Below are 115,343 nucleotides of genomic sequence, written 5' to 3'. Positions count from 1 at the left end.
GCGACTGCTGTGCAGCAGCGTGATGGTCAGCGCCGACAGCACCAGTCCCAACACGCCGCCGACGGCAAACAAACCGAGCTGCGGACCGCGCAACCGGGCGCCGGCGCCATAGAGAAAAACCACCGTTTCGCTGCCTTCGCGGCTGATTGCGAGCATGGCCAGCAGTAATAGACCTACGCCCCCTTGTCGAGCCAGGTGGCTATCGGCGTGTCGTCGCAAATCGTGGTTGAAGGTGCGTCCGTGGCGGTGCATCCAGCCCACCATCTGCACCATCAACAAACTTGCAACCAGTGCGAGTGCGGCCTGGAACCATTCGCTGGCCGACCCGTTCATGGCCTCACCGGCAAACAGAATCAACACCGCCAGCAGGCCCGAGAGCATCAACCCCAGCACCACACCTGCCCAGAGGAATTTGACCAGCCGATTACATTGGCCTTGCTGGCTGGCCCAAGCCTGGAGAATACCGATCACCAGCAACGCCTCGACGCTTTCGCGCCAGACGATGAACATTGATTGATTCATGGAAGCTCCGTGCGCTAACAGGTTATTTCGCGAGGATGCCGCCCTCGGGCAATTGCGGATTGAACTCGTCGAAAAAGGGATAGTGACCGGGCCTCAGGGGGTGAATGACCACGAAGGTTGTCACGCCCGGCGACAAGACTTTTTCAACCCGCAACGGCGTGCTCTCAAACTCGGCCGGACCTTGGCCGGCGTTCTTCAGAACGATCTTGAAGCGCTGTCCGGCCGGCACCTCCAGCAAGGCAGGGGTGAAGTGGCCATCGCGCAGAACCAGTTCGTAGCTCGGCAACTCGGCATGGGCCGTCAACGGTGCAACTGTTCCGGCCACAATCAGCCAGGCAAGATGCAGGCGCTTCATTCAATAACCGCCTTTTTTACCGATGCCGGCGTAGATGAATTCGTAGTGCAGTTCGCAGCGTTCGAACCAGGGCGCTACACCGGTTTCCTTATCGGTATGGCGCCCGAGGGAGCCATGACCGCCGGGTGGCAGGACGGTGAACGTCAGCTGATATTTACCGGGGCCAAGCAGCTTTACGTTGTCGCCATAGTGCGGACCGTCGTTGGCCACCATAGCGTGGAAATCGCCTTTGATCTCGGGGTCGCTGCCGTGTTTTTTCAGGTTGAAAGAGACGTTCAGGTAGGGGACGAAACTGCCTTCCTGAAAGCCCTGCCGATTGTCCGCAGTGGCGCGAATGTCAGCTTCCAGGTGGACGTCGGAATCCGCGGTGGCGCGCATCATCCCCGCAGGTGCCATTTCGATTGGCTGCAAATACACCGCCCCGACTTCCAGCCCGGGACACAACTGTGGTTCCCCGATCGGGTATTCCTTGGCGTGAGCCAGTGGTGTGAGCAAGAGCAGGGTGAGTGATAGTAAAAAAGGGGTACGCATAATAGCTTCCTGAACACCGATGAGTAGGAGCCCGAGTCTAGGAAGCTTTGCTGCGAACAATAATGATTGTTATCAAGTTTTGAGTAATTAAACGGTTGGCTCAGGATTGCGCAGGGGGCTCGATGCCGGTTCTTGATATGTATCAAGGCTGGCATTGCGCAAGGGCTGTAGGTTGGAAAAACGCCACTCAATGATCGGAGATCGGCATGGCCAAGAATTTCCCCGTCAACCCCAAGCACCCCGAACGGATCTGTTGGGGATGCGACCTGTATTGTCCGGCGAAGTCCCTGGCATGCGGCAATGGTTCCGAACGGACGATGCATCCGGCGGAGATGTTTGGAGAGGATTGGCATCTGCCTGGCGACTGGGGCCTTGATGCGGTCATTACTACAGACAATGTGGTGGATGACCTCCAGTCATTGCCCGATGATGCGCTGCACGTAAAGAGTTGATCCGGCCGCTTTTCGTAGGAGCCAGCGGTGCGGCGATCCGACTTGCCGGCGAAGGCGCCCTTGAGGACGCCTTTGCTGGCAAGCCTGACTCCTACAGGTCCGATTTAATATCAAGCATGGGTGATGGAAAGGTCGCTGATGATGCACACCGAACCGTCTTCGGGGTCGGTGGTGTCGGAGTAGTCGATCTGGTTGTACACACCGCCGTGGAAGGCCAGCGTTTTCGTGTCCCAGGTGTTGTCGAGGCGCATGATTGCGGAGGTCGATTTGACGCCGTTACAGCTCGCTGAAACGGAGACTGCGCCGCTCGAATTGGCGTGAATGTTGATTTTGAACAGTGCCCCGAGCGGCACGTCTTCAAGAACTGTCGTGTTCACCGGGTCTTCTTGAAGATAACTCGACCGGAACCCCATGGTGATTCGGCCTTTGTTCCAAAACACTTTCACCGGTGGTCGCTCTGAGCCCTGCACATGAATCTGGCCGATCACGACCTTCTGCAGCGAGTTGACCTTCGTCAGGCGCATTTCTTGGCGGTTCCAATGGTCAGCAGCGCTGGCGAACAGCCAATAACCCGGCTCTTTCCACTCGCAGCGAGTCCGCTGCGTGCTTTTGCTCGAAGCGCCGAGCGTCGGCGCCGTCATTTGCAGCGAGCCATCTGGAAGCATCGAAATGACTTCCGGGCATTCAAGCAGTGCCCGCCAGCCGATGAGCTCAAGTGCGATGGGGTTGGTCTCGGAGATCGGAAGCGGTGTAGCGATTGTGTAGTTGCTGATGTCTACGGTCATGGTCATTTTCCTTAATTCATTTGGATGTCACCTTTTGCTCCGTTGAGCCTTTCGCTTTTGATGTAGGCCTACATCCCACTGCCCACTCAGTGAATGGGCAGAAGTGATGCTTTCGTTGTTGCTCGCGCCGCTTCCGGGCGATGCGTCAGTTCGGTCAATACCTCGCTGGCCGTCAGATCTAACAAGCGATTCGATATTTGATTTCTTGAGATAAAAGTAGCAGTGCTTATATTTAGTGTAAATAGCACTGCTAATAATATTTTGGCGGGGCGTAAAAAACCCGCACCTGGCGGGTTTTTGATGTTTCGGCTTTTTAGCTGCAACCTCATCGCCTGACGGGCATGTGAACGTCAATCAGCGGGCAAACATCCCCCACCAAAACACATGGCCCAGGATCACGATCTGCTGTTCCTGAACTTCTGCAAAGGTGTAGTCCTCATCCGGATGCTCGTCGCGATTGAAGCTGCGCAGGCGGATGCCCGTCGGCAGGCGGTAAACCTGTTTCACGCGTAGCTGACCGTTGTGGTTGATGGCGTACATGTCGCCGTCAACGATATCGCCCAGTGAGCTCTTGCCGACATTGATGCCCACGGTTGCGCCGTCACGCAGCACTGGCAGCATGCTGTTGCCGCTGACAACCACGCACTTCGCGTTGCTGAACTGAACGCTGTTATGGCGAAGGTCCTTCTTGAAAAAACGCAGCCGGGCAGTGTCGCTTTCCTCAATCACGAAACGGCCTGATCCGGCTGCCAGTTCCACTTCGCGCAGGAAGGGAACGTAAACTTCATCGTCATCCAGGGGCGTGTCGTCATCCCAAGGTTCGATGTCCGACATCAGTACGCTTGGCTGGATGCGCTCGGAAAGCTGGACACTGGCAACGGTCGACATCAGGCGTGGGCTCACTTCGCTGGCATCGAAGCGCAAGGCTTTTGCCAGTTTCAGGAGTGCCTCGACGTTCAGTGGAACCTTGCCGGTTGCGTACTGACTGAATGCGCTTTGGCCAGACCATCCGCAGGCCTCGGCCACATCCGCTTGAGTGAGATTTGATCCAGCCGCTTTGGCGGCAGACTTTCGCTGGTCGTAAATAGCCTTGAGCCTGGTGCTCTCGGCGACTTCTTCAGGGGTAAGGGGGCGGCGTGTTTTCATGGTGACAAGGGTATTAGCAGAACTGATATTTCTGCAAGTAGCGCTGCTAGTAGTTTGCGAGTGATAAAAGCAACTCTGCTGCTCTACGTGGCAGGTGGCTGCTCGGGGCGCTCCTTGTGCGTCCTGTAGCCGTCAACGCGCCATAAACAGGGGTAGCGGGGGGCTTGCCGTTGTCAGTGGGAATAGCCGCGAGGAGGCGAAAGAAAGCAGGTTTCGCTGAACCTCGCGGCTGACCTCTGTTGTTTTCAGAAACGGCGCTGAGCAAGCCTTTCTAATAGCGGTGAGGTCGGGAACACAGTGTCACGGCACACATCACTCAGAAGCGAGTGCGGCATCCTCCCGTACCTGTTGGCTGTCAGCGGCCGGCTGGCGACCCACCTTGAACCATGCGGCGTATAACGCCGGGACGAAGAAGATCGTCAATAGCGTCGCCACGGTAAGGCCGCCCATGATCGCAATTGCCATCGGCCCCCAGAACACACTGCGCGTTAGCGGGATCATTGCAAGCACGGTGGCCAGCGCCGTCAGCATCACCGGACGGGCCCGGTGAATGGCGGCATCCAGCACAGCATTCCATGGGTCGCGCCCTTCGGCGATCTCGGTTTGCACTTGGTCGATCAGGATCACCGAGTTGCGCATGATCATGCCACCCAATGCGATGATGCCCAGGATTGCGACGAAGCCCAGCGGCGACTGGAACACCAGCAGCGCCGGCACCACACCGATCAGGCCCAGCGGTGCGGTCAGCACCACCATCCACATGCGAGAGAAGCTCTGCAGTTGCAGCATAAGCAACAGCAGGATGCTGATCAGCATCAGCGGGGCCACCGCCAGCAGTGCCTTGTTGGCTTTGTCACTTTCCTCCACCGCGCCGCCCACGTCGATGCGGTAGCCCGACGGCAGCTTCGCTTCGATATCCTTAAGCAACGGCTGGAGCTCCTGCGTCACCGATACGCCTTGTTCGCCATCCTTCACGTCGGCACGCACCGTGATCGCCATATCGCGGTTGCGGCGCCACAGCACTGGCTCTTCCAGTTCGGAGCGCACCTGTGCGACTTGCGACAACGGCACCACCGTGCCCTGGCGGGTGTAAAGGTTGATGTCTTTCAGTGTGTCGAGGCTCAAGCGCTCCTCAGGCACGGCACGGGCGACGATTTCGATCAGGTCCTCATGCTCACGCAGCTGCGACAGGGTGGCGCCGTTCATCACGGTCTGGGTCGCCAGCGACACGTCGGCCGGCGTGAGGCCAAGTGCGCTCGCCTTGTCCTGATCAAGCTCGACCTTCAGCGTGCGCACCGGGTCGTTCCAGTCGAGCTGGAGGTCGCGCACCTTCGGGTTGGACGCAACCACCTTCTCCACGTCGCGGGCGATCCGGCGCACCACTTGAGTATCGGGGCCGACGACGCGAAACTGCACCGGGTAGCCGACAGGCGGCCCCAACTCGAGCCGGGTCACGCGCACCCACGCCTGCGGGAATTGTTGGTCGGCCGAGGTCACCAGCCGCTCACGCACCCGCTCGCGTGCATCCAGGTCCTTGGTCATTACAACGAACTGGGCGAATCCCGGATTCGGCAGCTCGGGGTTGAGCGAGAGATAGAAGCGCGGTGCGCCGGCGCCGGTGTAGGCGGTATAGAAACGCACGTCCTCGTCCTTCGCCAGGATCTCCTCCATGTGCTTGACCTGCTCGGTCGTCGCGGCGAACGAGGAACCTTCCTTGACGCGCAGGTCAATGACCAGTTCAGGTCGCGAACTGTTGGGGAAGAATTGCTGCGGCACTAGCTTGATACAGGCCAGAGCAAGCACCAGAGCGCCAAACGTCGCACCGATGACCACCCACCGGCGCTCGATGGCGGCGTCGATCAGGCGGCGCAGGGTACGGTAGAACTTCGTGTCATACATATCACCATGCTGGTGCTTGCCTAAATCGTTGGGCAGCATCTTGACCGCCAGGTACGGCGTGAAGATGCCGGAACAGATCCACGAGAACAGCACCGCGGCGCCGACGATCCAGAAAATGCCACCCGCGTACTCGCCGGTGGTGGACTTCGAGAGGCCGATCGGCAGGAAGCCCACGACGGTGATGAGTGCGCCGGTCAGGCGCGGCATGGCGGTGGACTGATAAGAGAAGGCGGCCGCCTTTACGCGGTCCATGCCGGTTTCCATCTTCGCCACCATCATCTCGATGGCGATGATGGCGTCATCCACCAGCAGGCCCAATGCGATAATCAGCGAGCCGAGCGAGATACGCTCCAGGTTCCAGCCCATCGCCAGCATCACCAGCGCTACGCCGCCCAACACCAGCGGCACTGTGGTCGCGACCACAAGGCCAGCGCGCCAGCCCAGGCTGGCCAGGCTCACTGCGATCACGATGATCAGCGCCTCAGCCAGCGCGTGCGCGAAGTCGTGGATAGCATCCTTCACCGTGGTTGGCTGGTCGGCCACGAGCTCAAGCTCCACGCCATGTGGTAGCTCCGACTGGATCTTGGCGACTGCCGCGTCCATCGCCTTGCCAAGGTCCACGATGTTGCCGTCGCTGGTCATCGTGATGCCGAGCATCAGCACTGGCTGGCCGTTGTGGCGCACTGTGTAGGTCGGCGGATCCTCAAAGCCACGTGTAACGGTCGCAATGTCGCCGAGCTTGATCAGCCGACCGCCTGCGGAGATGGGCACGTTGCGGATAGCCTCTTCGCTGGCGAACTGGCCGCTCACGCGCACCATGACGCGGTCGCCGCGGGTGTCGATCTGACCTGCGGGCAACAGGGCGTTCTGGCTCTTGAGGCTTTCGGCGATGGCCAACGGTGTAATGCCCAGCGCCGCCAGGCGTTCGTGCGAGAACTCGACGTAGACACGCTTGGCCTGCTTGCCGATGAGATCGATCTTCTTGACCATCGGCACCTTCAGCATCTGGCGCTTGATGTCCTCGGCCGCGTCCGACAGGTCGGCGTGGCCGATGCCGTCGCCCTTGACGGCGTACATCAGGCCATACACGTCGCCGTATTCGTCGTTTACGATCGGGCCGATCACACCGTCAGGCAGCTCGCGGCTCAGGTCGTTGAGTTTCTTGCGCGCCTGATACCAGGCCTCGCGCTGGTCAGCCTTGGAGGTGCCGCCGCGCACGGTGAGCGTCATGCCCGCGTAGCCTTGCCGCGCGTAGGTGACCACCTTCTCGAAGTTGTCGATCTGCTCGAATTTCTTCTCCATGCGGTTGAGGACCTGGTCCTGCATCTGCTGAGCGGTGGCGCCCGGCCAGATGACCATGGCGGTCATGGAGGGCACGGAAAAGTTCGGATCCTCGAGCTGACCGAGCCTGGTGAAGCTGAAGGCGCCGGCCACTGCGACAATGAGGAGCATGAACAGGACGATGGCGCGATGGCGCAGCGCCCAGTCGGTGAGGTTGAAGTTGTTCATCGGGCGGCCTGCTGCGTGATGTTCGCGTCAACAATCGCCGCGCCGGGAAGCGCGACCTTCAGTCCGGATGCCATCTTCTGTACCCCGGCGGTAACGACCAATGCACCGGCCTGCGGCCCGGAGACGAGCACCTCGTCGTTGCGGTAGCCCAACACCGCCACCTGCACCAATTCGACGACGCCGACCGGATCCTTGCCCACGGGCGTGACCACCCACAGGGCAGGCTGGCCGCCGCTTTGCGTCAGTGCCGTGGCTGGCACCGCTGCCACCGAGACACTGGTCATCACGCGCTCGGCCGTTACCGTGGCAGTGGCACCCAGCGGCAGCGCCTGCATCGGCTTGAGCCGCGCGCGATAGGTGCGCGTTTGCGCCGCAGCCTGGGGCGACAGCTCACGCAGCGTGACATCGAAGATCTCGTTCGGCGCACTGGCCAGCGAGGCCTTGAAACGGGCCTCCTTGAAGACGGACAGCTGATCCTCGGGCACATCGACAACGATCTCGGATTCATCGGGATTCGCGATCGAGACAACCGGTTGGCCCTCAGCCACGACTTGCCCGGTCTCAACGCGAACAGCCGTGACGACGCCGCTACGCGAGGCGCGCAGCACGGTGTATTTGAGCCGGTTGCGTGCGAGCTCAAGCTTTCGCGCCTCGGCCTCGGCGGTCGCATGCGCAGTCTGGGCATTTGTATGCGCGCGCTCGTCGTCGGCCGCACTGACCGAGCCGTCAGCCTTCAGCGCGGTCAGGCGCTGGCGGTCCGAATCGGCCTGGCGTGTCTGCTCGGCGGCAACCGCCCACTGTTGTCGAGACGCTTCTTCAGCGAGGCGGTAGTCGCTGTCATCCAGCACAGCCAATATGCTGCCTTCGCGTACAAACTGGCCTACATCGACGTTGCGCTGGGCGACTTTGCCGCCCACGCGGAAGGCCTGGTCGACTTCATGTCGCGACTGTACGGTGCCTACGTAGCGACTGATGTCGCGGGCATTGTCGTAGCTGATTTCAACGGTGCGTACCGGTCGTGGTGCCTGAACGGTCGGCTGGTCCGGGCTGCACGCGGACAGCATGACGGCTACGGCCAAAGCGCCGGCCGCAGTAAGGGAGGTTTTCAAGGCGGTTCCTCTTTGAAAAACGGCAGTTTCTTAGGAAAGTGGTGGCCGGTCGGCTGTGGTGGCTGCGGTGGGAGTAGCGGGTTGTTCGAACACCTGCCAGCCCCCGCCCAGTGCCTTGTAGAGCTGCACGCTATCGAGCAGCAGCCGGGTGTTGCTGTCGTTGGCATTCAGGCGAACCGCCAGGCGCGCCCGTTGCGCGTCGAGCAGCGGCAACAGGTCGATCTGCCCCCTGTCGTAGAGCGATTGCGCGTGGCTCAGTGCCGCCTCCGCAGACTCGGTGGCCGACTGCAATGACTGGGCGCGCTGACGCTCTTGCGTCTGCGTGACGAGGGCGTTCTCCACGTCTTCGAGTGCGCGCACAATGCCGTCCTCGGCGCGCAATAGCGCCTCACGCTGGCCGCTCTCGGCAACCTCGTTGATCGCGCGTGTGCGCCCGGCGTTGAAGATCGGCATCGCGAGCAGACCGGCCACGTTGGTGAAGCGTGCGGCGCCCAGGTCCAGACCGTTCAGCTCAAGGCCCTGGCGGCCGTAGGATGCGCCGAGGAACAGCCGCGGGAACCACTCAGCCGCAGCTTGTTTACGGTGCGCATTGGCGGCATCGAGCTGCGCCATCAGCGCCAATACATCAGGCCGACGCTGTAGCAGGGTGGCGGGCTGCCCCTGGCGGATCTCGGGCGCCACCGCGTTGCCACGGGAGGGCTGGATGCTCGTGGCGTTAAAGGCCTGATCCCCGATCAGTACCGCGATGCGGTGTCGCGATACGGCTGCCAGCGTCTCCAACGGTGGGATTTGCGCGCGCGCCGATGCGGCATCGGTTTGCGCGCGCTCGACGTCGAAGGAGGTTGCCAGCCCTACACGGTGGCGCGCGTTAACCAGGCGCAGTGTCTCGTCTTGCGCCGTCGAGATCGCGCGTAATGTTTCGGCCTGGCGCAGCGCGCCGACCAGCGTGAAGTAGTTGCTGGCGATGTCGCTCATCACCAGCAGACGCACGCCGCGCACGCCGTCCTCCGCGGCCAGTGCCTCGGCCTCGGCCGCCGCTGCTCCAGCACGTAGGCGTCCGCTGAGGTCAAGTTCCCAAGAGACGTCCAGACCGGCGCCCACGGTCTCGGTATCTGGATAACCCTGCTTCTTGGCCGTGCTGTAGCCGCTGCTACGGTCGGAGCCGAAGGCGGACATTCCGACACTCGGAAAGAGCCAGGAGCGACTGATCGTCTCACCGGCGCGAGCGGTGCGCACACGCTCGGCGGCGATCTTGATATCACGGTTTTCACGCATCGCGCGGCGCACCAGATCCGTCAACACCGGGTCGTTGAACGTCTCCCACCACGCGGCTTCGGGTTCCATTTCGGAGGCTGTGCTTGCGGCGAACTTGGCCGGCAGGTCTACCGACGGCTTGGCGACCTCAGTAGAGCAACCGGTCAAGACCAGCGCGATAGACGCGGCAAGCGCCGCACCCACGACGACGCCGAACAGGCGTTCGGCATGTTGCAGAGGCGTCTGCCCGGCATAGCGGGTCAACGGAAGGGGAAGGGGACATCGCAGCATCGGATTGGACTCGTATAGATTCGAGGTGGCATCAGCGTAGGGCCCGGTATGCGCGAAGTCGTCAGCGAAACGTCGCCGTTCGGTCGCCATATCGAGCGCTCGTTCATGTTGGAGGCGTCACTCGCCGTCGGCATTTGCCGCGTGCTCGTCGGCTGCCGACGTGAGGTCCGAGTCAATCGACTCCAGCAATTCTTCGGCAGACGAAAACTCGCGCTGACGCCCGGTGACCAGGTTTTCGAGGCGGCCCGCAAGGGCTCCGGGCGTGGCATCGCTGCGTAGCTTCAGGACATACGAGCGACGATTGGGGTACTTGGATTCAGGGTTCAGACTCATCACAGACCAGGGGGCAAGAAAGTTCGACGACAGCGTAGGCCGCCTCCTGGGTCGAGTCGTAAGCGAAAGGTCAGACTTCGGTCGGGACAGCACCGCTCCGACAGAAATCAATGCCGGTAAGTTAAGGGTTTGAACACCGCAGCCCCTGTGGGAGCGAGCCTGCTCGCGATGGCGACGGGTCAGCCAATATTGATGCTGAATGTACCTCCGTCATCGCGAGCAGGCTCACTCCCACAAGTTTGCGCCCTTAGCTCTTCAATCAGACTTTGCGCCCTGAAGCAGCGAGCGCGCACGTTTCACCAGCTCGGTTCCCTCCGTTTCGGGCAACTGGTCAAGCAGCGCCGCCAGGGCCTGGCGGTCCTCGGCCGTAGCGTCGTGGTGCCCACACAGTTCGACTAACGCCTGCAGCTCCAGCCACGGTGCTTCCTGGGTGCGCGCCTCCTCAACCGCACGCCGCACCGCAATGCTGCCGGCATCGAGCCGGCCCTGCGTCCGCGCAATCGCTGCCTCCAGCAGCAACAATTGCGGCAGGTACACGCGCTCGCCCAGTTCTTCCCCAACGTGTAGGGCTTCCTGTAGCTCGACTCGCGCGGCATCGCAATCACCCGCCAGCAGCAACGCCTCGGCGGCGTAGCCGAGCACCTCGCTGGCACCGGAGCGCATGCCGAGTCCGGTGTGTTCTTCGTAGGCCTCGCGGATGCTGCGGTAGCCGTCGCGCGGTGCGCCGTTGCGCGCGTCAGCCCAGCCGTGCCACCAGCGGCAAGCCGTGCGCCCCAGTGCGAGCGAATACTCGTCGACCAATGTCTGCATGTCGTCAGCCAGCGCTGCCACACGCACAGGGTTTCCCATTCGCACTTCGATCAACACCTCCTGCCAGGTGGCGACCAGCCAGGTCATGGGCTGGCGAAGCGTTTGTGCGCGGTTTCGCGCCAGTTGCATATGAGCTTGGCCTTGCTCAACCAGGCCAGAACGCACGAGTTCTATGGCCAGCATGCCGTGCAGCATGACCTGAGGATCGGCCGCAAAGATCTCGTTCGCCCCGATGTCCAGCGGCTCGGCGATTGCGAGTGCGCGCTCCAGCCATCGGCGGGTTGCCTGCGTGTGCCCCTGGAGATGATGAACCTCGCCCTGCACGATGCACGCCACCAGTGTGAGTGCTGGGTCGTTCGCTTCGATCGATAGGGCTTCGGCGCGTTCCGCGACCGCCAGCGCCAACGTATAGTCGCCGCGCAGACCGAGCAGATAGCCGAATCCGTGCAGCAGGCGACCGCGCATCGGATGCTCGGGTACATCCGTTAGCCGCGTGTACGCGCGTTCGAACGCGTTCCTGGCTTCGCTGCCGACACCGAGCGTATGGAACGCCGATACGCCTTGCAGCGTGGCCAAGGTAATTTCGAGCGTATCGCGCTCCATCCCTTCCGGCGCCTGCCACAGCAGGACCATCGCGCGCTCAGTGAGACCGAAGCACAAGGCTGGGCTGAAGTGCAGCAACGCGGCTTCCGCGGCCTCGGCGTAGTAGTGCAGCGCGATCATCGGCTGCCGGGCCCGGTCGAAGTGCGTCGCCAGCTCCGAGGCAGCAACCGGCACGCCGGCCATGCGCTCGCGTTCGAGCGCAGTGCCAACCTGGCGATGAAGGTGGGTACGCAATGAGCGCGGCGTGCGGTCGTACAGTACCTGGCGGAAGAGGGCATGGCGGAACGAGTAGGGTAACTCCATCGTTTCTTCAAGTTCAGCGGCCCGCGACTGCGTGAGCCACACCTGCTCGCGCACCAGTTCCTCGCAGGCGTGGGCTACCGAAGCGAGGTCGCGTTCGAGGGCCAGCGAAACCGTCTCGACCCGGAACTCGACTCCGCATACCGCTGCCGCCGAGAGCAGCGCAAGCTGCTCCGGCCCGAGCTTGGTGATGTAGTGATCAATGATGGCCGCAAGGTTCTCGGGAACCGCCATCCCCGCCAGCCGGGCCTCGATGGTGGCGTCGTCGCCCGTTGTGTCCATCACTTCGCTGATGACTGACGAGACGAACAGCGGCACACCGTCGGTGCGCTCGTGCAGGGCGCGTACGAAAGCTTCATCGCGGGCCAGCGAGGCCGAACGCAATGCGACATAGTCAGCGACCTCGGTTTCCGAGAACGGGTCGAGCACCACTTCCTCGCACAGACGTTGCAGGCGCAGTTCGTGGCGCAACGAGTTGAGCGGATGATCAAGCGCCACCACTTCGGCGACGCGGAAGCTCGCCAGCCACATAAGCCGCGTGCGGCCCCGTCGCCGCGCCACATAGTCGATGAGCTGGACCGTCGCTCGATCGCTCCAATGCAGGTCTTCGGTTACCAGCAACAGCGGCCGCTGTTCAGTGTAGCGGTCCAGCAGTTCGCCCATTTCCCGCAGCATGCGATCCGGACCGATGCCGGCAAGCTCGCGCCGCAACGCGTCTCGCTCTTGCGCGGTGCTCAGCCACGGCAGTTGCAGCAGCCAGGTTGGCGCCACGGCGCGCAGCAGCGTCAGCAGGGCGGGGTCGCTGCGGCACAGATCGGCCAACGCTTCCAGCACCGGCAGGTACGGCTCGCCGGTGCCGTAGTGCTCCACGCAATGGCCACGTGCGCAGGCGATGTCACCAAGGCTGGCGAGGAAGTGTTCGATCAACGTGGTCTTGCCAATCCCCGGCTCTCCGGCAAGCCAGACCACTGCGCGTTGCCCTCCGTAAGCCCGCTCCCACGCGCGCTGCAGTTTTGAAAGTTTGTCGGTGCGACCAATGAATGGCGGCGACGGATACGCACCGGCCGCCGGCACCGTCGCGGATGCCGGCGGCATCGAAGGGGCAGGGGATGGCGCGGCGATGAAGCGATAGCCGCGCCGCGACACAGTCTCAATGAAGCGGGGCTGCCTGGGGTCATCGCCCAGCACCTTGCGCAGATCGCTGATGGCCGTCTTCAGCACTGAATCGCTGACGAACCGATGCCCCCACACGGCATCAAGCAAGGCATCTTTGGTCACCAGCGATCCGGGTTGGCGTGCAAGTGCGCACAGCAGAGTGAAGGGCGTTGGTGCCAACGCCACGGCTTCTCCGTTACGTAACAAGCAGGCGTTGGCTTCGTCGAGCTCGAACTCGACGAAGCAGAGCTGGACTGGGTTCGGATGAGGCTGCGGACGCGCCACGTTGGATTCCTGAAGACTAAAACATAGTTTCTAGCACTGGGCCATTACTCCAATAACAACGCTGATCGGCTCATAAGCCAAGCCTCGCCGGTCGGAAATCGATGCAAACGCTACCCGCTCTCCATCGCGGGACAATTCGATGAGACGTTGCGACGGCGCAAGGCCCCCTGACACCTTCGGCACAGAACATAGGGCCTCATTCCGAGGTGGTAATGATCTTGAAATGGTAATGACGAAAATTTCAATATTGAAATATGTCTCAATTTTACATACCTTGACCTTGCCTGACGATGAGACCGGCGCGTCTCACCACTTCAATCACAACAAGGGCTCGAGATGAACAACAACAAAAAAGCTTCGCAACTGCCTCCCACCGCCGTCGATGTGCTAGTCGTCGGTAACGGCCCGGTAGGGGCGACAATCGCGGCGCTGCTCGGCCGCTATGGAGTAAAGACACTGGTATTGGACAAGACCCATGAGGTCCTGCTAATGCCTCGTGCCATCGCTCTGGACAACGAGGCGCTTCGCATCCTGCAACTCGCCGGATTGTCGGAAGATGCTTTCGAGAAGATCGTTATCCCTGAAGTGAAGATGCACTCCCCGGTCCTCGGGCAATTCAGTCGGGCCAACACCGCCGGGTGCATCGACGGCCACCCCAAACTGGTGACTTTCTATCAACCCGACCTCGAACACGCGATGCGTAAACAGGTTTCTGGGCTGAAGTCGGTGACCAGCCTGGGTGGCTTCGAGCTCGAGAATCTGGTCGAGGAATCGGATTGTGTCGTCGCCTCCGTTCGGGACCAGGACGGCCATCTGCATTTCATTCGCGCCCGATACCTGATCGGTGCGGATGGTGCCAGCTCCAGGGTCAGGGCCTTGATCGGCCAGGAATTCGAAGGACAAACCTATGCAGAGGATTGGCTGATTGTCGATGCCAAAAACCGGCATAAGTCAGCCATTGATCACGTTGAGTTTCTCTGTGATCCAAAGCGCCCAACGCCGCACATGCCTGCGCCCGGCGGAAGGGAGCGCTGGGAGTTCATGCTGCACCCAGGCGAATCCCGGGAAGAGCTGGAAAGCCCGGAAAGCATCGCTCGGCTGATTGCGCCATGGATCAATCCGCAGGAGCTGGAAGTCGAGCGCAAGGCGGTGTATCGATTCCACGCGCGCTGCTGCAACAGGTTCAGCAAGGGGCGAGTTTTCCTTGTAGGGGATGCAGCCCACATTACTCCCCCCTTTGTCGGGCAAGGTCTCGTAGCGGGGCTTCGAGATGGCGCCAACCTCGCCTGGAAACTGGCCTGGGTCCTTCACGGCCAAGCCGCGCCTTCAGTACTCGATACCTATGACGTAGAGCGCCGCCCCCATGCCCAGGCGATGATCAATCTGGCAAAACTCATGGGCCGTCTGGTGATGCCAAGAAACAAGGTCGCCGCTTTCTTCATCCACGCAATGATGCGCGCGCTGGCGTTGACTCCCGCTTCCAGAAAGTACTTCGAACAACTGGACATCAAACCGAAGAACATCTTCAAAAACGGTCTGTTCATGCGTCATCGTCGTGGCGACAAACTGGTGCGTGGCAGCCTGTTTCCCCAGGCCTGGGTACGCAACACGCAACAGCAGATCCAACTGAGCGACGATGCGCTTGGACACAACCTGACCCTGGTCGGATTCGGTGTCGACCCGTTGTCGCTGCTGAGCGCTGCCGAGGTCTTTTCCTGGATACAGATGGGAGGCCACTTCTTGCAGATCGGAGCCTGCGGTCAGCGCTCCGACAGCGCTTGCGACTTCATCGAAGACCTGAACCATGACATCCTGCCGCTGGCTGCCAAAGGCACGCTCGTCGCGATCCGCCCCGACCGTATCATCATGCACCACGCTCCCGGCGCACAGGCAGGCAGCCTGGTTCGAGACTGCCTGATCCTGATGGGTAGCGCCGATTCCACGGCCGACAACGTTTCCATTACCATAAACGAGCCTCCTCGATTAAGAGCGTGAAGATGCCTTCCCCCATTTTTCCTTCAGAAGCAACTGAGCAAGAGCCTCTCACTCGAGGCCACAAGAAGCGGGAACGCACCCGTCGCGGCCTGGTGGACGCGGCGTTGCGTCTGGTCGCACGCAAGGAAGTGGGGGAGATTGCACTGCTCGATGTCGCCGCGGAGGCCGCGGTCTCCAACGGCACCATCTACAACTATTTTCGAACGCGCGATGAAGTCCTCGAGGCGGTTGGCATCGCCATGGCGAGCGAGTTCTCCGATGCCATTTCCGCCCTGAGCTCGGACGTACACTGTGGTGCACAGCGGCTTTCGATTGGCGTGCGCATGTTCATCTGCCGGGCCGCGTACGACCATCAATGGGCTAACGCACTGCTGCGCATCATCCATTCCGATCAGACCATGCGCTCGCGCTTGGCCGCCCATGTGCTGGGCGACTTGCGTGAAGGGCTGCGCGCGGGGACTTTCGCTTACGAGGACGAAGGGATCGCCCTGGACATGGTCGTATCGTGCACCACCGGCGCCATGCGTTCGGTTGTCGAAGGGCGTGCGGTGGCGGAGCACGATCTGCAGGTTGCCGAGATGATTCTCAAGGCGCTGGGCGTAACACCTGCCAGAGCCAAGAAAATCGCTGGTAAGCCGCTACCCTAGTCCTGATGTCATCCTCGGCCGGCTAAGCCCGGCCAATCCATTGCCGATAGTTCTTCGCCTGGCGACGAGATTTCAGCTGATTGCCGATCAATGCCATGAGTGGCGACGTCCTGGGTTTTGTCTGTTTGCCTTGGCTCAACAAGCCGAGTTGCTTCTTGACCACCGACGCCACTGCAAGCGACGCCAGCGCCTTATTCTTCCAGCGGACGACGATCGGCTCCACTTCGGTGTCCTGACCTGCCATCCACTGGTTTGGCAGGGCCGGCTCGATTGCCAGCGCAGTGGCAAGCCCCACCATCGACACCGAGCCGCTCACCACTCGCTCCGCGACCTCCTTTCTGCGCACGCCGCCGGTGACCATCAGCGGCATGCGCGCGATTTCTCCTATTTTTTCCGCGCACTCGAGAAAATACGCTTCTCGAGCCAGGCGGCTGCCATCGCGGGTTTGCCCCTGCATCGCCGGGCTTTCGTAGCTGCCACCGGACAACTCGACCAGGTCGACCGCCTTGGCGTTGAGCATTTCCACCACGCGCGCCGCATCCTCGGCATCGAAACCACCGCGCTGAAAGTCCGCGGAATTGAGCTTCACAGCGACGCAAAAGATCGGTGCCACTCGCCGGCGTATTGCATCGATGGTTTGCAGGAGAATTTGCGCACGATTTTCCAGGCTGCCTCCCCAGCGGTCGCTACGCCGGTTGGTCAAGGGCGAAAGGAATTGGCTGAACAGGTAACCATGCGCTGCATGAATCTCCACGCCGGTGAATCCGGCACGCTCAGCCAGCACTGCGGCCCGGGTATAGCGCTCAATCAGCTCTTCGATCTCCTGCTCATTCAAGGCTCTGGGCGGCACAAAGGCCTTTGATAGTCCGGGAATGTCGACAGCCACCGCGGAGGGGCCCCGTGCCGATTGCCCCATGGAGGCCAATAGCTGCCGTCCGGGATGATTGATTTGCATCCAGGCCTGGGCTCCGCGACTGCGGCAAGCATCGGCCCATAGCCTGAACTGGCCCAGGTTCCGATCGTCCTCAAGCACTACACCAGCGGGTCCGGTCAAGGCGTGGCGGTCAACCATGACGTTGCCAGTGATGATCAGGCCGGCCCCACCGTCCGCCCAACGCCGGTAGAGCTTAACCAGCGCATCCCCTGGAGCGTGATCCTCATTGGCAAGATTCTCCTCCATGGCAGCCTTGGCGATTCGGTTGGGAATCACCGTGCCGTTAGGCAAACGAAGCGGTTTGAAGAGCTTTGAGCCGGTCATGTTCTGTCCTTCAGCTGATGAGAATTCGGCCAGCCATCGCTAAGGGTCATACCGTTTGAGCACCGTCTGCACAGTGCTTGCTCAGGTTGTTGAGCTCCTGGTTTGCATCGAGGGGCCGGTTTGATGACCTGCCGGGACGGCGAGCCAGAAACACGACATAGCTGAACACGCGTGTTCAGTTGTGTCAATGTGTAGAGCCCTTCAACGATCCTGCCATATCCAATCGTTCTACCGGTTTTTTTAGCCATAGAAAGGATCTCATTGAGAAAAACGTATTTAATTCAAAAAACGTTGTTGACGTAAACTGAACACAGGTGTTCAATCGGGCCATAAGGTAATCCTGGAGAGAGAACCGTGGAATCCCTGAACCCAACACAGCGCCGTATTCATCAAGCCGCCTTTCGCCTGTTCGCTGAAAGAGGCACCTCACAAGTGAACATTCTTGACCTCGCACAAGAGGCAGGCGTGGCGCGCGGAACGGTCTATAGCAACATCGACAACATGGAAAGCCTGTTCGAGGCGGTCGCCAGCCATCTCGCCAAGGAGATGCATGAGCGTGTCAACAAGAGCTTCAACTCCCTCACTGATCCGGCTCAGCGCCTTGCCAATGGCATTCGATTGTTCATTCGTCGAGCGCACGAAGACTCTCAGTGGGGGGCGTTCATCCATAAATTCGCCATGAGCAATGCTTCGTTGCGCGAAATGTTCAGCAGCCAAGCGACGACCGATCTTCTGAGCGGACTGTCCAGTGGGCGGTACACGTTTGAAAAGGGGCAATTGCTCTCGGTAATGACGCTGATATCGAGCAGTGTCCTGGGCTCGATTTTCCTGGTGCTGGAAGGCCACAGGACGTGGCGCGAATCGGGCTCTGACACGGCCGAGCTGGTGCTGCGGGCATTGGGCGTCCCGCCTGAAGAGGCTAGAGCGCTGGCGACCAGCGAGTTGCCAGCACTGCCTTCCCTCGACTGATTCATTAACCGAGTCAACCAGACACCCCTGGATTTTCAGGGGTGCGGGGACGGCTTTACCCTGAAAACCCGGAAAACAAGAACAATGACCCACAAAAATGAAATGCCCCGGTTAGCGACACCACAACCTGCCCGGCATCCGCAACCGACGGTGAAGGCCCAGGATCTGACGCACCTGATCTTTCAACGGCCGGATTTGAACGAGGCGGCGCGGTTCCTGACTGACTTCGGCCTGTCGGTAAGTCAGCAGGACGCCGATACGCTTTACCTGCGCGCCACCGTCCCCGCTGCTTACTGTTACCGTGTCCATCGTGCAGAACATGCACGTTTTGTCGGGTTCGGACTGGCAGTCCAGTCGCTCAAGGATCTGGAAAAACTGACGCGCATCCCAGGCGCGTCATTGGTAGAAAAATCAGAACATCCTGGTGGTGGGTATTGCGTCAAACTCACCGATCCTTCCGGATTCATCGTGGAAGCTGTTTGCGACCAGACGGCAGGTATAACGCTGGGACACAGAGCTCCTCTTTCCTGGAATCTGGCGCAGGAGCAACCGCGAATTAACGCCACGCAGCGCCCGCCGATCGCTCCGGCTGAAGTCCTCAAACTGGGCCACATCGTCATCGAAGTTGCCGACTACCAGGCGACCTGCGCCTGGTATACGAAGCATTTCGGGTTGATTCCCAGCGACGTACAGGTACTCCCCGATGGCACACCTATTGTCACCTTTATGCGCCTTGACCTTGGTGACACTCCTGCGGATCACCATACGCTCGCGATAGCGCAAGGGTTCATGGCGACCTATAGCCATAGCGCCTATGAGGTCGTCGATGCGGACGCTGTGGGCATGGGGCAGCGCGTCCTGCGCGAGCGCGGTTGGGTGCACTCATGGGGCATCGGCCGACACATTCTGGGCAGTCAGATCTTCGATTACTGGCAAGACCCTTGGGGCGATAAGCACGAGCATTACTGCGACGGGGATATTTTCACGGCTGCACAGCCTACGGGCATTCATCCCGTGAGCCCCGAGGCAATGGCGCAGTGGGGGCAGCGCATGCCCAAGCGTTTTACAAAACCGAAGATGAGCCTGGCCAATCTGCGTGCGCTGTTGCGCAACCTGCGACGCAGTCCGGACTTGAGCATTCGCAAGTTGATAACACTCATGCGGATGTTCGGGTAGAGCTGCCGCCATGTCGGGCAATGCAACCAGGTATGGCCGTCGGGATGTGCTCAAAGCCGGCGCGTTGATCGCCGGCGGCTCGTTGGTCTACAGCGTTGCCAGCCCCCTCTCAGAACAACACCACAGTTCTCGCGCCGCCGAGCGCGAGACAAACGCCGCTCCAGGAGTACCTTCAATGTCTGCTGTACACGTAGTCCGCTTCGAATTTCAGAACGGTATCCACTGGGGCGTGCTACGCCAGGGCCGTATCACGGTTGTCCCCGGCGCTTTTGAAACCACCGGTGATTTCATTCGCGAAAACAGTATCGACGACCTCGCTCAAATAACAGGTACGGAGCTTGCGGAGGGCGAAGTGAAACTGCTGTCGCCGGTGACCCGTAACCAGCAGTTCGTCTGCCAGGGCGCCAATTACCGTCAGCACATGATCGAGTCGGGCATGGACCCGGATGCGAAGAAATTCAACATGATCTTCACCAAGGCGACGAGTTGCCTGGTGGCGGCTGACAGCGACCTGATCAAGCCGCGCACCGTGCGCTTCCTTGACTACGAGATCGAACTGGGGCTGGTGATGAAACGCGCGATCAACGGCGCTGTTGCTGTCACCGACGCCAATCTGCATGAGTTCATTGCAGGCGTCGTCATCGTCAACGACTACTCGGCTCGTGACATTCAGATTCCTCAGATGCAGTTCTACAAGGGCAAGAGCTTCCGCACTTTCGGTCCGGTCGGCCCGTACCTCTGCCTTCTGGATGCCACGAACATTCGTTACCTCAAAGAGCTGCAACTGCGCCTGACGGTCAACGACCAGGTGCGACAGAACGACAGCACGGCCAACCTGGTTTACGGCCCCGCTGAAACCCTTACCGAACTTTCCGGCCTGCAAGATTTCGCCGCTGGAGACCTGATCGCCACCGGTACGCCTGCTGGCTGTGCGCTCACGGTACCTTCGCCTGGCAAACAGCGTATTGCGGCCCTGATGCCAGAAGCCACTAAATGGAAGCTGTTCCTCAAGGCGCAGGAAGGTCGGACGCAATATCTCAAGCCAGGTGACGTGGTTGAGGCGCGCATTCGCAGCGCCGATGGTGTGATCGACCTCGGCGTGCAACGCAACCGAGTCGTGGAGGAAGCCTGATGGTTGTGCAGACCCTGAGTGACATCGAAAGCCTCGAACAAGTCCCCCTGTCGGAACGTGGCCTGGCATCCAGCACTTATGAAGCGCTGCGACAGGCAGCCCGGTGCTCCCCCCAGGCACCGGCGCTTAGCTTCTTCGCCGATGCCGCCGATTTCAAGCGCACCTACAAATGGAACTACTCCCAGCTCTTCGCGGATATCACCCGCGCGGCGAATGCTTTCCATGACCTGGGTATAAAACCGGGCGAGGTGCTTGCCTTTATCTTGCCCAATCTGCCGGAAACCCATTTCACGATATGGGGCGGGGAGGCGGCGGGCATCGTCATGGCGATTAATCCGCTGCTCGAGGCCAAGCAGATAGCTGGCTTGCTGGATGCTGCGAAGGCATCCGTGGTAGTGACGCTCGCGCCGACGGCGGGCAGCGATCTGTGGCCCAAACTGGCTTCGCAACTGGATCAGTTGCCCACGGTCAGGTCTGTCGTGTGGGTCAGCATGGAGCCCTATGTCGCCGAACCCGTGCGTGGGGCTCTGAAAGCAGCGGCACTGAAGGAACGAGGCTTGCATCGAGATATCGCGATCCACGATTGGCAATCGCTGATGAGTACTCAGCCGCACACACACCTGAAGAGCGGTCGGCAAATCCGCCGCGATGAGTGCTCCTCCTACATTTGTACGGGCGGCACCACCGGGCTCCCCAAGATCGCCGCGCGTAGCCATGGCTCTGAAGTGTTCAATGCATGGGCCGTAGCCGCTCATTTGCAGCCACGCAGTGGTGGCCAGGTTATCTTTTGTGGCCTGCCGCTGTTTCATGTCAATGGACAACTGGTGACGGGGCTGGTGCCTTGGACTCAGGGCGACCATGTGATCCTCGGCACGCCTCATGGCTATCGTGGCGAGGGGGTGATCCCACGATTCTGGGAGATGGTCGAGCACTTCGGTATCAACCTCTTTTCCGGCGTGCCAACTGTCTATGCCGCACTTCTGCAAAATGAATGGCAGGGCTGCGACCTGTCCAGTCTTCGCTATGCAATGTGTGGCGCCGCACCCATGCCGGCTGAGCTTTTCCGGGAGTTCGAGCGCAGGACCGGGGTAAAGATCCTTGAAGGTTACGGTCTGACGGAGGGCACCTGCGTTTCCTCAATCAATCCGCCCCATGGCGAGCGCCGTATCGGCTCCATCGGGCTGCGGATTGCCTACCAGAATATGCGCGCGGTCGTGCTCGATGATTCTGGAGAGTACCTGCGCGACGCCAATGTGGATGAGATCGGCCTCATCACGATCAGTGGCCCGAATGTCTTCGAGGGCTATCTGGAGGAGCGTCATAACCAGGGCCTTTGGATCGATATCGAAGGTCAGCGCTGGCTGAATACGGGCGATTTGGGCCGTCAGGATGCACAGGGGTACTTCTGGCTGACCGGACGCAAGAAGGAGTTGATCATTCGCGGCGGCCACAACATTGATCCCAAGCAAATCGAGGAGGCTCTGCAGGCGCATCCCGCTGTCGCCTTGGCCGCTGCAATCGGCAGCCCCAATGCCTACTCGGGCGAGGTGCCAGTCGCCTACGTTCAACTGCGTCCCGGGCAAGTTTGCAACGCCGAAGAACTTGAGGCATTCGCTCATCTCAATATCAGCGAGCGGGCAGCAGTCCCCAAGCGCATTGAAATTCTCGAGGCGTTGCCACTGACTGCCGTGGGCAAGATATTCAAGCCCGCTTTGCAACAGCGGGAGATTGCCAAAGTAGTCCAGGAAGAAGTGGAACGCCTGGGGCTTTCGAATATTGCTGTTGAGGTCGTGCAGGACAATCGCCGTGGGCATGTCGCCTGCATCCGGGCCGGAACTGCCCAAGAAGTCCTGGCTCCGCTTTTGGGGCGTTATAGCTTTCAAACCGAGTGGCTTAATTGAGTCTCTGATTCGCATCTGTAATCGCGTCAGTCGTGCCCTGGTGTTGTTCAGTCAGGGCCTTTTACACAACTTCGATCAATTCCAACCGGCACTGAAAAGTGCACAGGAAGGCGAAGCCTTGCCTGCGTGCAATCAATAAAAACAATAAACAAGAGGTGGACAATGAAACTGAATAGCCGTGTGATCCCGTGTCTCTCTGCTCAGCGAAAGTATGCTGTCTGGATTAAGGTCACCAGTGCCATGGCCCTGCTCAGCGCCTCTTCTATTGCAGGTGCCAATGGCATTGCTCTAAACGAACAAAGTGCAAGCAGTGCGGGAACTGCTTATGCAGGAAGGTCGTCTTCCGCGCTGGACGCCAGCACCATCTATGGAAATCCTGCTGGCCTGACCAAGTTGAAGCGCAGTGAAATTTCCGGCGGTGCCGCGATCGTTTCGGTGAGCGACGACATCAGTGATGCGCAGAGCAGTGCCCCAGGCACGAATGAGGGGGACTCGGTACCTTTGGGGGCCGTTCCTTTCGCCTATATGTCGACACCGCTTGATGAGCGTCTTTCGGTGGGGCTGGGCCTCTATGCCCCGAGTGGTCTGATCAATGATTACGAGGGCTCTTTTCAGGGTCGCTACCATGGCTCCTACAGCACGACCAAGGAGATAACGCTGCAGCCTACCATTGCCTATCGAATCAATGATTACGTGTCTATTGGGGGTGGACCGACCCTGAACCGTTTCAATGCAAAGCTTCAGAATTACATGGCAACCGGCGCCCTGAACAACGGCCAGGACACACTGGTTACCATCAAAGGCGATGACACGGCGATTGGCTACAACGTCGGACTCTTGGTCGACTTTAATGAGGCAACCCGTTGGGGGGTTACCTATCACTCGAAGGTGAACTATCAGCTCAAAGGGCACACTGAGGTTTCCGGCTCCCCGAGCGTTATCCCGCTGGACGGAAAGTATGACACCCAGATAGATCTTACGATGCCCGAATCAGTGGATACGTCCATCACCCATCGATTCAATAGTCGCTGGACCGGATACCTGGGGACCACCTGGACACGCTGGAGTCGGATTCAGAAGATCGAAGCAATCAACAGCGGTGTTTCCGCCATGGGCCAGGCTGCTGGCCTGGGGCGTGTGGCCGAAGAGATGAACTGGCACGACACCTGGTCCACCGCGGTTGGCGCATCCTATCAATTGAACCCGCAATGGCTGATTCGTGCAGGCTACGCCTATGATCAGACGCCCGTTGGAAATGCCGACCGCAGCGTGCGCGTTCCGGTCGGGAATCGCCAGGCCGTGACCTTGGGCGGCGCTTATTCGCCGACTGCCGATCTGACGTTAGACTTTGCGTATGGCTATCTCTGGGATTCAAAAGCCTCAGTACAGCATTCGAACAACTCCGGACTTCAACCGGAATACAGTGCCAACTACAAAAATAGTGCGAATGGAATTTCAGTGCAGGCAACCTATCGGTACTGATCGACACGACTCCATTTTTGCAAGTCTTGCACCTTTAATCGAAAAGCAACTATCCCGATGGGGCGTGATGCAGTTCTGCCCGTCAGTCAGCACCTATTGCCGCGATTACTTTTGCGGCAGTGGGTGGGTTTTGCTCAGCCACCAGCAGCAATGACTGCGGCACAGGGCTTTGCGGGTGCTGCGGTTCCTGCAAGCCGGCCAGCCGAAAACCGGCCATGTCCAGAGCATTGAGCCAACTGGACAGCGTTCGGAAGTACCACGGCATGGGTTGCCACTGCCCCTTGAACCCAGCGAAGGTCTCCTCCCGCCAACCATCTTGATAGTCGCCCGCCGCCGCGGTCCACGGATGCAGCGTCTGGATCACCAGCGTGCCACCAGGGACGAGCAGGGCGTTCATGGCCGTGAGCAGGGGAATGATGTCCTGGTGCAACAGGGCGAAGTTGGCGCAAATCAGGTCGTAGTTGCTGCCAATGTCTACCTTCGCCTCCACCAACTCTTCATAGCTCGCCAAATGCACCCGCGAAGAGCCCGCCGCCCGCGCCGCCTCGACCAGCGCTGCATCGCCATCCACACCAACCGCCTGGATGGCGCGGTCAGCCAGGGCACGCAACAGCCAGCCCTCGCCGCAGCCCAGGTCGAGCACGTGCTCGGGTTGGCGGCCGAGTACCGCCAGCAGGATGGCCTGGTCGGTGACTTTCAGGCGACTTTCGATGGTGCCGGTACGGATGGCCTCGATCCAGGATTGGGCGTTGTGGTGCCAGCTCTGGAGGAGGGTGGATTCGGGGGCGGGCATTTCGATGTCCGGAGTCATGGGTTAGATGGAAGGATAGGACAAGTGCTGGCAGGTCGCAGAAGCGTTGTCGCGAACCACTTGGAAGCCATCAACCATTGTCCCGTTACCCGAACCTCTGCCATCATTCACGAACTCACACGCCGAGCAGGAAATATGAACCGTCGTAAAAAAATAAAGCAGTTATTAAAGGCTCACGCAAAAAAGGCCAGCGCCAAATTGGCACCGCCCAGTAAGTCTAAATACATCAGTAAAGCTGACCGATTGAAACTGGCTGCTGAACCCAGTCTGGACTCGATCATTTCCCCTGAGAGCTGATCCAGGTATTTTTTTTGGGTCGATACGTGTGCGGTAGGTCGGGGCGAGATGGCCCTGGTCGCATAAATTTGAAATGCATGGCGTGACTCGACAGAATCGCGCCCCGATCCGGCCAAAGGTGTCGGATATTCGTGGTGAAAAGGGGCTGCTGTTGAACGAACACACATTGTCCATGCGCCTGGAACGCGTCGCGGCGCATGTACCAGCAGATGCGCGCCTGGCCGATATCGGCTCGGATCACGGCTATCTGCCGGTGGCGTTGATGCGCCGTGGCGCCATCGCGGCGGCGGTGGCGGGCGAGGTGGCATTGACGCCATTGCGCTCGGCCGAACGCACTGTGCGCGAGAACGGCCTGGACCAGTGGATCACCGTGCGCCTGGCCAATGGCCTGGCGGCGATCGAGCCAGAAGACGGGATCACGGCGATCAGCATCTGTGGCATGGGCGGCGAGACGATCCGCGACATCCTCGACAACGGCAAGGCGCGCCTGAACGGCCGTGAGCGACTGATCCTGCAGCCCAACGGTGGCGAGCAGCCATTGCGCCAATGGCTGATGGAGCATGGTTACCGTATCCTCTGCGAGGAAGTGCTGCGGGAAAACCGCTTCTACTACGAGATCATCGTCGCCGAGCGCGTCGGGCCAGTGCTGTATACCGCCGAGGAGCTGTACTTCGGCCCACTGCAGATGCAGGCACGCAGCCCGGCGTTCCTGATCAAGTGGCAGCGCATTCTGCGCCACAAGCAACAGACGCTGACCAGCTTCGCCCGGGCTCGGCAGGTTGTGCCCGAGGAAAAGGTGCAAGACATCGCCCGGCAAGCCCGGTGGATCACCGAGCTGTTGGCTTGAACACGCTCCAGCGGCTGTACGTTAAGTCGCCTATCGAGGGATTCACGGAAAAAATGGTCTGCCCTGCAATTATCTTGGGAGCGTCTGGTTCGGGACTACGCTAAAGCTAGCTGATCCTCCATCAATTGTGACCTGTTCGCGCTGCGTCCGTCCCTGGAGCGCCAATGCCACCCATCACCACGCGCCTGGTGGCGCTGTTTGTGCTTTGCCTGACGCTTGAAGTGCCAGCCCAGATCAACGCTTGCCCAGCTGGCGAGAGACAAGTGTGCCTGAACGGCTGCATCTGCCTGCCAGACCTGGAGCCGATGCTCGGCTCCCTGCCTGATGACGTCCACCAGATCGCAGCGCCTGCCCTGGCGCTATGGTTGACCCAAGCCCGCGCTGATGCAGCCAGCGCCGGCATCCAACCCATTCCACCGCACGTCCGGCAGCAACTGCTGCGCTGGTACGACCCCAGCGTCCTCGATACCGCGCGCTACAAAGTCAGCGACGACGGTCAATTCAACGCTGCCACTGCCATGCTGCAAAACCCCGATGTCGGCGCCGTGACACTGATCGACATCATCCTCTTCCGGGACGCTCAAACCGCAGAACAGAACATCGCGCTCTGGGCTCACGAGTTAAAGCATGTGCAGCAGTATCAGGAGTGGGGGGTAGAAGGATTTGCCCAGCGCTATACACAGGATTTCAATGCTGTAGAGGCGCCGGCTTATGCCATACAGGCTGAGGTCAGGCGGTCGTTGCGCGAAGGGCTTATTGAAAAATAGCGACCTGTCACCGAGGGGAGCTATCGGTGCGGGCCAAAGCTGGGCTCGCGTCTGGTTGGCATCCGCGACAGCAGAACCTCAGGTTTCTCATACCGGATGCCGAGAGCCAGCCAGGTGGTACTCATAGAAAACGCTCTTGAAATTACTGAGGGCGGAGCAGGTGAGCATTACTGTCGATGATGGTTTGGATGATTTCCACCGAGCCATTAATGGCGAATTGCGCGCCCATGCATACCAGAAGGAAACCCATCAGCCGTGATATGGCATCAATGCCTGACTGTCCCATTATTCTCATGATTATTCCTGAGCCAAGCAGGCATACCCAAAGGATAAGAGCGGTAAACAGGAAGATTAACGGAGGGGCTACTAATAAGACCCAGGCAGGAAATAACGTACTGTGTTTGATAGTGGCGGCGGAACTTATGATCATCGCAATGGTGCCAGGTCCGGCCGTACTGGGCATGGCCAGCGGGATGAACGCAAAGTTCGGTTGTTCGGTTGCGCCGTTGCTGGAAGCAGAGGGCTGAAGAGGCGTTGGAAACAGCATCTTCAAGCCCATGATGATGAGAATTCCGCCACCGGCCATACGCAAGCCCGGTATGGAGATATTAAACGCATCCATAACAAACGCGCCTACGTAGTAAGTGAACGTCATGATCAGAAAGACATAGAATGACGTCAGAAAAGCCTGTGACTTTTTTTCCTTGTGACTCAGCCCCTTACTCAAGGCGAGAAACAGCGCAACTGTGGTGGGGGGGTTAGTCAATGGCAGCAGCGCCAGTAACCCAAGTCCGATTGCATTGAACAGATCTGTCATGTCGAACTCAAGTCCTGTTGTTCGAGGCCACGTTTGTCGGCGAACGTTGTTAGCGTGAAGTTTTGACCTTCAGCACTTCGGTATAAATGGCATCGACCGTCTGACCCACTTGGAGTTTTTTCATTCTTTCCTGAAGCTTCGGATCTTCGACTTTCAGGACAGTCGCTTTTCCCTCCGGCGGAAGCAAGGTCACCTCATGCTGTTTCAGGTCAATGCGAGTGATCTTGGACGTGACCTTGACCTGGCGAACCGCTTCACCTCCGGGATTGGGATTGTCCTTGGTAGCACGGATGGACATGGATTCATCAGTGATGCCCGATGCACCGCCAACATCGGTATCAAGCTTATAAGCGACCGAGCGAATCACATGAATATCGACCGTGTCGCCGACTTTCAAATTGTGCAGATTTTTGGCCTGGTCAGTGAGCTGGATAGGCACTGGACTCTTGTCGCGACCTTCGATGGTGACCTGGTAGTTGGCGGGATCAACGGCCAGTACGCGTGAAACGATGTGACCTTCCATGGCACTGCTGCCCAACGGTATATCGGCGGCATGGGCCGTCAGGCAGGCGGTTGAGAGGAGTGAGGCGAGGGCAACGGCGCGGATTGGTTTCATGGGTCTGCTTTTCCATAGATGGTTGACAGAACGAATCCAGGGATCGCTAGAGCCTTGCTCTGGACAATCGCTTCGATATCCGAGAGTGGACCGATCACCGCGGTTTTTCCAGTATGGCGGGCAAAATCGCAGTCTGCTTGGACCTGCGGACCATTGCCGTGGGCGATCACCAGTTGGTTGCCGGATGGACCTTGGCGATCTGTTTGATGGCGATCCGAATGTTGGCGCTGGTTGTCACCCCCGGCGGAGCAGGGCGCAACGCCGATACGCATAATTCAGTCTTCTCGGCGAAGGCTTTGCACTGATCACATGAGCGTATCTACCTCGCATCTGTGGTCGGAGACGTGGCGTCGTAGGGTAGGGATTGCGGAAAGGACGGAAAAGATACGGAAGCGATACAGAAATGGTGCAACAGAAATCGGGAACCCCAGAAACGACAAGATTGCTTCACTCGTACGAATAGAAGCCACGGCCGCTTTTACGACCCAAATAACCGGCCGCAACCATCTCCTTAAGCAGTTGCGCTGGACGATACTTGGAGTCGTCAAAGCCCCCATAAAGGCTTTGCAATGCCGCCAGCAGCACGTCCAGCCCAACCAGGTCTGCCAGTGCCAACGGCCCGATGGGATGGTTGCAGCCCAATTGCATGCCGAGATCAATGTCCTTGGCACTCGCCAGACCTTCCTGCAGCACGAAGATTGCTTCGTTAATCATTGGGCAAAGAATACGATTAACCACGAAACCAGGACGGTTACTCACCGTCACCGCACTCTTGCCGATCTGGGCCGACAACGCCAGCGCTGTCGTGTGAGTAGCGTCGCAAGTTTGCAAACCGCGTATGACTTCCAGCAGGCCCATCATCGGCACTGGATTGAAGAAGTGCAGGCCGATAAATTGCTCAGGTCGCCTAACCACTGCCGCGAGTTCAGTGATCGACAAAGAGGAGGTATTGCTGGCAATGATGCAGTCGCTGCCAACCACATCGTCGATTTGTTTGAGGATGCGTTTTTTTAGCTCAAGATTTTCGGTAGCGGCTTCGATCACCAAATCTGCTTGGTCCAGCACGGCGTAGTCGGTGCTCAACGTTATACGCCCTAGAGCGGTTTGTTTATCGAAGGACGAGATTGCCTCTTTGCGAACCTGCCGCTCCAAATTACCGGTGAGAGCAGCCAGACCTTTTGCCAGCGCTTCGTCAGAAATGTCGATCAATGAAACGTTTATACCTGCCAAGGCGCAGACCTGAGCAATGCCATTGCCCATGACGCCTGCGCCGATCACCGCAATGTGTTGAATGTTCATAAAATTCTCAAACCCTTTCAAAAATGATCGCGATACCTTGGCCGCCACCGATGCACATTGTCGCCAGTGCATACCGCCCACCTGTGCGGTGCAATTCATGAATGGCCTTCGTGGCGATGATCGCTCCGGTGGCCCCTACTGGGTGGCCAAGGGCAATCCCGGAACCGTTGGGGTTAACCTTGGCTGGGTCCAAATCAAGCTCTTGAGTGACTGCACAGGCTTGGGCTGCAAAAGCGACGTTCGCTTCGATGACGTCCATGTCTGCCACAGTCAGACCTGCCCGTTTTAATGCAAGACGTGTCGCAGGGATCGGCCCGAGCCCCATTAATTCCGGTTCGACACCTGCATGTGCGTAGGCCACAAGCCGGGCGAGGGGGCGTAAGTTATTGGACTTCACCGCGGCTCCCGTGGCCATAACCAATGCGGCGGCGCCGTCATTAAGTCCGGACGCGTTACCGGCGGTCACCGAGCCGTTTTGTTTGAATACCGAACGCATCAGGGCAAGCTGTTCCAGAGAAGTGCTGCGGGGATGTTCGTCGACACTGAATAGCTGAGTGGCCTTGCGACTCTGGATTTCCACTGGAACGATTTGGTCGATGAAGCGACCTTCAGCGATCGCATGCGTCGCACGTTTCTGCTCTTCCAAGGCCAGTGCATCCTGCATCTCACGGGTAATACCGTTGCGTTCTGCGATGTTTTCCGCAGTGATACCCATGTGGATCCCGTGGAAGGGGTCATGCAGGATGCCAAGCATATAGTCGACTACCTGGGCATCACCCATGCGAGCTCCCCACCGCGCCGACGGCAGAAGATACGGACCACGACTCATGGATTCGGCGCCCGCGCCAATGGCGATCTCGGCATCGCCCAATAAAAGAGTTTGTGCAGCCGACACGATTGCCTGTAAACCCGAACCGCACAGGCGATTGACGTTATACGCGGGAGTTTCTTTGGGGATGCCGGCATTCATGGCCGCCACGCGAGATAAATAGGCATCCCTCGGTTCCGTCGCTATTACGTTCCCCATTACCACATGTTCGATCAATGCCGGATCGATTTCACTGCGCTGCAAGGCGGCTTTGACGGCGATGGTCGCCAGGTCGCCCAGCGTGACATCTTTGAGCGTGCCACCAAAGGTGCCTATTGCGGTGCGGGTAGCGCTGACAATAAAAACTTCACGGGTACTCATGAGGAGCTCCTTGGTATGACAAGTCGCCTCTGTCGGCCCTTGTGTTCAACAGGTGACAGGTAGGCCGATATCTGAAGTAATGTTCTGGTGACGATCAGTTTAGTGGCCCATGCAGAGATGGGCCTATGCCAATACGGCTCAGCAAAAGTGCTATTTTTTGCCATACGCATTGCAGGAACTATGAGAGAAAAGCATTCGATTTCATCGTACTTCGTCAAAGCCCTGCTCATGCGCTTTCACGATCAACCAGAGCGAATGGCCCGACTTTTAATGGAGTCGGGTTTCACAGTACAGACGCCAGAAGCGCTGGATGACAGGGTGTCCCCGACGTTATTGGCCCATCTTTGGTTAGCCGTAATCAGAGAGCTCGATGATGAATTCTTTGGGTTCGACTCCCATGGAATGCCTGTCGGTAGTTTTGCGTTGATATGCCGCGGATTGATTCAGGCGCCGACTGTTGGCAAAGCGCTGCAGCTGTCACTGAAATACTTCGAGCTGTTCTTGCGCGATATTCGATGCGAGGTTCATGTGCGCGGTAAACGGGTGGTGGTAGTCATGCATTGTCGTTCAGACGACGAGTATTTGAAGGCAGTGGTGACCGAGACGTTCTTATTGATGATTGTGGGTCTGCTGTGCTGGTTAGCCGGTAGGCGCATCCCGATAGGCCGGGCGCAATTTGCCTACAGGCGGCCGCCTCACGGCGATACAAATCTCCTTTGGGGCGCAAATGTCGATTTCAACGCTGTGGCGACGGAGATTGAGTTTGACAGCGAGTACTTGGCTCTTCCGGTAGTGCAGGACCGCAAAGCGCTCTACACTTTTTTACGCAATGCGCCCCAGTCGGTCTTTATCCGATTCCGTAATCGAGAAGGGTTCAGTGCCCGGATTCATCAGCGGTTGAAAGAGTGCGGATATGACGACTGGCCGACGCTTGAGCAGGTTGCAAATGAGTTCGATGTCAATCTTGCCAGTCTACGGCGCGGCCTTAGGCGCGAGGGTTTTTCTTACCAGGAAATCAAGGATGAGGTACGTCGAGTTGTTGCATTCGAGCTTTTGAGAACAACGTCGCTGAGCATTGCGGACATCGCTTATAAGGTCGGGTTCAGAGAACCCAGCGCATTTCATCGGGCTTTCAAGCAATGGACGGGCGAAAGCCCGGGAAGCTTTCGCCAACGCAACGATAAAAGTTGACTGCGGGCGACTGAGCCCGGGATCCCGGTGTCCGCCCAACTTAATTGGCGGACCACCGAAGAAGCGGTGGCGGCCCGATAGTTTATGAAGACGCCTGCTTGGCCATCGTTGTGGCCGTAGCAAGGGATTGGCGACATTCGGCCACAATGCGGTCCATAAGCTCGCGCACAGTTGGAATGTCATCAATCAGACCTACGACCTGTCCAGACCAGACCTTGCTGTACCTCCCCTGTTTCCAGTGTCCTCTTGCCACGATGACCGGCTACCAGTACGTGATCATACCGTTACCGTCATCTAAGCCATAGATTCCGATTTAGGTAACGTCACCGGATGTCCTAGCACTAGTTGCCTAGTGCTTGACGGTTACTCAGACGTTCATGGCAACCTGTCCGGCAGCAGGCTCGTCACATGGCCCGGCGAAAGCCAACAATCGCTTTGGTTTCGAGAAAATCGCCGAACGCAACTTCTCCCCATTCACGACCGTTACCCGACTGCTTGTATCCCCCGAACGGTGCCGCCAAATCCATGTCGGCATAATTGAGCGTGATTTGTCCGGCCCGAAGTTTGCGTGCCACTGCCTCGGCGGCTGTATGTTCGCCCTGAACATAAGCGGCAAGACCGAATACCGTGTCATCGGCGATCGCCACTGCGTCGGCTTCATCGGTGTAACCGATGATGACAAGCACCGGCCCGAAGATTTCCTCGCGGGCGATAGTCATGTCATTCGTCACGTCGGAGAAGACGGTCGGCCGGACGTAGAATCCGGCATCAAGCCCTTCAGGTCGGCCGAGCCCCCCTGTGATCAGTGTTGCACCTTCATCGATGCCGATCTGTATCAGGTTCTGGATTTTGCTCCACTGCGCCTCGGAGGCGACCGGCCCCATTTTGGCATTGTTCGCCGGGTGTCCGACAACCCACTGCGCTGCCGCAGTGCGCGCGAGATCGGCTACCTCATCCATTCGTGTAAATGGAACAAGCATCCGTGACGGCGCATTACATGATTGACCGCTGTTGAGCATAATTTGAGCCACGCCCGCCGCCATGGCGGAAGGGAAATCGGCACTCGGCAAAAGGATGTTCGGCGACTTTCCGCCAAGTTCTTGGTGTACGCGTTTCACCGTCAGTGCAGCATTACGCGCTACCTGGATGTAGATCCAGTAAACGAGACGAGATCGACTTCAGGATGACCAGTCAGTGCGTCGCCAACACCTTTGCCGTCTCCATGTACCAGATTAAAAACACCGGCTGGTACACCGGCATCATGCATGATCTCGGTAAAGATCGTCGCCGAGAAGGGCGACACTTCAGAAGGCTTCACCACCATCGTGCAGCCTGTCGCCAACGCTGCGGCCACCTTGCAGGTCAACTGGTTGAGCGGCCAGTTCCATGGCGTGATTAACGCACAGACGCCAATCGGCTCGCGTACGATCTCAGTGGTGCCCATCTCGTGTTCGAAACTGTATTTGGCTAACGCGGCGCGAGCAATTTGAATGTGGGCGAGGCCGGCCGTGACTTGCAATTGCTCGGCAAGCCATAGCGGTGCGCCCATTTCGTCGGACACTGCTATCGCAAGGTCATGTGCGCGCAACTAGTAGGCTGCGATGATTCGATCGAATAGTGCAAGACGCTCATCAACCGATATCTGCGAGAAGGTCTGGAAGGCGGCTCTCGCCGCTGCGACTGCTTTATCGACGTCAATGGTGCCACCGAGCGCGACCTGGCCGGCAACCGTTTCGTCAGCCGGATTATTTACATCTATTTACGATATTGCCAGCGGGCTCCACCCACGAACCATCGATGTAAAACTGAAGATTTTTGCGCATTTTAGTCCTCGTCATATTGGGCTTTCCAAAAAAGGTCAGGCCGCTGGGATCAGCGCTGCCGCGTCGATATCGAAGGCGCTTGGCCAATCGTCGAGAGTCGCAGAGAAGCGTTGATCAAGGGTCGCAATAAGGCATCAAGTGAGACCATCGTTGGCGACCATTACAAGGTATGCGCGATAAACCTAGAGTCAATTAGGCACTTAATGTAGCGCTGGTAGGTTTAGGGATACCGCCGGCAAACCTATCAAGTAATGCGTTGCAGGTTGGCAGTGGCGGGGAGTCAATAAAAAGACTCGCATCGTCAGCTTCCCTGCGCGGCCTCGTCAAACTTCAACCGGGCCGTTTCAACCTCAGGCAATTTGTCGAGCGTCCATTTATGCAATTCGCGAAATGGCTGCTGCAGTGTCAGACCAAGTGGGGTGATCTCATACTGCACTGCCACGGGCGAGAACGAGATGATCTGGCGCGAGACGAGACCATTTCGTTCCAACCGCCGCAGGGACTGTGTAAGTGCCTTCTGAGTGACGCCCTCCAGGCGACGCCTGATGGCATTGAAGCGATGCGGCCCATCATCAAGCACCGCCAGAACCATCATCGACCACTTATCTGCGATTTGGTCGAACAGCGCCCGGCTTGGGCAGTCTGACGAAAAACATTGCGGCTTTAATTCCAGCATCGAAGTTTCCTCATGTATACCTAGGCGACTCTAGGTGCCTAATTGACATTAGGTCTACAAAATATACTTATGTGACTTCCAAAAGCAAATGGAGTCCATCCAATGTCAAAGCTTGATACCAGCGGTTTATTTCGTCCTCTTTCCATCCGATCGCTTGAACTGAAAAACCGGATTGTCATGGCGCCGATGACGCGTCTGTTCTCACCCGAAGGCATCCCGGGTGAAGCGAGCGCTGCCTATTACCGGCGGCGGGCAGAGGGAGGTGTCGGGCTGATTTTGTCGGAAGGCACCGTGATTGATCGCCCAGCATCACGCAATGATTCCGGCATCCCTTTTTTTCACGGCGAAGCGGCGCTGGCGGGGTGGAAAACCGTGATCGATGCGGTCCACAACGCTGGCGGGCGCATGGCACCGCAGATCTGGCACACCGGTGCCACGCGTTACATCAACGACTGGGAGCCAGATGCGCCAGTGGAAAGCCCGTCGGGCCTTGATTCGCCAGGTGACCTGCGTGGTGTGGCGATGAGTGAAGAGGACATTGCCGACACGGTAGCAGCGTTCGCCAAGGCCGCAGCGGATGCCAAACGACTGGGCTTCGATACCGTTGAGATCCACGGAGCCCATGGTTATCTGATCGATCAGTTTTTCTGGTCTGGTACCAATCTGCGCACCGACCGCTACGGCGGCCCGACAATCAAGGAACGCTCGCGCTTTGCCAGCGAGATCGTATCTGCTGTTCGTCATGCTGTTGGCCCTGAATTCCCGATCATCATGCGCGTCAGCCAGTGGAAGCAACAGGACTACGGCGTACGCGTCGCTGAAACACCAGCTGTGATGGAAGACTGGCTGCTGCCATTGGTCGAGGCCGGTGTCGACGTCCTGCACTGCTCGCAGCGACGTTTCTGGGAACCTGAGTTTCCCGAAATTGACGGTGAGAACGGGCTGAACTGCGCGGGTTGGGCGAAGAAAGTCACTGGAGCCACAACCATTAGCGTCGGTTCGGTTGGGCTAGATAATGATGTTACTCACGCCTTCGCCGGCAAGGGGTCAACCCCTGCGAGTTTGGATCGGCTTGTCGAGCGCATGGAGCGCGAAGAGTTTGATCTGATCGCTGTAGGGCGTGTTCTGCTGAGTGACAAGGATTGGGTCGCCAAAGTGGAAAAAGGCGATTATGCAGATCTGAGGGGCTTCAATCCGGCATCTTTAGCCGAATTGGCTTGAGCCTTGTTGCGGAGTGGAGAGTGCGATGCCACACAGGTTTTAGTCTGAAAAAATCAGAGGTCTAGCTTCGGATGTTGCGAGGCCGAGATCGTAATTTGTTGTTGAGTGCGCCCTGACTGTTTCAATGACCGAACATGTTAAGGCCGCTCAACACCCGCGTAATTGCGTTGTGGTGCGGCCTGGGCATTTACGCGCAGGTTGCATAGCGTCGCCGATTAATGTAGCGCTAGATTCTTCGTGGCTATCTAGGCCTTTCGGGAGCAGCCGGTCATTTAGTTAGTCGGCAATGCGTAAAGTTGCTTAGAGTCGGTACGCTGAAACTAGGCTAGCGGAGCAGACACGTTGAGAGGAGGGGAGATGCACCGCTTAATGCTTATTCATTTCTGGAATAAGCATAATAAAATATATTTCTTGAGTGCATTAGCCATTCTGCTACATTGTGGTTACCGGACCGCCGGATATGTTTAATCCTATTTTATGGTACGACTATGTCCGGCGCCCGAATCTTCCAAATCAGCCTTGAGGCTCTGTCTTATGACAGAGCTCATGTCGCGATTTCTCACTCCGGCAATATCCGCGTTAGTCCTTGTGCCTCCATTGCCATTCCATTCGTTACCGGCAAACCTCTTCCTTGTCAGGCCAACAGCGAAGCCTGCAGTGCAATCAGCGAAGGCTTGGCGTTTCTGCTCTACGCCATGTGAATAATCGCTGTTGGGCACTTCCATACCGCTAGCCTAGCCAATCCTCTTCAGGTAATACCCGGTCCCATGGGGTTGCAGCTTGACGCGTAAGTGATTGGGCTTCTGTTCCGAGCAAGATCTATCGCGACTTACAACAAATGCCAAACTATTTGGATGAAGCTCATCGAGCTGAAATTGTTAAGCTGAGCACGACATTAACCAGCCAAACCGAATGGCCTACTTGGCTTTTATTGGTCGGGTTCTATCTGGCCTGGGCTTTTATTGTTATTTATGGGGACGCACTCGGCGAAGTATTCACCATTGTCCTGTTGGTTCCACTGGTTGTGCTCTGGATGTCGATTCAGCATGAGCTTATCCACGGTCATCCAACTCGTTGGCCTGCCATAAATAGAGCCCTGGGATTTCTGCCGTTCGCCGTTTGGTATCCCTATGACATTTATAGGGACACGCATTTAGCGCATCACAACGACGAGGTGCTGACGGTACCGGGTCAAGATCCAGAAAGTCGTTATGTCACCGGTGCTTTTTGGTTGCGCTCGCCTCGTTATATCAGAACGCTGTTATGGGTAAACAAGACCTTGGGTGGTCGTTTGCTTATGGGCGCGCCATTGGCGGTGATAACCCTCGTGAGTAGCGAGATCGGAGGGCTATTTCACACCGGGCGAATCGCTTGGCGGATGTGGGCAGCTCATATACTAAGTGTTGGCGTAGTGCTGGCCCTGGTTGAACAATACAGCGCCATCAGTGCCGTACAGTACATAATGTTAGTTTCTCTGCCGGCCTTGTCCATTGCCATGATCAGGTCGTTTTACGAGCATCGCCCGTCAATGCTTCCAGAACACCGCACGGTTATCAACGAATCGTCAGGGCTGTTGAGTTGGCTCTTTCTTAACCTCAATTTTCACTTGGTTCATCACGATCTTCCCGGTTTGCCCTGGTTTTATTTACCCCGGGTGTATAGAACCAGGCGTGAACAATGGATTGCGCGAAACAATGGCTATGTCATTCATGGCTACTTCCAGCTATTGCAGAGACATCTGGTCAGTCCCGTGGATTGTCCTCGCCATCCTGCCGAGCAATAAAAATATGAAAGCTAATCTGGGCGTCGGAAAATGATACGTTTTGAAGCCATCAAGAAAACTCATAAAGGCAGCCCGCGAATGGCCGTGAGCGATTTAACGCTTAACGTCCGAGAGGGTGAGATCTGTATATTTGTCGGGCCCAGTGGGTGTGGCAAAACAACCATTTTGCGAATGATCAACAGGCTGGATACCCAGGACAGTGGCCGCATCTGTGTCAACGGCGTGGCGACCGATGAGCTTGACGTCGTTACGCTACGCCGCGGCATTGGATTCATGATGCAGAGCGCAGCCTTATTTCCTCACCAGACGGTTGCAGAAAATATTGGCGCAGTACCGCGGCTCCTGGGCTGGAGCAAACATAAAATCTGCCAGCGCGTGAGCGAACTCATTTCCCTGGTTGGGCTTCAGCCCGAATTTCTTGACCGGTATCCTAATCAGCTGTCGGGCGGGCAGCAAAGTCGTGTCGCTCTGGCGAGGGCATTGGCCTCGGACCCACCGGTTGTATTGATGGACGAACCCTTTGCCGCACTTGATCCGGTGATACGCGAGCGGCTGCAGGATGAACTGGTTGCGCTTCAGAGACGCTTGCATAAAACCATTATTTTGGTGACCCACGATATGGAGGAGGCCATCAAGATTGGTGACCGGATTGCCATCTTCGAGGGCGAAGGAAAGCTTGTTCAGTTCGATACGCCTCACAATATCCTTGCCCATCCTGCCAGCGAGTTTGTGAAGAACTTTATCGGCAAAGATCCGCTGTTAAAAAGACTTTCGCTGATGAAGGTTTCTGATCTTCCAGCGGATGAAGTCAATTGCGAATTCAACCTTCTACTGGATGATAAGTCCAACCCGTTGAAGTGGGTCAGTGAATCGGACGTGCCTGTTCCCGAGCTGACAACGGTGTCGAGTAACGACTCGTTGCATCACGCACTGGTTAAAATTCTAACGGCTCCTATCGGTGTGGTTGTTCGCGTGGACGAGGCGGGCGGTTACGAAGGTAGCCTCTCGATTGCCAGCCTTCACAGCGCACTCAATGAGCGCCGCTTCGGAAGTGCGCAATGATTGACTGGTCCTGGATCGTTGAAAACTGGCAGCAGATCGGTCAGCTGTTATTTGATCATATTCAGCTGGTGACCTTGGGCCTGTGTATAGGGATGCTATTAGCGGGCGCAATGGTGCTCTTGACGTTGTGGCAGCCAGGATTGGCGAGCCCCATGATTTATGTCAGCGGCATACTCTTTACCATTCCGTCCCTGGCGCTGTTTATTTTGATAATGCCTTTTACCGGTTTATCCAAGACGACGGCGGTCATTGGTTTGAGCCTGTATTCCTTGCTTATTGTGTTGCAGAACACCTTGGCGGGGCTTGCGAGTAATCCCCCGGACGTATTGGAAGAAGCCCGTGCGCTAGGGTATACGCGCATGCAGAGATTCCTCGGGGTTGAACTTCCACTGGCGCTGCCTTCGTTATTGGCAGGCTTGCGAACGACCTCGGTTACATTGGTGGGGCTGGTGACCGTTACTGCCTTGATTGGTCAAGGCGGATTAGGCCAGATGTTCATTGCCGGGCTGGCTCAAAGTTTCACTACGCCTGTGGCGGTCAGCCTGGTCCTGACGGTGATGTTGGCGTTATGTTTTGATTTTCTGTTTTATTCAATAAATAAATGGCTGGTCCCTTGGGTGCGCTGATGAACATGATCGCAGGTGTCTACCTTTGGTTTTCTCTTACTGACAATTGGTTGGGTGAAAACGGAATACTGACTCGGCTGGCAGAGCATATTTATTATGTGTCTTTGAGCCTGGCTATTGCTTGTGCAATAGCGTTGCCGCTCGGCGTACTTCTGGCTAACTACCGCAAAGGCGCGCAGGTGGCGATAGGGTTGTTCAATATTGGGCGAGCATTACCTTCTCTGGGTATTGTGATACTTGCAATTATGCTCATTGGTTATGAAACCAATACGGTAATTATCGCATTGGTGACTATGAGCATCCCGCCGATATTAACCAATACCTATGTTGGAATCGATCAGGTGGATTCGTCTCTGAGGCTGGCTGCCAGATCGATGGGGATGCGCAGATGGCAGATGTTTATTCAGCTCGAGTTGCCGCTGGCTTTTCCGCTGATCTTTTCTGGATTCCGATCAGCCCTGGTGCAACTTATCGCAACAGCCACCATCGCTGCGTATGCAGGGTTCGGCGGGCTGGGCAGGTTTCTTATTGATGGACTGGGCCGAAATGATACGCCGCAAATTATTGGCGGCGCACTGATGGTGTCGGCACTTGCGATCGTCAGCGAGTGGGTTTGTTCAATGATAGAAACACTCATGGTTAGAAAATGGCGGGCGGGGAATGTTGAACTAATCGCTACATGACCAGGGGCATTTGAAAGTGCGTATTAACTTTGCAGAGGTGCAGACCCAAATGAAAAACAAACAACGTTCGAAGGCTCGCTCAGTGCACTCGGTTTCATTGTTGCTGGGGCTAGGCTTGCTGGTTGGCAGCACGTTTGCCAGTGCTCAAACCATCACTATAGGAGGGGCCAATTTTTCCGAGCAGACGATTCTCGCAAACATCTATGCGTCAGCCTTGAAAAATGAAGGGATAGACGTCAAGACCCGACTCAATCTGGGGAACCGCCAGATCATCGCCAAGGCGCTGGAAAACGGGGATATAGACGTCGTACCCGAATACATAGGATCACTGTTGAGTTTCTATGACGACAAGACCGCCCTGACCACCCAAAAGGAGATCCTCAGCGCTCTGCAACAGAAGTTGCCGGCGGACCTCCAGCTGCTTGAGCCTTCGTCCGCGGGCTCTATTACCGCTTGGGCTGTTACCAAGAAAACCGCAGAAAAGTACAACTTGCACACCTTGTCCGACCTGGCCCCCGTCTCGGGTGATTTCACGTTGGGCGGGCCTCCCGAAGTCGCCACTGCTGCCTTAGGTCTGCCCGGGTTGAAGGCGGTCTACGGCATCAACTTCAAGAGCATCAAATCGCTGGACATGGGCGGGCCCTTGTCGCGGCTGGCGTTGAACTCAGGCGCTATCGACGTCGCCACGGTGGTCTCCACGCAAGGCATCCTGGCTAAGGAGCCTTGGGTTGTCCTCGAGGACGACAAGCACCAACAGCCCCTGCAAAACATCACGCCACTGGGTCGCAAGGCGTTGCTAACCCCAGAAGTCACCCAGGTGCTCAACGCGGTCTCTGCAAAACTGACCGATGACGACCTCAAGCAACTCAATCGCCTTGTTGATATCGATCACAAGGATCCCGCAAAAGTCGCGGCGCAGTGGGTCGCCGAACATACCGCCAAGACGGCCCAGTGAAAATGAATGCTACGTTGGTAAGGTCGCGGAGGCGTTATGTCCAATAAAAGTATGATTTTGAATTTGTTCTTTTTTAACCCCCAAGGAGATCATCGTTTTTCCTGGCGCCACCCGCTGTCACCGACCCAGGAAATATTCACGCTCAAGTACTACGTAAAACTGGTGCAGGCGGCCGAGGCGGCGAAGTTCGATGCGGTTTTTGTCGCGGATCACGTCGCGGTCTGGGACTCCGTGGCCAGTGGGTTGAGGCACTATGCCAACGCCCGCCTTGAACCTATTACGCTCTTGTCCGCACTGGCTGCCGTGACTGATCACATTGGTCTGATGGGCACCGCTTCAACTTCCTATAACGAGCCGTTCAACCTCGCGCGGTATTTTGCTTCGTTGGACTATCTCAGCGCAGGGCGAGCCAGCTGGAATATCGTGACTTCCTGGCTGGAAGAAGAGGCTTCGAATTTCGGATTGTCAGGCGTGACGAAGCACGGCGATCGTTATCTGCGGGCCGAGGAATTCATCCATGTCGTCAAGCAGCTTTGGGACTCCTGGGAAGACGGTGCGCTTGAATTTGACAAGGATACCGGCGACTTTGCCGATTCGTCGAAAATTCACCCGATCAATCACAAAGGCGCACATTTCAGCGTACGTGGGCCGCTTAATGTGCCGCGTCCACCTCAGGGACATCCGGTCCTTGCCCAGGCGGGGTCTTCTGAAGCGGGCAAGAACCTGGCCGCTGCGCATGCGGACGTGCACTTCTGTTTCATCAATTCGGTCGAAGAGGGACTGGCGTATAGGGCCGATTTGAATCACCGACTCGAGTTGAAGGGCAGGCATTCCAGTGATCTGAAAATCATCACCGGTGTGCTTCCGGTGGTTCTCGAGGATGAGACTGAGGAGGAGCGACGTCGGCAACTGGAGGACAGCCTCATTATCGATGCCGTGGCGATTGACTTGGTCTCCAGCTATACCCGTCTGGACTTGACAGGGCTATCGCCGGATAGCCCACTGCCAGCGTTGCCAGATGAGTCTGAGTTTGATGGCATTCGAACTGAACTGGCCCTGCTCAAGAAGTACGACACCTCCTTGTCCATCCGCGAAATAGGGCGCCGGTTGGTCAAGAGTTCCAGTACCTGGCTACTGATCGGAACGGCGGAGCATATTGCGGATAAGCTTTCAGCGCTGTACGAGTCGAATGCCGTTGATGGCTATAACCTCATGTTTCCGTTTTTGCCAACGGACTTTGAAGCATTCACACGCGGCGTGGTGCCTTTGCTGCAAGCCAAAGGGGTTTTCCGCAAGGAATATGCACCTGGGACGCTGAGGGACCGCTTGGGCTTGAAAAGGCCTGTTAACAGCTTCTTGCTGTGATCTGAGGCCAAGCGCTAATTACATCCCCTGACTGGATTTTCATATGACCAGCGATCTATCCATGTATCTCGCTCCTGCCAGGGTTTTACAGGCACAAGAGGCCTGGCTCCAATGCGTCCTGGAGATCTTGGGCGAGCGCCGTGAGCAAAAGCCGATCGTTGATCCAACGCCCCATTGGCTTTCCCCGGATCTCTTGTTATCCCAGACCTGTGGTTATCCATTCATCACGTCACTGCGGGGAAAAGTGAGACTAGTAGGGCGCCCGAGTTATGAGCTTGCTCATAGCTCGGGTGGTGATCATTGCAGTTTGCTGCTCTGCAGAGCTGATTCGGCCGTGACTGATCTGGTGGGTTTCCAGGGCAGCCATGGGCTAATCAATGCCCGGGATTCCAACTCTGGAATGAATTTACTGCGCCACACGCTGGCCGGGATCAACGAGCGTGGTTTTTTTTCGAAACTGACCTTCACCGGATCGCACAGGGAGAGCATTCGAAGGCTGAAGGATTACGACGGTGATTTGGCTTCTATCGACAGCGTCACCTACGACTATCTGGCGAGAGATAACAGTGACGAGATCGAAGGCCTTAGGGTCCTTGTGCGAAGTGTGCGCAGTCCCTGTCTGCCTTACATAACGTCGATTCGTCGAACGGCGACGGACGCAGATTCAATCAGGAGCGCAATGAACGAAGCGTTGAAACAGCTTCCTGAGGTTTCTCGAGCGCTGGCTATCAAGGAGGTTCTGCCGGCCGGTGAGGCTGACTACGAGTGCCTCCTGGAATATGAGCGCAGTGCGACCCATCGCGGTTTTTCGTTTGTATCGTCCTGAGCGACTGCGCACGAACGATAATTCGATACCAGACATTTGATAATTCAATGCAAGGACGCGAAGCTCACCGTAGGCTTGAAGCAGCTATAGGGTGTCTCTTCACATATTTTTGGGGCGATAGACCGCAGGTCCACGGTGCGGTGCGCGATGTATGGGCCCAGGTGCTGACAGTGGTCGAGCGCGAGTTGGCCAGCGTCACCGACAATCCGGTGATTTGCGGCAGCCCTGAGGCTCCGGAAATTTACTCTGAGGCCCACGCCGTCGGCGCCGGAATTGGCCTGGCCATGGGCCAGTTCGCCGTGGCGATCGCTGAACGAGATTGGATACCCGAAGGTATGGATAGACAGCGCAGCTGTCTCATGCCGATCCAGACAAAGTGAGTGCGGCCTACAAGAAGGCCGCCATTAGAATGCTGATTCATGTCTAGGCAGGCGAGGGTGGCAGGCAACCCACCCACCCACCTAGTAATGGTTCGGTGATGTGGATGGGAGTCAACCGTTCTTCGACATCATCTCGACGTGGAGAACGGAAGAGTAAGCGACCCAATCACCTCAATCTGGACAAGAGACCGGGGCAAGTCGCAATTGTTCATTCCGTTGGCGCTCGGAGCTTCTCGGCGGCTCAAGTCATTTAGGAGTCGGCGTAAGGGTCAAAAGCGTACCTCCTTGCCGAGCTGAAGCGTAGGCCGCGTCCATGACCTGCATGATTGCCTCTGCGTCGCGTAATGATGCAATGGGCTTGGCCCCGTTACGGCACTCAGCAAGCACTTGTTTGACGAACAGTGGGTAATAGACGTCTGTGTCCAGTTGTAGTCGGCGGCTTCGAGTGCCGGCCGCAAGGTTCTGTCGATCCCTTATTTCGATTCGGTCGGGACCGGATTTGGCATACATGTGATCAGATGAAAGGGTGAAAGAGAACTCGCGCTGCTCGTCGGCGGTACTGGGGAAACTGTATCCCGTTTCCACAACACCGATCACGCCATCTTCAGTCTGCAGGGTCAATAACGAATAGTCTTCGACGGCGCCCCGATGTGTCAGTGAATTCATGACGGCTGAGACTCGAGAGACCTCCTTACCGGTCAATAGTCTGAAGAGATCTATGAAATGCGTAGCCACGTTGATCGTGGATCCGCCTCCAGAAAAAACGGGATCGATGGCCCAGCCTGAGCCTGCTGTTTCATAACGAGCGGGCGGACCTACTATGAAACGGAAAGACATGTAGTTGAAGTCCGCGGCCAAGCGTCCCTCAGCATCTTGCAGAGCGCTAAGCAGTTCACTCATGCGGAAGATCAGCGGCACAGCACAGTAGAGATTGGCTTGCTCGGCCAGCTCACGCAGTCGTGTGACCTGCGCCATGTTGATGCCGCAGGGTTTCTCCAGGGCAAAGGGGATGTTTCGTGCGATCACGGCCTCTGCCAGCGACGGCATTTGCGAATGACGACCGAACACGAAAGCAAAATCGACCTGCTCGCGCTCAAGCAGCTCATAGGATGAGCTATACAGCGGGCATTTGAATCGCTCGGCGATGGCCTCGCCCTTCACGTGCTCCGAATCCGATACGGCCACCACTTGAACCCCATTGGCCTCAAGAGCATTCAGATACAGTGGGACATGCCAATGGCTGACCTCCAGTAACGCAACTTTCATACGTACTCACTCCTGGCGCGGTACAAGCAGACATTTGGAATGTTCGGGTTGAAAATGATCGCGCTATAGGTTTCAGCGGCTTTGGAATCATTCATGGTCTTTCCCTTTATTCGCTTCGATGAAAACGGGTCGTTTTTCCCGTTTTCGCTGAAGCGTTTTTACGTCAAATGACCGGCATCTCTTGCCGGCGGCAACAATATTTCGGCATCGACTACTGTGACGTTATCGGGGTGGTAATCAAACCCAAGGAAGCGCAGGGCAAGCAGCGCCTGACCTTTGTGCATGGGGCCCCCGTCCTGGGTACGACAACCTCTTTTCCGCGCAGCATCGCAAAGCGGTGTCGAGTCCGGCGAATTGATGATATCCACCACGAGGGTGCCGGGCTCCAACCGCTCGGGATCCACAGGCATAGGATCATTCTTGCTCATGCCAAGCGGCGTGGCGTTGATCACGATTTCATAGCCATGTGGGTCGGGTGGGCCGGAATGCGTGATGCAACCTGTTTCAGCAGCGACGGATTTCGCCAGATCCTCGGCTCGGTGTTCGTCGACATCGGAGATAGTCAGCGATCGGGCGCCCGCCGACGCGACGGCAAATGCGATCGCTCTGCCCGCGCCTCCAGCACCGACCAAAAGAACGTTTTTGTTCGCTGGATGGTTGCCTTCCCATTGCATGCCAAGAACACAGCCGAGGCCATCGAATACGGCGCCGACCCAACGTCCGTCTGTCTCGCAACGAATGACGTTGATTGCACCGACTTGACGCGCAGTCGGATGAAGTTCGTCGACAACATCCAGCATCCTTTGCTTATGAGGCATGGTGACCAGGATGCCGGCGAGATTGTTCAGCGCTCTGGCGCCCTTCACGAACGCGGACAGATCATCGGCCTTGACCTCCAATGGAATACAAACTGCGTTTGCCTGCTGTTCTATAAAGAGTCGGTTGAATAATTGCGGAGACTTGGCAGCCGTCAGCGGATGGCCGACCAATCCATAAAGCCGAGTTGTTCCTGTGATATGTGAGGCCATGGTTGCCTGATATTTGATGTTGACGGGAAGAGGCGTCCTGGCGGCTTCTTGGCTCATGCACAGCGTCGATGGCTATGCATTGGCAAGTGCCGACCGCAGGATGCTGCTCTGCCCGTCGGGCCTGTGTGGGTCGCGAAAACCTAATGGTCGCACCAGTGTGATCGTCGAAAGTCGTTACGAGCGCAGTTGGCTAGCCAGATCCTTCGGGGCAGCTGTCTGAGCTGTGCCCTGCATCGCTTCGGCCCGCATACGATCGTATTCTTCTTTGGCAATAGGCACTGCGTCGCGTTTGCCGAGATCTTCAAGGCGAATCCGGTATGTTTCACGTGTAGTGAACGCCGCGATCGCAGCGATAAGACAGATACCTAATGTAAGAGAACCGATTTTTAGTGGAATATTCTCGGAACCGGGGGGCGCTACAGTAACGAAGATTGCCGGGAGAAACGCAGTCATCGCGGTCCCTATGTTCTGTCCGATGGCCATACCGGTCACACGCACCCGCGTACGGAACAATTCGGGAAAGAGGCTCGGGAATACGCCGTTGAAACCCTGATAGGCGACGCCCCACATGAGAACGGAGAGAACCAGCGAAAGCCACAGGTTGTGGACGCTGATAGCGTACAGGTACGCGTACGAGAGCAGTCCTGCGCAAAGAACGCCAATAATGACTGGGGGCCTGCGGCCGATCTTGTCTGAGAGGTTACCAACGAAGGGGATCAGGATCACCGCGCACATGTTACCCAGCAGAGGAATCCACAAATAGACGCCTGCAGGGAAACCGATGCCATAGGCCGGTTGAACCGCATAGGTGGCGCCGAATACCGAGGCGACAATGGCGATCACCGCAGCAAGTGCCATGCAGATCACACGCAAGAGATCACCCCAGCTCTGCCGGATGACTTCGACAACTGGCAGGACAGTAGCTTCGCCTTGCGTTTTTTGTTTGGCAAATACAGGTGTCTCGTCGACCTGGCGGCGAATGATATATCCCATGATGACCACAACGACGCTGAGCAGGAACGGAATCCGCCAGCCCCAGGATGCGAACTGATCCGCAGGCATAAAATGAGCGAGAGGCAAGAAAACTGCTGCCGCGAGCAGTTGCCCGGCCTGAACCCCTTGGAGGGTAAAACTCGCGAAGTAACCACGGCGACCGGACGGAGCGTGTTCGAGAATCATGGAGCTGGCGCAGGAGATCTCCCCGGCCACCGCAAAACCCTGAATCAGGCGCAACGTCACAAGCAGCAAGGGCGCCCAGATCCCGATCTGCTGGTACGTTGGCAGCAGCCCGATGCACATCGTCGAGAAGCCCATCAGGAACATGCAGTAAACCAGAACCGTTTTACGGCCGTGGCGATCACCCAAATGCCCTAGGACAACAGCGCCTATCGGCCGGGCGATATAGCCCACACCAAAGCTGGCCAGAGAGGCAATGATGCCGACCGCTGGGTTATCAGACGGAAAAAAGAGCTGTGGAAACAGCAAGGCCGCCGCGGTCGCATAGATAAAGAAGTCGTAATACTCCAGTGCCGAGCCGATCCAGCCGCTGGCTGCGGCTTTCTTTGACTGGCTTTTGGAATGAGCGTCGATCGGTATGCTCTGATTCATAACGTGTCTCCGGTTTCTCAATTGTTGTTATTGTAACGACGTTCCATCAGTAATTTTGTTACCAAAATTGCCGCCTTGTCAAGGGAGAAACCCCTTGGGCGATCAAGCGGGACGCTGGTTTATGTGCGGTGTTGAGTTCATACGTTCGACGTCGTCGCCCAGCCGAGCGAGCACGCTAAAGCCTGCTCGTGCGTTCGGGCGAACAGGGCGCTAGAGGATGAACAGGTTCCCAAGCGTCAAGCTATCGCCGCTGTTGCTCATACAAAGAGCAATGACCACGGCGTCAGGTTTTAACGTTGTAGATTGCTCTGCAAAATTTTGGCGCGTCAGCAGTACAGAGTGACCTTAAGGCGCACTAGCCCGCGCCTTAAGGGAATCGGAAATCAATTCGTCTGCATGCCGACGTGCACGTTTGCCAACCTACAAGCTATCTCTCGAGAGAGCACCGTCGACGAGCCTCGAAAGGTTCAACGGATTCGCGCTCTTTAGAGCATCGGGAAGCAACGCGTCGGGGTAGTTTTGGAAGCAGACTGGCCTCAGGAAGCGGTCAATGGCCAAAGTGCCGACCGAGGTGCCGCGGCTATCGGAAGTGGCAGGATAAGGACCGCCGTGCACCATTGAATCGCAGACCTCGACACCCGTTGGGTAGCCATTGATGAGGATGCGGCCAACCTTCATCTCCAGCAAAGCAGTCAACTCTACGAATTGCGTAAGGTCTTCTGGCTCGCCAATCAAGGTTGCGGTCAATTGTCCGTGAAGGGCATTGATGGCAGCGTTGAGTTGCGCCTGGTCAGCGACCTCGATGAAGATGGATGTGGGGCCGAAGATTTCTTCTTGAAGAACTTTGTCGCCGTTAAGCAATAACTCTACGTCGGCCTTGAACAACTGTGGCTGGGCCTGGTGACCCTGTTGGTTGCTGCCAGCCAGGTGCGCGATGCCGGGGTGCGCGTGCAGGTTCTGCAAGCCAGCCGCATAGCTACGCAGGGTGCCTGCGTTGAGCATTGTTTGTGCAGGTTGGTCGCTGATCAACGCGGCCACGCTATTCTGAAAGGCACTGAATGCAGCCGAACGGATGCCAACCACCAGCCCGGGATTAGTGCAGAACTGGCCACAACCTTGAACCACCGAGGCGGCAAGATCCCGAGCGATACTGTTGGCTCGACGCAAGAGTGCCTCGGGCAGGATCACTACCGGGTTGATGCTCGACATCTCGGCGAAGACTGGAATGGGCTCGGGGCGAGCGGCGGCCATGTCGCACAATGCTCGACCACCTTTGAGCGAACCGGTAAAACCAACGCCCTTGATGAGCGGGTGTTTTACCAAGGCTTCGCCTACGCCACTGCCATAAATCATGTTGAAGACACCGGCGGGCATGCCGCTGCGCTCGGCCGCCCGGATGATCGCGTTGGCGACCTGTTCTGCAGTGGCCATGTGGCCGCTGTGGGCTTTGAATACCACCGGACAACCCGCCGCGAGGGCCGAGGCGGTATCGCCGCCGGCCGTGGAGAAAGCCAACGGAAAATTACTGGCACCAAACACAGCAACCGGACCGATTGCGGTGCGGTACTGGCGAAGGTCAGGGCGCGGCAACGGCTTGCGAAGTGGTAACGCTTGGTCGATGCGAGCTCCATAGAAGTCACCACGGCGCAGTACGTTTGCAAACAGGCGCATTTGACCACTGGTTCGTGCGCGTTCGCCCTGGATGCGAGCTACAGGCAATGCTGTTTCACAGCAAACCAGTGCAATAAACTCATCGTCCAAAGCCTCTAGCTCTTCAGCAATGGCATCGAGAAATTCAGCCCGTTTGCTCGCGCTCAGGCTGCGGTAGCTGGAAAAGGCGTTGTTGGCTGCATGGGCAGCGTCCTCGATTTCTTGCGGGGTCGCTTGGTGAAAGGCATAGGGTAAGGTCTCCCCCGTGCCGGCATCCACACTCTTGACGATGATACTGCCGGCGGCGCTGCGCTGACCGCCGATAAAATTCTGGCCGGTAATGAGGGACATGGTTGTCTCCAGATTGGATGTGCAAGAGATAAGGCTGGGCAAGGCGTTCCCAGGACTGAAAATCAGGTGACGGCGCCGATCTGCCACGGCACGAACTCATTTTGTCCGTATCCGTGTTGTTCGCTCATGCTGCGTTCGCCCGAGGCAATGCGCAGCATGGTTTCAAAGATCGCTGCACCGCACGCCTCGATGGTCAAAGTGTCTTCGGCTATTTCGCCGCAGTTGATGTCCATGTCTTCTCGTTGACGAGCCCATAAGGCGCTATTGGTCGCCAGCTTGATTGATGGGGCAGGGGCACAGCCATAGGCCGATCCGCGACCGGTGGTAAACGCAATCAGGTTCGCACCACCGGCGACCTGACCGGTTGCGGAGACGGGGTCATAGCCAGGGGTGTCCATAAAAACCAGCCCGTTGGCCGTGACGGTCTGGGCGTATTCGTAGACATCCATCAGGTTGCTCGAACCAGCCTTTGCTACAGCGCCCAGCGACTTTTCCAGAATGGTGGTCAAGCCACCTGCCTTGTTGCCGGCAGAGGGGTTATTGTTCAACTCGGCCCCCATACGCTCGCAGTAGCGTTCCCACCAATGAATTCGAGCGATAAGTTTTTCACCAACCTCACGGCTGACAGCCCGCCGTGTCAGCAAGTGTTCGGCACCGTATATTTCTGGAGTTTCGGAAAGAATCGCGGTACCGCCGCAGGCGACCAGGCGATCCACTGCATTACCCAACGCTGGGTTGGCAGTAATACCGGAGTAGCCATCCGAGCCGCCGCACTGAAGCCCAACGATCAGATGGCGAGCACTGACCGATTCACGCTGAATCCGATTGGCCTCGCCAAGCAATTCCTTCACATGGCCAATGCCACTGGTGATGGCCTTGGACGTACCGCCACTGTCCTGAATGTTGAACGTGCGCAGCGTATTACTACGGGTGAGTCCTTGTGTCGTGAGTAATGAGTCGATTTGGTTCGTTTCGCAGCCCAACCCGATCACCAACACGGCCGCAAAATTGGCGTGGGTCGCATAGCCGGCCAATGTCCGGCGCAACATGCTCAAACCGTCGCCTGCAGGATCAACGGCGCAGCCGGCGGAATGCGTGAGAGCGACAACACCGTCGACGTTTGGAAACGCTTGCAGTGCGGCGGGATTGATGTCCCGACGAAAATGGTCTGCGATGGCCCGGGCGACTGTGGCAGAGCAATTCACTGATGTAAGAATGCCGATGTAGTTGCGCGTCGCGACGCGTCCATCCGGGCGTACGATACCCATGAATGAGGGGGCTTCACTCGGCTTGACGTTGGGCTTCGCATCGACGCTAAAAGCATAATCTCGAGTGAATTCCCCCATCGCCAGGTTGTGCACATGGATGTGCTCGCCTGCTTCTATGTCGACAACAGCAAAACCAATGATTTGCCCATAGCGCCTCACCGGTTGACCGGCTTCGATACGCCGGGAGGCAACTTTATGGCCCGGGACGATCGCTTGCCGGATGGTCACGCCTTCTGGCTCAAGGATTTCCCCGGCGAGTAGCGGTCGGCGTGCAATCAGCACATCGTCCAGCGGGTTCAAGCGCAGCACAGCTGCTGCGCCGGTTTTCATGATCAGTTCCATCGCATCCTCACGGGCTGCTGGGTGGTGCGCGGTCGCTAATAGCGCCGCACTTTTGTGCCGGCACTATAGGATTCATAGAAATGGCTGCCTAATGAGAGCTTTCGATTGCTCGATAACTTTGCCTCATCGACTTTTACTGGGGTCGCTGCAGTGCCTCTTCTCTGTAGCCGTTTGCCGCAGACTGGCGAACTCTAATAAGGTCGCAACAAACATCCGCGTTGGCTCTGACAGGGGCTCATCCTTGCGAGTGATCACACCGTAATCCTGGGACTCAACTTTGAAGGGCGTGTTGAGGATTTTCAGCTGGCCGTTTTGCAGTTGCGACTGGACCATGGACTCGGGGAGCATGGCGAGCATGGGGCCAGACTGAAGTAACTGCAGGAAGGTTTGCATGGAAATCGTCTCCACTGTGTTGGTTGGCGGGACGATCTTGAACAGCGTGAAAGCGCGCTCCATGCGTTGTCGGATCGGCGTATTAAAGGGATACATGACCCATGGCCATTCGCTGAGTGCTTCAGTGGGGACCTCCTCGAGTCGGCACAAGGGATGTGTGCTGTTCGCGACAAGACAAAAGGGTTCAGGTCCCAGCGATGTAAATTCGAAAGGCTGACAATCCTCATTCGTGAAGCGCGCGATGATCAAATCAAGTTTTTTTTGTTCGAGCATTTCCAGCAGTTGGTTACTGGTTTGTTCGATCACCTCAATAGAAAGTAGGGGGCGATCGCGTTTTATGCTGGCGATCGCTTCAGGCAGCACCACTGATGTTGCTGCGAAAATGGTGCCGATTTTTAAATGGCCATGCCCGCCTTTTCGCAGCTTGTTGACTTGGTCGACGAACGATTCCGCGTCTTCCAAGGTAATACGCGCATAACGGGCCACGAACTCTCCTAGTTCAGTAAGGACCAGGTTGCGCGTTTGACGCTCAAACAGTGGGAAACCCAGGAGTACTTCCAGATCGCGAAGCAATTTACTGATGGCCGGTTGCGTAACATTCATCTGTTCTGCGGTCGTGTGCATATTGCGGGTCTTGGCCAAGCTATTGACCAGTACCAAATGTTTGATCTTCAGCCATCGGGTGACACTGCCAAAAGTAATTTGATCGTTTTCCATCGGATAAGGCCTTGTCTGTCGATAACGAAACAGCATTGATTAGTGAGATTCTTTCATTGGGATTTACGGGGGCGGTCCATTACTTTTACGGCTCTGATGGCTGACTGATCTGGAAGCTCTATGTCGAATCTGAAACTGACGCGCGAAAACACCCTGCCAGTGGATGGCCTGGCCGGAACGCTGATCGGCCGCGCCTGGATTCCGGGTGCGATTGCAGGCCCCTCGCCGGTGCTGCTGCGTGAGGACGGTGTGTTTGACCTTTCTGAAGTCTTTTCGACAATAAGCGAACTGCTGGAACACGCCTCGCCGCTGTTGGCTGTTCGTCAGGTGCCTGGCAGGTACGTCGGGACCGTCGAGGAGCTGCTTGGGAACACCGGCACCCATTCCGATCCCGGCAAGGCATCTCTGTTGCCCCCAGCGGATTTGCAAGTCATCAAGGCGGCTGGGGTGACCTTCGCGTCCAGCATGATTGAGCGGGTAATCGAGGAGCAGGCCCGAGGCGATGCTGCCAAAGCCGAAAGTGTTCGCCGTCTGGTGCAAGAAGCCATAGGCGACAACTTGCGGGCAATCAAACCGGGCTCGCCAGAAGCGATGCGCCTTAAAACTGTGCTGATCAAGCAGGGCATGTGGTCGCAATACCTGGAGGTCGGTATCGGCCCGGACGCGGAGATCTTCACGAAGGCACCGGTTCTGGCCGCTGTGGGCAGTGGCAGCGAAATTGGCATCCATCACAAGTCTGAATGGAACAACCCAGAGCCGGAAATTGTGCTGGCGGTGAGCAGTCGAGGCCAAGTGCATGGCGTCACCTTGGGCAATGACGTCAATTTGCGTGATTTCGAAGGCCGCAGCGCACTGCTGTTGAGCAAGGCTAAGGACAACAATGCGTCCTGTGCGATCGGCCCATTTATTCGTCTGTTCGATGAAACGTTTACCCTCGACGACGTGCGCAACTGCGTCGTGGATTTGCAGGTTCAGGGCGACGACGGCTTCATCCTTGAAGGCAGCAGTTCCATGGCGTTGATCAGCCGTGATCCGTTGGATCTCGTGGCCCAGACGGTCGGCGGCGATCACCAATACCCTGATGGCTTCATGCTTTTTCTCGGAACATTGTTTGCGCCTACCCAAGATCGTGAGGCGCCGGGAAGCGGCTTTACGCATAAGCAGGGTGATGAAGTCAGCATAGGAAGCCCGTTGCTGGGCACGCTGCGCAACACAGTCACCTACAGCCATGAGGCTGCGCCCTGGACTTTCGGCTTGCGAGCGATGATGCACAATCTTGCTGCCCGCGGGCTTTTGTAAGTAAGGCAGGGGGGTGAGATGCATTGGGCGTTCTTCCGCAAAGATTGAACAAACACAGGTGCACGTCTGTTGATAAAAGAGCCGAATCCGAAGGGTTCGGTTTTTTATATCCGTCAGGCGTTTCCACATCCTGGAGACCCAGCTGCGTGGCCTGCTCCGTCTCGATAAGGCCGATCAGGTACAAGCAGGTTTGACTTATCGGGTGGCGCCTGCATACTATTGGAACGTCGTTCCAGTACGAACAATGTTGCTCACATTCACCTCATTGTCAAAGATAAGTCGAGAAAAATATGAGAGTCGTCAAAGGTGCTGTTGACCGTTGTCTGGAGGCTATTGAGCTGCTGGCACGTGAAGCTCGCTGGATGCGGATGTCTGATATCGCAGCCGAGCTGGGCTTGGAAAAGGGGCCCGCTCATCGAGTGCTTGCTCAGTTAGTCGAGCAAGGGTGGGCAGAGCAGGATGAAGCCACCTCGCAATACCGCTTGACTCTGAAGCTTGCACTGTTGGGGCAGCGCTATTTACATGGGATTGGCTTGCCCGAATTGGTCCAGCCGATCCTTGAGCAAGTGGCTGTTCAGTGCCATGAGTTGGTGCGGTTGACGGTGGTCAACGAGGGCACCTTGTCGTGGCTGTCTTCGGCCCAAGGTGCTGCGCCGGGGCTTATGTATTCGCCGGCCATGGATCAGCCGATCAATCTCTACGCCACCGCCAATGGCAAAGCCTGGCTGGCTTCAATGCCTGATGAACTGGCCATTGAACATGCGCTGCGTAGCGGATTGGGGAAAGCTGAAGCCGGGATGGGGCAGGGGCCGAAAGCGATCAACAGCATCGAAGGTTTGTTGGCCGAGCTAGCGCTGACTCGAAAGCGCGGGTATGGCTTGGTCATTGAAGAAGCCGAGGCGGGTGTTTGGGCGATTGCCGTACCGGTCAAGCTGGTTCCGTCCGGCACTGTGGTCGGCACGATGAGTATCGCCGGCCCGGTCTTGCGCATGCAGCCTGAACGTTATGACGAATTGCATGCTCTGCTGGAAGATGCAGCCAACAAGCTGGGTACGGTTTGGCCGCGCCAGAACAGCGTGCATTCGGAGAACGTATGAGCCAGCTCGCACCTGAATTGGCCGAGGCGGGGTCAGGGTTGCAAGTTGCCGCTGCCGCTGCCGCTCTGGTCCGTGCACGGCTAGAGGGTGTTCGGCTGGCATCCTTGCCAGGCCCGAACCTGCCAAGCAGCCTCGTACAAGGTTTTGCCATCCAGCAGCATGTGGGGCCATTGGCTGGAAAAACCGTGGGGGGATGGAAGTGTGCCTTACCCCCGGCTGGCAAGTGGATCGTTGCCCCGATCTACAGCGACAGCATTGTAAAAGGCGAACGTTACCGACTGGCCGCCGACGCCGATAAGGCGCGCATCGAGCCTGAACTGGCGTGCGTCCTGGCCCATGATTTGCCGGCTCGTGTCGAGCCTTATTCCACTGAACAGATCGCTGCTGCGATCAGCGCCGTGCACTTGGCATTGGAAGTGATCGACTGCCGTTACACCGATCCACACACACTGCCGTTCGAGCAATTGCTCGCGGACGGTCTATTCAATCATGGCCTGGTACTGGGGGCGCCAATCACGCTGTCGAACCCTGCCAGCATGCCCTCTGAACTGGATATCACCCTGAGCGATGCAACGTCGGAGCCTCTGAATATCAAGGGCCGCCATCCGGACGGGGATCCGTTGTTGCCGATCGTCTGGCTGGCCAATTTTCTGTCTACACAAGGGATAGGGCTGCAAGCAGGGCAGGTGATTATCACCGGGTCCTATGCAGGTGTTCTCGATGTGCCCGTTAACCAGCCACTGCATGTCCAGTTCGGCGAAGCAGGCTCATTGTCTGTCCATTTCTCAACGCAGGAGGAGTAACAAATGCGCTTAGTTCGTTTTGGTTTACCGGGGCAGGAACAGCCGGGAGTTTTGGATTCGCAAGGGATCGTGCGAGACCTTTCGGGCATTGTCGACGACATCGATGCGTCGGCCCTGAGCCCGACAGTGCTGGAAAAACTGCGTGCTGTTGACGTTGAAAAGCTGCCGGTGGTGGCGCCTGGCACACGTCTTGGTCCATGCGTAGGCAGCGTACCGAACCTGATTTGCATCGGCCTGAACTACTCCGATCACGCGGCTGAAACGAATACACCTATCCCGAGCCAGCCGGTGGTCTTCAACAAACACACCGCGTCCATCAGCGGACCCAATGACCCGGTCATTTTACCAACGGGGGCTCAGAAGCTTGATTGGGAAGTCGAACTGGCCATCGTCATTGGTACGCCTGCCTGGCAGATCGATGAGTCGCAGGCTTTGGATCACATTGCCGGTTATTGCCTGGCCAATGATGTTTCCGAGCGGGCTTATCAGCTTGAATACGAAGGTCAGTGGACCAAGGGGAAAAGCGGTTTTTCTTTCGCACCTCTGGGGCCTTGGCTGGTCACCCGTGACGAAATTGCCGACCCGCAGGCAATTGACCTTTGGCTCGACGTGAACGGCAAACGTCTTCAGACCGGCAATACCCGCACGATGATTTTCAGCGTTGCACATATTGTCGCGTACCTCAGTCGCTTCATGCCGCTAATGCCGGGTGACGTCATCATTACAGGTACGCCACCAGGTGTGGGGCTCGGGCAGAAGCCGCCGGTATTCCTCAAGGCGGGTGACACCATGCGGGTCGGTGGCCAAGGCCTGGGTGAACAATTTCAGACCGTGGTTCCGTACGTTGCTGAAATGGGGGCTGCATGGGTCGCCGGTCGCCATCCCAATGTTGACTGACTATCACTAGAGGAAAACGCTATGAGCTTTGCTGGAACAGGTGTAGTCGCAATCTGGCACGATCTTTTGCCCGAAGCGCGGGATGAGTTCTATGAGTGGCATAACCGTGAACACATGCCTGAGCGGGCCGGCATTCCGGGTTTTTTGCGGGGACGCCGATACATCGCTTTGGATGCAGGGCCAACCTATTTCAACCTCTATGAGGCTGACACTGTGCAGGTGTTGGGAGGACAGGACTATTTGTCGCGTCTCAACAGTCCGACGGCCTGGACCCAACAGTCGGTGCAGTCCTATCGCAACGTCGCGCGATCCATCTGCGAGGTCACTTACACCAGCGGTGTAGGGCAGGGCGCGTATTTGTTAACCGTCCGTTTCGATGTTGTCGAAGGGCGACATAAATCGGTTTCAGACGCATTGCGCCAACGCGTGCTTCCTCCCCTTGCGGATAAACAAGGTATTACCGGCGTGCATTTGTGTGTGGCTGATGAGGCCGTGAGCAAAGTTGAAACCGCAGAGAAAAAGGCCCGTTCCGAAGGGACCCAGATACCGGCCTGGATCGTCATGATCGAAGGTTGTGCGCCTGACTACGTTCGCGTCGCCGGCGAGTCTTTTGTAGCCGAGCTGCAACGGCTGTTGGAGGGGCAATCGATGGGACCAGAAACCACGCTTTATCAATTGGAATACACACGTTGCAAAACGCCGGGGAGTGCGGGTTGATCGCCGGGCGTTAGAGCACGTTTTAACTTCCAGTCATTGTTACTACGCAATTCCCCACGAGCGTGCCAATACAGGCATTGAGTTTAGCTCGCGTCTGCGCACGCTCGGGTTTTGCTTAAGGCGATATTAAACAATTATCTAGTTGCTCAATAACGGGCTGGATAAGGAATTCCTTAGGTCGCTCGGAAGTTGGCTCTTCGGGCTGTCTGTGCATGCGTTGTCATAAGTTAAAAATCGCAACAAAAACAATAATAACTCATTGTGAGGAAACATCATGCGCTACCCGGTTACTATCCGCAGCGTGCCTGCACATCAATCGCTTATCAGCCTGACTCTTGCGTTCTGCGCGGGTTCGTCAGCCGTTGTTCAAGCCGATCAAAATAGCGGTTTTGTCGATGGCGCTAAGGCCACCCTCAATTTGCGCAACGCTTACATCAATCGTAACTTCACCAACCCGAACAACGCCCAGGGCAAGGCCGAGGAATGGACCCAGAACTTCATCCTCGACGCCAAGTCCGGCTTCACCCAGGGCGTGGTTGGTTTCGGCGTGGACGTGCTGGGCCTGTACTCGGTCAAGCTCGACGGCGGCCGTGGCACGGCGGGTACGCAACTGCTTCCGGTGCATGACGACGGTCGCCCGGCCGACGACTTCGGCCGTTTGGGCGTGGCCCTGAAGGCAATGGTGTCGAAGACCGAGTTGAAGGTCGGCGAATGGATGCCGGTGCTGCCGATCCTGCGGTCCGACGACGGCCGCTCCCTGCCCCAGACCTTCCGTGGCGGCCAAGTGACCTCCACCGAAATCAACGGCCTGAGCCTCTACGGCGGCCAGTTCCGTGGCAACAGCCCGCGCAACGACGCGAGCATGGAAGACATGTCCATGAACGGCCGCGGCGCGTTCACCTCCGACCGTTTCAACTTCGGCGGTGGCGAATACGCCTTCAATGAAAAACGCACCCAGGTCGGTGTGTGGTACGCGGAACTGTCCGACATCTACCAGCAGCAATATTTCAACCTGACCCACAGCCAGCCCATCGGCGACTGGACCCTGGGCGCCAACCTCGGCTACTTCATCGGCAGGGAAGACGGCAGCGCCCTAGCCGGCGACCTGGACAATAAAACCGCGTTCGCCATGCTCTCGGCCAAATACGGCGGCAATACATTCTATGTCGGCCTGCAGAAAGTCGGCGGAGATGACGCCTGGATGCGCGTCAACGGCACCAGCGGCGGCACCCTGGCCAACGACAGCTACAACTCCAGCTATGACAACGCCAAGGAAAAATCCTGGCAACTGCGCCACGACTTCAACTTCGCCGTCGTCGGCGTGCCGGGCCTGACCCTGATGAACCGCTACATCAGCGGTGACAACGTGCACACCGCCACAGTCGACGACGGCAAGGAATGGGGCCGCGAAACCGAACTGGCCTATACCGTGCAGAGCGGCGCGCTGAAAAACCTCAACGTGAAATGGCGCAATGCGTCGATTCGTCGGGACTTCAGCACTAATGAGTTTGATGAAAACCGGATTTTCATCAACTACCCCATCTCGCTGCTATAAACATCACAGGTTCTCCCCCTTGATGAGTAGCAGCGTTCAGGGACGCCGCTACTTTTCCTTTGGTTGCAATAACTTCCGCGCCAGCGCCAAGGCTTCATCTTCAGTGGTTGAGATGAGCATGGGATAACCCCAAAATTTTTCATACATTATTGCGAACGCTTTGCCTGCCAGCCGTTTGGCGAGACTTGATTCGATATGAATCGAGGCTTTGACATAACGCTTGAGTTCGCTTTTGTGGCGCTTCATCCATAGGGTTATTTGTTTCAGTTCCTCTGGCGAGTGTTCCGGTTGCGACTTGTCCAGACCTTCATTGCTTATCAATACGAAGGGCTCATTGCGAGCAAGCACGGCTTCAAACTCGGCAAGTGACTCTTCTTGGCTATGGCCCGGTGTGGTTTTTTGCAACCAAACGAACGGAAATTGTGTGGCGTCTATACGCATTTCTATAGTCCTTCGACACGTTGCCAAACCTCTGTGATGTCCTGCGGTTTCAGGATACTCTGCAAGCGATCCGGCTGAATTGCACAGGCTGGCCACAATATTGTTCAAAGCAGCCATTTTTATTTTTTGAGGGCTTAGCGTGGGGACATCTGCTATGGCGAACACTGCTAAAAAAGACATGGTTGCCGTATGGGACGTCGATGGCATTTCGCGGCCCGTCGTTGCCCTCAGCGCTTCGATGGTGAGCAAGGATTGGGAGCAAGCCAGCCATCAACATCGTAAGGCGCAACTGCTTTATTCCGTGCGCGGCATCCTCAATTGTGAAATAGAAGATGGCGTCTGGATCGTTCCACCACAATGTGCCGTATGGATACCCGGTGGTTTGTCACATGCGACACGTGGTTCAGGAGAAACGGAATGTTATTGCCTGTTTGTTGAACCTGATGCCGCTCCGGATCTTCCGCGAAACTGCTGCACGATTGGCGTATCACCGCTGTTGCGTGAGTTGCTGCTGAAGGCGGCGGGGTTCTCGGGAGACACTGTCAATGTCGCGCGCGAAGACCGCCTGATCGCAACGTTATTGGACGAGTTGTCGGCAGCCCCCGTGGAGGACCTGCATTTGCCGATGCCTCGCGACACGCGTCTGCGCAGGCTCGCTGAAATGCTCTTGGCCGACCCCGTGGCTAAGGTTTCGGTGCGCGAGTGGGCTACTCGCATTGGCATGAGTGAGCGCAGCATGAGTCGGCTTTTGCTGCAGGAAATAGGGATGAGTTTTGGACGTTGGCGTCGGCAATTGCATGTAATTGTGTCACTGCAACGCATGACCAAGGGCGAAAGCGTCCAATCGGTTGCATTGGAGCTTGGTTATGAGGGACCCAGTGGCTTCATCACGATGTTCCGCAAAACCGTAGGCAAACCGCCTGTGCAATATCTCTCCGCCCGCTCAGCCAGCGCTCTTATCGCAGGTGACTCATTGCCCGTGCCGTTAATCCTGTTTCCTGACGACGTGTAATGGCTCGTAGGCGATCTATCCGAGCCTGACCAATCCTGGCGGCAGGACGACTCAGCCATAAGCCGCTGCCGGGAAGGTCTTGCCGCTTTTTCTACATTGCGAAATGTTTTGCAGTTTTCTCATTTCGGCTGGAAAACGACCAATCGCTGACATTGGCTGAACTGGAAAATAATCTGGCCATCCTTCGATATCTGGCAACGGCGGCTTGTTGCTAGATTGCGCGACAACGAATGCAAATCAGTTTCACTTGAGATTGATTTGTCACTTCTGTTCTCCGGCCTGGTGCCGGTTGAGTTGTCGGCCCTCTCTCAAACCCGTCTCTCGACGGTCGGCCGCTGTCTGTTTTTTCTTGATAAGGAATGGCTGATGTGGAGTTTGTTGACTTACTGCGGTGAGCGGCGCCCTTGCGTGCCTGAGCGTTTGCTGACAAACCCAGTGACTGCAGTGCTGTTGGTGTTTTTAGGTAGTTCGAGTTGTGTAATGGCGCAGGACCCTGTCGAAGCCGATGAGAGCACTCAGTCTCAAGGCGTGATGATTCTCCCATCGGTGACGATAAGCGGGACGAGGACACCCGATACCACCACGACGGAAGGGACGGGGCTTTACACCACCGGCCAGACCACCGCCGCGACTCGCTTGCCGCTGACGTTGCGGGAGACGCCGCAATCAATTTCCGTGGTAACGCGTCAGCGCATGGACGATCAAAAGCTGGATTCAGTTCAGGGGGTACTGGAGAGCACGACTGGCATCTCGTCTTACCAATCAGATAGCCAACGCACGAGTTTCTATTCCCGAGGTTTTCTGATCGACAACATTCAGTATGACGGCATACCCGCCATCATCGGTGATGTCATAAACGGCAGCGGTATCAGCGACCTGGAAACGGCATTTTACGACCGTGTCGAAATTGTGCGCGGGGCTAACGGGCTTCTTACCGGCACGGGCAATCCGTCGGCTGCGGTCAACCTGGTGCGCAAAAGACCAACGCCAGAGTTCTCGGCCTCCACCTCTATCAGTGCGGGGGCCTGGGACAGTTTCCGAGAGATGGGGGATGTTTCCGTACCGTTGACAACCGACGGTCGTATCCGAGCACGTATGGTAGGGGTCAATAACGATGGTCACTCCTACATCGATGGTTACCAAACACAAAAGCAAGCGTTCTACGGGGTCATTGAGGCAGATCTCACCGAAGATACCACTTTGGATATTGGGTATGACTATCAGAACAGTTCCCCTGAGCGACCGACATGGGGCGGTGTTCCTCTATGGTTCAGCAACGGCTCAGAGGCAGAATGGTCGCGCTCCAAATCCCTGGCCGCGGACTGGAATCGCTGGGACAGCACCCGGCAGACTGCTTTTGCCGAACTTGAACACCGGTTTGATAACGGTTGGAAAGTTCACGGTGTGGTGAACCAGTACCGCACTAAGTATGACTCCCAGTTATTGGGCGGGTTTGGTACACCCGACCAGGAGACTGGATTAGGCATTTTCCCTAATGGCGCTTATCCGGTTGCGTTGGCCGGCAAAGGGAAAAGCCGTCAAAACACCTTTGATGTGATGGCGAGCGGTCCCTTCGATTTAATGGGGCGCCAACATGACCTGGTAGTAGGCGCTATGAGTTCTCGGTATACCTCGAATAAAGACGATATCAGTCCCTTTTTTGTAGGGTTCACACCCGGCAATATCTACAATTGGAATAATCATTTCCCCAAGCCCGACTTTGATGCAATGGCGTCTATGCCGACCGATACCGAGGTTAAACAGCGCGGCTTCTATAGTACAGCGAGATTCTCATTGGCCGCCCCATTGAAATTGATTGTCGGAGGGCGGTTCAGTCGGTACGAGATCGACGAGACTGCAGGTGGGACGCCGTTCAATTATAAAAAGAGTAATGAGTTTACACCTTATGCAGGCCTGATATACGACATTGATAATACGTATTCCGTATATATCAGTTATACCGGCATATTTAACCCGCAAACATCGTTCCGAGACAGCAATGGCAATGTCCTCACACCGACGGAGGGCAAGACGAAAGAGATTGGCCTCAAGGCTGAATACCTGGAGGGGCGATTGAATGCGTCTGTCGCATTGTTTGACACTGAACTGGACAACGCTGCACAACCGGATGGCAGTCTTCTTACGCCAGGCGGTGCGCAAGCTTACAAAGGTATTGATGGCACCAGATCCCGCGGGGTCGAGTTTGACCTGCAGGGTGAAGTTGCTCCCAATTGGAACATCTACGCTGGCATCGCCGCTTTCACAGCCAAGGATGGCAACGACGCCAGGCTGAACGCACAGGTACCGCGCACAACCGCTCAGATGTTCACTACGTACAAATTACCTGGCATGTTGGAAAAGTTGACTTTGGGCGGAGGCGTCAGATGGCAAAGCCGCTTCTTAAGCAGCAGTACGAGCACGAGGGTAGCGGAACAAGACCCCTATGCGCTGACGTCACTGATGGCGCGTTATGAGTTGACAAGGAACATGGACCTATCAATCAATGTCAACAATGTGTTTGATAAAAAATATGCAACCCAGAAAGGCGATTTCGATACTGTCAGTTATGGAGCGCCGCGTAATGCACTGATGACATTGAACTATAAATTGTAGCTTGCGCGGTAACCGAATCACTCCGCCAGCTTAAACTCCGCGGCCTCGTCAAACTTCGACCGGGCCGCTTCAACCTCGGGCAGTTTGTCGAGCGTCCATCTATGCAATTCGCGAAATGGCTGGGTTCCACGCGACAAACTGGCCGGTCATTTCCATGACACCTATGGCCAGGCATTGGCCAATATCTACGCCAGCTTGCTGGAAGGCATCAGTGTAGGAAACTTCGATGCTGGAATTAAAGCCGCAATGTTTTTCGTCGGAGTGCCCAAGCCGGGCGCTGTTCGACCAAATCGCTGATAAGTGGTCAATGATGGTTCTGGCGGTGCTTGATGACGGGCCGCATCGTTTTAACGCCATCAGACGTCGGGAAAACGCTTCGGAAGCGGCGGCGAAAACGGCTATCTCTTTGACGCCCGCTGCTATCGCGCCTTCGAGTCCTTTGAGGTTGGGAGTCAGCGCTGCATAGATGACGCCGTCGCGCTGTTCAATACCTGCAAAGACCTCGGCACTGCCAGCCATTTGCGGTACCCACTGGGGGGAAACAAAGCTCCCCACCTCGATATAGCCGAGTCCCGAGGCGGAGAGTTGGTTGATCAGGTGAATCTTGTCGTTTACCCCTATCGGCTGCTTCTCGTTTTGCAAGCCGTCACGCGGCCCGACCTCCACCAAGCGAACGCTCGATGGCAGGCTCATGGCGGGGTCTCCTTTTCCAGTTCGACCAGGGCAACACCCTCGCTGATTAGTTCGCCTTCACTGCAGTAAATGGCTTGGACCACGCCATTGTGGGGGGCGCGATACTATGCTCCATCTTCATGGCCTCCAGTACCACCAGCGGTGCGCCAGCCTCGACCTGCTGACCTGCCTCTACCAGGATGCGTACGATGCTGCCATTCATGGGGGCCGTGAGTCCGCCACCATGTCCCGACTGAGCCGCACCTGCATGAGCAATAGGGTCCACCTGGCGAACCGTATGCAATACACCGTTCCACTTCAGATAGAGAACATTACCTTTGCGGTAAAACGTCTGGCGCTGAAGACGGGCAGATGCATCATCGGTTGTCGCTAGCTTCAGTGGGCAGGTGGTCACCATTGCGCAGTGTCAGCGCGATTTCATTGGGCAGACCTGCACGCCAACCTGTGTGACCACTCCTGGGGGAGTAGGGGTGATCATGCCGCATGCGCTCGCCATCGCTGATGACAAATGCGGCGGCTGCCGCACGCCAAAAGTCGTCCGGTAGCGGCTCTTGCTCGGGTAGCAGATCCGCCTCGTGACGAGAAATGAAACCAGTATCCAGCTCCGCCGCTGCGAAGGCCGGGTGCCCAATGATGCGGGCGAGAAAGGCCAGGTTGGTTTTGAAACCACCGACCGCCGTTTCCTTGAGCATGACCAGCAGTCGTTGGCGCGCCTCCTCACGGTTTTCGCCCCAGGCGATCAGCTTGGCCACCATTGGGTCATAGAACGGCGAGACTTCATCTCCTTCGGCGACGCCGCTGTCTACCCTGCGCCCCGGGCCGCCAGCCGGCTCCCGGTACAAATCGAGATGGCCACTGGTGGGTAAAAAGCCGCCTTCAGGATCCTCTGCATACAGGCGTACTTCGATGGCATGCCCCTGAAGCGGCACTTCATCCTGGGTGATCGGCAGAGGCTCGCCACGTGCTACCCGGATCTGCCAGGCGACAAGGTCGAGACCGGTAATGGCCTCGGTTACTGGGTGCTCCACTTGCAGACGGGTATTCATCTCCATAAAGAAGAATTCCCCGCGGGCATCGAGCAGGAATTCGACAGTGCCTGCCCCCACGTAGTCGATGGCTTTCGCGGCCTGAACGGCGGACTCTCCCATGGCGCGCCGCAGCTCGCGTGATAGACCAGGCGCAGGTGCTTCCTCAACGACTTTTTGATGACGCCGTTGATTGGAGCAATCACGCTCGTTCAGGTAAAGGCAGTTGCCGTGCTGGTCGGCGAACACCTGAATTTCCACATGACGTGGTTTTATCACGTATTTTTCCACCAGATCCGCGAGTCGCCGAATGCGGCTTGCGCTTCGCGTTGAGCAGAACTGCGCGCCTCGTGCAGATCGTTCTTCCGCTCGACAACTTTCATGCCTTTGCCACCACCACCGGCGGTGGCTTTCGGTAAAACGGGGTAGCCGATGTACTCTGCGGCAGCGCGAAAGGTTTCCAGGTCTTGCGCTTCGCCGTGATAGCCGGGCACTAACGGAACACCGGCTTTTTCCATCAATGCCTTGGCTGCGGACTTGCTGCCCATGGCTTCGATAGCGCTGGCAGGTGGGCCGAGGAAAATCAGGCCCGCTGCTTCCAATTGATGGGCAAACGAGGCGTTTTCCGAGAGAAAACCATAGCCGGGATGCACGGCGTCCGCGCCGCTGGCCTTGGCGGCCGCAATGATTTTTTCCGCGAGCAAATAGCTTTCGCTGGGCTTGGTTCCACCGAGACTGATGGCAATATCCGCTTCTCGAACGTGCCGAGCGGTGCGATCGATATCGCTGTAAACGGCAACGGTGGCGAGCCCCAGATCTTTGGCGGTACGCATCACACGGCAGGCGATTTCACCACGGTTGGCGATCAGTAAGGTGTTGAGAGTTTTCATGCCGATTCTCCCAGCCAGTCTGGTGTGCGTTTTTCCAAGAAGGCGTTCAGCCCCTCCTGACCCTCTTCGCTGGTGCGAATGCTGGCGATGGTGGTCTCAGTGCGTTGGCGCAGCTCTGCGCTCAGTGCTCCGCTGCCGACATCCAACAACAAGGACTTGGTCACTCGCATGGCCAGCGGGCTGTTTTTCAGCAAGTTTGCAACCCACTGTTCAACGGCGGGATCGAGCTCTGCGGCCGGGTAAGTCTCGGCAAGAAGGCCCAATTGCTGCGCGCGTTCGCCATCGAAACGCTCGGCGGTTAGGGCGTAGCGGCGCGCGGCACGTTCGCCGATCGCTTGTACGACATAGGGACTGATGACCGCCGGGGCCAGCCCGATGCGTACTTCTGAAAGACTGAACAAGGCGTCCGTTGCACCGATGGCCATGTCACAGCAACTGACCAATCCCATTGCTCCGGCGAACGCAGCGCCTTGAACGACCGCCAGGGTTGGCATGGGGAGTTGATGAAGGCGCTCCATTAGTTCACCCAGTTCGTGGGCATCCTTGAGGTTTTCTGCATAACTGAGCAAGGTGCAGTTCTGCGTCCAGGTCAGGTCTGCTCCGGCGGAAAAGTGTTTGCCTCGCCCTCGTAGCAGCAGAAATCTTGCGATCTCGCTATCAAACAGAATGCGCAGGGCTGCGTTCAGCTCGCTGATCATTTCGGCATTGAACGCATTGTTTTTATCGGGACGATTCAGCCAGAGCGTGGCAACGCCGGTTGGTTCTATATCCAGTTCAATGGTGATGAAGTCGGTCATCTCTTCGGTCTCAATGGGTGGCCATTTTTGCGGTGCAGGTGCGCCGATATCACATGCGGAAAACACCGAAGGTGGTGGGTTCGATAGGAGCATTAAGGGCGGCTGAAAGAGCCAGTGCGAGGATGTCGCGGGTCTGCGCCGGGTCGATGACGCCGTCGTCCCAGAGACGTGCACTCGAGTAGTAGGCGTGCGCCTGGCGTTCGTACTGCACCACGATGGGTTGCTTGAGGTTCTGCTCTTCCTCTTCGGTGAACACCTGGCCGGCGCGTTGTGCTTGGCCCTGCTTCACCTAAACCAGCACGCCCGCCGCTTGCTGTGCCCCCATCACCCCGATCTTGGCGTTGGGCCACATCCACAAAAAGCGTGGGTCGTATGCGCGGCCACACATCCCGTAATTACCAGCGCCAAAGCTCCCGCCGATGATCACCGTGAATTTCGGCACTTTTGGCGCAGGCCACGGCAGTAACGAGCTTGGCACCATGTTTGGCGATACTGCCGGCCTCATATTTCTGGCCGACCATAAAGCCGGTGATGTGCTGCAGGAACAGCAAGGGAATGCCGCGCTGGCAGGCCGTAGCACAGGCCGATGCCATCGGCTGCGCGAGATATTTCTTCCATGGCTACCATATGGGCCAGATAGCCCATGCCCGCGCCGCCATACTCCTCAGAAACGGTCAGGCCGAGCAGGCCCATATCGCCGAACTTACGCCACAGGTCCATAGGGCATTGATCTGTACGGTCTGCCTGCTCGGCTCGAGGCGTGATTTCTTTTGCGGCAAAGCCCGCAACGGATTCGCGCAGCATGTCGATCTCTTCGCCAAGGAAAAAATTCAGGCGGGGCAGGTTATGCATGGTGTGGCTCTCCAGTGTCTCGTTACGTGCTTTACGTTAACGTAAGCGTCATTATTAAGAGTGTCAACTAGGTAAACCTATATATCTATGTGTGGCGCTTAAATTGGTTGGTTACTACCGGGATCGCGAGATGCGTAGAGGCTTTGGCTTCACTGCGCCGATAAAAGAGGACGGGGATTGAAAACGAGAGGCTCGCCAGAAGAGGGGGCGCTAGAACTCAAGATCGGATGCCAAGTGTTTGAGCAATTTGCGCGGCTCCTTGCTTTGAATCACCGAGAACATCGGGTTTCTCATGCTGCGGCATATTTTTGATGCAGCGCTTAGCGGTGGTTTTGACGGCCAAGTCGGTGCCATGAATTCGTGAGGCCAGGAGGAGGGCCAGCGACGGCTTTGTTGAGGTGAGAAGGGCGGCCCGTTATCCGTTACCGGTGTTGTTTGACGGTTTTGCTGTTCAGGTTTTCAGCAATATTGCGCAATACGTTGGTCAGCACGGTGATATCTGCTTCGGAGATGTTCTGCAGTGCGGCTTCGCGTACGTTGGTCGTGCTGCTGCTGATGGTGTCCAGTTCGGCAGATGCCTTGTCTTTCAAGAACAACAGGTGTGCGCGGCGGTCACTGGGGTCCTGGCGTCGCTCTAACAGTCCTTGGCGTTCAAGGCGATCCAGCACTCCGGTCAGCGTCATGTTTCTTTTGGCCAGCGCCTCGGCAAGGTCGGCTTGTCGGCATCCTGGATGCCTGGCGATGTAGGCCAGTACCTGGGCTTGGCGAAGCGTCAGGTTGCGGTTTTCGATCTGTTGTACGAAGGCGCAGCGAATCAGCCTGGCTGCTTCGGTGACCATGTACTCCACGTTGCTCTTATCCAACATCATGCTGCTATCCCTTCGTGCGAGTTTTTGTCGTTGTAGTGGGCATGGGGCAACGCGATGTCTAGCTGCTGCCGTTGCTGTTGTCTATGTACGATAACCTAGTTATACAAGTAACGTAAGGGGTCTTTGCCGTGTTCGCGATAGTCACTCGCGAGGTAGCGGCCAGCTCGACTGCTACTCGGCTATGACATTTGCTGGGGGCGGATTTCGCGAGGGCACACGCAGCAAGAGCGTCATTGGCAGCGCTGCCAGGGTGATGAACATCATCAGGCGGAAGTCCTGCAGGTAGGCCAGGGTCACGGCCTGGCGAGCAACTTCCTTGTCCAGTTTCATCAGGCCTGCTGTGGTATCAAGGTCGTACACTCCCGCCTGCACGGCCAGTTGTAGTGGCTGGCTGAACGGCGTCAGGTAGCCGGTGAACACGGCGTGATTAATTTGTGTCCGCTGGCTCAGGTAAGTAATCACGATTGAGATGCCAATGCCGGAACCGACATTGCGCAAGAGGCTGTACAGCGCAGTTCCTTCGTTGCGAAAGGCCGGCGCCAGCGTCGAAAAACTGATCGTTGTCAGCGGCGTGAAAATCAGACCAAGGCCAAAGCCCTGGGTGATACCGGTACGAATGATGTCTGCGCTCGACGAATCGAGATTGAACTGTGTCATTTCCCAGAGAGACAGGCTGGTCAGCAACAGTCCGAGGGCAATCAGCGGGCGAGGATCCACTTTGGAAATCAGTCTTCCAACCAGCAGCATCGCGACCATGGTGCCAAAGCCGCGGGGGGCCAATACATAGCCCACGTCCAGCACTGGGTAGCCCAAGAGGTTCTGCATAAAGGGTGGTAGCAAGGCCATGGTGGCAAGCAATACGATGCCCACCAGGAAGATGAAGATCAGCCCCATACACAGGTTGCGGTCTTTGAACATGTCAGGGTTGATAAACGGCTGAGGATGCGTGCAGGTGTGTACAATGAACAGGTAAAGACACAGCCCCGCCAAAAAGCCTTCTACCAGGATTTCACCACTGGCGAACCAGTCCAGCGATTCGCCCCGATCCAGCATGAGCTGAAAGGCTCCAATAGCAACTGCCAGTAGAGTGAAACCGAGGTAGTCGAATTTCCTCGTTGTATCTATCGAGCTCTCCTGGACGGATGTGGCCAACCCCAGCCAGGCGAGTACACCGAAGGGCAGGTTGATATAAAACACCCAGTGCCAGGAGTAATACTCGGTTAGCCAGCCGCCCAGTGTCGGACCCAGAATCGGACCGACCATGACGCCCACTCCCCACATCGCCATCGCCGACCCATGTTTTTCCTTGGGGTAGGTGTCCAGCAGCAATGACTGCGACAGAGGTACCAGGCTGGCGCCGAAAAAACCCTGCAGAATCCTGAAGGCTACGATCTGCTCCAGGGTCTGCGCCGCGCCACACATCATAGAGGTAATGGTGAAGCCCACGGTTGACCAGATAAGGATGCGCTTGCGCCCGAATCGCGATGAGAGAAACCCCGTCAATGGTGTGGCGATGGCGGCGGCAATTACGTATGAGGTCAGCACCCAGTTGATCTGTTCCTGGGTAGTGCCCATGGTTCCCTGAATGTGAGGCAGGGCAACGTTGGCAATAGTGGTATCCAGCGCCTGCATGATGGTCGCCAGCATGACCGACAACGTAATCACTGCTCGGCGAGCTTCCGGGGAGCGTTGTGGTGTAGATGTCATGTTCGATGAGCTTTAAAAGAGCAGGCTGGTCAGGCTGCGGCGGTGCGTGGTGTCGATTTCGACAACCGCGCTCAAACCTGCGCGCAAATCGGGTACGTCGGCTTGTGCGGCGAGCCGAATTCGTACGGGAATCCGTTGGCCGACCTTGACCCAGTTACCGGTTGCGTTCTGCGCAGGTAGCACAGAGAACTCGGCGCCGGTTGCAGGGCTCAGACTGTCGACAATGCCCATCCAGCTGCGACTGGGATACATATCGAATCGCACCTCTACCTGTTGCCCGGGGCGTACGTAGGTCAGGTCCTTTTCCGGAAAGTTGGCTTCTATCCAGAGATCCCGATTGGCGACCAGGGTCATCGTGGTGCTGCCTGCCATGATGTACTGGCCAGGCTTAGGCAAGTTGCTCACATGGCCGGCCAGCGAGGCGCGTACTTCGATTCGGACCAGGTCCAGCCGTGCCCGTTCCAGTCCTGCGAGAGCCGCCAGGTAGCTGGGGTGCTTCTCGATAGGGCTGTTTACGTCGCCGCCGAGCGATTCGACGATGCGAGTAAGGTCGTGCTCCTTGGCCACTTGCTCCTGTTCGGCAATTTGTTTGAGTTGCCTGGCCTCGTCGAGGCGAGCGGGGGACAGATAGCCTTTGGCTGCTAGATTCTCCTGGCGATGCCAGTCGCGCGCCGAGTATTCGGTGCGGGTTCGCGCCAGCGCCAGTTCAGCTTTCTTTTCTTGAAAACTGGCTTTTAGGGAGGCGAGGTCTGTGCGTGTCTCGGCCAGTTCGGCCTCGGCCTTAGCGGCGGCGATTCGGAAGTTTGCCGGGTCGATGCGGAACAGCAATTCGCCGGCCGCGACATCCTGGTTTTCTTTGGCCACTACCTCCAGCACCGTTCCCGAAATGTCCGCACTGATGGGTACTTTATCGGCTTTGACGTAGGCGTTATCCGTCTCTACATAGCGTCCACCGTGGAGGTACAGCGCGACCGAGGCGGCGATAACGCAGCCAGGAAGCACGACCATCAATAGCAATCGGCGACGGCGTTGGGGCTTTTTTTCCAGGGACAATTCGCTATTCATGAACTGGCTCATGCAGAGAGGTTGGTGCGGACATGACGCAAGGCGAAGACCAGGGCCTGGGCTTCGTCAGAGGAAAGGTTGCGCAGCGCTTGCTGTCGCGTTTGTTCGGCCACCAGGGCGATGGTTGAGAGTTCTGCTTCTGCCTTGGGACGCAGAAACAGACGGTAGGCACGACGGTCATTAGGGTCGCGACGGCGTTCAACCAGATCCGCGAGTTCCAGCTGGTCGATCAGTCTGGCCAGGCTAATCGGCTTTATTTCCAGCATGTCTGCCAGCTCAACTTGCCGGCAGCCCTGATGTTTGGCCACGTAGATCAGCGTGCGGGCCTGACTGAGGGGCAGCCTGTTGCCTGCGAGGTGTTTCTCGAAGGAGCGGCGCATCAGTTTCGCCACATCCACGATCAGGAAGCCTAGGCTTATCTGGTCAGGGCTCATCGGGTGTCATCCTCATAATGAGTAGTGCGTACTAATTGGGCGTATTTTTGCCGGCGACTATGCCATTGGCTGTCGAGGCGTAATTCGATTGCAGGGAGGTGGTTACGCTCTGACCGTACTCATGGGGTAGGGCGGGTCGCGTAATAGCCAACAGCGACGATGAAATGCCCCTGTCGCTTCATCAGCGTGTGCTTCTGCTCTTTGCTTCCCGTCACCGGATTGCGCCATGCGTAGGTGACTTCTCCCTGGACTCGCCCTTTGACGGCGGCAAGCAGGCGCGGGCCGATCAGCTCGCCATCCGCGCCCCTCAGCGTGCGGATATCAGTGCCCACCAAGCGGTGGTCTGCGCCATGGGCGGCGAATTTCTGGGAGGTGTCATCGATAACAAACACATAGAGATCGTCGCGGTTGAAGAATGCGTCGAGGCGATTGATTTTTTCCAGGGTGGCGCGCGGATCTGTCTGCAGGGCACTCACTGAGTCGCCAAGCAGCTGGGCTGCTTCCTGAGGGGAGGAGCGAGGCATGTAATAACCGGCCGCAAAGACCTTGTCGCCTACGCGTTGAAAATACACACGCTTACGTTCGCGCTTGCCGTCCCGCCAGTTCATCCAGTGGTATTCGCGGCTATGGGCAACGTCATCGTTGGCACTGGATAGGGCTTCGTTGAGCGCGCTTTTCAATTCGTCATCGAGCATCGGACGGATATCCCTGCCGATGTAAATGGCGGAGGGGCCGCCGCTGGCCAGCATCACGCCCTGAGTGTTGATCACGTACACGTAGGTGTCTGGAGTGGTGAACCTTCCCTGGCGACTAAGCTGAGCCAACACGGTGTCGCCTTCTTCTTTGTACGCGGCCACGGCCTTCGCGAGCAGGCCTCGTGCCTGACTCGCTTCTGCTTGATAGGCCTCTACGGGGGCAGGAAGGTCCGCCCCCATGACCAGACCGGAGAAAGCGATTAAGCAAGCAAAACTCAGCGCGTAGTGCGGGTGCATAAAGGGCCTTTGGTTAAAACGGTTTGACGAAACTCAACGAAACAGCTCGCCCAGCGAGACGCTGGCGGGAGGGCTGCATGCGGTTTCCGTTGGCTGAACGCAGTAGTGGTGCTGCGCAAGGTACCTGTCGGTAGCGGGAGCAGGGAGCTCGGAGCAGCCGACCAACTGATGAAAAACGCAGGTGAGCATTAGCATTAGCATGTGCGTGCGCATGAGGTGGCCCTCTGTTGTTTTTGTTCTAGTTCACCATCGTCACAGAAAACCCTTTGGGGCTATCTGCTTTAACGTAGTTACCTATGTAGATTAGATCGCTAGGTTCGCTTCCGCAATAGCCATTTGTTGGGGCTGTTCAAAGCATGCGCAATCTGGTGTTCTCAACTCTGGCTGTTTCGCGACAGGGAACCTGCGCCGCCCTTCTGTTCGTGGAGAAAGGCGGCGCAGGGCACTTACACCCTGCGAGCTCGCAGAGGGTTGCATGCGCGGTATCGAGAACATGGGCGGATGCTGCATGCCTTCGAAAATTGATGTTTGCGGTGTAGGGATTTGGAATACAACGCTAACGTAGTTATCCATGTTGAGTCGTGCCTGACTGAATTGCAAGCGCCGGATTCACACAATGCATTTTCGTTGCGCTGGGCTTGAATCGTGGGTATTCCCTGGTCGTAGAGCGGATGAGCATGATCACGCTAAAGAGGAGAACGCTCACCTCCGTTGAAAAGCAACCGAGCAATGACCTTCTGGGGGGGGGCGAGCAGAAATCATTTTACAGAGGCGGTTTTCTGATGTAACTATGTTAACGTAGTTACCTAGGTTGCGAACCCCAGCATGTTTTATAAAACAAGAACGAGAAGACATGAAAATGACCGCATGCCCCCGCAAGCACACCACCCAGATAGCAGCAATATGTGCCTCCATGGCCGCCTTCAGCCCGGCCTTCGCCATCGAGATCGACACCGGTAGCTCAGATTGGACTGTCCGCTGGGATAATACCTTTCGCTACAACCTTCAGGCCCGTGTGGAGGGGCGTGATGATCGAATCGGGGGCAACCCTGCGTTCGACGACGGCGACTACAAGTTCGACAAAGGAGATATCACCTCCAATCGTCTGGATATCCTCAGCGAACTGGAGGTGGGCTGGCGCAACACCCACGGTTTCCGGGTTTCCGCATCGGGCTGGGCGGACCAGGCCTACGGCGATACCGACGTCGAACGTAATCCGGACCTCAGGGGAGTGCCGTCCTCGTACAACAACGATAAGTACTCTTCAACGACCAAGCGTTTTTACCGTGGGCCGTCTGGCGAGATCCTCGATGCATTCGTGTACGGCAACTTCGAGCTCGGCAACATGCCCCTGTCGGTGAAAGTGGGGCAGCATGTGGTCTATTGGGGCAACTCGGTCTTTACCCAATCCGGTATCGCCTACAGCCAATCGCCTGTTGATGGCCGCAAAGGTGCGGCGATTCCCGGTACTGAGGTGCGTGAGTTGTTCTTGCCGTTGAATCAGATTTCCGCAACGATGCAGGTAAACGACAATCTTTCGGTAGCGGCGCAATACTTCTTCGATTGGGACCATGTGCGTTCGCCAGAAGGCGGTACCTTCCTCGGCCCATCGGACTTCACCCTGGATGGTCCCGACAAGACCGGTGCCGGTCTGCCGTTTGTACGCGGCGATGCGGTAGAACCCGACAAAAAACGCGGCAACTGGGGTATCAACGCCAAGTACAACTTCGTCGACTGGAACGCCACCACGGTCGGTCTCTACTATCGTGAATTCGACGAGAAAAACGGCTTATGGCTGTTGCGCAACCCGGATAACGCCCTCGAGTACCGCGCTGTCTTTCCCGAGAAGACCAAGCTGTTTGGTCTGAGTGTCGACGCCACTATCGACGTATTCGCCGTGGGTGCCGAGATCGCTTATCGCAAGAACGCAGGCCTCAATACCGTAGGGTTCGCACAGTCGGACGAGGGCGCGCGAGGTGACACGTATCACGTGATCCTCAACACGATCTACGGCCTGACCCAGAACTCGTTGTGGGACTCGGGCACCGTGACCGCGGAATTGACCTACGACCATCTCATTGACGTGAAAAAGAACGAAAACCTGTTCTACGGTGAAGGCACCACGAACTGCCCTCGCGGCAAATGGGCAGGTTGCGCTACTGACGACGCCATTGGCCTGGGCATCCGTTTCGCGCCGCAGTGGTCCCAGGTCTACCCGGGTGTGGACCTGACGATGCCTGTTACTTACCAGGCGGGTCTGAAGGGCAATACCGCCGACTTCGGTGGTACCAACCAAGGCGCGGCCACCTACTCCATCGGTGGCGAGCTGAACATCCGCAACCAATGGACCGTTGCCCTGACCTACGCGGACTCGACCGCCAGAATCATGCGTAACGGCGCCTCGTATACCGGTAACGGTGCCTGGCAGACCACCGACCGCGGCCGTATCGGTCTGACCGTCAAGACCAGCTTCTAACAATAATGAGAGGTAGCGTTTCCATGAAAACCCAAGCGGCACTTTCCCTTGCGATCCTGTCTGCGTTCGCCATCCACTCAGCCTCTGCGGCTGTCAGCGCAGATGAGGCGGCCCTATTGGGCGCCAAGCTGACTGCATGGGGGGCGGAAAAGGCCGGCAACGCGGATGGCACTATTCCCGCTTATAACGGCGGAATGACCAAGCCTCCGGCCAACTATGTACAAGGTTCTGGTAAATGGGTCGATCCGTTTGCCGATGAGAAGCCCCAATTTACTATCGACGCCAAGAATGTTGCGAAATATGCGGACAAGCTCAGCCCTGGTGTGCAGGAGTTGATCAGGCGCTGGCCCGATACCTATAAGGTGAATGTCTATCCAACCCACCGCACTTATCCGCAGATGAGTGCCGAGCGGGCTGCCGCCACCTTGAAGAACGCCACCAATCCGGAATGCCAGACCACCAGTAATGGTGTTGGTGTCACTGGATGTGCCAACGGCGTTCCGTTCCCCATTCCGAAAGATGGCTACCAGGCCATGTGGAACCACTTGCTGCGTGAGCGAGCACCAGAGTTCACTGAAGGGCGCGGTACTAACTTGGTCGTGGACGCTGCAGGCAACCTGGCAACTCCACAGCAATTCAGCTTCTATGGTGCAACGCCTTACTGGTCGGGTGGTGGTGATTACTACTATTACAGCCTCACCAACACCCTCTCGCCAGCGCGGGATGCCGGTAACAAGGTTTTGCTATGGTACCCGCAGCGTTATGACACCAAGGATCAGCGTGCCTGGAGCTACTCCACTGGCCAGCGCCGTGTACGCCTGGCACCGGAGTTCTCTTACGACACGCCGATTACGCCGCTGGGCGGTGTGTTGTACTACGACGAGGCCAACATGTTTGCCGGGCGTATGGACCGCTTCGACTTCAAGCTAGTCGGCAAGAAGGAAATGTATGTTCCTTACAACAACTACAAGACTGTGACTGCGCCGATCGAGACCCTGATTGGCAAGCAGCACGTCAACCCGGATGTGATGCGCTGGGAGCTTCGCCGCGTATGGGTAGTCGAGGCAACATTGAAGAGCGGCATGCGCCATACGGCCTCCAAGCGTAACTACTATCTCGAGGAAGACAGTTGGAGCATTGTGGCCAGTGAAGGCTTCGACCAGGCCGGCAAAATCTTCCGCGTATTGCTTGGCAACACTGGCGCCAACTATGTATCCGGTATCGGCACTGTGGACTTTGTCTCCTGTCTGGCGGGTTATGACTTGGCCCGTGGTGGCTACACGTTCGTAGCCAGCCAGGGCGACCCCAAGGCGTCTTTCCTGATGGTCGACAAACTGCCGCCGAACGCCTTTACCCCTGAGGCCATGGCTGGGCGAGGCGTGCGCTAAAGCTCCGGACGATTCATCGTTGTTCCTTGTTTCTACCGTCTACACCGGCCCTCGGGTCGGTGTTTTTTTGTCTGCAGACAATGTGAAAGCAATTTGCAGGCGAAGAACGGGAGGGCTGCGCCACCGGAGGGCGCGCTTTTTTTTCATGACTTCCAAGGAACGAACACGCGTAAGCGTTTATTGCTGGCTGTATTGATCCTGCTTTCCCAAAGCATCCATGCCGCCAGTGGCGTTCTGGGCGTCAACTCGAGCTCCTGGACCGCGACAGCGCCAGCCGAGCCGACAGAGCCAGCGCCAACATCTGGTGCTCAGCGGTAAGGACGGTAGGACCATGCGGTCGGAGAAACCTTCCCTCCAGCAACGTCAGCCCCAAAACAACCAGCGGCTGAGGGCAATCACTTTCGAGAGCGGAACGCCTTGGGGGTTTTGGGAGTATTTACTCATCAAAAGGGGAAAGACGAAAAGGGGAAGTCGTACGAGGAACGGCGCTGGTACCCGCACTTATTTGGCAAGCTCAAAGGCTTGGGTGTGTGGTTGCAACTGGATCAGCAGTTGTAACAGAAAACCCTGTTGCAACTACGTCGCCAGTTAGAGGCGATTCCCACCAGCGCGCGATTGAGCCAAAAGGAGCTGGAACTGGCGGGGCGCTCTCAAGCAAGTGATGATTCTGGAAATCGTCGAAAGAGGATAAAAGACCAAGTTGAGTTGTTGGACGTTTTCTTAAGACCAGCGAATCTCCAACTGGCCATTCAGGTCGTCAACAACCAAAGGGTACGAGCTGAAACGATGAGGGCTGTGTACCCGTTGATAGGGAGCCCTGCCGCAAAGCTCCTGAGAAATAAATCGCCGACATCGAACTGAAGCTTAAACAGCGATATTCAGCGGGCGGCATTCGCATCACCTCCTGATTTCACCGCTTCCCATTGCTACGCCCTGGTCGGCTTATTGTCATCGACCAGGGCGAGCAGCGGCTAGGAGATTCGCTCACCCCCCAACGCATCAATTCCCTGCGAATGCGTAACCAACCGATGGCTGCTATCGGTGTCATGCGGTTCCACGGTGTGATGCGGTTCCACGGTGGGATGGGGCGATACCTGGTCGAAGTCGACGCTTGTCTGAATGTCCTTCCGGTCATTGAGCAGGAAGCTGGACAGTGCTGGAATCAATACCAGCGCGCCCAGCATGTTCCAGAGGAACATGAAGGTCAGCAGGATGCCCATGTCGGCCTGGAATTTGATCGGTGACCAGGCCCAGGTCATTACGCCGGCGGCCATGGTGATGCCGATCAGGGCCACGACTTTTCCGGTGAATCCGATAGCCAATTCGTACGACTCTGCCAGGGTGGCGCCAAGACGTTGGGCGCGCATTTGTACGCTGAGCAGGTAAAGGGCGTAGTCGACGCCCACACCAACGCCCAATGCGATTACCGGCAGGGTAGCGACCTTGATGCCGATGCCGAGGGCCACCATCAGGGCTTCGCAGAGGAAGGACGTAATAAGCAGGGGAACCATTGCTACGACGACTGCGCGCCAGCTTCTAAAGGTGATGAAACAGAGCAGGGTTACCGCCGCGTAGAGGAGTGCCAGGATCCGATAGTTGGCCTCCTTGACCACGATGTTGGTAGCCGCTTCGATACCGGCGGAACCCGCGGCGAGCAGAAATTGCGTGTCGGCGTCGTTGTTCTCTGCGGCGAAGGTTTCCACGGCCTTGGCCACTGCAGTTAGGGTGTCGGCCTTGTGGTCCTTAAGATAGGCAATCATCGGCGTCACGGTACCGTTGCCGTTGATCGCACCGGGGCTGTCAACGATCGCTTGGGCTACGGCTTGACCAATAACGCCGGGGTTGCGTGGGATGGTTCGCCATTTGGGATTGCCTTCGAATTGGCCGTAGGCGGTCTGCCGAATACTGTCGGGAAGTGAGCTGGTGGCAAGGACCTCCGGTAGTTGCTTCAACATCCATGCCAGGCGGTCCTGTTTAACCAGCGACTGGAAGCTTGAAACACCGTCTGCTTCAGAAGACTTCACAATCACGGCGAACTGATCGCCAGATAGGCCGTAATACTCGTTGATATATTCGCTGTCCTGGTTGTAGCGCGACTCGGCGCGCAGCTCTGGCGCGCCCTTGTCCAAGTCGCCGATTTTCAGGTATTTGAGGCTGACCGTAATGGCAACTGCACCAACAGCCAAAGACACTACTACCAACGGCAAAGCGACGCGTCGCTCTGTACAGCGTACGAGCAAGGACCACAGATTCAAGCGATGTTGATGGGCCTTTTCGGCGGCCTGGATGCTGCGTTGTGCCGCTTTCTCGCTGACGCCTATATACGACAGCGCCACAGGAATGAAGAACAGTTTGGTGAAAATCAGGATCAACACACCCACGCTGGTGGTCAGGGCGAGCGTCTGGATCACTGGGATATCAATGATCATCAGCACCGCGAAGCCCACCACGTTGGTGAGGAGGGCCGTCAGACCCGCCATGAATAGACGGCGGAAGGTGTAGCGCGCCGCCACGTATTTGTGGGTGCCGCGGCCAATGTCCTGCATCACGCCATTCATCTTCTGCGCGCCATGGGAAATACCGATGGCGAAGATCAGGAAGGGCACAAGGATGGAGTAGGGGTTCAGGTCATAGCCCAGCAACTGCATCAGCCCGAGCAGCCAGATGACGCCGCACAAGGCAGTTAGCACCAACAGCGCGGTACTGCGTAGGTCGCGAGTGTAGAGGTAGATGATCGCTGCGGCGATAAGGGCGGATAGGCCGAAAAACATCAGCACCTTCGCCAGGCCATCAATCAAGTCGCCGGTGAGTTTGGCGAATCCAATGATGTGAATCTTGTAGCTGCCTTTGAGCTGGGCACTTTCCGAGTCAGCTTGCGGGTGCTCAATTGGCGCACGGATTTCTTGCTCCAGGGTGTCGGACAGTGCTTTGTAGTCGAGAGGAACGCCCGTATCCGCCAGTTTGTCCAGCAACGGAACCATGATCATGCTGGACTTGTAGTCCGAGCCGATCAGGTTTCCGCGTAGATTGGCGCGCAGCGCGTTCAGCTTGAAGGTTTTGATCGAGTTGGCGCTGGCGTCGTAGTCGAAGGGCATCACCGGACCGCCCTTGTAGCCCTCCTCAGTGATTTCCGTCCAGCGCACGATGGGGGTCCAGACCGAGCGCATCAAGGCGCGGTCGACGCCTGGCGTCAGGAAGATCTTGTCGTTGACGCGTCTGACAACCTCCAAGTATTCGGGGTCGAAAATGTCGCCACTTTGGGTTTCCACCACCACCCGAATCGAGTTGCCGAGCCCCTTCAGCGAGTCTTTGTTGTCCAGGTAGTTTTTGATGAAGGGGTGCTTCTGCGGGACCATTTCATCGAAGCTGGCGTTGACCGTGAGCTGCGTGGCTCGATAGCTGAAGAACAAAGTGATGATCGCGCAAAAGAGCAACACCCATATCCGGTTGTTGAACACCATGCGTTCCAGCCAGTCACCCGAGTTTCTGTCGAAGTCATTCGGGTCGCTAATTACCGGTAACGCTGTCTTATGAGCGTTCGTGGCCACGGGGATACCTCATTCTTGTAATTGGATGGAAACGCTGAATTCAGGGTGGCTCAGGGTGTGGGGCTGAGTGTTTCCTGCTGGGCACCTGCCATACCGACAATCACCACTTTGTCGGACTCTACCGGCACAAGGGCGGTAAACATGGTGGGGCGTTCCACGCTCAGGGCTTGGATGGCGGCGTTGGTGTTGCGGGCGCTGAGCAGTTGACCACCCTGGCTGACCAGCAGGATCCGGCCGTTGTCGAGCATGGCGCCTCCGGTTAGAGCGGTGTCCACGCCGGCATCGATGGCGGTCCAGGTCGAGCCATGGTCTTTGCTGCGGTAGAGGGTTCCTTTCAGACCATACGCGAGCACCAGCCCGTTCTTGGCCAGTACGCCGAAGAAGCTGCCGTTGTAGCCGCTCGAGGAAGGCTTGAAGTGGTCATCACCCTGGCTTTTGACGAACACGGTGCCGCGCTCGGAGGCGATATAAAATGCATCACCATCACGGGTAATGGCGTTGAGGTGCAGCGACTCGGGATTGTCGACCTTGTCCATCTGCGGGACCCAGGTCTTGCCGCCGTCGGCGGTGTACAGGATCTGGTTGAAGGTCCCGACCACGTAACCATGCAGGTCATCAACGAAGGCGACATCCAGCCACGGTTGTTCGGGGCCACCCTCGGTGTTGAGCATCACATCATCGACGTACTTCTGGGCTTGCTCGTCGCCGTCCTTCAGTTTCTTTTCGTAGTAGTCGAGCATCAGTGGGCCAGCTGTACGTCCGTCGAGCTGTTTGCTCCAGGTTTCGCCGCCATCGGCGGTATGCAACACCACACCACTGTGGCCCACGGCCCAACCATTCTGTGGCGAGGAAAAGCTAACCGCTGTTAGGTCGACGTCAACCGGGCTATTGGCCTGGGTCCATGACAGGCCCTGATCGTCAGAGTAAAGGATATGACCACGCCAGCCCACTGCCACCAAACGCTGGCCAGCGGTGGCGATATCCAGCAACTGGGTGCTGGCGGCCATCGGCGATAAGGTGGCGGGACTGTCCAGCGGGTCCTTGTAGTCGGCATTGGCCGCCATAAACGGCACGGTGGCCAGTAAAGCGGCGAGTGGAACGGAGCGGAACAGAAAGGCTAGCTTCATGGCAATTCTTCTTATTTTAACATGGGTAACTAAGTTATATATTTTACCAAAAAGCCCTCGATGTAAATGCTTCTGTCGGTATACGTCGAACGATCAGACAAAGCGCAAGGACTGAGATAGACGATTCGCCTGGCACAGAGTCAGGGTGAGTCGCCGAACGCTTATCGCACCTGCACCCGAATCCAATTGGGCTTCTTTGGCGTCTCCTCGGTGGGCAGGATCCTCACCGGGATACGTGCGAGCTTTTCGGCTCCGCGCAGCTTTACCCCGGTGATTACGTTAGCCGGTTTGCCGGCAATTGAGTTGTCCATCTGCATGCTCGATGCCTTCGCTTCGACTTGGCCTTTGGGCGTTAACGGCCAGTGAATGAAGGTTTCTGCCTATTCAGAAAGGCGCGGATTCCAGTGCTGAAGTCCTGGGACTGAGTGCAAGCACAGAAACTTTCCCGTTCGGCATCGAGCTGCTGTTTGAGCGTTGCCTGCGGCGACTCCCGTACCAGGCGTTTGGTCTGCCCCAGAGCAAATGTGGGGGCAACGGCGAGCTTCTGTGCCATGGCTTCACAGGCATCTTGGAGTTGCTCGGCAGGATGCACGCGGTTGATCAGGCGCAGCTGAAGCGCCTCGGCTGCATCGAACGGCTCGCTAAGCAATAGCAGTTCTAGGCTCTTGTTTATGCCCACCAGGCGCGGCAGATGCCAGGATGCCGAAGCGTCGGGACTGGTGCCGATGCCGGTGTAGGCCAGGTTGAAACGGGTGCCTTCGGCGGCCAGGATAAAGTCACTGGCAAGTGCCAGGCTGACCCCGGCTCCGGCGACCATGCCATGCACGCCAGCCACTATCGGCAACGGCAATTGCGTCATCAGTTCGATGGCTTCATGCAACGGATCAATCAGCGCGCGGGCCTTGTCGGCGGTAGCGCCATCCAGATAGCTCAGATCACCACCGGCGCAGAAAGCACGGCCAAGCCCGTTGATCAGCACCACCCGAATATCGGTATTGATGGCGATTTCCTGCATTGCTTGCAAAAAGCCTTGTGCCAGGTCGACGGTCAAGGCGTTGAGTGCCTCAGGCCGGTTCAAACTGACGCGGGCAATAGCGCCGTCGATAACCAGTAGCACGCTGCGATTTTCTGCGGTCATGGAGGTGTCCTGTTCTTGGGGTGCGATACGTGGCTAGCGCCCTTGGGATGGCAAAGGGCGGCTGTACGAAGTATCAAGATGGGGAAAGACCTTGGATTGCAGGGCGCCGTATAGAACCCCCGTCGCCATGTCGATTAGCAACGTGCTGCGGGGGAGAGCGGTTGAGCCACTCTGTTCCAGCCAGGCTGGCAGATTGTTCAGCAGAGCGACCAGCACCGGGGGAATGGTGGTTTGCAGCGCGGCGTTCTCGGCTCCGAGCAGTTGCCCCAGCAGCGTGGAAAGGTGTTCCTCGTATTGCCGTCGCAGCAGCAGGATTTCTTCCTGATGCTGTGTGCTCAAGCAGTTGAATTCGTGCTCGGCGAGCCGGAAGTGCAGGCGTCTGTCTTCATGCAGTTGAAGATGGGCCTGCATGATCTGCAGCATCGCTATTTCCGGTCGGCCACTGTCGACTCGAAACGCCACCACTAGGTCGAGCAGATTCAGATAGACCGACTCGATCAGCTCGAAGAGCAGCAGCTCCTTGCTTTCGATATGGTTGTAGATAGAGCCCGGGCTGATGCCAAGGTCGTTAGCCAGGTCGCGCATGCTGACATGGCTGAAGCCTTGGCTGGCAAACAACTTGAGGGCGCTACGGCGAGTCTGATCGTAGCGTGAGTCGCGCCGCTGGGGCGGCAGAGCAGAGCAGACCTCTGTGTTCGATGAGGCCAGTGCATTAGGCATGCTTGTCTCCTGACACGCGAAGGTGTCGTACAGGCTGCTGAAGGGATCCGCCGAAACGGATCAGGCTCGCGCCTCGGCGATGAGGGTCTTGAAGGGCACTTTTTCGTTTGTCAGAGCTTGCGGATTCAACCGAGCCCGTTCGGCCACCAGCTTCTTGGAAAGCATAAATTCCTGGGGTTTGTTGACGGCGTCGACGGAGAGCAAATGCCCATCTTTGAAGTAGAAGACGGCAAAAGAGCGGGTGTTTGGGTCGCTCAGATCGCCGCGTACAACGAACTCATCAAACCCTTCCGAGAGCCCGACCATCTGCAGTTTCAAGTCGTACTGGTCCGACCAGAACCAGGGCACCGAGTGGTAAGGCACCTTGTTGCCAATCAAGGTATTTGCCGCGACCTTTCCCTGTTCCATTGCATTGGGGACCGACTCCAGGCGCACCCGTCTGCCCAGGTATTGGCTCGGATGGTTGGTGCAGTCGCCAGCGGCGACGATATCGGGATCGGATGTGCAGGCGTATTCGTCGACGATCACACCATTGTTCACCACCAGGCCGGCGGATTCGGCGAGCTCGGTATTGGCGATCAAGCCGATTCCAACCACCACCAGGTCTGCCTCGATCCTGCTGCCATCCGTCAGGTGCACGTGGGTGATTCGTTCGTCGCCTTCAAGCCCGGCGACCTGTGCGCCGGTGCGTAGGTCCACGCCGGCTTCACGGTGCACTCGCTCGAAAAATGCCGAAACTTCCGGGATCGTCACGCGTGCCAGTACCCGTGGCAAGCCTTCCAATACAGTGACCTGAAGGCCGAGCTTGAGCGCGACGGCGGCGGTTTCCAAACCAATAAAACCACCACCGATAATCACCATGCGGGCGCCAGGTTTGGAGCTGGCGCGAATACGCTCGATATCGTCGATAGTGCGCAACAAGAAGACATTGGGGCGATCAGCACCCTCCAGCGGCAACGGGCGCGCTCGGCCGCCGGTGGCGATCACCAATTTGTGGTAGGGAATGGAGCGGCCGTCTTCCAGGCTGACTTGCTTGTGTTCGCGGTCAATATGGGTAGCTCGTACGCCCCCGATAAATTCGATCTCAGCCTTTTCCAGGCTAGCAAGAGGTACCACGTACAACTCTTCGGCGGTCACCAGGCCCGCGTAGTAGGCCTTGGATAGCGGCGGGCGGCGATAGGGAACATGAGGCTCGTCGCCAATCATGGTCACGCGCCCGGTGTATCCGAGTTTGCGGAGTTCGCTTGCCACCTCGCCACCGGCCTGGCCGGCGCCGAGTATGACGATACCTGCTTCTTCGCTCATGTTGCCTCCAGGCAATCCTGACTACTGACGGAGTTCTTGTTGTCGTGGCCACCCCGGGATGACGCCAGGGTGGCTGGGGGTGTCAGTCGATACGACCGACCAGATGGCCGATGGGGAAGATCTCGCCGGCATTGACCAGGGTGGTCAGGGTGCCGCTGGCCGGGGATTCCACATCCAGTACGGACTTATCGCTTTCGATCGAGTAGATGACTTCCCCTTCGGCGACTTGCGCACCGTTCTCGGCGATCCATTCGACCAGTTGCACTTCGGATACGGCATCACCGGCGGCTGGGATTCTGAGTTCAGTCATTTCATGATTTCCTGAGTAGCTTTAACGATGGCGTCAGCGCCTTTGTAATGAAGGCCGAGCAGGCCCCCATGTTTCGGAACGGGCGCGTAGGCGCCAGCGATCCGTTGTATGGGAGCTTTGAGCTTGCCGAACAGCTCCTGATAGAGCAGGGCGGAGATTTCGGCGGCTGGGCCCATGAAGTCGGTGGCGCGGTGGGCGATCACGGCACGCCCGGTCTTGGCGACGGATTCGAGAATTGTCTGGCCATCCAGTGGTACCAGGCTGCGCAGGTCGATGACTTCGGCGCTGATACCTTGGCCCGCCAGGGCTTCAGCAGCCTTGAGGGCATCGCCCACCGCAGGGCCGTAGGAGATGATCGATACATCACTGCCTTCGCGGCGGATGGCCGCCAGGCCCAGGGGTATGCGGTACTCACCTTCCGGCATTTCCGAGCTACCAAACAGGGTCAGCATGGAATGGATCAGCACCACTGGGTCTGGATCGAAGATCGCCGACAGGAGCAGGCCTTTGGCGTCGGTCGGGTTGCTCGGATAGCACACTTTCAGACCAGGGGTGTGCATCAGCCAGGCTTCGGTTGACTGCGAGTGCTGGGCGCCATTGCCGGCTCCGACCAAGGTCATCATGGTCATCGGCACGGACATCTGTCCGCCCGTCATGTAGCGGGCTTTGGCGGCGTGGTTGACCATCTGGTCCATGGCCACGGGCAAGAAGTCCATCATCAGCAGTTCGCCCACTGGTTTCAGGCCTGCCAGGCCGGCGCCAACACAGGCGCCGAAAATGCCTTGTTCAGCAATCGGTGTAGAACGCACGCGATCACCAAAACGGGTGGATAGGCCGCGGCTGATACCAACCACGCCACTGGCTGGGTCGGCAATGTCTTCGCCCAGCATGATCACGCGTTCGTCTTGTTCCATAGCAATGGCGAGCGCTTCGTTGAACGCATCGCGCATTGTCGCCTTGCGCATCGGACCGGCCGGTAGGGCAGACGATTGCGGGCGAGTGCGGCTGATCGGTTGGAAGCCAGGGTCCTGATAGACATCGCTGACCACGTCGGCTTCGGTGAAGGGGGCCACAGGGGTTTCCAGCACAGTGGCTATGTCACGCGCCACTTCATCCGCTACACCCGCTTCCAGTGCCTGGAGTTCTGCCTCGTTGGCACGACCTTCGGCTAGCAGTTGCGCACGCAGTGCCTCGATAGGGTCGCGGGCGCGCTCGTCGGCCAACTCTTCCTGGTTCATATAGGCGCCGGCGTCGGCAAAGTAGTGCCCGCTCAGACGGTAGGTCATGGACTCGACGAAGGTCGGGCCGTTACCGCTGCGGGCACGTTCGATGGCTTCATTGAAGACGGCGGCCAGGGCATGCGGATCGCGACCACTGACGGTGACACCGGGCATGCGGTAGCCATCAGCCCGTTCGGCCAGCTTTTCCAGCACGGAATAGTCGGAGAGCGGAGTGGACTCGGCCCAGCCGTTGTTGTGGCAGACGAAGATGATCGGCAGCTTCCACAGCGAAGCGAAGAGCATCGCCTCGTGAACAGCACCAATGCTGGTGGCGCCATCGCCGAAGCTGACCGTAACCACCTTGCCGCTGCTCTGCAATTGCGAAGCCAGGGCCAGGCCGACGCCGACCGGAGCGCTGGAGCCGACGATACCTGTGGTCATCATCAGACCAAGGTCGGCGCGTGCCACGCCCATGCCGCCGCCCTTGCCGCCGCATACGCCGGCAGAGTGACCAATGCATTCGGCCAACAGCTCACGCAGAGGCAGGCCACGGGCCAGGGTATCTGCCAGTCCACGGTAGATGGTCACCATCTGGTCGTCCCTGCCCAGGCATTGAGCCAGGACGGAAGGAGCGAGCTCTTGACCGGTGACGGGATAGAAGCTGAAAGAGATCTTGCCAGCTCGAAGTTGTTTGGCGATGGCCTGTTCGGCGGCACGGATCAGTGCGACACGTCGGTAGATAGCCTTCATTTCGGCGGAGGCGAGAGGGGCCGGGTCTTTATGGGGGGACGTCGACACGCGTAAATCTCCTATGAATAGGGTTCAGGTTGTTGTGATTCTTGAGTGCCTGCACCGAGGCAGGTCTTAATCCTGTGGAAAACAAAATAACCGCAGAGATTTAACTTGTATACCTAATTTATCTATCTAGTTTTTTTTGCGACTGCGTTTGAGCGACGGTGTCATGTCGGTGAATCAAATGGGCTTGTGCTGTGTAACTTAGTTAACTATATTGGCGATGTCGTTCGTCAGGGCACGTTAGCCGTGACCGCCCAGGCGTATGAAAAGAATTGAGGAGGGGACATGTCCGGCAAAGAACAAGCAAAACAACCCACGCTCGGCATCCGCATGGCGGAAGACGCACAGCGCCCCATAGAAGGGGCTTTTGCTACCCGTTCCACATTCGATATGGGGACTGCAGACCTGCCCGTGGAGCGCTACATCTCGCGGCAGTTCCATGAGCGCGAGATGCAGGGGCTCTGGTCGCGTGTTTGGCAGATGGCCTGCCATGAAGGCGATATCCCGGAGATCGGTGACTACATCACTTACGAGATCGGCAATCGCTCGTTCATCGTGGTGCGCACGGCTGTAGATGAGATCAAGGCCTACCCAAACGCCTGCCTGCACCGAGCCATGCGTCTGGTCAAAGGGCAAGGCAAGGCCGGCGCCTTTACCTGTCCTTTCCATGGGTGGTCATGGGATCTGAATGGCTGTAATCGCCGCATTACCGAGGACTGGGATTTTCCGCAAACCTGCGATCGCAATATGAACCTGCCGGAGGCTAAGGTTGGCACCTGGGGCGGTTTCGTGTTCATCAATCCCGATGCCGAAAACGCCGAACCATTCGATAAGTGGCTCGGCGTGCTGCCCGAGCATTTCAGTCGACTGCCTCTGGAAGACTTCCGCGTCGCCGTGCATGTCGCGCGCATCGTGCCTGGCAACTGGAAAGTGGCGATGGAAGCGTTTATCGAGTCCTACCACGTGATGCCGACGCACCCGCAGTCGGTGCCGGTGTCCGAGTACGCCGAGACCCAGTACGACATCTTCGATCGCAACGTCAGCCGTCTGGCCACTGTGTCGATAGCACAGGCTTCAGGTATCACCCGCAAGATGTCGCAGCAGGAGTTCGCAGACTATGCGGCCAAGGGCACCGGCCGCGAATCCATCCAGGTTCCCGAGGGCATGACCTACCGCAGTGCCCTGGCCGATCAGCGCCGCCAAGCTGCCGCCGCTGCGATGGGCAAGTCGCTGGACCATCTCAACGATGTCGAGTTGCTTGATGCGATCGAGTACTTCCTGTTCCCTAACTTCATGCCCTGGTATGGCATGGGGCTTCCGATCGTCTATCGCTTCCGCCCCAATAAGGACAATCACGACAGCTGCATCATGGAGGTTTACGTGATGACGCCGCGGTTGCTTTCCGAGCCCATGCAGAAGAGCCCGGAAATCCTCTGGTTGCCGGAGGACAAGCCCTTTGTCGACAACCCGGCACTTGGGCGTCTGGCGCCGATCTTCGATCAGGATTACGAAAACATCGAAGGCGTCTGGGTGGGGCTACAGTCGACCCTGAAAAAAGGCCTGGTGCTGGGCAGTTACCAAGAAGCGCGCATTCGTCATTACCACGGTCGCATCGACGACTTTATCAATGCTCAAGAGAAGTAAACGACCATGAACAACATCCCCGATAATACCGAGGAAGATCTTTCTCAGAGCATTCTCTATGAGGTCATCGATGGGCATATCGCCCGCATCACGCTGAATCGGCCGCACCGCAAGAATGCGATCGTGACGCCGGACATGAACGACATGCTGGCCCAGGCGTTCGCCAAGGCGCAGGACGACGACGAGATCAAGGTGATCATCCTGGCGGGTAACGGCAGTGATTTCTGCTCCGGGGAAGACACCAAGAAAATGCCGGTCGAGGCGTTCGGCCTGAAAAAAGGTGGTCGGCTTGGCCAGTCCAAGCGCATGCGTGGTATCCGAAAGCTGCTCGACAGCACCCTGACCGGCACCATTTGGGGCGACAAGGTGGTGATCCTGGCAGCGCAAGGCGCTGTACTGGGGCAGGGGTTCTCCTTTGCCATGACGGCTGACATTCTGATCCTCTCCGAAGATGCGTATGTAGCTCGTCGTCAGAGCCGCATTGGTTTTGCCGGCTTCGAAACCCAACTGCCGATGACCATGCTGCGCCTGGGCTTGAACCGGGGGATGGAGGTTCTTCTGACCGGTCGCAAGATGAGCGCCCAGGAGCTCAAAGAGTGGGGGGTCGCCAACTCGGTGGTGCCGCGTGAAAAACTGGAAGACGAAGCGCTGCGATATGCCCGCGCCGTGGCGGCCCACAGCACCGACAACCTGATGCTTGGCAAACGTGCGCTGCAGCAGTACTTCCATGGTCTGGGTATTGGCGCCTTCCTTAACTTCGCTACCGTAGGGCACTCGTTGTTCTCCAACGTGGTATGGCGAGAGGACGAGATTAATTTTCTGCGCGAGCGGGATCGCGTCGGCGGCCGCCAGGCCATGAAAAACCTCAACCAGGTCTGGGACGACCTGGGGTTCGACTGAGGCGCCGCGGACTATGGAACTTAACTACGGACCAGAACACGACGAGTACCGCGAACAGGTACGCGGCTTTCTTCGCGAAACCTGGAAGGAAGGTGCGGATGTCGTCGCCTTTCGTCAGCAGGCCATCGAGGCCGGCTACCTGTATCGGGGTATTCCCAAGCGTTTCGGCGGTTCTGAGCAGCCGTCCGATGTCATCCGGGCACGAATCATTGCCGAAGAGTTCGCTGCGGCCAAGGCTCCGGGGGAAATCAAAGGCAATGGCGTGCAGATGCTGGTGCCAACCCTGCTTGAACGCGGCGCCGAATGGCAGAAGGAACGCTTTGTCGCCAAGACGCTGAGTGGCGAGTATCGCTGGGCCCAGGGGTTCAGCGAACCGGGCTCGGGCAGCGACTTGGCAAGCCTGCGGACCCGTGGCGAACTGCGCGATGGGCAGTGGGTGATCAATGGTCAGAAGGTATGGACGTCCTATGCCAAGGACTGCCAGTACATGTTCGCTCTAATTCGTACTGAACCGGAGGCGAGCAAGCATCAGGGGATTTCCTACCTGCTGATTGATCTCGACCAGCCGGGCATTGATATCCGCCCGATGAAGCAGATCAACGGTGGAAATGATTTCAACGAGGTGTTCTTCACCGATGCGGTGACCCCCGAAGATTGGATTGTAGGCGAGCGAGGCAATGGCTGGAGCGTATCCAAGTCATTGCTTAAGCATGAGCGCAACATGCTCGGTGGTATAGATCGTTCCGAGTCGCTGTTCGACAGCCTTTTGGGATTGGCAAAACGGACCTCAAAAAATGGTGCGCCGGCGATCAAGGATCCTTGGGTTCGCGACCGGTTGGCCGCGCTCAAGGCCGAGCTGGAGGTGCAACGCTGCTCCAGCTTCATTCAGATGACTCGCGAGCTGTCGGGTAACGGCGGCGGTTTGCTGCAGATGATGAACAAGCTTGGGCAGTCCAATTATGCCGCGGCGGTGGCGGACGTGGCCAATGCGGTTCTTGAAGATGAAGGGTTGATCTCGCCGATCGGTAACCGCCGACCAGGTAACGAGCGTTGGGTCAATCAGTACATGAACTCCCTGGCGGCGGCAATTGCCGGCGGCACCTCCAATATCCAGCGCAACATCATCGCCGAGCGTGGTCTCGGCTTGCCGCGGGAGAGCAGTCAAGAATGAGGTTCGATCTAGACGAGCAACAGCGCGCCTTTCAGGACGCTGTAGTGGATTACCTGCGCGCCGAATGCCCAATGAATCGAGCTCTTGAGCCGCACGAGCACGGCCAGGCTGACTTTGCGCTCTGGCGCGGGCTGATGGACCTGGGCATTGGCGGCATGGTGGTGCCGGAAGAGTATGGCGGCCTCGGTCTTGGCCTGCTTGATCTGGCCGTGGTGGCCGAGCCGGTGGGACGTTATGCCATGCCGGGTCCGTTCTTCGAGCATGCCCTGGCGACACTGGCTATCACCATTGCTGCTAGCGAGGAGCAGAAGGCCAAATGGCTGCCGGCGTTGGTAACGGGTGAGCTGCGCGCTACGGTTGCCTTGGCGGAAGCCAAGGGTGAGTGGACAGCGGATACCTGGACCCTTGAAGGCGAAGGGCAACTGACCGGTCGCAAGCAATACGTGCTACACGCCGAAGGCGCTGATCTGATTGTGGTTGGTCTCAAGGGCGGCGCTTTGGCGGTGGTGCAGGGCGATGCCGGCGGTATCGACCGTACTGATGTCCCTTCCACAGATGCTGGGCGTACGTTGGCCCATCTGGAATTTAATCAGGTAGCCATCGAGCATCTGCCAATCAAAGCTGGCGAGAGCGTAGTGGACGCCGGGCTCATTCTGTTAGCTGCCGACGCTTTCGGCGGCGCCTCCCGGGCCGTGAATCTGGCGGTGGAATACAGCAAGGAGCGCGAGCAATTCGGTCAGGTGATTGGCGCTTTCCAGGCAGTGAAACACCAACTGGCTGACATGGCATTGATGGTGGAACCCTGCGTCGGCCTGTACTGGTACGCAGCGCATATGTTTGATACCGCACCGCTGGGTGCCCATGAGGCGGCGGCCTTGGCCAAAGCCCATATCACCGAGGTTTACCCGAAGGTCACTCGTCGCATGATCGAGGCCCATGGCGGCATCGGTTACACCTGGGAATATGGCGCACATATTTGGCTCAAGCGCGCCTTGTTCGATCAGGCCTATCTGGGCATGCCCCAGTCACACCGTGCTCGTGTTGCCACGATGTCCGGCTGGTAAAAGAGGGTTTTCATGACAGGCAAGACCGTATTCATTTCGGGCGGTACCAGCGGAATCAATCTGGGTATCGCCAAGGGCTTTGCTGCCCAAGGGGACAAGGTTCTGGTGTTCGGACGCGATCCGAACAAGGCAGAGGATGCTGCCGAGGAGATCCGCGCGCAAACGGGTGGCACCGTTATGGCCGGTAGTGCCGATGTCCGTGACTTCGCAGCGATACGTGAACTGTTCGAGCGGGCGACGGAAACGCTGGGAGCTCCCAGTGTGGTGATTGCCGGTGCAGCTGGTAACTTCATGTCGCCGGCGGTGGGTATCTCGGCGAATGGGTTCAAGACGGTGGTAGATATCGACCTACTGGGCACCTATAACGTGTTTCGTGCGGCCTACGATTTTGTGCTCAAGCCAGGTGCTTCACTGATTGCTATCACTGCGCCGCAGGCCGTGCAGCCGCTGCCGCAGCAAGTCCATGTTTGTGCCGCCAAGGCAGGCGTGAACATGGTGGTCAAGGTGTTGGCGATGGAGTGGGGGCAGGCCGGCATTCGCGTGAATGCTATTTCCCCAGGGCCGATTCGCGGTACCGAAGGTGTCGAGCGCATGGCGCCCACCGAGGAGGACAAGACCAAATGGAGTTCGCATACCGCTTTGCGTCGTTTCGGCACGCCGGCGGATATCGCCCAGGCGGCGATATTTCTGTCATCTGACAACGGCAGCTACATCACCGGCACCATTCTCGATTGCGATGGCGGCATGAAGCTCGGTGATGCCAGCGGTGACTTCATCACCCCGCCACAACGTTAAGGAACCGACTATGACCAATCTCGTTCAGTTCGAAGTAGGTGACGATCATGTCGCCACCATTACGCTCAATCGTGGCGATAAGATGAACGCCATCAATGCGGAAATGATGGCGGAGATCAAGCGCCTGTGGGGCGTCGTTCGCGATGAAGACTATATCCACGCGGTGGTATTTCGCGCGGATGGCAACCGAGCTTTTTCCACCGGTCTGGATCGTGTTCAGGGCTTCCAGTACCCGGACAATATCTGGAACAAACCCGACCCGGGCGAAAGCCTGGATCCCAAGCATCACAAAGTATGGAAGCCGGTGATAACTGCGGTTAGTGGCATGTGCGCCGGCGGCGCCTTCTATATCGTGGGCGGTTCCGATGTAGTGATCGCCTCGGACGACGCGACCTTCTTCGACCCCCATGTCGATTTTGGCCTGGTCGCCGCCCTGGAGCCGATTAGCATGGCGCGACGCATGCCGTTGGGCGAAATTCTGCGGGTCTCGCTCATGGGCTTGGAGGAACGCATGAGCGCTCAGCGCGCCCACCAGATAGGCCTGGTCAGTGAGCTGGTGCCCTACGAAGAATTGTGGGCTCGCGCCCACAGAGTAGCGGCTGTCATTGCCTCCAAACCGTCCGTTTCTACCCAGGGCACCGTCAGGGCTATTTGGGAGTCGCTGGATACCGGCCGCTCACAAGCCATGTCGCGCGGCCTGAGCTACACCCAGTTGGGCAACCCGCTGGGCATCCCGCAAGTGGAAAATATGCTACTGACCGGCAAACGCAAAGGCTATGAGGTTCGTTGAATGACTGGTATCGCCGAACACATCATTCGTGTCACTAAAGCCGGTGGTCCGCTGGTCGCCATCGATTTCGACGGGCAGACCCTCAGTTGGCAAGACCTAGGGGACGCGATTGCCGAGCTGGGCGCTGTGCTTGCCGAGGTAGGCATCGGCCAGGACGCGGTTATTGGCCTGCTGGGGCGCAATCGGCTTGAGCAATTGAGCAGTTTCATTTCTATTCTGGGTGCCGACCGTGGCTTGCTGCTGATCAATGCCATACGTCCCTCGCACCTAGTTGCCGAAGAAGTCGCAGGCCTGGGCCTCGCGTGCCTAATCGGCAGTCGTGACGACCTGGGCGCCGATGTGGTCGCCGTCAGCGAGGCGTGCGGCGCTATGGTATTGGCTGCAGAGGTTCGCGATGGCCGCCTGTTCTTCGAACAGCTGGCCCCGTTACGCGCTAAGACCTGGCATTTGCGCGAGGCGAACACCCTGATCGAGATCCAGACAAGCGGCACCACCGGCGCACCTAAACGTATCCCGGTATCCGAACGCACCATCAGCGCCTCACTGCGCGATGGTGTGCGCAGCGCCAAGGGCCCAGTGGAAAACTTTGAACTCAAGCCACAAACGTCCCCCACGCTTATGTTCAGTCCGCTGGTGCATACCAGTGGCACTTTTAACACCCTTATGTCGGTATTCGAAGTTCGCCCGATCGTGCTTTTTGAGAAGTTCGACGCCGGGCGTTATCGCCAGGCCTTGGTTAAGTACCGACCCAAGTTTGCGCCGCTGCCGCCCACGGCAATCAAGATGATGGTCGACAGCGATGCGACCCGCGATGACTTCTCCAGTGTCCGTGCGGTGCGCGCAGGAACGGCGCCGCTGTCCGTAGACCTGCAGCAGGCTTTCGAGAGTAAGTTTGGTGTTCCGGTGCTCACCACGTATGGCGCCACCGAGTTCATGGGTGTGGTGACGAGCTGGACGCTGGAAGACCACCAGAACTTCGCTGCCAGTAAGCGCGGCAGCGTAGGGCGGATTTCCAAAGGTGTGCAGTTACGTATCGTCGATCCAGCCACACGCGAAGAAGTGGAGCCGGGGGAGCAGGGCATCCTCGAAGCCAAATTGGACCGTATCGACGGTGGCAAGGACTGGATCCCCACCACGGACCTGGCCCGGTTGGATGCCGACGGTTTCCTCTACATCGTCGGTCGCGCCGACGATGCCATTATCCGCGGCGGTTTCAAGGTCATGGCGGGGAAGGTGGCGGATGTCATCAAGCTGTCCCCGGGCGTGTTCGATGCCATCGTGCTGGGCGTTGCAGATGAACGTCTGGGAGAGGTACCGGTCGCGGTGGTCGAGGCCTATCGGGGCGCGGCTCTGGATGTAGCGGCGATTCGTCAGTTCGCCAAGGACAACCTTTCGCCCTACGAGGTGCCGGTCCGCATCTACGTGGTGGACAGCCTGCCGCGTACTGTTTCGGACAAGATCAGCCGCCCGGCGGTAAGGGCGTTGCTGGCCAAGCTGCCTTGAAAAAAAACGCCCGCACCACCTACCAAAAGGAGTCCTGCAATGTTGGATTTTCGCGACAAGGTCGTGTTTATCAGCGGGGGGGCGGGCGGCATCGGCAGCGCCATAGCTCGCGAGCTTTTGCAGCAGGGAGCACGTGTGGCCCTCGCTGACATCGATCTGGAGCGAGCCCGCGCCGTGGCTGCCGAGCTCGACGACAACGATCAGGTGATCGCCGTTCAGCTAGATGTGACTGACCCAAGCAGTTGGGCTGGTGCTCGCGACGAGGCCGAAAAAGCCCTCGGGCCTTGCGACATTCTTTGCAGCAATGCGGGCGTGTCTTTCACCGGCACTCTGGAAGAGATAACCCTTGAAGCGTGGCGCTGGGTATACGACGTCAACCTGTTCGCCTCGCTGCACGCCGTGCAGGCATTTCTACCAGGGATGAAGGCGCGAGGGCGGCAGGGCCATGTTCTGCTGGTGGCGTCTATTACCGCGTTACACCCCTTTGCTACGCAAGGGGCTTACACGACCAGCAAAGCGGCATTAGTCAACTTCGCCAAGGTCCTGCAACTGGAACTGGCGGGAACTTCCATTGGTGTCTCGGTGCTGTGCCCGGGGGTCGTGGCCACGCAAATTCGCGCTAACGCCCTGCATGCCAGACCGGATTCCTTACGCCACGAAGACGGTGCCGCCAAGCATCTATCGACCCAGATGGGCATGGCGCCAGAGCATGTCGCTCGAGCTGCCGTGACTGGCATGCGCCAGCAACAGTTTTACCTGTTTCCCCACGCCGACTATCGCCCTTCAATTGAGGCCGATTGTGAGGCCATGCTGACGGCTATGCAGGTCTCGGCTGATCCTGATTATCGCGAGCCAGAGCACCTGTTGAAACTGTCCCGTTGAGCGAGAGGTAGTAGAGGGGACATTGCTCAGCCGAGTGGTATCAATGTTTCCGATCAATAACCGTTTGAATGCTCTGTGCAGCAAGTGGTTTTAGAAAGACTACTGACGGGCTGTTACCCAAGAATCGTCAGGTAAATCATCTATAGGCAACAGCCTATTACTATCGTCAGATCGTGGCCCTTAGACCTGAAACGCACCGATCAACGACTTAAGTTCCGACACCTGCAAGCTAAGCTGCTGACTCGCCCGTTCCGTCCGACTTGCCCCTTCAGCTGTACGCTCCCCTGAAGCATTGATCTGCACGATGCTACGATCAATTTCGTGGGCAACTGCCGTTTGCTGCTCCGCAGCTGCAGAGATCTGTTGGTTTTGGTTTACGATGTTGTTGACCAAGTCGAGGATGTGAGCGAGGGCGTGTTGCACCTGGTCGGAGTGGCTGACTGTCGTTTCCGCTTTGGCGTTGCTGTTGTTCATGGCCATGACGGCTTCGCCCACGCCGCTCTGCAGGAGGCTGATCATCTGCTCAATCTCTTCAGTCGATTGGCGGGTGCGTTTTGCCAGGCTGCGTACTTCGTCTGCTACAACGGCAAAACCGCGCCCTTGCTCGCCGGCGCGGGCTGCCTCGATTGCGGCATTGAGCGCCAGCAGGTTGGTCTGCTCGGCGATACCTCGGATGACTTCCAATACCTGGCTGATGGCTTGGCTATCATTGGCCAGTTGGTTGATCACGCGTACCGAATGTTCGATCTCGCTGGCCAGGGCTCTGATGCTACCTACCTGGACATTGAGCAGTTCCTTGCCACCGATGGTTTCGCGGTTCACGTCCTGGGCACTGCTGACTGCCGCGGCGGCGCTACGGGCTACCTCTTGCACCGTTGCTGCCATCTGCTTCATGGCTGTGGCTACCTGCTCGATCTGGTCGCGCTGGGCAGAAACTTCGTGGTTGCTGTGGCTGGATACATGGGCTACCTGGCTGGCCTGATGTTCTACTTCGCCAATGGTGCGGCCAACGCGCTCTATCAGGTCGTGCACCTTGGCGATGGAGACGTTGAATACGCGGCTCAGGTCGCCCAGCTCGTCGCGGCTGACGGCCTCTACGCTAACGGTCATGTCGCCTGCAGCAACATTATTCATCACATCGCTCAGGCTCTTGAGGATGCGGCGTATAGAGGTATAAAAGCCGCTGGCCAGGTAGATGATCACCAACAGTGTGATCGCCAGAGCTGCCAGTAACAGAGACATGTTCCAGCGGTCTTTGGCCAGGCGAGTTTCGAGCCGCTGCTCCAGGCTGGAGAATATGACCTGATTGAGCTGCTCGGCCTTGTCCATTTCGCTACCGATGGTTTGGACGAGCACGGGCCAAGTCATGGTCAGGTCACCCGCCAGCAATACCTGGTTTTCCACCAGGGTGATGATGGCGGCGATAGAGCGCCGCGTTTCCTCGCTGGCCGCTTCTAGCGCTGGACGGGTGTCGGGGTGGGTGTCGAACAAGCGCGAGACTTTGCTGGCGAAGTTGTCTTCGAGTCGATCCACTTCGCTCAACTGTTGCTGGATCAGGTCACCATCGGCTGAGCTCAGCATGCCGACGGCCAATGTCGAGGCTGCCAGCGTGCGGATGATGCTTATCGATGCATCGATTTCGCCGCTCATCACCGAGAGGTATCCGGCCAGCTCTCGAACGACGGGGTTTTCGTCGATGCCAAGGCCGCTGTTGGAGGAGATTGATTCGATCAGTAACTGCATAGTGCTCAATTGCTTGCGTACGCTGTCCCGTTCGCTGTTGTGCAAGCCATCGGCCTTGAGGGCCTGCATATCGTTGAGCAGCGCATCGTAGAGGCCGGCTTTGTCGAGCCGGGTCAGGCCTCCATCGGCGAGACCATTGAGCTCCTGCATCGCGTTGACCACTTGGCTTTCGAGCCGGCCGATACGTTGGTCGATATCGCTGTTCTGCATAGTCAGCGGCGCTTTGTTGCGCAGGGTCATCAAGCTTTCCAGATCCATCATGGAGCGGCGTATTTGCAGGCTCGCTTTCAAGACGGCGAGGCTGTTGTGTTCGCTTTGGGTGGCATCGAGTTGCTGATAAGCCGTGAGCACCAAGGTGCCGCTGGTGGCGAGCAGCGCCAGAACGAACAATACACTGATCAGGCTGAACTTCATGCCGAAGCTCAGGCGGTTCATTAGGCGAATGGCGGGGTTGATCAGCGTTTGCATGGAGGCTCTTGTTGTTTTTGTCGGTGGGCTGGCAGCGCCGGGCAGATAGCGGATAGTGCGTGGATCAATGCATGTACAGCCCCCCGTTGACGTGCAGTGACTGACCGGTGACGGCATCGGAGAGCGAGGAGGCGAAAAACAGCAGAGTGCGTGCATATTCTTCGGTGCTTGGGATATAGCGCAGGGCGGCCTGGCTGCTGACCTGGCGCAGTTCATGTTCCACGCTGGTGCCGTTCTGCTCAGCACGGGTTTCCATGACCTTGCGCACTTGCGGTCCCCACATGAAGCCCGGGTGCATGGAGTTAACCCGGATGCCGTATTCTCCAAGCTCCATAGCAATGGCTCTGGTCATGCGTTGCAGAGCGATCTTGGAACCGGCGTAGGCTTCACTACCGGGCAAGACTTTTTCGGCAGTCATAGTGTTGATCATCACGATCCGGCCACTGCGTTGTTCGACCATATGCTGCGCTACCGCCCGTGTCATCTGCAGCGTGGCGAACACGTTGACCTCGAAGCACTCCCGGTAATTGGACAGGTCCGGTTGCGAATCGAGAAGGCTGGTGCGCTGAGGCCAGTCACCGCGGTAGGCGATATTGATCAGCGTATCTATCCGGCCAAACTCCTTAATCGCCTGGCTCACGGTTTTCTCGCAGTCCTCGAGCACGGCGATATCGCACACCACCGGCAGGCAGCGCCGGCCTTTCGCGCGTACCTCTTCGGCAATGCGTTCGATGTGTTCCGCGCGGCGTGCGGTGATGATCAGGTCCGCTCCCTGATCAGCGAATAGCAACGCGGTGTCCCGGCCGAGGCCTTCGCCGACTCCCGATAGCAATACGACTTGCTGGGTCAACCATTTCATATCATCTGTCCTGTGTTGGTTTACGTAGTTATCTAGGTGATCTATGTTATATTTCTTGTGTGAGTATGGCAATGGCCGAATAGGCGGGAAGGGATCATGGATGTAGTAGCAGGACAGGTCGCGGTTATAACCGGGGCGGCTTCAGGCATTGGTCTGGCATTGGCCGTGGCGTTTGCCCAGCGCGGCGTCAATATCGCGCTGCTGGATATCGAGTCAGAGGCGTTGAGCGAAGCGGCGCGTAATGTTATGAGCAAAGGCGCGCAGGTGTTGCCGCTGGTCTGTGACGTCACCAATCGTGCGGAGGTAGAAGCTGCCAGAGACCAGGTGTTGGAGCGCTTCGGTCGGGTCGATATCCTCTGCAACAACGCCGGCGTCATGCTGCCATTCGGTCCGCTATGGACGCTGGATGCGGCGGACTGGGAATGGATTCTGAATGTGAACCTACGCGGCGTTTTCAACGGCTTGCATGTATTCGCGCCCTTGCTGGTTGCTCAGGACAGCGGTTATGTGGTGACTACCGCTTCCATGGCGGGCGTATCGACCATCGCTGGTAATGCGGCCTACAACGCCACCAAGCATGCCGTGGTATCGCTCACCGAGACCCTGGAAGCAGACTTGCGCGTGGCGGGGAGTAAGGTCGGTGTGACGGTACTGTGTTGCGGCCTTGTCCGTACACGTATACGCGATGCGGCGCGCAACCGTCCGGGGCACAGTAACGTCCCGCTTCAGGTGCCTGACGCGGCGGCCAGCGCCAGCGGTGCCGGCCACATTGACCCTGAAGAGGTAGCGAAGCAGGTACTGGATGCCATCGCTCGGGGCCAGCTCTATCTGTTCACCAACCCCAACTCGCAGGTTCGCGTACGTACTCGCTTTGAACGTATATTGGCAGACTTCTGAGTCAGTGCTGCCCACTCTTTAGAGTCGTAAACGGGTGATTCCGACGTTCGCGGGGAGTGGGTGCCAGCCAGGCGGCAAGCAGGGCAGTCGCGCTGCACAGGATCAGAAACAGAAAGGCCAGGCGATAGGCCTCTGCACTCGGTAGCGGCGTACCGCCACCTTCAGGGGTCACCGTTGAGCTGGCCAGCAGCGTGGCCAGTATCTGACTGCCCAAGGCGGCGCAGGTACTCCTGCAGACCTGGGCCAAGCCCATGGCCTCGCTAGTCCGATTCGCTGGTGAGGCTATGACCACCTGGTTGCTGGTTGCGCTGAACAACACGGTGATGCCGAAGCTGAAGACCACCACGGTCAACAGTAGCGCGCTCAGTGAGTTCAGGTTCAGCAACGGCGGAACCCAAGCCGCCAGGACCAGCGCGCCGCCTACCAGCATCGCGACACGAATGCCGTAGCGGGCGGCAAGCAAGCCGGCGACCGGCCCGGCGACAAAACCCATTAAGGTGGTGGGCTGCTTCAGCAGTGAAGCGGCTGTGGCTGTGAGCCCCAGCCCGGCGCCGCTCCACGCCGGTTGCTGGGCCAGACTGAGGATCACCGCGCCACCAATCATCGGCCCCAGACCAATGGCAGCAAAGACCAGGTTGGCCAGCAAAATCCTGCGATCGGCAAACAGGCGCACGTTGATCAGCGGATCCGGGTGACGGTACTCATGGCGTGCCCACACAAACAGCAGCACAAGGCTGGCCATCAACAGTCCAGCGCTTTGCGGTTGTAGCCAGCCGCTCTTGGCCAGGGTCAGGGACAGCATCAGGCCGGTGACGGCGGGTACGAACAGGGCTCCCCCCAGAATATCCAGCGACCCGTCGCTGACCACGGGAGGAGAGGCTGGTACCAGGCTCCATACGGCAACCATACCAACTACTGCCAGCAGGGCGCTGAAAAAGAACATGCCATGCCAGTCATACAGATCGATGATGGCGCCGGCCACTAGGAAGGCCAGACCTGAACTTACGGCCATCACACCGCCCATGATGCCAATGTTGAACGTGAGGGTTTTGGGCGTCATGTTCTCGCGCATTAAGCCCAAGCACAGAGGCAGCACGGCGCCGGTGACACCTTGGAGCGAGCGCCCGAGTATGACGCCTGGCAACGTGGTGGACAGAGCGCTGATCAGCGAGCCGCATGCTGCGATGGACAACACGGTCATCAACATGCGCCGGCGGCCGTAGAGGTCACCCAAGCGGGCGAACAGCGCGACACTGCCGGCGGCCACGATAAAGAAACTGGACAGGACCCAGCTGACAGCAGCGGGATCGGCAAATACGCGGTTGAGCGTTGGCAGCGCCACGAATGCCATGCTGACTTCGAACGTGCTGGTTATCTCGGCAATGGCCAGTGCCAGCATGATCACCCAGGTTGATCGGGGAGTAGGAGGGTTCATTGTTATTGTCTCCGTTGCTGAAGAGGTCATGGCCTGAGCGTCACGGGGCCGATGCGGAAGATGAAATACAGAGCAGTGAGCGATAGCAGCCCGCTTACAACGATGGCTTCGGCGATGGTGACGTTACTCGGATGCTGGCCACCGCTCAGTTGCATCAGGATGGTTACGCCTGTGAGGCCCATGACTTGAAAAACCTGCTGGCCGATGGCTGAAAGGGTCGTGGCGGCGCCGGTATCCTCAGGTGCGACACCGTGAAAGATCATGACCGCGGTGACGCTGATGGTAAGTGAGCGGAAAAAACCGAATGCCAGGAGCAAGCCACCGATCAGCCAAGGCGAGGAGGTTGGTGTGAGCCAGGCGCAACTAATGAACGCAAGTACTGTGAGCACTGTTGAACTGGCCATCATGTCGCGGCAACCGTACCGATCCAGCCAGCGATAGGTATAGGGTTTGGTAAGCATTGACCCTACGGCGATCATCACGATCAAGATGCCGGTCAACGACGGGGAGAGACCCAGCCTCGATTGCAGCAACAACGAAAGCAAAACAGGCGCAGCATTCATCAGCAGCCGGCAACACAGATCTGTTCCCAGTGCGCGCCGGAACAAAGGCGACCTGAGCAGCGATAGTTGCAGTAACGCATGCTCGTGATGCCAGGCGTGAGCGACGGCCAGCACACCAAGCAATAGCCCCAATGCTACGGCAATGGTGCCGACTTGCCAGAGTGCTCTGGATAGCATGATCAGGCCAAATACGAACACTAGCAGCGCCAGGCTGGTAATCAGCATGCCTAGCAAGTCCATTTTACGTGGCCGGTTTTCCCGGAAGTTTCCCATTAGCAGGTATACAGCCAGTAGGCTGCACAGGCCCAGTGGCACATTGAGAAGGAATATCCATCGCCAACTGGCGTACTCCACAAGCATGCCGCCTATCAGCGGCCCGAACATCGGTCCGAGCAATGCAGGGAGTACGAAGGTTGTATAGGCGCGGACGCGCTCATCGGCGGCGAAGGTGCGCATGATGACCATACGCCCCACGGGGACTAGCAGCGCCCCGGCCGCGCCCTCGGCAAAGCGTGCAACAAGTAGTACGTGTAAGGAAGGAGCCATAGCACAGGCCACGGATGCGAGAACAAAGCTCAGTATTCCCAGCAGAAATACATTCCGCCCACCGAATCGATCAGCCAGCCAACCGCAGGGCGGTACGCTGACAGCAGCACCCAGCAGATAGGCGGAGATGGTCGCCGAAACCGCCAGAGTGTCGCGCTGCAGGTCGACTGCGATCGCCGGCAGAGCGACAGCTACTGACGTGGCGTCGAGGGTTTGCAATAACACCGCAACGCCTAACACCCATGGTGTCAGATGCTTTGCACTGCGCGTCTTTGAGGTCATTTCAGTAACCGTCCACCAGCGCTTGCTGGTTGGCGCGCCGCATGTGCCACATCGCCCGGGCGATAAAACCGCTGCCAAGAATGCTGAATAGCACTGAACCGAGCATGCCGTATGCAATGGCGGTGTTACCGGCCCAGGGCTTTAGATGGTCGCTGAGCATGCCCAGGAGTAATGTGCCAAGCCCGAACGAGCCGAAGTTGAATGCCATCAGCAGAATGGACAGCGTGGTGCCGCGCAATGCAGGTGGACACAGTGTGGTTGTGACGCCATAGCCCGTGCCGATGAAAAACTGCGAAAAGAAGGCGACAAGTGCCAGGCACACGACGGCAGCCACGGCATCGCTCACGACAACGAACGTGAGCACCGCAAGGACGCTCGAGAGCAGGGTGCCCAACACGGGGGAAATCAGCTTGCGCCATTCCTCGATACGCCCGAGACGATCCGCGATAAAACCGCCTGCGGCCGCTCCCGCCGCGCCGCATAAGCCCACTGCCAAAGACGCTGCCAGGCCTGCTTGCCGGATGTCCATGCCATGAACGCGGATCAGGAAACTGGGGCTCCAGATTGTGATTGCCGCCGGCACCACGGCGCAGAACACCATGCCCATAAGAATGTTGCAGAGCGCGCGGTCACGCCAGATATGGGCCAGGACTTGACGAAGTGGAACGGATCCCGTGAGTTGCTCGGGAGGGTCGTACTGGCCCCGTCGTGGCTCACGCACGGTAAACGCGATCAGCAGCGCCAGCAGCAGGCCAGGCAGCCCGGCAATGAAGAATGCGGCACGCCAGCCATGGGTGGCGGCGATGTACCCGCCCAGTGCAAGGCCGAGAAAGGCGCCTGCCGGCGATCCTAGGGCAAACAGTCCCATGGCGGTCGCCCGTCTGCGACGCTGGAACGTGTCGCTGAGAATAGACAGGCTAAGCGGCGAGAAACCGGACTCAAATGCACCGACGCCGACGCGCGAGAGAATTAGCAGCAAGATGCTGGTGGCCAAGCCTGCCATGCCAGTCATCAAGCTCCAGGCAATGATCAGCGTTACAAGTAGGTTTTTGCGGTTGATACGGTCCGCCAGCATGCCGACAGGGATACACGCCAGGGCGAAAGGCGCCGTACTGGCTAGACCAGCAAGCAGGCTGATCGTCGTATCACTGATGCCAAACTCTGCTTTTATCGGCTCGATCAACACCGAAATCACTTGCTTGTCGAGGGTGTAAACCATGTAGCCGCAGCTTAGGAGGAAGAGGACATACCAAGGCCTACCGGTGTCTGCTTCAGGCCGTTTGTTTTTGGCGTTCGTATCGTACATAGGGGCACCCTGGGGCGAAGTGCAGGCGAATGAATACTCACTGTGGTGCAGCGTTTCATTCACTAGTAAGAGTGTTCGCGGGCAGAAGCTGCCCGCGAGAGAGGTCATGTGGAGGCGCGGCTGTGCTCACCTCGGATCAGGTCCGCGGCTTTTTCGGCAATCATCACCGTCGGTGCGTGGGTGTTGGCTGAAACCAGGCGCGGCATGACGGATGCATCCACGACTCGCAGGCCCTTGAGTCCATGTACCCGCAGCTGGGCATCGACTACGCTGGTGGCCGGATCGACCCCCATGCGGCAAGTGCCGACCGGGTGATAGGCCGAAGCACCCGCAGCGCGGATATAGGCGGTGAGCGCTTCATCGCTGTCCACTTGGCAGCCTGGTGCGGTTTCTTCGGCACGGATACCATCTAGTGCCTGCTGCGCGATGATTTCTCGGCATAGGCGCAGACCGGCAATCGTAGCTTTCAGGTCACGCTCATCGGACAGGAAGTTGGTGGCAATCTCCGGTGCTTCATCCACCTTGTTGCTACGGATATGCACATGGCCGCGGCTGTGTGGGCGGCACACATTCATGCCCAGCATCATGGCCGCATCAGGGTTTTGCACCACGGTCTTGCGCACGGGGTCGCGAACGAAGCTCAGCGGCATGCCCATGAATTGCAGGCCGACTTCTTCACCATCCACCTTGACGCTTCCATGGCCGCAGATCTGTGTCGGCGTGCCGTTCATATGGCCGCGTTTGAACAGCAGATAGTTCGCCGTGTTGAGTGCTGCGCGCCAGCCACTGAGTTCGGCACCCATGCCGCGGATGTTCTGCAGGGCTTGAACCACAAAGACCAGGAAGTGGTCCTGCAGGTACTCCCCCACGGCAGGCAGATCCTTCACCATCTCGATGCCCAGGTCGCGCAGACGCGCTGTCTGGCCTATACCGGACAGCTCCAGCAGTTGCGGCGAGCCGATTGCACCGGCGCTGAGAATGACCTCCCGGCCTTCGGCCAGCCGGATTTCGCTGTTCTGGCGATACTGCACGCCGGTGGCCTGCTGGCCTTTGAACAACACCCGCTCAACCGTTGCGTTGGTTTCCACGCGCAGGTTCGCACGCTCCAGTACCGGCTCGAGATAAGCAGCGGCCGAGCCACAGCGCCGACCATCGTGGTAGAACACCTGAGCCTGGCCGATGCCCGATGCCTGGGTGCCGTTGTAGTCCTGGGTACTACCAACGCTCGACTGGCCCGCTGCTTCGACGATGCGGGCACTGAGAGGGTGAAAATTAGGGACCGGATTGACCTTCACGGGCCCGGTGTTTCCACGTTGCCAAGGCGATTGGCCCTGGTAGTGCTCCAGCTTGTTCAGATAGGGCTCGACGCCAGCCCAGCCCCAGCTGTCCAAGCCTTCGGCAGCCCAGGCATCGTAATCCTCCTTGAGCCCACGAACATACAGCATGGCGTTGATGGAGCTGGAGCCGCCGAGCAGTTTGCCGCGGGGATAGGGCATCTGCCGATCATTGAGATGGGGCTCTTTTTGAGTCTCATAGCACCAGTCGTAACGGGGCTTGTTGAGCATCAGGGCAAAGCCGAACGCCAGGCGAACCTTCAGGCTGGTGGCGTCCCCTCCGGCCTCCAGCAGCAGGACCCGGCAACCCGGATCCTGGCTCAGACGGTTAGCCAATACGCAGCCTGCCGATCCACCGCCGACGATGATGTAGTCGTACTTTTCCACGTGGTACTCCCTGTGGTTCAGCCGCAGAAGGACTTGGGTGCTGCCGCCATGTAGACCACCTTGGTCTCTTGGTAGGACGCCAAGCCTTCGGGGCCGCCGTCACGACCGATACCGGATTGTTTGAAGCCACCGAAGGGGAATACCGGGTCGTAGGTCCAGCCGTTATGGGTCAGGTTGCCAGCGCGGATCTGCCGGGCGGTGCGGTAGGCGCGGTCGGCATCGCTGGTATAGACGGCACCATTGAGGCCATAACAGGTGTCGTTGGCAATGCGCACCGCATCCTCGTCCCCTTTGTGTTTGATCAGCACCGCCACGGGGCCGAAGATTTCTTCCTGGGCGATGACCATGCTGTTATCGCCGGAGAACAGAGTAGGGGCGATGTAGTAACCCTGATCCAGGTTGGCGGCTCGGCCACCACCGGTGATTACCCGCGCGCCTTCCCTGCGACCGTGTTCCAGGTAGCCCATCACTTTGTCGTACTGACGCTTCATGGCAATCGGGCCATAGTCGGTGTGCTGATCGAACGGGTCGCCTACCTTGAGGCTACGCAGACCGGCACTGATGGCCTCGGCGAACTCGTCGTGGCGGTGTTCGGGCACGATGATGCGGGTGAGACCCGCGCACATCTGGCCAGCGTTCATGGTGAAGTGCGGGATCAGATTGGGCACGACCTGTTCCGGGTCGATGTCGTCGAGGATAACGGCGGGGGACTTGCCACCGAGCTCTAGGCTGACCCGGGCCAGGCGGTCACCACATACCGAGGCAATATGACGACCGGCGGCGGTGGAACCGATCAGACTCACCTTGTCTACGCCGACGTGGCGCACGAGGTGGTCACCTACCTCACGGCCTGCGGGAACGAAGTTGAATACGCCCGGCGGTACACCGGCTTCTTCCAGGCATTCGGCGATTTGCCAAGCGAACAGCGGGGTTTCTGGTGCTGGCTTGAGGATTACGGAGCAGCCTGCGGCCAGCGCCGAGGCGATGATCTTGCTGGACAGCGAGGCGGGTGCGTTCCAGGGCGTGATGGCCGCCACCACGCCGACCGGCTCCTTGACCACGAGACCGACACCGTTGCCGCGGCTTTGTGGGCGAACTTCCTCAAACGTGCCGTTGGCGATCAGGTTGCCATAGTACGAGAACAGGGCGAATGGCGAGAAACCGCCCGGGCCTGCGAGATTGACGGAGCAGCCCATTTCGGCGGTCCAGCTTTTACTGAACTCGCCTGCACGGCGCTGCATGATGGCTGCCACTTGCAGCAGTTTGGCACCGCGCTCGGCATAGCTCATGCGCGCCCAGGGCCCAAAATCGAATGCGTGACGTGCAGCCGCCACGGCTTTTTCGATATCGGCGACAGACGCTTCCGGGGGGCGTGCGATGACCTGTTCGTTGGCTGGGTATATGACTTCCAGGCGCTTGTCGCCCAGCGGTTTTACCCACTCGCCGCCAATGTAGAACTCTTCGGGATGCGCCAGGGTGAAGAAGTCGGTGTAGTGATTCAGCATGATGTGCACCTTCGCAATAATGCGTGATTGTTCTTGTTGGGCAGGGCGCCAGCGAGTTAGGCTCGGGTGATCTCGATCATCAATTTGCTGATGCCATAGGCTATGAAATGTGGCGGTCGGACCACATTGTCAGGAACGTCGGCCAGCCGGAGTGAAGTGGTTGTTTCGAGCAGACGGCTCAGGCCGATGCGCAGTTCGGCACGAGCCAACTGGTTGCCCAGGCAAAAGTGGATGCCATGACCGAACGTCAGATGCTGGGTGATGGCTTTGCGCTGAAGGTCAACCTCATTGCGGTTGTCGTAGCGTTGCGGGTCACGATTAGCAGCACCAAAGCGCAGATGGAGGATCGCTCCGGCGGGGATTGCCGTTGTTCCAACCTGAGCGTCCTTAGTTGCACGTCTGAACAGCCCCTGCAGGGCGGCGTCCAGGCGCAGTACTTCTTCATAGAAGTTGCGAATCTGATCGGGATTCTTGCGCAGATGATCTTGCAAGGCAGGATCTTCCGCCAGGCGCAACACGGCGGCCGAGAGGGTGTTGGTGGTCGTTTCGTTACCGGCTACCAACAGTTGCATCAGGATCGACACTAGCTCGCCTTCGCTCAGCCGTTGGCCATCTATGTCCAGATTGGCAAGGTCGCTAAGTAGCGTGCCGCTCGGTTTCTCGCGTGTGTCGCGAATCATCTTGGCGAAGAACTGCTGCATCTGAACGACAACTTTAGCCACAGCCAACATTTCATCTTCGCTGAGGTTAGGGCTAGCCTGCTGCAGCAGCGCGTCTGACCAGCGTTTGAAGTCCGGCCCCAGTTCCGGCGGGATGCCCAGTTGTTCGGCAATCATGCGAACCGGCAGCGGTATCGAAAAGGCTTCGGCCAAATCGAACGGTCCATCGGGGAATTTGTCGATAAGGGCATTGGTTACTGCCAGAATAGTGCCTTCGGCAGAGCGGATGCGCAGGGCATTGAAGGCCTTGTCGACCAGCGATCGATAGCGGGTGTGCGAGGGCGGGTCGTTGGTCACCAGCGTGTCGACGTGCAAATAGCCTTCCCTGCTGTACAGTTCACCCACTTTCTGGCTTGCCGACTGCGAGCGCGAGCCCAGTTGGCCCGTGTTGTTAGCGAAGGTCTGAGGGTCGTCGGCGATGGTTTTCAAGTCGTCGTAGCGGGTGATGACGTAAAAGCCGGTGACCGGATCGATATAGATGTCCTTTTCTTCCCGCAGCGTGTCATAAGCATGAAACGGGCAGGTCATGACCTTGGGGTCGGTCATGGTAATCGGGCATCCGGTGTTGTGCTTGTCCATCGTTGATCCTCATTTTTTATCATTGGGTTAAGGGATCTGTTCACGTTGGCTGGCGTGAACAACTTACGGGTTCAATAGTCGCTGTGCCTGTAGGGCAAAACCTGGGTCAGTCAGGAAACCGATCTGGTAGCGTAAGGCGGCTGCCAGGTGTTCTTCCGGCTCGGCCAGCCTGGCCAGGTGGGTCAGTGCTTTTAAAGGTGCGCGGGGGAAGGCCGCGTATTTGGCTGCCATCTCCAGGGCCGCCTCGCGTGCCTGGGGGCAAGCTATGGCCAAGCCCCAGGTTTCTGCGGTGGGGCCATCGACTCGGTCCGCTAGCAGCAGGCGCCAGAGTACTTGTTGACCCCCGCGGCGCACTACGTAGTGAGTGCCGCCGGTGGCAGGAATCAGACCAGCCTTGATCCAGCCCTGGGCAATCCAGCCCCGGTCGCCGATAAAAGTGGCACTGCCGGCCAGGGCCAGGTCGCAGCCAAAGCCGACGGCGGCGCCATCCACGGCGGTGATGAAAGGTACCGGGCATTCACGGATCGCCCGGAATACGCCCTGGAACTCACCGTAAATAGTGTCCTCCACAGCGCTGGCACCCTGCTCGGCTAGGCGAACGATTTCCGGCAAGTTGCCGCCCGCGCAGAAGGCCTTGCCGTTGGCCGACAGCACCACAGCGGCGACGCTATCGTCGGCATTAGCTGCCTCCAGGGCCAGGCGCAGCTCGCGGCCTTCGCTTGGCCCCAGCGCGTTGCGGACTTCGGGCCAATCCAGGGTGATCTCGACCACATCGCCGTGGCGTTGGGTTTGAATCGGCATGCTTGCTCCTCAGGAAATAGAAAAACCGCCATCGACGATGAGCGTCTGACCGGTGATGTAGGCACCCGCGGCGCTGACCAGCATTAGGATTGGCGCTGCAATTTCGTTAGCGTGCGCAGCGCGTCCCAACAAAATACGACCGGGAGTCAACAATGGGCCAGTGGGGGCGGCATGGCCGGCAGTTTTCACTTTGGGATCCAGTGGCGCTACCGCGCCGGGCAGGATGGAGTTGACCAATATGCGATCTCCGGCGAACTCCAGCGCAGTTGACTGGGTAATCGAGTCCAGAGCCGCTTTCGACGCGTTGTAGGCCACCTGATCGTGTACGGCAGTGCGCGCCCCACCGATGGACGAGAGATTGACGATACGCCCGCCGTTGCAACCGGCGCGCATCAGCAGCGCCGCCTCGCGTAACACCATAAAGCAGCCCCAGACATTGACGGTCTGCATGTCGTGCCACTGCGCCTGGGTGACATCTTGCAAGGCATAACGGGGATAAATGCCAGCATTGTTGATGAGAATGTCCAGGCGCCCGCAGACCTCTGAGATGTACAGGAACATCGTGCGAATCGAGGCGTCTTCGGTCAGATCAAAAGCAATGGCGAAGCTGTCGTTGCCCAGCTCGTCAGCCACTCGCTGCGCGCCCTCCAGGTCCTTGTCGGCGACCACGACTCTGGCGCCTGCGGCTGCGAGCAGGCGGGCAGTAGCTTTGCCGATTCCTGAGGCAGCGCCAGTGACCACCGCCACTTGGCCGTGGAGCGTGAACAGGTCGGAGAACACCTGGCTCATGACAGCAGCAACCCGCCGCCTTCCACCACGATCATCTGGCCGGTAACTCGACGCGCAGCGGGGGAGGCGAAGTAAGCGACTGCCGTGGCGATATCTACCGGGTCATTCTTACCTAACGGGATCAAGGCTTCGCGGCGGCGTTTCTCTTCGCCCATTTTGGGATCGATGGCGCCAGAACTATGGGCCAGGTTGGTTTCCGTCGTCGTTGGGCCAGGGGCAACGCAGTTGACGGTGATCCCGAACTCTCCAAGTTCCAGTGCGGCGGCCTTGGTCAGCATCGGGATGGCCGATTTGCTGGTGCAGTACGCCGATGCGCGCTTATAGGGTTTGCAGGCCGCCGTGGAAGCAATTGCGACGATTCTGCCGCCGTGGCCCTGGGCGATCATCGCCTGAGCGGCCGCCTGGATACAGAACAGGTTGCCGCGGATATTGATGTCCATATAGGCGTCCCAGTCCTCACCTGTTAGCTCCAGGATCGGTTTCATCACCTTGGACCAGCCGGCGTTATTTATAAAGATATCAAGCTTGCCGAACCGCGCGACGGTTTGCGCTACCGCGGCATCTACCGAGGCCCGATCAGTTACGTCCAGGAGGGTATGGGCCACCGGCAACTCCTGCGCCGCCAGCTCCGCCGTAGTGGTTTCCACTCGCTCAGTAATGTCCGTGAGCATCACCTTGGCGCCGCGTTTGAGCAGCTCCTCCGTTATCGCGCGTCCCAGGCCATAGCTTGCGCCAGTGACAAGAGCTACCTGGCCTAACAGTTCCGATGCACTCACGTTACTTCCTCGCTTATGTGGATAACCTCGTTAGCTATGTTGGCAATGTAGAGCTAAATTAAGAGAGATGCAACAGAAACGAAAGTAGTCCACTCAGAGAGGATGAGCTGCACGCAGAGGCGTTGGAACAACGGAGAAAACCCCGCAACGCCAAACCAATAGTGAGGTGAAGATAGATAAACAAGTGGCTAAGTTAACTACGATGTGGCATATTCCGAACAGCATTTCAGGAGATTACAATGGCAAAAAAAACGAGTGAGAGTAGTGGGCAGGCCGCGTTGATGAGCTCGATGGGCGACGACCTGCGTCTTCCCAAGCTATCTCACATAGTGGCAGGGCGGCTGCGCGATCAAATCGCATCGGGCAATCTGAAGGTAGGTTCAATGCTGCAGCCCGAAAGCAAATTGCTGGAAATTTTCAGTGTGTCGCGCCCAACGTTACGCGAGGCGCTGCGAATTCTTGAAGCGGAAGGGCTGATCAGCATCGGCCGAGGGATGCGTTCGGGCGCTACGATTCTGGGGCCAAGCATCCAGAAGGTGGCTCAATACGCCAACTTTATGCTGGCAGCGGGTGGCGTGACCATGCGCGATCTGCACCAGGCGCGGATGTTCTTCGAGCCGGGCGTAATCCGTTCTTTGAAAGGGCGTAGCGTCGAATTGAAAGGTGCAAGCGAGGAGTTGCGCGCTTGCGTCAGCGAACTCCAATACGCGCTGCAAGAACGGAAATATAACGATGTCGTCACCGGCACCAACCGTTTCCACGAACTGTTAGCGCAGGCTTCGGGCAACAAGACTATTGCAATGCTGTTGAGTGTGCTGCAAACCATTTCCGACGGTATCTACTCGATCAACCTCACAGAGCAAGGTGCGTCGGCCGAGGCGCTGCACAAGAACATGACCAAGACCGTTTCCGGTTATGACGCGCTGTGCAACCTGTTGGAAAAAGGCAAGGTGGATGAAGCAGCGGCGTTCTGGCAGCGCTACATGGAACGCGCCCTGGATTTCCTCGATCGCACCAAGTTGGGTGAGCGCAAGCTGATCTCCAGTTCCGTGAAGGCCGGCCCGGCCTGATCGATCCCTGCCGACATCAGGGGAACCGAATCGCCAGTTCGATTCGGCCCCCTGGGCAAACCTTTTTTGCCTGCTAAATAGCGCAGCCGTGCAATGCGTCTGCCGTATCGCGTAACGTCTTAGATCCTCCCCACCATCCGTTTGCCCAGTACAGGGCTCCTTGTGGAGCGCCTGGCTATAGGCATGTCCCTTGATTCGCTTGCCGGTCCCCCATCGGAAAGGTGATCGCGCACCGTTCACTCGTGAATGTCTGTATCGAAAAACGCGATGCCGTTGCATGCTTGATTTGTTGACTCAACACGCTATAACCTAGCTAACTAATTTAGCTAATAATAAAGGTGCATCGGAAATGGAACTGGAGAAGCTGTTTCGGCCGCGCTCTGTCGCGATCATTGGCGCGTCCGACAAGAACCCCTGGTCTGCATTGGTGGCGCGAAGCCTCAAGGCCTTGAACTTCAGTGGTCCGGTGCACCTTGTCAACCGTCGTGGTACAGATGCATTGGGGCAGAAAACCTTCCAGTCCTGTGCTCAGTTGCGTGATGTCGATGCTGCCTTTGTGGCGGTGCCGGCGGTGGCCTTGCAGGACGCCATCGAGGATATGGCGGCTGGTGGTATCCGATTCGGTGCGGTGGTGACCTCAGGTTTTGCCGAAACCGGCGAGGAGGGCGCCGCTGAGCAGGCGCGCCTGTTCACGCTAGCCAAGGAGCTGGGCATTACTCTGCTGGGCCCTAACAGCCTCGGCTTCTCCAACTTCGTCGATAGCGTTTCGCTTTCGGCTATTCCCATCAAGGTTCCGGCGCTCATCCAGCCGCGTGTGGGGCTGGTCAGTCAGAGTGGGGCAACCGCAGCGATGATAAGCGCTTTCGCCCACCAGCAAGGGGTCAGTCTGACCTATTCGATTGCCATGGGTAACGAGGCCATGGTGGATATGGCCGATGTCATCCAGTTTCTGGTGGACGACCAGGCCACGCGGGCGGTCGCCGTATTTGCCGAGTCGATCCGTGATCCGCGTCGCTTTGAGGCCGCAGCGCGCTCGGCTGTTCGTGCTGGCAAGCCAATCGTCATTTTGAAAATCGGCACCGGTGAGCTCACGGCTACCGTCGCCCAGGCGCATACCGGCGCGCTGGTTGGGGATGACCGGGTGTTCCAGGCGGTGTGCGATGCCTATAACATTGTCCGGGTCGATTCGCTGGAGGACTTGGTGGTTACGGCAGACCTGCTGGCGGCCACCGGTCCTATCGATGCGAGCAAAGGATTTGCCCTGGTTTCTCCATCGGGTGGGGCCTGCGAGATTTTCGCCGACCGTGGCGAGGAAGTGGGCATTACGTTCCCGCAGTTTGCTCCGGCTACCCTTGAATCCCTTGCAGGGATACTGCCGGACTTTGGCGCGGCCCATAACCCGTTGGATGTCACCGGCGCAGTAATGCGCAATCCGGAAATATATTCCGGTGCCATCAAGGCGCTCAGCCAGGATGCCAATATCGGCTTTATCGGGGTAGTGTCCGAGATCCCGTCGTCGGCCGAGACCGCCTCGCCAATGTCGGAGGGGGCCATGCGTGAGGTCTCGCTGGGGTTCCGTACGTCCGGAGCGCGGGGTTGCCTTATTCAGCAAGTGCTGAAGCCAGTAACTGCTTACGGGCTGGACCTGCTCAAGACCAACGAACTGCCGGCCCTGACCGGGGGAATTGACCATGCTGTCCGTGCTATCGGCCATCTCTATCGCTGGTCGCGCAATCAGGCCCGCGACCTCCCAGCAGCCCACTCCAAGGGGCAGGCCAGCCAGGTACGACCCTCAACCGAGCGCGATACTCTGGCGTTTCTTGATTCCCTCTGCGTGCCTGTCATTCCTCAGCGGGTTGTGACCAGTCGCGCGGAAGCCGAGGCGGCCGCGAGCTCGCTCGAGGGGCCGCTGGTATTGAAGATTCTCTCCCCGGACATCCAGCACAAGACCGAGGTTGGCGGTGTGTTGCTGAATCTGGAAGGCGTGCAAGCAGTTGGCGACGGCTACGACCGGATCATGGCCAATGTTCGCGAGGCCAAACCCGCTGCACATATCGAAGGTGTCATCGTTTCCCCCATGCGCAAAGGTGGCGTCGAACTATTGGTGGGCGTGGCCCGCGATCCAGTGTGGGGCTTGGCGCTAGCGGTAGGACTTGGCGGCGTCTGGGTCGAGCTGCTCGGTGACACTCAACTGCGCTTGCTACCCGTATCGGCGACTGAAGCTAAGGGCATGTTGGCGGGGTTGAAGGCTAGCAAATTGCTCACGGGTTACCGCGGCACCAAGCCAGCGGATCTGGATGAACTGGCGCGCGTGATCGCCCGCATCGGTGATGCCGCCCTGGCGCTGGGCAGCGACCTGGATGCGCTGGAGATCAACCCACTGCGCGTCGACGGCTCCGCCGTCGAAGCCCTTGATGCACTCGCCATCTGGCGTACCGAATAACAATAAAAGAGAAGTGCCCATGAACAACGATGCTTGCCGTATGACTGGAGCGGAGTTTCCGCTGTTTGCGTTCAGCCATTGCCGAGATGTAGTCGCTGCCGTCAGTCGCGCCGGAGGTTTTGGTGTGCTGGGTGGTAGCAGTTTTACCCCCGAAAGTTTGAAGGTAGAGCTGGACTGGATCGATGCCCATGTTGATGGCAAGCCTTACGGCATTGATATTCTGATTCCCGAACATCAGGCCGTTTCTGCTGATATCAGTTTCGAGGAGTTAGTTGAGAAAATTTCCACCCGTCATCGCGATTTTGTGGTGGCGTTGCTGGCCAAGCACGATGTGACTATTGCGCCGGAAAACGTGATCAATCGCCGCCGTCCACCGACCTTGTCGGATGTGGGGGAGGCGTTGATGGATGTCGCGTTTCAGCACCCGATCCGGCTGATTGCCAACGCGCTGGGTATTGCGCCCAAGTCAATGATTGAGCGCGGACGTCAGCATGGCGTACCTGTGGCTGCGCTGGTCGGCGCCAAGGAGCATGCCATTCGCCAGGTCAACGCCGGGGTCGACATTATTGTGGCCCAGGGCACCGAGGCCGGCGGCCACTGCGGCGAGGTGTCGACCCTGGTGCTGGTGCCTGAGGTGATCCGCGCGATCAAGCCCATTCGTGAGGTGCCCGTGCTGGCTGCTGGCGGCATCATGACCGGCCAGCAGATGGCGGGCTGCATGGCCATGGGGGCGCAGGGAGCCTGGACCGGATCGATCTGGCTGGCCACCAGCGAAGCGGAAACCAGCGAAACCTTCCGCGAGAAAATGGTCCAGGCCACTTCCCGCGACACCATCCGCTCCGCGGCCCGCACTGGCAAGCCGAGCCGGCAACTGCGTTCCGCCTGGCATGATGCCTGGGACGCCCCGGACAGCCCGGGTGCGCTGCCCATGCCATTGATGTCCATGCTCAGTAATCAACCCCTGGCAGCGGTGGACCGTGCTGCCGATGCGGGAAACCCATTGGCGCGAGTACTGGTCACCTATTTTGTTGGCCAAGGTGTTGGTCTGGTCGACAGCATTCGTTCCTCTCGTGAGGTCGTGGAAACATTCAAGCTCGAATTCGCCGATGCCTTTGGTGAGCTATGTGCGGCCTTTGAAGAGTAAGGAGGGGGTATGCAGTCATTGAATCTCGCTGCGCTAGAAAGCTTTTATATTGGTGGAAGGTCACGCCAGGTGCAGCACAAGATCTTCGGTCTGGAAACACAAGTTACGGGGGCCATGTATGTTCAGCGTATGGTTCCCCAGAAACGATGTTTTCCAATCCCGATTGTGTTCTTGCATGGCGGCATGCATTCCGGTGTGACCTGGGAGACGACACCTGATGGTCGTGAAGGCTGGCAAACCTTGTTCGTGCGAGCCGGCTTCGAAACGCTGGTGATCGACCAGGCGTGGCGTGGCCGTTCCGCACCAGATCTGACAGGGCTGAACCCCTTTGCCAATGGAGCAGAACCCGTGGGGCCGGCCTTTACCTGCGGCCTGGAAATGGGCGAACGCTTTGCTCGCGGTGGTGGGCGCTTTCCATTGGCGGAGTCACTGTGTTATGGCGCGCAGCTCTGGCCAGATTTTGGTGTGCCGGGCGCCATCGCCGCCGGCACGCCCGGTCGCAGCGATCCACGTGCCCTCGAGCCGCTACTGCAGCTCATCGATATGCTCGGTGAGGTGGTGTTGATCACCCATTCCCAAGGTGGGCATCTGGGGTGGATGGCGACCCTCAGTCGTCCGCATCAGGTCAAGGCGATTGCTTCGATTGAGCCTGCCCAGACCTGTCCGGGACTGGACGATCCTCTTTTTCCGAATATCCCAGTACGGCTGATCTGGGGAGATAACCTGCCATCCCGGGGCAGCACGCTGTCGTTGCTGGATGTTGAGCAGGCCAGGATGTTGTCGCAGCGTTTCGCCAATATTTCCCTGGACTATCTGCCCGAGTCTGGCATTCACGACAATGGCCACATGCTGATGATGGAGGACAACAACGATGTCCTGGCCGCCCGGGTTGCAGACTGGCTACTGAGTACGCCGGTCAACTAAATGAGAAAGTCGCGAATGATCGCGGCTTTTTTATGGGGTCCATTTGGAGGTGACGAGATGCATGAGGAGCTCTTTACGAAAGCGGCTGGAGCAGAACTCGCAGCCGTTTAAGGAACAAAAAGACCCTGTAGCGACGAGCGATACAGGGTTTCCTGCGTATTACACAGCGCTCAGAGCTTCAGGGTGTTCTATCAGGCGCTTGAAGGCCGCGAACAATTGTGCAGCGACGGCGCCATCAACGGCGCGGTGATCGACCGAGATGGTGACGTTCATCAACGTACCGACTTCAATCTTCCCTCCGTTGGCAATCACCTGTTCCTGGCCAGCACCTATGGCAAAGATCATCGATTGCGGCGGATTAATGATGGCACTGAACTCTTCGACGCCGAACATGCCCAGGTTAGAGACGGTGACGGTGCCCCCTTGGTACTCATGGGGTTTGAGCCGGCCGGCTCGAGCGCGACCGGCCAGCTCCTGGATCTC

Annotated in this window: 93 protein-coding genes and 12 pseudogenes (2 of these 105 running past the window's edge); 46 read left to right on the top strand and 59 right to left on the bottom strand. The window is 57.9% G+C overall.

Features of this window, described 5'->3' with window-relative positions; all coding sequences use genetic code 11:
• The 3 genes in view from KW837_RS12955 to KW837_RS12945 are tightly spaced (at most 22 nt apart) and all read right to left on the bottom strand, a layout consistent with a single transcriptional unit that may run on beyond the window.
• Positions 1–522, bottom strand: the 5' portion of a protein-coding gene (locus tag KW837_RS12955) for an FTR1 family protein (RefSeq protein WP_218396224.1). Its footprint begins 333 nt before the window's first position; 522 of the gene's 855 nt are visible here — the first part of the coding sequence; the start codon lies at positions 520–522; its stop codon lies off the left edge, out of view.
• Positions 523–544: 22 nt separating this feature from the next.
• Entirely contained in the window at positions 545–877 is a 333-nt protein-coding gene (locus KW837_RS12950; protein WP_218396222.1) for a cupredoxin domain-containing protein, read from the bottom strand.
• The gene (locus KW837_RS12945) at positions 878–1,408 is read right to left on the bottom strand and encodes an iron transporter (protein ID WP_218396220.1); all 531 of its coding nucleotides are present in this window, start codon (positions 1,406–1,408) and stop codon (positions 878–880) included. It lies immediately after the preceding gene.
• A gap of 206 nt (positions 1,409–1,614) precedes the next feature.
• Between KW837_RS12945 and KW837_RS12940 the strand changes: the two genes are divergently transcribed.
• Positions 1,615–1,860: a DUF3079 domain-containing protein gene (locus tag KW837_RS12940; protein ID WP_218396218.1), complete on the top strand. Its 246-nt coding sequence runs from the start codon at positions 1,615–1,617 to the stop codon at positions 1,858–1,860.
• Between the two features lie 110 nt (positions 1,861–1,970).
• Here the strand turns inward: KW837_RS12940 and KW837_RS12935 are convergent, their stop codons facing one another.
• The 7 genes from KW837_RS12935 to KW837_RS12905 all read right to left on the bottom strand — a co-directional run bounded on the left by KW837_RS12935 (position 1,971) and on the right by KW837_RS12905 (position 13,339).
• Positions 1,971–2,645 carry a polysaccharide lyase family 7 protein gene (locus KW837_RS12935; RefSeq protein ID WP_218396217.1) on the bottom strand — a complete coding sequence of 225 codons (675 nt, stop codon included), beginning with the start codon at positions 2,643–2,645 and terminating at the stop codon, positions 1,971–1,973.
• A 354-nt stretch (positions 2,646–2,999) separates the two neighbouring features.
• Entirely contained in the window at positions 3,000–3,791 is a 792-nt protein-coding gene (locus tag KW837_RS12930; protein ID WP_218396210.1) for an XRE family transcriptional regulator, read from the bottom strand.
• Between the two features lie 312 nt (positions 3,792–4,103).
• Positions 4,104–7,199, bottom strand: a complete 3,096-nt coding sequence (locus KW837_RS12925; protein ID WP_218396208.1) for an efflux RND transporter permease subunit — start codon at positions 7,197–7,199, stop codon at positions 4,104–4,106.
• On the bottom strand, positions 7,196–8,308 hold the full coding sequence (locus KW837_RS12920) for an efflux RND transporter periplasmic adaptor subunit (protein ID WP_123495076.1): 1,113 nt from the start codon (positions 8,306–8,308) through the stop codon (positions 7,196–7,198). The genes KW837_RS12925 and KW837_RS12920 overlap by 4 nt, the downstream gene beginning before the upstream one ends.
• A gap of 30 nt (positions 8,309–8,338) precedes the next feature.
• Positions 8,339–9,853 carry an efflux transporter outer membrane subunit gene (locus KW837_RS12915; RefSeq protein WP_218396740.1) on the bottom strand — a complete coding sequence of 505 codons (1,515 nt, stop codon included), beginning with the start codon at positions 9,851–9,853 and terminating at the stop codon, positions 8,339–8,341.
• A gap of 117 nt (positions 9,854–9,970) precedes the next feature.
• Positions 9,971–10,186 (bottom strand): hypothetical protein, encoded by a 216-nt coding sequence (locus KW837_RS12910; RefSeq protein ID WP_123495075.1) that lies wholly within the window; start codon positions 10,184–10,186, stop codon positions 9,971–9,973.
• Between the two features lie 255 nt (positions 10,187–10,441).
• Entirely contained in the window at positions 10,442–13,339 is a 2,898-nt protein-coding gene (locus KW837_RS12905) for an AAA family ATPase (protein ID WP_218396206.1), read from the bottom strand.
• Between the two features lie 336 nt (positions 13,340–13,675).
• Between KW837_RS12905 and KW837_RS12900 the strand changes: the two genes are divergently transcribed.
• On the top strand, positions 13,676–15,334 hold the full coding sequence (locus KW837_RS12900) for a bifunctional 3-(3-hydroxy-phenyl)propionate/3-hydroxycinnamic acid hydroxylase (protein WP_218396202.1): 1,659 nt from the start codon (positions 13,676–13,678) through the stop codon (positions 15,332–15,334).
• A gap of 2 nt (positions 15,335–15,336) precedes the next feature.
• The gene (locus KW837_RS12895; RefSeq protein ID WP_192343704.1) at positions 15,337–15,981 is read left to right on the top strand and encodes a TetR/AcrR family transcriptional regulator; all 645 of its coding nucleotides are present in this window, start codon (positions 15,337–15,339) and stop codon (positions 15,979–15,981) included.
• Between the two features lie 22 nt (positions 15,982–16,003).
• Here KW837_RS12895 and KW837_RS12890 read toward each other — a convergent pair whose 3' ends face one another.
• Positions 16,004–17,239, bottom strand: a complete 1,236-nt coding sequence (locus tag KW837_RS12890; protein ID WP_218396200.1) for an NADH:flavin oxidoreductase/NADH oxidase family protein — start codon at positions 17,237–17,239, stop codon at positions 16,004–16,006.
• A 354-nt stretch (positions 17,240–17,593) separates the two neighbouring features.
• On the opposite strand from KW837_RS12890, the gene KW837_RS12885 reads away from it, so the two are divergent.
• The 5 genes from KW837_RS12885 to KW837_RS12865 all read left to right on the top strand — a co-directional run bounded on the left by KW837_RS12885 (position 17,594) and on the right by KW837_RS12865 (position 23,899).
• Positions 17,594–18,208 carry a TetR/AcrR family transcriptional regulator gene (locus KW837_RS12885; RefSeq protein WP_192343706.1) on the top strand — a complete coding sequence of 205 codons (615 nt, stop codon included), beginning with the start codon at positions 17,594–17,596 and terminating at the stop codon, positions 18,206–18,208.
• Between the two features lie 84 nt (positions 18,209–18,292).
• Complete coding sequence (locus KW837_RS12880) at positions 18,293–19,384, top strand: VOC family protein (protein ID WP_218396197.1); 1,092 nt, start codon at positions 18,293–18,295, stop codon at positions 19,382–19,384.
• Between the two features lie 175 nt (positions 19,385–19,559).
• The gene (locus KW837_RS12875) at positions 19,560–20,516 is read left to right on the top strand and encodes a fumarylacetoacetate hydrolase family protein (protein ID WP_218396195.1); all 957 of its coding nucleotides are present in this window, start codon (positions 19,560–19,562) and stop codon (positions 20,514–20,516) included.
• A complete protein-coding gene (locus KW837_RS12870) occupies positions 20,516–22,417 on the top strand; it encodes an acyl-CoA synthetase (RefSeq protein ID WP_218396192.1) in 1,902 nt (633 codons plus the stop codon). The genes KW837_RS12875 and KW837_RS12870 overlap by 1 nt, the downstream gene beginning before the upstream one ends.
• A gap of 162 nt (positions 22,418–22,579) precedes the next feature.
• Positions 22,580–23,899: an outer membrane protein transport protein gene (locus KW837_RS12865; protein ID WP_218396189.1), complete on the top strand. Its 1,320-nt coding sequence runs from the start codon at positions 22,580–22,582 to the stop codon at positions 23,897–23,899.
• 82 nt (positions 23,900–23,981) lie between these two features.
• On the opposite strand, the gene KW837_RS12860 is transcribed toward KW837_RS12865, so the two are convergent.
• Entirely contained in the window at positions 23,982–24,692 is a 711-nt protein-coding gene (locus KW837_RS12860; RefSeq protein ID WP_218396188.1) for a bifunctional 2-polyprenyl-6-hydroxyphenol methylase/3-demethylubiquinol 3-O-methyltransferase UbiG, read from the bottom strand.
• 153 nt (positions 24,693–24,845) lie between these two features.
• On the opposite strand from KW837_RS12860, the gene KW837_RS12855 reads away from it, so the two are divergent.
• From KW837_RS12855 to KW837_RS12845, 3 genes are all read left to right on the top strand, one after another.
• Positions 24,846–25,007: a DUF2986 domain-containing protein gene (locus KW837_RS12855; RefSeq protein WP_218396186.1), complete on the top strand. Its 162-nt coding sequence runs from the start codon at positions 24,846–24,848 to the stop codon at positions 25,005–25,007.
• 151 nt (positions 25,008–25,158) lie between these two features.
• Complete coding sequence (locus KW837_RS12850) at positions 25,159–25,854, top strand: tRNA (adenine(22)-N(1))-methyltransferase TrmK (protein ID WP_305729665.1); 696 nt, start codon at positions 25,159–25,161, stop codon at positions 25,852–25,854.
• A gap of 164 nt (positions 25,855–26,018) precedes the next feature.
• Entirely contained in the window at positions 26,019–26,621 is a 603-nt protein-coding gene (locus tag KW837_RS12845) for a DUF4157 domain-containing protein (protein WP_218396182.1), read from the top strand.
• 142 nt (positions 26,622–26,763) lie between these two features.
• On the opposite strand, the gene KW837_RS12840 is transcribed toward KW837_RS12845, so the two are convergent.
• From KW837_RS12840 to KW837_RS12820, 5 genes and pseudogenes are all read right to left on the bottom strand, one after another.
• Positions 26,764–27,438: a MarC family NAAT transporter gene (locus KW837_RS12840; protein ID WP_218396180.1), complete on the bottom strand. Its 675-nt coding sequence runs from the start codon at positions 27,436–27,438 to the stop codon at positions 26,764–26,766.
• Between the two features lie 49 nt (positions 27,439–27,487).
• The gene (locus tag KW837_RS12835; protein ID WP_218396178.1) at positions 27,488–28,054 is read right to left on the bottom strand and encodes a hypothetical protein; all 567 of its coding nucleotides are present in this window, start codon (positions 28,052–28,054) and stop codon (positions 27,488–27,490) included.
• 140 nt (positions 28,055–28,194) lie between these two features.
• Positions 28,195–28,277: pseudogene (locus KW837_RS29070) on the bottom strand (hypothetical protein); the annotation flags it as partial.
• 224 nt (positions 28,278–28,501) lie between these two features.
• Positions 28,502–29,353 carry a 3-hydroxybutyryl-CoA dehydrogenase gene (locus KW837_RS12825; RefSeq protein WP_192343096.1) on the bottom strand — a complete coding sequence of 284 codons (852 nt, stop codon included), beginning with the start codon at positions 29,351–29,353 and terminating at the stop codon, positions 28,502–28,504.
• A 7-nt stretch (positions 29,354–29,360) separates the two neighbouring features.
• A complete protein-coding gene (locus tag KW837_RS12820; RefSeq protein WP_192343097.1) occupies positions 29,361–30,542 on the bottom strand; it encodes an acetyl-CoA C-acyltransferase family protein in 1,182 nt (393 codons plus the stop codon).
• A gap of 180 nt (positions 30,543–30,722) precedes the next feature.
• On the opposite strand from KW837_RS12820, the gene KW837_RS12815 reads away from it, so the two are divergent.
• A complete protein-coding gene (locus tag KW837_RS12815; protein ID WP_218396738.1) occupies positions 30,723–31,733 on the top strand; it encodes an AraC family transcriptional regulator in 1,011 nt (336 codons plus the stop codon).
• Between the two features lie 404 nt (positions 31,734–32,137).
• Here KW837_RS12815 and KW837_RS12810 read toward each other — a convergent pair.
• Positions 32,138–33,556: pseudogene (locus KW837_RS12810) on the bottom strand (aldehyde dehydrogenase family protein).
• A 301-nt stretch (positions 33,557–33,857) separates the two neighbouring features.
• Complete coding sequence (locus tag KW837_RS12805) at positions 33,858–34,232, bottom strand: helix-turn-helix domain-containing protein (RefSeq protein WP_192343784.1); 375 nt, start codon at positions 34,230–34,232, stop codon at positions 33,858–33,860.
• A gap of 102 nt (positions 34,233–34,334) precedes the next feature.
• On the opposite strand from KW837_RS12805, the gene KW837_RS12800 reads away from it, so the two are divergent.
• From KW837_RS12800 to KW837_RS12760, 9 genes are all read left to right on the top strand, one after another.
• Positions 34,335–35,453: an NADH:flavin oxidoreductase gene (locus KW837_RS12800; protein ID WP_218396176.1), complete on the top strand. Its 1,119-nt coding sequence runs from the start codon at positions 34,335–34,337 to the stop codon at positions 35,451–35,453.
• Between the two features lie 838 nt (positions 35,454–36,291).
• Complete coding sequence (locus KW837_RS12795; protein ID WP_218396174.1) at positions 36,292–37,236, top strand: fatty acid desaturase; 945 nt, start codon at positions 36,292–36,294, stop codon at positions 37,234–37,236.
• 30 nt (positions 37,237–37,266) lie between these two features.
• A complete protein-coding gene (locus KW837_RS12790; RefSeq protein WP_218396172.1) occupies positions 37,267–38,298 on the top strand; it encodes an ABC transporter ATP-binding protein in 1,032 nt (343 codons plus the stop codon).
• Positions 38,295–38,924, top strand: a complete 630-nt coding sequence (locus tag KW837_RS12785; RefSeq protein ID WP_218396169.1) for an ABC transporter permease — start codon at positions 38,295–38,297, stop codon at positions 38,922–38,924. The genes KW837_RS12790 and KW837_RS12785 overlap by 4 nt, the downstream gene beginning before the upstream one ends.
• The gene (locus KW837_RS12780) at positions 38,924–39,607 is read left to right on the top strand and encodes an ABC transporter permease (RefSeq protein WP_218396167.1); all 684 of its coding nucleotides are present in this window, start codon (positions 38,924–38,926) and stop codon (positions 39,605–39,607) included. The genes KW837_RS12785 and KW837_RS12780 overlap by 1 nt, the downstream gene beginning before the upstream one ends.
• Before the next feature lie 115 nt (positions 39,608–39,722).
• Positions 39,723–40,562, top strand: a complete 840-nt coding sequence (locus KW837_RS12775) for an ABC transporter substrate-binding protein (protein WP_256348735.1) — start codon at positions 39,723–39,725, stop codon at positions 40,560–40,562.
• A gap of 36 nt (positions 40,563–40,598) precedes the next feature.
• The gene (locus KW837_RS12770; RefSeq protein WP_218396163.1) at positions 40,599–41,927 is read left to right on the top strand and encodes an LLM class flavin-dependent oxidoreductase; all 1,329 of its coding nucleotides are present in this window, start codon (positions 40,599–40,601) and stop codon (positions 41,925–41,927) included.
• A gap of 43 nt (positions 41,928–41,970) precedes the next feature.
• Positions 41,971–42,753 (top strand): phosphate/phosphite/phosphonate ABC transporter substrate-binding protein, encoded by a 783-nt coding sequence (locus KW837_RS12765; RefSeq protein WP_218396161.1) that lies wholly within the window; start codon positions 41,971–41,973, stop codon positions 42,751–42,753.
• A 140-nt stretch (positions 42,754–42,893) separates the two neighbouring features.
• The gene (locus tag KW837_RS12760; RefSeq protein WP_218396159.1) at positions 42,894–43,133 is read left to right on the top strand and encodes an aromatic amino acid lyase; all 240 of its coding nucleotides are present in this window, start codon (positions 42,894–42,896) and stop codon (positions 43,131–43,133) included.
• Positions 43,134–43,379: 246 nt separating this feature from the next.
• On the opposite strand, the gene KW837_RS12755 is transcribed toward KW837_RS12760, so the two are convergent.
• The 6 genes from KW837_RS12755 to KW837_RS12730 form a co-directional block, all read right to left on the bottom strand.
• Positions 43,380–44,399 carry a Gfo/Idh/MocA family protein gene (locus KW837_RS12755; protein WP_218396158.1) on the bottom strand — a complete coding sequence of 340 codons (1,020 nt, stop codon included), beginning with the start codon at positions 44,397–44,399 and terminating at the stop codon, positions 43,380–43,382.
• A gap of 158 nt (positions 44,400–44,557) precedes the next feature.
• Entirely contained in the window at positions 44,558–45,484 is a 927-nt protein-coding gene (locus KW837_RS12750; RefSeq protein ID WP_256348734.1) for a shikimate dehydrogenase, read from the bottom strand.
• Between the two features lie 117 nt (positions 45,485–45,601).
• Complete coding sequence (locus KW837_RS12745) at positions 45,602–47,035, bottom strand: MFS transporter (RefSeq protein ID WP_218396156.1); 1,434 nt, start codon at positions 47,033–47,035, stop codon at positions 45,602–45,604.
• 420 nt (positions 47,036–47,455) lie between these two features.
• Entirely contained in the window at positions 47,456–49,036 is a 1,581-nt protein-coding gene (locus tag KW837_RS12740; protein WP_218396154.1) for an aldehyde dehydrogenase (NADP(+)), read from the bottom strand.
• Between the two features lie 62 nt (positions 49,037–49,098).
• The gene (locus KW837_RS12735) at positions 49,099–50,646 is read right to left on the bottom strand and encodes a UxaA family hydrolase (protein WP_008073854.1); all 1,548 of its coding nucleotides are present in this window, start codon (positions 50,644–50,646) and stop codon (positions 49,099–49,101) included.
• 123 nt (positions 50,647–50,769) lie between these two features.
• The gene (locus KW837_RS12730; RefSeq protein ID WP_008073855.1) at positions 50,770–51,756 is read right to left on the bottom strand and encodes a LysR family transcriptional regulator; all 987 of its coding nucleotides are present in this window, start codon (positions 51,754–51,756) and stop codon (positions 50,770–50,772) included.
• Positions 51,757–51,876: 120 nt separating this feature from the next.
• On the opposite strand from KW837_RS12730, the gene KW837_RS12725 reads away from it, so the two are divergent.
• The 6 genes from KW837_RS12725 (at position 51,877) to KW837_RS12700 (ending at position 58,124) form a co-directional block, all read left to right on the top strand.
• Positions 51,877–53,055 (top strand): fumarylacetoacetate hydrolase family protein, encoded by a 1,179-nt coding sequence (locus tag KW837_RS12725; protein ID WP_218396152.1) that lies wholly within the window; start codon positions 51,877–51,879, stop codon positions 53,053–53,055.
• Between the two features lie 290 nt (positions 53,056–53,345).
• Entirely contained in the window at positions 53,346–54,152 is an 807-nt protein-coding gene (locus KW837_RS12720) for an IclR family transcriptional regulator (RefSeq protein WP_192343113.1), read from the top strand.
• Positions 54,149–54,955: a 2-keto-4-pentenoate hydratase gene (locus tag KW837_RS12715; RefSeq protein WP_218396149.1), complete on the top strand. Its 807-nt coding sequence runs from the start codon at positions 54,149–54,151 to the stop codon at positions 54,953–54,955. Before KW837_RS12720 ends, KW837_RS12715 begins: the two co-directional genes overlap by 4 nt.
• A gap of 3 nt (positions 54,956–54,958) precedes the next feature.
• Positions 54,959–55,852, top strand: a complete 894-nt coding sequence (locus tag KW837_RS12710; protein WP_192343115.1) for a fumarylacetoacetate hydrolase family protein — start codon at positions 54,959–54,961, stop codon at positions 55,850–55,852.
• Between the two features lie 21 nt (positions 55,853–55,873).
• The gene (locus tag KW837_RS12705) at positions 55,874–56,569 is read left to right on the top strand and encodes a DUF4286 family protein (RefSeq protein ID WP_183679769.1); all 696 of its coding nucleotides are present in this window, start codon (positions 55,874–55,876) and stop codon (positions 56,567–56,569) included.
• A 274-nt stretch (positions 56,570–56,843) separates the two neighbouring features.
• Positions 56,844–58,124, top strand: a complete 1,281-nt coding sequence (locus KW837_RS12700) for an OprD family porin (protein WP_218396147.1) — start codon at positions 56,844–56,846, stop codon at positions 58,122–58,124.
• A gap of 48 nt (positions 58,125–58,172) precedes the next feature.
• Here the strand turns inward: KW837_RS12700 and KW837_RS12695 are convergent, their stop codons facing one another.
• The gene (locus KW837_RS12695; RefSeq protein WP_192343118.1) at positions 58,173–58,565 is read right to left on the bottom strand and encodes a hypothetical protein; all 393 of its coding nucleotides are present in this window, start codon (positions 58,563–58,565) and stop codon (positions 58,173–58,175) included.
• A gap of 154 nt (positions 58,566–58,719) precedes the next feature.
• On the opposite strand from KW837_RS12695, the gene KW837_RS12690 reads away from it, so the two are divergent.
• Both KW837_RS12690 and KW837_RS12685 read left to right on the top strand, forming a co-directional pair.
• Positions 58,720–59,577 carry a helix-turn-helix domain-containing protein gene (locus KW837_RS12690; RefSeq protein ID WP_218396145.1) on the top strand — a complete coding sequence of 286 codons (858 nt, stop codon included), beginning with the start codon at positions 58,720–58,722 and terminating at the stop codon, positions 59,575–59,577.
• A 216-nt stretch (positions 59,578–59,793) separates the two neighbouring features.
• Positions 59,794–62,190, top strand: coding sequence for a TonB-dependent siderophore receptor (locus tag KW837_RS12685; protein ID WP_256348733.1), 2,397 nt, complete (start codon positions 59,794–59,796; stop codon positions 62,188–62,190).
• 17 nt (positions 62,191–62,207) lie between these two features.
• Here KW837_RS12685 and KW837_RS28770 read toward each other — a convergent pair.
• Positions 62,208–62,312 (bottom strand): annotated as a pseudogene (locus KW837_RS28770) (transcriptional regulator); the annotation flags it as partial.
• Between the two features lies 1 nt (position 62,313).
• Here KW837_RS28770 and KW837_RS12680 point away from each other — a divergent pair.
• Both KW837_RS12680 and KW837_RS28765 read left to right on the top strand, forming a co-directional pair.
• A pseudogene (locus KW837_RS12680) lies at positions 62,314–62,427 on the top strand (hydroxymethylglutaryl-CoA lyase); the annotation flags it as partial.
• Positions 62,417–62,557, top strand: a pseudogene (locus tag KW837_RS28765) (winged helix-turn-helix transcriptional regulator); the annotation flags it as partial. The pseudogenes KW837_RS12680 and KW837_RS28765, both read left to right, overlap by 11 nt.
• Here the strand turns inward: KW837_RS28765 and KW837_RS12675 are convergent.
• The 11 genes and pseudogenes from KW837_RS12675 to KW837_RS12630 all read right to left on the bottom strand — a co-directional run.
• Positions 62,551–62,883: pseudogene (locus tag KW837_RS12675) on the bottom strand (hydroxymethylglutaryl-CoA lyase); the annotation flags it as partial. The pseudogenes KW837_RS28765 and KW837_RS12675 sit on opposite strands and share 7 nt — an antisense overlap.
• Positions 62,880–63,199: pseudogene (locus tag KW837_RS29065) on the bottom strand (acetyl-CoA carboxylase biotin carboxyl carrier protein subunit); the annotation flags it as partial. The pseudogenes KW837_RS29065 and KW837_RS12675, both read right to left, overlap by 4 nt.
• Before the next feature lie 40 nt (positions 63,200–63,239).
• Positions 63,240–64,751, bottom strand: a pseudogene (locus tag KW837_RS12670) (acetyl/propionyl/methylcrotonyl-CoA carboxylase subunit alpha); the annotation flags it as partial.
• A 43-nt stretch (positions 64,752–64,794) separates the two neighbouring features.
• Positions 64,795–65,595 carry a gamma-carboxygeranoyl-CoA hydratase gene (locus KW837_RS12665; RefSeq protein WP_218396144.1) on the bottom strand — a complete coding sequence of 267 codons (801 nt, stop codon included), beginning with the start codon at positions 65,593–65,595 and terminating at the stop codon, positions 64,795–64,797.
• 49 nt (positions 65,596–65,644) lie between these two features.
• Positions 65,645–66,170, bottom strand: a pseudogene (locus KW837_RS12660) (carboxyl transferase domain-containing protein); the annotation flags it as partial.
• Positions 66,166–66,447: pseudogene (locus tag KW837_RS12655) on the bottom strand (acyl-CoA dehydrogenase family protein); the annotation flags it as partial. The pseudogenes KW837_RS12655 and KW837_RS12660, both read right to left, overlap by 5 nt.
• Positions 66,448–66,869: 422 nt before the next feature.
• Positions 66,870–67,316, bottom strand: coding sequence for a MarR family winged helix-turn-helix transcriptional regulator (locus KW837_RS12650; RefSeq protein ID WP_192343121.1), 447 nt, complete (start codon positions 67,314–67,316; stop codon positions 66,870–66,872).
• A gap of 171 nt (positions 67,317–67,487) precedes the next feature.
• Complete coding sequence (locus KW837_RS12645) at positions 67,488–69,023, bottom strand: DHA2 family efflux MFS transporter permease subunit (RefSeq protein ID WP_218396141.1); 1,536 nt, start codon at positions 69,021–69,023, stop codon at positions 67,488–67,490.
• A gap of 12 nt (positions 69,024–69,035) precedes the next feature.
• Positions 69,036–70,088 (bottom strand): HlyD family secretion protein, encoded by a 1,053-nt coding sequence (locus KW837_RS12640; RefSeq protein ID WP_256348730.1) that lies wholly within the window; start codon positions 70,086–70,088, stop codon positions 69,036–69,038.
• Positions 70,089–70,096: 8 nt separating this feature from the next.
• A complete protein-coding gene (locus KW837_RS12635; protein WP_218396136.1) occupies positions 70,097–70,522 on the bottom strand; it encodes a MarR family winged helix-turn-helix transcriptional regulator in 426 nt (141 codons plus the stop codon).
• Positions 70,523–70,641: 119 nt separating this feature from the next.
• Positions 70,642–71,514 (bottom strand): cache domain-containing protein, encoded by an 873-nt coding sequence (locus tag KW837_RS12630; protein WP_256348729.1) that lies wholly within the window; start codon positions 71,512–71,514, stop codon positions 70,642–70,644.
• An 853-nt stretch (positions 71,515–72,367) separates the two neighbouring features.
• Between KW837_RS12630 and KW837_RS12625 the strand changes: the two genes are divergently transcribed.
• Both KW837_RS12625 and KW837_RS12620 read left to right on the top strand, forming a co-directional pair.
• Positions 72,368–73,990 carry a DUF1302 domain-containing protein gene (locus tag KW837_RS12625; RefSeq protein WP_371317127.1) on the top strand — a complete coding sequence of 541 codons (1,623 nt, stop codon included), beginning with the start codon at positions 72,368–72,370 and terminating at the stop codon, positions 73,988–73,990.
• Positions 73,991–74,013: 23 nt separating this feature from the next.
• The gene (locus tag KW837_RS12620; RefSeq protein WP_218396132.1) at positions 74,014–75,378 is read left to right on the top strand and encodes a DUF1329 domain-containing protein; all 1,365 of its coding nucleotides are present in this window, start codon (positions 74,014–74,016) and stop codon (positions 75,376–75,378) included.
• Between the two features lie 971 nt (positions 75,379–76,349).
• On the opposite strand, the gene KW837_RS12615 is transcribed toward KW837_RS12620, so the two are convergent.
• From KW837_RS12615 to KW837_RS12580, 8 genes and pseudogenes are all read right to left on the bottom strand, one after another.
• The gene (locus KW837_RS12615; RefSeq protein WP_371317126.1) at positions 76,350–78,926 is read right to left on the bottom strand and encodes an RND family transporter; all 2,577 of its coding nucleotides are present in this window, start codon (positions 78,924–78,926) and stop codon (positions 76,350–76,352) included.
• A gap of 50 nt (positions 78,927–78,976) precedes the next feature.
• Positions 78,977–80,053: a YCF48-related protein gene (locus KW837_RS12610; RefSeq protein ID WP_218396130.1), complete on the bottom strand. Its 1,077-nt coding sequence runs from the start codon at positions 80,051–80,053 to the stop codon at positions 78,977–78,979.
• 167 nt (positions 80,054–80,220) lie between these two features.
• Positions 80,221–80,364 (bottom strand): annotated as a pseudogene (locus KW837_RS12605) (lipoyl synthase); the annotation flags it as partial.
• Positions 80,365–80,405: 41 nt separating this feature from the next.
• The gene (locus KW837_RS12600) at positions 80,406–81,191 is read right to left on the bottom strand and encodes an enoyl-CoA hydratase/isomerase family protein (RefSeq protein ID WP_218396128.1); all 786 of its coding nucleotides are present in this window, start codon (positions 81,189–81,191) and stop codon (positions 80,406–80,408) included.
• Positions 81,192–81,224: 33 nt separating this feature from the next.
• Positions 81,225–81,911 (bottom strand): TetR/AcrR family transcriptional regulator, encoded by a 687-nt coding sequence (locus KW837_RS12595; protein WP_218396126.1) that lies wholly within the window; start codon positions 81,909–81,911, stop codon positions 81,225–81,227.
• A 60-nt stretch (positions 81,912–81,971) separates the two neighbouring features.
• Complete coding sequence (locus tag KW837_RS12590) at positions 81,972–83,216, bottom strand: NAD(P)/FAD-dependent oxidoreductase (protein ID WP_218396124.1); 1,245 nt, start codon at positions 83,214–83,216, stop codon at positions 81,972–81,974.
• An 82-nt stretch (positions 83,217–83,298) separates the two neighbouring features.
• Entirely contained in the window at positions 83,299–83,526 is a 228-nt protein-coding gene (locus tag KW837_RS12585) for a lipoyl domain-containing protein (protein WP_218396122.1), read from the bottom strand.
• A complete protein-coding gene (locus tag KW837_RS12580; protein ID WP_218396120.1) occupies positions 83,523–85,544 on the bottom strand; it encodes an alpha-ketoacid dehydrogenase subunit alpha/beta in 2,022 nt (673 codons plus the stop codon). Before KW837_RS12580 ends, KW837_RS12585 begins: the two co-directional genes overlap by 4 nt.
• 282 nt (positions 85,545–85,826) lie before the next feature.
• On the opposite strand from KW837_RS12580, the gene KW837_RS12575 reads away from it, so the two are divergent.
• The 8 genes from KW837_RS12575 to KW837_RS12540 are packed head-to-tail and all read left to right on the top strand — an operon-like array spanning position 85,827 to position 94,290.
• Complete coding sequence (locus tag KW837_RS12575) at positions 85,827–87,185, top strand: SRPBCC family protein (protein ID WP_218396117.1); 1,359 nt, start codon at positions 85,827–85,829, stop codon at positions 87,183–87,185.
• A 6-nt stretch (positions 87,186–87,191) separates the two neighbouring features.
• Entirely contained in the window at positions 87,192–88,085 is an 894-nt protein-coding gene (locus tag KW837_RS12570; protein ID WP_218396115.1) for an enoyl-CoA hydratase/isomerase family protein, read from the top strand.
• A gap of 13 nt (positions 88,086–88,098) precedes the next feature.
• Positions 88,099–89,256, top strand: a complete 1,158-nt coding sequence (locus KW837_RS12565; RefSeq protein ID WP_218396112.1) for an acyl-CoA dehydrogenase family protein — start codon at positions 88,099–88,101, stop codon at positions 89,254–89,256.
• Positions 89,253–90,320, top strand: a complete 1,068-nt coding sequence (locus KW837_RS12560; protein WP_218396110.1) for an acyl-CoA dehydrogenase family protein — start codon at positions 89,253–89,255, stop codon at positions 90,318–90,320. The genes KW837_RS12565 and KW837_RS12560 overlap by 4 nt, the downstream gene beginning before the upstream one ends.
• Positions 90,321–90,332: 12 nt before the next feature.
• Positions 90,333–91,115, top strand: a complete 783-nt coding sequence (locus KW837_RS12555) for an SDR family oxidoreductase (protein WP_218396107.1) — start codon at positions 90,333–90,335, stop codon at positions 91,113–91,115.
• Positions 91,116–91,125: 10 nt separating this feature from the next.
• Entirely contained in the window at positions 91,126–91,905 is a 780-nt protein-coding gene (locus tag KW837_RS12550; RefSeq protein WP_218396104.1) for an enoyl-CoA hydratase/isomerase family protein, read from the top strand.
• Positions 91,906–93,408: a class I adenylate-forming enzyme family protein gene (locus KW837_RS12545; RefSeq protein WP_218396102.1), complete on the top strand. Its 1,503-nt coding sequence runs from the start codon at positions 91,906–91,908 to the stop codon at positions 93,406–93,408.
• Between the two features lie 39 nt (positions 93,409–93,447).
• On the top strand, positions 93,448–94,290 hold the full coding sequence (locus tag KW837_RS12540; RefSeq protein ID WP_218396100.1) for an SDR family oxidoreductase: 843 nt from the start codon (positions 93,448–93,450) through the stop codon (positions 94,288–94,290).
• Positions 94,291–94,470: 180 nt separating this feature from the next.
• Here KW837_RS12540 and KW837_RS29060 read toward each other — a convergent pair whose 3' ends face one another.
• The 3 genes and pseudogenes from KW837_RS29060 to KW837_RS12530 form a co-directional block, all read right to left on the bottom strand.
• The gene (locus KW837_RS29060; protein WP_371317131.1) at positions 94,471–95,184 is read right to left on the bottom strand and encodes a methyl-accepting chemotaxis protein; all 714 of its coding nucleotides are present in this window, start codon (positions 95,182–95,184) and stop codon (positions 94,471–94,473) included.
• A gap of 153 nt (positions 95,185–95,337) precedes the next feature.
• Positions 95,338–95,532, bottom strand: a pseudogene (locus KW837_RS29055) (HAMP domain-containing protein); the annotation flags it as partial.
• Positions 95,533–96,565: 1,033 nt separating this feature from the next.
• Entirely contained in the window at positions 96,566–97,360 is a 795-nt protein-coding gene (locus KW837_RS12530; RefSeq protein ID WP_218396095.1) for an SDR family oxidoreductase, read from the bottom strand.
• A gap of 96 nt (positions 97,361–97,456) precedes the next feature.
• Between KW837_RS12530 and KW837_RS12525 the strand changes: the two genes are divergently transcribed.
• The gene (locus KW837_RS12525; RefSeq protein WP_218396092.1) at positions 97,457–98,257 is read left to right on the top strand and encodes an SDR family NAD(P)-dependent oxidoreductase; all 801 of its coding nucleotides are present in this window, start codon (positions 97,457–97,459) and stop codon (positions 98,255–98,257) included.
• Between the two features lies 1 nt (position 98,258).
• On the opposite strand, the gene KW837_RS12520 is transcribed toward KW837_RS12525, so the two are convergent.
• From KW837_RS12520 to KW837_RS12480, 9 genes are all read right to left on the bottom strand, one after another.
• The gene (locus tag KW837_RS12520; RefSeq protein WP_218396090.1) at positions 98,259–99,692 is read right to left on the bottom strand and encodes an MFS transporter; all 1,434 of its coding nucleotides are present in this window, start codon (positions 99,690–99,692) and stop codon (positions 98,259–98,261) included.
• A 26-nt stretch (positions 99,693–99,718) separates the two neighbouring features.
• The gene (locus tag KW837_RS12515) at positions 99,719–101,083 is read right to left on the bottom strand and encodes an MFS transporter (protein WP_218396088.1); all 1,365 of its coding nucleotides are present in this window, start codon (positions 101,081–101,083) and stop codon (positions 99,719–99,721) included.
• 1 nt (position 101,084) lies between these two features.
• The gene (locus KW837_RS12510) at positions 101,085–102,389 is read right to left on the bottom strand and encodes an MFS transporter (RefSeq protein WP_218396085.1); all 1,305 of its coding nucleotides are present in this window, start codon (positions 102,387–102,389) and stop codon (positions 101,085–101,087) included.
• Between the two features lie 104 nt (positions 102,390–102,493).
• On the bottom strand, positions 102,494–104,110 hold the full coding sequence (locus tag KW837_RS12505; RefSeq protein WP_218396083.1) for a GMC family oxidoreductase N-terminal domain-containing protein: 1,617 nt from the start codon (positions 104,108–104,110) through the stop codon (positions 102,494–102,496).
• 17 nt (positions 104,111–104,127) lie between these two features.
• Positions 104,128–105,615 (bottom strand): aldehyde dehydrogenase, encoded by a 1,488-nt coding sequence (locus KW837_RS12500; protein WP_218396081.1) that lies wholly within the window; start codon positions 105,613–105,615, stop codon positions 104,128–104,130.
• Between the two features lie 56 nt (positions 105,616–105,671).
• Complete coding sequence (locus KW837_RS12495; RefSeq protein ID WP_218396080.1) at positions 105,672–106,913, bottom strand: cytochrome P450; 1,242 nt, start codon at positions 106,911–106,913, stop codon at positions 105,672–105,674.
• 63 nt (positions 106,914–106,976) lie between these two features.
• Entirely contained in the window at positions 106,977–107,714 is a 738-nt protein-coding gene (locus KW837_RS12490; protein WP_218396079.1) for an enoyl-CoA hydratase/isomerase family protein, read from the bottom strand.
• A 9-nt stretch (positions 107,715–107,723) separates the two neighbouring features.
• Entirely contained in the window at positions 107,724–108,503 is a 780-nt protein-coding gene (locus KW837_RS12485; RefSeq protein ID WP_218396078.1) for an SDR family NAD(P)-dependent oxidoreductase, read from the bottom strand.
• Positions 108,500–109,279 (bottom strand): glucose 1-dehydrogenase, encoded by a 780-nt coding sequence (locus tag KW837_RS12480; RefSeq protein WP_218396076.1) that lies wholly within the window; start codon positions 109,277–109,279, stop codon positions 108,500–108,502. The genes KW837_RS12485 and KW837_RS12480 overlap by 4 nt, the downstream gene beginning before the upstream one ends.
• Positions 109,280–109,518: 239 nt before the next feature.
• Here KW837_RS12480 and KW837_RS12475 point away from each other — a divergent pair, with 239 nt between their 5' ends.
• The 4 genes from KW837_RS12475 (at position 109,519) to KW837_RS12460 (ending at position 114,860) form a co-directional block, all read left to right on the top strand.
• Entirely contained in the window at positions 109,519–110,349 is an 831-nt protein-coding gene (locus tag KW837_RS12475; protein WP_218396074.1) for a FadR/GntR family transcriptional regulator, read from the top strand.
• Between the two features lie 349 nt (positions 110,350–110,698).
• The gene (locus KW837_RS12470) at positions 110,699–112,792 is read left to right on the top strand and encodes an acetate--CoA ligase family protein (RefSeq protein ID WP_218396071.1); all 2,094 of its coding nucleotides are present in this window, start codon (positions 110,699–110,701) and stop codon (positions 112,790–112,792) included.
• Positions 112,793–112,811: 19 nt separating this feature from the next.
• Positions 112,812–113,936, top strand: coding sequence for a nitronate monooxygenase (locus tag KW837_RS12465; protein WP_218396069.1), 1,125 nt, complete (start codon positions 112,812–112,814; stop codon positions 113,934–113,936).
• 9 nt (positions 113,937–113,945) lie between these two features.
• Entirely contained in the window at positions 113,946–114,860 is a 915-nt protein-coding gene (locus KW837_RS12460; protein WP_218396067.1) for a hypothetical protein, read from the top strand.
• 159 nt (positions 114,861–115,019) lie between these two features.
• On the opposite strand, the gene KW837_RS12455 is transcribed toward KW837_RS12460, so the two are convergent.
• On the bottom strand, positions 115,020–115,343 hold the final stretch of the coding sequence (locus KW837_RS12455) for a 2-oxo acid dehydrogenase subunit E2 (protein ID WP_218396065.1). Its footprint extends 447 nt past the window's final position; the window shows 324 of its 771 coding nt (coding positions 448–771); its start codon lies beyond the right edge, outside the window; it ends in the stop codon at positions 115,020–115,022.

It is taken from the genome of Pseudomonas sp. PDM24, assembly GCF_019218905.1.
In the GTDB taxonomy this organism is placed as follows: Bacteria; Pseudomonadota; Gammaproteobacteria; order Pseudomonadales; family Pseudomonadaceae; genus Aquipseudomonas.
Note: the sequence above shows the minus strand (reverse complement) of the source record. Positions and strands in the feature narration are given on the sequence as shown.

Bases quoted from the DNA above. Each gene is read 5' to 3' on its own strand.
- KW837_RS12950 (WP_218396222.1), bottom strand. From the start codon at position 877: ATGAAGCGCCTGCATCTTGCCTGGCTGATTGTGGCCGGAACAGTTGCA.
- KW837_RS12945 (WP_218396220.1), bottom strand. From the start codon at position 1,408: ATGCGTACCCCTTTTTTACTATCACTCACCCTGCTCTTGCTCACACCA.
- KW837_RS12940 (WP_218396218.1), top strand. From the start codon at position 1,615: ATGGCCAAGAATTTCCCCGTCAACCCCAAGCACCCCGAACGGATCTGT.
- KW837_RS12935 (WP_218396217.1), bottom strand. From the start codon at position 2,645: ATGACCGTAGACATCAGCAACTACACAATCGCTACACCGCTTCCGATC.
- KW837_RS12930 (WP_218396210.1), bottom strand. From the start codon at position 3,791: ATGAAAACACGCCGCCCCCTTACCCCTGAAGAAGTCGCCGAGAGCACC.
- KW837_RS12925 (WP_218396208.1), bottom strand. From the start codon at position 7,199: ATGAACAACTTCAACCTCACCGACTGGGCGCTGCGCCATCGCGCCATC.
- KW837_RS12915 (WP_218396740.1), bottom strand. From the start codon at position 9,853: ATGCTGCGATGTCCCCTTCCCCTTCCGTTGACCCGCTATGCCGGGCAG.
- KW837_RS12910 (WP_123495075.1), bottom strand. From the start codon at position 10,186: ATGAGTCTGAACCCTGAATCCAAGTACCCCAATCGTCGCTCGTATGTC.
- KW837_RS12900 (WP_218396202.1), top strand. From the start codon at position 13,676: ATGAACAACAACAAAAAAGCTTCGCAACTGCCTCCCACCGCCGTCGAT.
- KW837_RS12895 (WP_192343704.1), top strand. From the start codon at position 15,337: ATGCCTTCCCCCATTTTTCCTTCAGAAGCAACTGAGCAAGAGCCTCTC.
- KW837_RS12890 (WP_218396200.1), bottom strand. From the start codon at position 17,239: ATGACCGGCTCAAAGCTCTTCAAACCGCTTCGTTTGCCTAACGGCACG.
- KW837_RS12880 (WP_218396197.1), top strand. From the start codon at position 18,293: ATGACCCACAAAAATGAAATGCCCCGGTTAGCGACACCACAACCTGCC.
- KW837_RS12875 (WP_218396195.1), top strand. From the start codon at position 19,560: ATGTCTGCTGTACACGTAGTCCGCTTCGAATTTCAGAACGGTATCCAC.
- KW837_RS12870 (WP_218396192.1), top strand. From the start codon at position 20,516: ATGGTTGTGCAGACCCTGAGTGACATCGAAAGCCTCGAACAAGTCCCC.
- KW837_RS12865 (WP_218396189.1), top strand. From the start codon at position 22,580: ATGAAACTGAATAGCCGTGTGATCCCGTGTCTCTCTGCTCAGCGAAAG.
- KW837_RS12860 (WP_218396188.1), bottom strand. From the start codon at position 24,692: ATGCCCGCCCCCGAATCCACCCTCCTCCAGAGCTGGCACCACAACGCC.
- KW837_RS12855 (WP_218396186.1), top strand. From the start codon at position 24,846: ATGAACCGTCGTAAAAAAATAAAGCAGTTATTAAAGGCTCACGCAAAA.
- KW837_RS12845 (WP_218396182.1), top strand. From the start codon at position 26,019: ATGCCACCCATCACCACGCGCCTGGTGGCGCTGTTTGTGCTTTGCCTG.
- KW837_RS12840 (WP_218396180.1), bottom strand. From the start codon at position 27,438: ATGACAGATCTGTTCAATGCAATCGGACTTGGGTTACTGGCGCTGCTG.
- KW837_RS12835 (WP_218396178.1), bottom strand. From the start codon at position 28,054: ATGAAACCAATCCGCGCCGTTGCCCTCGCCTCACTCCTCTCAACCGCC.
- KW837_RS12825 (WP_192343096.1), bottom strand. From the start codon at position 29,353: ATGAACATTCAACACATTGCGGTGATCGGCGCAGGCGTCATGGGCAAT.
- KW837_RS12820 (WP_192343097.1), bottom strand. From the start codon at position 30,542: ATGAGTACCCGTGAAGTTTTTATTGTCAGCGCTACCCGCACCGCAATA.
- KW837_RS12815 (WP_218396738.1), top strand. From the start codon at position 30,723: ATGAGAGAAAAGCATTCGATTTCATCGTACTTCGTCAAAGCCCTGCTC.
- KW837_RS12805 (WP_192343784.1), bottom strand. From the start codon at position 34,232: ATGCTGGAATTAAAGCCGCAATGTTTTTCGTCAGACTGCCCAAGCCGG.
- KW837_RS12800 (WP_218396176.1), top strand. From the start codon at position 34,335: ATGTCAAAGCTTGATACCAGCGGTTTATTTCGTCCTCTTTCCATCCGA.
- KW837_RS12795 (WP_218396174.1), top strand. From the start codon at position 36,292: ATGCCAAACTATTTGGATGAAGCTCATCGAGCTGAAATTGTTAAGCTG.
- KW837_RS12790 (WP_218396172.1), top strand. From the start codon at position 37,267: ATGATACGTTTTGAAGCCATCAAGAAAACTCATAAAGGCAGCCCGCGA.
- KW837_RS12785 (WP_218396169.1), top strand. From the start codon at position 38,295: ATGATTGACTGGTCCTGGATCGTTGAAAACTGGCAGCAGATCGGTCAG.
- KW837_RS12780 (WP_218396167.1), top strand. From the start codon at position 38,924: ATGAACATGATCGCAGGTGTCTACCTTTGGTTTTCTCTTACTGACAAT.
- KW837_RS12770 (WP_218396163.1), top strand. From the start codon at position 40,599: ATGTCCAATAAAAGTATGATTTTGAATTTGTTCTTTTTTAACCCCCAA.
- KW837_RS12765 (WP_218396161.1), top strand. From the start codon at position 41,971: ATGACCAGCGATCTATCCATGTATCTCGCTCCTGCCAGGGTTTTACAG.
- KW837_RS12755 (WP_218396158.1), bottom strand. From the start codon at position 44,399: ATGAAAGTTGCGTTACTGGAGGTCAGCCATTGGCATGTCCCACTGTAT.
- KW837_RS12750 (WP_256348734.1), bottom strand. From the start codon at position 45,484: ATGAGCCAAGAAGCCGCCAGGACGCCTCTTCCCGTCAACATCAAATAT.
- KW837_RS12745 (WP_218396156.1), bottom strand. From the start codon at position 47,035: ATGAATCAGAGCATACCGATCGACGCTCATTCCAAAAGCCAGTCAAAG.
- KW837_RS12740 (WP_218396154.1), bottom strand. From the start codon at position 49,036: ATGTCCCTCATTACCGGCCAGAATTTTATCGGCGGTCAGCGCAGCGCC.
- KW837_RS12735 (WP_008073854.1), bottom strand. From the start codon at position 50,646: ATGGAACTGATCATGAAAACCGGCGCAGCAGCTGTGCTGCGCTTGAAC.
- KW837_RS12730 (WP_008073855.1), bottom strand. From the start codon at position 51,756: ATGGAAAACGATCAAATTACTTTTGGCAGTGTCACCCGATGGCTGAAG.
- KW837_RS12725 (WP_218396152.1), top strand. From the start codon at position 51,877: ATGTCGAATCTGAAACTGACGCGCGAAAACACCCTGCCAGTGGATGGC.
- KW837_RS12720 (WP_192343113.1), top strand. From the start codon at position 53,346: ATGAGAGTCGTCAAAGGTGCTGTTGACCGTTGTCTGGAGGCTATTGAG.
- KW837_RS12715 (WP_218396149.1), top strand. From the start codon at position 54,149: ATGAGCCAGCTCGCACCTGAATTGGCCGAGGCGGGGTCAGGGTTGCAA.
- KW837_RS12710 (WP_192343115.1), top strand. From the start codon at position 54,959: ATGCGCTTAGTTCGTTTTGGTTTACCGGGGCAGGAACAGCCGGGAGTT.
- KW837_RS12705 (WP_183679769.1), top strand. From the start codon at position 55,874: ATGAGCTTTGCTGGAACAGGTGTAGTCGCAATCTGGCACGATCTTTTG.
- KW837_RS12700 (WP_218396147.1), top strand. From the start codon at position 56,844: ATGCGCTACCCGGTTACTATCCGCAGCGTGCCTGCACATCAATCGCTT.
- KW837_RS12695 (WP_192343118.1), bottom strand. From the start codon at position 58,565: ATGCGTATAGACGCCACACAATTTCCGTTCGTTTGGTTGCAAAAAACC.
- KW837_RS12690 (WP_218396145.1), top strand. From the start codon at position 58,720: ATGGCGAACACTGCTAAAAAAGACATGGTTGCCGTATGGGACGTCGAT.
- KW837_RS12665 (WP_218396144.1), bottom strand. From the start codon at position 65,595: ATGACCGACTTCATCACCATTGAACTGGATATAGAACCAACCGGCGTT.
- KW837_RS12650 (WP_192343121.1), bottom strand. From the start codon at position 67,316: ATGATGTTGGATAAGAGCAACGTGGAGTACATGGTCACCGAAGCAGCC.
- KW837_RS12645 (WP_218396141.1), bottom strand. From the start codon at position 69,023: ATGACATCTACACCACAACGCTCCCCGGAAGCTCGCCGAGCAGTGATT.
- KW837_RS12640 (WP_256348730.1), bottom strand. From the start codon at position 70,088: ATGAATAGCGAATTGTCCCTGGAAAAAAAGCCCCAACGCCGTCGCCGA.
- KW837_RS12635 (WP_218396136.1), bottom strand. From the start codon at position 70,522: ATGAGCCCTGACCAGATAAGCCTAGGCTTCCTGATCGTGGATGTGGCG.
- KW837_RS12630 (WP_256348729.1), bottom strand. From the start codon at position 71,514: ATGCACCCGCACTACGCGCTGAGTTTTGCTTGCTTAATCGCTTTCTCC.
- KW837_RS12625 (WP_371317127.1), top strand. From the start codon at position 72,368: ATGAAAATGACCGCATGCCCCCGCAAGCACACCACCCAGATAGCAGCA.
- KW837_RS12620 (WP_218396132.1), top strand. From the start codon at position 74,014: ATGAAAACCCAAGCGGCACTTTCCCTTGCGATCCTGTCTGCGTTCGCC.
- KW837_RS12610 (WP_218396130.1), bottom strand. From the start codon at position 80,053: ATGAAGCTAGCCTTTCTGTTCCGCTCCGTTCCACTCGCCGCTTTACTG.
- KW837_RS12600 (WP_218396128.1), bottom strand. From the start codon at position 81,191: ATGACCGCAGAAAATCGCAGCGTGCTACTGGTTATCGACGGCGCTATT.
- KW837_RS12595 (WP_218396126.1), bottom strand. From the start codon at position 81,911: ATGCCTAATGCACTGGCCTCATCGAACACAGAGGTCTGCTCTGCTCTG.
- KW837_RS12590 (WP_218396124.1), bottom strand. From the start codon at position 83,216: ATGAGCGAAGAAGCAGGTATCGTCATACTCGGCGCCGGCCAGGCCGGT.
- KW837_RS12585 (WP_218396122.1), bottom strand. From the start codon at position 83,526: ATGACTGAACTCAGAATCCCAGCCGCCGGTGATGCCGTATCCGAAGTG.
- KW837_RS12575 (WP_218396117.1), top strand. From the start codon at position 85,827: ATGTCCGGCAAAGAACAAGCAAAACAACCCACGCTCGGCATCCGCATG.
- KW837_RS12570 (WP_218396115.1), top strand. From the start codon at position 87,192: ATGAACAACATCCCCGATAATACCGAGGAAGATCTTTCTCAGAGCATT.
- KW837_RS12565 (WP_218396112.1), top strand. From the start codon at position 88,099: ATGGAACTTAACTACGGACCAGAACACGACGAGTACCGCGAACAGGTA.
- KW837_RS12560 (WP_218396110.1), top strand. From the start codon at position 89,253: ATGAGGTTCGATCTAGACGAGCAACAGCGCGCCTTTCAGGACGCTGTA.
- KW837_RS12555 (WP_218396107.1), top strand. From the start codon at position 90,333: ATGACAGGCAAGACCGTATTCATTTCGGGCGGTACCAGCGGAATCAAT.
- KW837_RS12550 (WP_218396104.1), top strand. From the start codon at position 91,126: ATGACCAATCTCGTTCAGTTCGAAGTAGGTGACGATCATGTCGCCACC.
- KW837_RS12545 (WP_218396102.1), top strand. From the start codon at position 91,906: ATGACTGGTATCGCCGAACACATCATTCGTGTCACTAAAGCCGGTGGT.
- KW837_RS12540 (WP_218396100.1), top strand. From the start codon at position 93,448: ATGTTGGATTTTCGCGACAAGGTCGTGTTTATCAGCGGGGGGGCGGGC.
- KW837_RS29060 (WP_371317131.1), bottom strand. From the start codon at position 95,184: ATGAAGCAGATGGCAGCAACGGTGCAAGAGGTAGCCCGTAGCGCCGCC.
- KW837_RS12530 (WP_218396095.1), bottom strand. From the start codon at position 97,360: ATGAAATGGTTGACCCAGCAAGTCGTATTGCTATCGGGAGTCGGCGAA.
- KW837_RS12525 (WP_218396092.1), top strand. From the start codon at position 97,457: ATGGATGTAGTAGCAGGACAGGTCGCGGTTATAACCGGGGCGGCTTCA.
- KW837_RS12520 (WP_218396090.1), bottom strand. From the start codon at position 99,692: ATGAACCCTCCTACTCCCCGATCAACCTGGGTGATCATGCTGGCACTG.
- KW837_RS12515 (WP_218396088.1), bottom strand. From the start codon at position 101,083: ATGACCTCAAAGACGCGCAGTGCAAAGCATCTGACACCATGGGTGTTA.
- KW837_RS12510 (WP_218396085.1), bottom strand. From the start codon at position 102,389: ATGTACGATACGAACGCCAAAAACAAACGGCCTGAAGCAGACACCGGT.
- KW837_RS12500 (WP_218396081.1), bottom strand. From the start codon at position 105,615: ATGCTGAATCACTACACCGACTTCTTCACCCTGGCGCATCCCGAAGAG.
- KW837_RS12495 (WP_218396080.1), bottom strand. From the start codon at position 106,913: ATGGACAAGCACAACACCGGATGCCCGATTACCATGACCGACCCCAAG.
- KW837_RS12490 (WP_218396079.1), bottom strand. From the start codon at position 107,714: ATGCCGATTCAAACCCAACGCCACGGCGATGTGGTCGAGATCACCCTG.
- KW837_RS12485 (WP_218396078.1), bottom strand. From the start codon at position 108,503: ATGAGCCAGGTGTTCTCCGACCTGTTCACGCTCCACGGCCAAGTGGCG.
- KW837_RS12475 (WP_218396074.1), top strand. From the start codon at position 109,519: ATGGCAAAAAAAACGAGTGAGAGTAGTGGGCAGGCCGCGTTGATGAGC.
- KW837_RS12470 (WP_218396071.1), top strand. From the start codon at position 110,699: ATGGAACTGGAGAAGCTGTTTCGGCCGCGCTCTGTCGCGATCATTGGC.
- KW837_RS12465 (WP_218396069.1), top strand. From the start codon at position 112,812: ATGAACAACGATGCTTGCCGTATGACTGGAGCGGAGTTTCCGCTGTTT.
- KW837_RS12460 (WP_218396067.1), top strand. From the start codon at position 113,946: ATGCAGTCATTGAATCTCGCTGCGCTAGAAAGCTTTTATATTGGTGGA.